The organism is Roseateles sp. 22389 (assembly GCF_052044995.1).
In the GTDB taxonomy this organism is placed as follows: domain Bacteria; phylum Pseudomonadota; class Gammaproteobacteria; order Burkholderiales; family Burkholderiaceae_C; genus Roseateles.
The window spans coordinates 1-111,461 of record NZ_JBQEOF010000019.1; the positions used below are offsets into that span (position 1 = coordinate 1).

At 71.1% G+C, this 111,461-nt stretch carries 101 protein-coding genes, 1 pseudogene and 1 riboswitch (1 of these 103 running past the window's edge); of the genes and pseudogenes, 61 read left to right on the top strand and 41 right to left on the bottom strand.

What is annotated here, in order from left to right; translation table 11 throughout:
• Positions 1–33: 33 nt before the first annotated feature.
• The gene (locus ACTJKJ_RS21465) at positions 34–1,014 is read right to left on the bottom strand and encodes an IS110 family transposase (protein WP_440819474.1); all 981 of its coding nucleotides are present in this window, start codon (positions 1,012–1,014) and stop codon (positions 34–36) included.
• Positions 1,015–1,389: 375 nt separating this feature from the next.
• Here ACTJKJ_RS21465 and sctU point away from each other — a divergent pair, with 375 nt between their 5' ends.
• The 8 genes from sctU to ACTJKJ_RS21505 all read left to right on the top strand — a co-directional run bounded on the left by sctU (position 1,390) and on the right by ACTJKJ_RS21505 (position 8,918).
• Positions 1,390–2,556 (top strand): type III secretion system export apparatus subunit SctU, encoded by a 1,167-nt coding sequence (gene sctU, locus ACTJKJ_RS21470; protein ID WP_440821913.1) that lies wholly within the window; start codon positions 1,390–1,392, stop codon positions 2,554–2,556.
• Positions 2,557–2,580: 24 nt separating this feature from the next.
• Positions 2,581–4,635, top strand: a complete 2,055-nt coding sequence (sctV, locus tag ACTJKJ_RS21475; RefSeq protein WP_440821915.1) for a type III secretion system export apparatus subunit SctV — start codon at positions 2,581–2,583, stop codon at positions 4,633–4,635.
• 21 nt (positions 4,636–4,656) lie between these two features.
• Complete coding sequence (locus ACTJKJ_RS21480; protein ID WP_440821917.1) at positions 4,657–5,331, top strand: type III secretion HpaP family protein; 675 nt, start codon at positions 4,657–4,659, stop codon at positions 5,329–5,331.
• Complete coding sequence (locus ACTJKJ_RS21485; protein WP_440821919.1) at positions 5,328–6,446, top strand: FliM/FliN family flagellar motor switch protein; 1,119 nt, start codon at positions 5,328–5,330, stop codon at positions 6,444–6,446. Before ACTJKJ_RS21480 ends, ACTJKJ_RS21485 begins: the two co-directional genes overlap by 4 nt.
• Positions 6,447–6,496: 50 nt before the next feature.
• Positions 6,497–7,105 (top strand): type III secretion system export apparatus subunit SctR, encoded by a 609-nt coding sequence (gene sctR / locus ACTJKJ_RS21490; RefSeq protein WP_404932682.1) that lies wholly within the window; start codon positions 6,497–6,499, stop codon positions 7,103–7,105.
• 101 nt (positions 7,106–7,206) lie between these two features.
• Entirely contained in the window at positions 7,207–7,467 is a 261-nt protein-coding gene (sctS, locus tag ACTJKJ_RS21495) for a type III secretion system export apparatus subunit SctS (RefSeq protein WP_091733548.1), read from the top strand.
• On the top strand, positions 7,464–8,459 hold the full coding sequence (locus tag ACTJKJ_RS21500) for a hypothetical protein (RefSeq protein WP_440821921.1): 996 nt from the start codon (positions 7,464–7,466) through the stop codon (positions 8,457–8,459). The genes sctS and ACTJKJ_RS21500 overlap by 4 nt, the downstream gene beginning before the upstream one ends.
• Positions 8,460–8,462: 3 nt before the next feature.
• Positions 8,463–8,918, top strand: coding sequence for a CesT family type III secretion system chaperone (locus ACTJKJ_RS21505; protein WP_297381569.1), 456 nt, complete (start codon positions 8,463–8,465; stop codon positions 8,916–8,918).
• A gap of 7 nt (positions 8,919–8,925) precedes the next feature.
• On the opposite strand, the gene ACTJKJ_RS21510 is transcribed toward ACTJKJ_RS21505, so the two are convergent.
• A complete protein-coding gene (locus tag ACTJKJ_RS21510) occupies positions 8,926–9,729 on the bottom strand; it encodes a winged helix-turn-helix transcriptional regulator (protein ID WP_091733542.1) in 804 nt (267 codons plus the stop codon).
• A 474-nt stretch (positions 9,730–10,203) separates the two neighbouring features.
• Here ACTJKJ_RS21510 and ACTJKJ_RS21515 point away from each other — a divergent pair, with 474 nt between their 5' ends.
• The 5 genes from ACTJKJ_RS21515 to ACTJKJ_RS21535 all read left to right on the top strand — a co-directional run bounded on the left by ACTJKJ_RS21515 (position 10,204) and on the right by ACTJKJ_RS21535 (position 14,764).
• Complete coding sequence (locus ACTJKJ_RS21515; protein WP_297381572.1) at positions 10,204–10,716, top strand: hypothetical protein; 513 nt, start codon at positions 10,204–10,206, stop codon at positions 10,714–10,716.
• A 1-nt stretch (position 10,717) separates the two neighbouring features.
• Complete coding sequence (gene sctT / locus ACTJKJ_RS21520) at positions 10,718–11,545, top strand: type III secretion system export apparatus subunit SctT (protein WP_440821924.1); 828 nt, start codon at positions 10,718–10,720, stop codon at positions 11,543–11,545.
• A 122-nt stretch (positions 11,546–11,667) separates the two neighbouring features.
• A complete protein-coding gene (locus tag ACTJKJ_RS21525) occupies positions 11,668–12,477 on the top strand; it encodes a hypothetical protein (RefSeq protein ID WP_183480173.1) in 810 nt (269 codons plus the stop codon).
• A gap of 76 nt (positions 12,478–12,553) precedes the next feature.
• Positions 12,554–13,012 (top strand): hypothetical protein, encoded by a 459-nt coding sequence (locus ACTJKJ_RS21530; protein ID WP_297381579.1) that lies wholly within the window; start codon positions 12,554–12,556, stop codon positions 13,010–13,012.
• A 264-nt stretch (positions 13,013–13,276) separates the two neighbouring features.
• Complete coding sequence (locus ACTJKJ_RS21535; protein WP_183491942.1) at positions 13,277–14,764, top strand: helix-turn-helix transcriptional regulator; 1,488 nt, start codon at positions 13,277–13,279, stop codon at positions 14,762–14,764.
• Positions 14,765–14,797: 33 nt separating this feature from the next.
• Here ACTJKJ_RS21535 and ACTJKJ_RS21540 read toward each other — a convergent pair whose 3' ends face one another.
• Genes ACTJKJ_RS21540 through ACTJKJ_RS21550 form a run of 3 tightly spaced genes read right to left on the bottom strand, consistent with a single transcriptional unit; the run spans position 14,798 to position 18,656 of the window.
• Complete coding sequence (locus ACTJKJ_RS21540) at positions 14,798–17,509, bottom strand: ankyrin repeat domain-containing protein (protein WP_440821927.1); 2,712 nt, start codon at positions 17,507–17,509, stop codon at positions 14,798–14,800.
• A gap of 6 nt (positions 17,510–17,515) precedes the next feature.
• On the bottom strand, positions 17,516–18,229 hold the full coding sequence (locus ACTJKJ_RS21545; protein WP_297381585.1) for a lytic transglycosylase domain-containing protein: 714 nt from the start codon (positions 18,227–18,229) through the stop codon (positions 17,516–17,518).
• Positions 18,230–18,242: 13 nt separating this feature from the next.
• Positions 18,243–18,656 (bottom strand): hypothetical protein, encoded by a 414-nt coding sequence (locus ACTJKJ_RS21550; protein ID WP_440821929.1) that lies wholly within the window; start codon positions 18,654–18,656, stop codon positions 18,243–18,245.
• Between the two features lie 264 nt (positions 18,657–18,920).
• On the opposite strand from ACTJKJ_RS21550, the gene ACTJKJ_RS21555 reads away from it, so the two are divergent.
• From ACTJKJ_RS21555 to ACTJKJ_RS21630, 16 genes are all read left to right on the top strand, one after another.
• Positions 18,921–19,151: a hypothetical protein gene (locus ACTJKJ_RS21555; RefSeq protein WP_343605015.1), complete on the top strand. Its 231-nt coding sequence runs from the start codon at positions 18,921–18,923 to the stop codon at positions 19,149–19,151.
• On the top strand, positions 19,151–21,046 hold the full coding sequence (gene sctC / locus ACTJKJ_RS21560; RefSeq protein ID WP_440821931.1) for a type III secretion system outer membrane ring subunit SctC: 1,896 nt from the start codon (positions 19,151–19,153) through the stop codon (positions 21,044–21,046). The genes ACTJKJ_RS21555 and sctC overlap by 1 nt, the downstream gene beginning before the upstream one ends.
• A 40-nt stretch (positions 21,047–21,086) precedes the next feature.
• The gene (gene hrpD5, locus ACTJKJ_RS21565; RefSeq protein WP_440821933.1) at positions 21,087–22,160 is read left to right on the top strand and encodes an HrpD5 family protein; all 1,074 of its coding nucleotides are present in this window, start codon (positions 21,087–21,089) and stop codon (positions 22,158–22,160) included.
• A 53-nt stretch (positions 22,161–22,213) separates the two neighbouring features.
• On the top strand, positions 22,214–22,474 hold the full coding sequence (locus tag ACTJKJ_RS21570) for a hypothetical protein (protein ID WP_091733522.1): 261 nt from the start codon (positions 22,214–22,216) through the stop codon (positions 22,472–22,474).
• A gap of 16 nt (positions 22,475–22,490) precedes the next feature.
• Positions 22,491–22,913 (top strand): hypothetical protein, encoded by a 423-nt coding sequence (locus tag ACTJKJ_RS21575; RefSeq protein WP_091733520.1) that lies wholly within the window; start codon positions 22,491–22,493, stop codon positions 22,911–22,913.
• 96 nt (positions 22,914–23,009) lie between these two features.
• A complete protein-coding gene (locus tag ACTJKJ_RS21580; RefSeq protein WP_091733518.1) occupies positions 23,010–23,279 on the top strand; it encodes a hypothetical protein in 270 nt (89 codons plus the stop codon).
• Between the two features lie 78 nt (positions 23,280–23,357).
• The gene (locus ACTJKJ_RS21585; protein WP_440821936.1) at positions 23,358–24,809 is read left to right on the top strand and encodes an HrpF/NolX family T3SS translocon protein; all 1,452 of its coding nucleotides are present in this window, start codon (positions 23,358–23,360) and stop codon (positions 24,807–24,809) included.
• A gap of 39 nt (positions 24,810–24,848) precedes the next feature.
• A complete protein-coding gene (locus tag ACTJKJ_RS21590; protein ID WP_440821938.1) occupies positions 24,849–25,607 on the top strand; it encodes a hypothetical protein in 759 nt (252 codons plus the stop codon).
• Between the two features lie 120 nt (positions 25,608–25,727).
• On the top strand, positions 25,728–26,198 hold the full coding sequence (locus ACTJKJ_RS21595; protein WP_440821940.1) for an HrpB1 family type III secretion system apparatus protein: 471 nt from the start codon (positions 25,728–25,730) through the stop codon (positions 26,196–26,198).
• 38 nt (positions 26,199–26,236) lie between these two features.
• On the top strand, positions 26,237–26,632 hold the full coding sequence (locus ACTJKJ_RS21600; protein ID WP_183480192.1) for a hypothetical protein: 396 nt from the start codon (positions 26,237–26,239) through the stop codon (positions 26,630–26,632).
• Between the two features lie 56 nt (positions 26,633–26,688).
• Complete coding sequence (gene sctJ, locus ACTJKJ_RS21605) at positions 26,689–27,570, top strand: type III secretion system inner membrane ring lipoprotein SctJ (protein WP_440821942.1); 882 nt, start codon at positions 26,689–26,691, stop codon at positions 27,568–27,570.
• A gap of 104 nt (positions 27,571–27,674) precedes the next feature.
• Positions 27,675–28,313 (top strand): type III secretion protein HrpB4, encoded by a 639-nt coding sequence (locus tag ACTJKJ_RS21610; protein WP_440821944.1) that lies wholly within the window; start codon positions 27,675–27,677, stop codon positions 28,311–28,313.
• On the top strand, positions 28,310–29,224 hold the full coding sequence (sctL, locus tag ACTJKJ_RS21615; protein ID WP_440821946.1) for a type III secretion system stator protein SctL: 915 nt from the start codon (positions 28,310–28,312) through the stop codon (positions 29,222–29,224). Before ACTJKJ_RS21610 ends, sctL begins: the two co-directional genes overlap by 4 nt.
• A 12-nt stretch (positions 29,225–29,236) precedes the next feature.
• Entirely contained in the window at positions 29,237–30,559 is a 1,323-nt protein-coding gene (sctN, locus tag ACTJKJ_RS21620; RefSeq protein WP_091733502.1) for a type III secretion system ATPase SctN, read from the top strand.
• 83 nt (positions 30,560–30,642) lie between these two features.
• Positions 30,643–31,302 carry a hypothetical protein gene (locus ACTJKJ_RS21625; RefSeq protein WP_440821948.1) on the top strand — a complete coding sequence of 220 codons (660 nt, stop codon included), beginning with the start codon at positions 30,643–30,645 and terminating at the stop codon, positions 31,300–31,302.
• Between the two features lie 56 nt (positions 31,303–31,358).
• Positions 31,359–32,357: a Bug family tripartite tricarboxylate transporter substrate binding protein gene (locus ACTJKJ_RS21630; protein WP_440821950.1), complete on the top strand. Its 999-nt coding sequence runs from the start codon at positions 31,359–31,361 to the stop codon at positions 32,355–32,357.
• 45 nt (positions 32,358–32,402) lie between these two features.
• Here ACTJKJ_RS21630 and ACTJKJ_RS21635 read toward each other — a convergent pair whose 3' ends face one another.
• The 6 genes from ACTJKJ_RS21635 to ACTJKJ_RS21660 all read right to left on the bottom strand — a co-directional run bounded on the left by ACTJKJ_RS21635 (position 32,403) and on the right by ACTJKJ_RS21660 (position 42,028).
• A complete protein-coding gene (locus ACTJKJ_RS21635; protein WP_440821952.1) occupies positions 32,403–34,886 on the bottom strand; it encodes a hypothetical protein in 2,484 nt (827 codons plus the stop codon).
• 7 nt (positions 34,887–34,893) lie between these two features.
• Entirely contained in the window at positions 34,894–36,675 is a 1,782-nt protein-coding gene (locus tag ACTJKJ_RS21640) for a hypothetical protein (protein ID WP_440821954.1), read from the bottom strand.
• A gap of 14 nt (positions 36,676–36,689) precedes the next feature.
• On the bottom strand, positions 36,690–37,727 hold the full coding sequence (locus ACTJKJ_RS21645) for a hypothetical protein (RefSeq protein ID WP_440821956.1): 1,038 nt from the start codon (positions 37,725–37,727) through the stop codon (positions 36,690–36,692).
• Between the two features lie 166 nt (positions 37,728–37,893).
• Positions 37,894–38,481, bottom strand: a complete 588-nt coding sequence (locus ACTJKJ_RS21650) for an RNA polymerase sigma factor (protein ID WP_440821958.1) — start codon at positions 38,479–38,481, stop codon at positions 37,894–37,896.
• Complete coding sequence (locus tag ACTJKJ_RS21655; RefSeq protein WP_440821960.1) at positions 38,478–39,737, bottom strand: esterase-like activity of phytase family protein; 1,260 nt, start codon at positions 39,735–39,737, stop codon at positions 38,478–38,480. Before ACTJKJ_RS21655 ends, ACTJKJ_RS21650 begins: the two co-directional genes overlap by 4 nt.
• Positions 39,734–42,028, bottom strand: coding sequence for a TonB-dependent receptor (locus ACTJKJ_RS21660; protein ID WP_440821962.1), 2,295 nt, complete (start codon positions 42,026–42,028; stop codon positions 39,734–39,736). Before ACTJKJ_RS21660 ends, ACTJKJ_RS21655 begins: the two co-directional genes overlap by 4 nt.
• 238 nt (positions 42,029–42,266) lie before the next feature.
• On the opposite strand from ACTJKJ_RS21660, the gene ACTJKJ_RS21665 reads away from it, so the two are divergent.
• From ACTJKJ_RS21665 to yhbY, 9 genes are all read left to right on the top strand, one after another.
• A complete protein-coding gene (locus ACTJKJ_RS21665; protein WP_091733484.1) occupies positions 42,267–43,019 on the top strand; it encodes a GntR family transcriptional regulator in 753 nt (250 codons plus the stop codon).
• A 32-nt stretch (positions 43,020–43,051) separates the two neighbouring features.
• Positions 43,052–44,152: a BMP family lipoprotein gene (locus ACTJKJ_RS21670; RefSeq protein ID WP_440821964.1), complete on the top strand. Its 1,101-nt coding sequence runs from the start codon at positions 43,052–43,054 to the stop codon at positions 44,150–44,152.
• Between the two features lie 80 nt (positions 44,153–44,232).
• Positions 44,233–45,987: an ABC transporter ATP-binding protein gene (locus tag ACTJKJ_RS21675; RefSeq protein WP_440821966.1), complete on the top strand. Its 1,755-nt coding sequence runs from the start codon at positions 44,233–44,235 to the stop codon at positions 45,985–45,987.
• Positions 45,984–47,285: an ABC transporter permease gene (locus ACTJKJ_RS21680; protein WP_440821968.1), complete on the top strand. Its 1,302-nt coding sequence runs from the start codon at positions 45,984–45,986 to the stop codon at positions 47,283–47,285. The genes ACTJKJ_RS21675 and ACTJKJ_RS21680 overlap by 4 nt, the downstream gene beginning before the upstream one ends.
• The gene (locus ACTJKJ_RS21685; protein ID WP_440821970.1) at positions 47,282–48,265 is read left to right on the top strand and encodes an ABC transporter permease; all 984 of its coding nucleotides are present in this window, start codon (positions 47,282–47,284) and stop codon (positions 48,263–48,265) included. The genes ACTJKJ_RS21680 and ACTJKJ_RS21685 overlap by 4 nt, the downstream gene beginning before the upstream one ends.
• 14 nt (positions 48,266–48,279) lie before the next feature.
• Positions 48,280–49,365 (top strand): ADP-ribosylglycohydrolase family protein, encoded by a 1,086-nt coding sequence (locus tag ACTJKJ_RS21690; protein ID WP_440821972.1) that lies wholly within the window; start codon positions 48,280–48,282, stop codon positions 49,363–49,365.
• Entirely contained in the window at positions 49,358–50,275 is a 918-nt protein-coding gene (locus tag ACTJKJ_RS21695) for a carbohydrate kinase family protein (RefSeq protein ID WP_440821974.1), read from the top strand. The genes ACTJKJ_RS21690 and ACTJKJ_RS21695 overlap by 8 nt, the downstream gene beginning before the upstream one ends.
• Positions 50,276–50,766: 491 nt before the next feature.
• The gene (locus ACTJKJ_RS21700) at positions 50,767–55,569 is read left to right on the top strand and encodes a hypothetical protein (RefSeq protein WP_440821976.1); all 4,803 of its coding nucleotides are present in this window, start codon (positions 50,767–50,769) and stop codon (positions 55,567–55,569) included.
• Between the two features lie 89 nt (positions 55,570–55,658).
• Positions 55,659–56,135 carry a ribosome assembly RNA-binding protein YhbY gene (gene yhbY / locus ACTJKJ_RS21705; protein WP_440821978.1) on the top strand — a complete coding sequence of 159 codons (477 nt, stop codon included), beginning with the start codon at positions 55,659–55,661 and terminating at the stop codon, positions 56,133–56,135.
• 86 nt (positions 56,136–56,221) lie between these two features.
• Here the strand turns inward: yhbY and ACTJKJ_RS21710 are convergent, their stop codons facing one another.
• The 5 genes from ACTJKJ_RS21710 to ACTJKJ_RS21730 form a co-directional block, all read right to left on the bottom strand.
• Entirely contained in the window at positions 56,222–56,659 is a 438-nt protein-coding gene (locus ACTJKJ_RS21710; RefSeq protein ID WP_440821980.1) for a DUF4149 domain-containing protein, read from the bottom strand.
• Positions 56,660–56,670: 11 nt separating this feature from the next.
• Positions 56,671–57,150 (bottom strand): transcription elongation factor GreA, encoded by a 480-nt coding sequence (greA, locus tag ACTJKJ_RS21715; protein WP_091733466.1) that lies wholly within the window; start codon positions 57,148–57,150, stop codon positions 56,671–56,673.
• 83 nt (positions 57,151–57,233) lie between these two features.
• Positions 57,234–60,500, bottom strand: a complete 3,267-nt coding sequence (gene carB / locus ACTJKJ_RS21720; RefSeq protein ID WP_440821982.1) for a carbamoyl-phosphate synthase large subunit — start codon at positions 60,498–60,500, stop codon at positions 57,234–57,236.
• An 18-nt stretch (positions 60,501–60,518) separates the two neighbouring features.
• Positions 60,519–61,679 (bottom strand): glutamine-hydrolyzing carbamoyl-phosphate synthase small subunit, encoded by a 1,161-nt coding sequence (gene carA / locus ACTJKJ_RS21725; RefSeq protein ID WP_440821984.1) that lies wholly within the window; start codon positions 61,677–61,679, stop codon positions 60,519–60,521.
• Positions 61,680–62,111: 432 nt separating this feature from the next.
• Positions 62,112–62,513 carry a GlcG/HbpS family heme-binding protein gene (locus tag ACTJKJ_RS21730; protein ID WP_091733461.1) on the bottom strand — a complete coding sequence of 134 codons (402 nt, stop codon included), beginning with the start codon at positions 62,511–62,513 and terminating at the stop codon, positions 62,112–62,114.
• A 105-nt stretch (positions 62,514–62,618) separates the two neighbouring features.
• Here ACTJKJ_RS21730 and ACTJKJ_RS21735 point away from each other — a divergent pair, with 105 nt between their 5' ends.
• Positions 62,619–63,314, top strand: coding sequence for a Bax inhibitor-1/YccA family protein (locus tag ACTJKJ_RS21735; protein WP_440821987.1), 696 nt, complete (start codon positions 62,619–62,621; stop codon positions 63,312–63,314).
• 81 nt (positions 63,315–63,395) lie between these two features.
• On the opposite strand, the gene ACTJKJ_RS21740 is transcribed toward ACTJKJ_RS21735, so the two are convergent.
• Together ACTJKJ_RS21740 and ACTJKJ_RS21745 are read right to left on the bottom strand one after the other, a co-directional pair.
• Positions 63,396–63,815: a hypothetical protein gene (locus tag ACTJKJ_RS21740; protein WP_440821989.1), complete on the bottom strand. Its 420-nt coding sequence runs from the start codon at positions 63,813–63,815 to the stop codon at positions 63,396–63,398.
• Positions 63,812–63,934, bottom strand: a complete 123-nt coding sequence (locus ACTJKJ_RS21745) for a hypothetical protein (protein WP_255488672.1) — start codon at positions 63,932–63,934, stop codon at positions 63,812–63,814. The genes ACTJKJ_RS21740 and ACTJKJ_RS21745 overlap by 4 nt, the downstream gene beginning before the upstream one ends.
• Positions 63,935–64,262: 328 nt before the next feature.
• On the opposite strand from ACTJKJ_RS21745, the gene ACTJKJ_RS21750 reads away from it, so the two are divergent.
• Together ACTJKJ_RS21750 and ACTJKJ_RS21755 are read left to right on the top strand one after the other, a co-directional pair.
• Complete coding sequence (locus ACTJKJ_RS21750) at positions 64,263–64,532, top strand: hypothetical protein (protein WP_310735081.1); 270 nt, start codon at positions 64,263–64,265, stop codon at positions 64,530–64,532.
• Between the two features lie 89 nt (positions 64,533–64,621).
• Positions 64,622–64,837 (top strand): CsbD family protein, encoded by a 216-nt coding sequence (locus ACTJKJ_RS21755; RefSeq protein ID WP_091733455.1) that lies wholly within the window; start codon positions 64,622–64,624, stop codon positions 64,835–64,837.
• 168 nt (positions 64,838–65,005) lie between these two features.
• Here ACTJKJ_RS21755 and ACTJKJ_RS21760 read toward each other — a convergent pair whose 3' ends face one another.
• Entirely contained in the window at positions 65,006–66,304 is a 1,299-nt protein-coding gene (locus ACTJKJ_RS21760) for an MFS transporter (protein ID WP_091733453.1), read from the bottom strand.
• 145 nt (positions 66,305–66,449) lie between these two features.
• On the opposite strand from ACTJKJ_RS21760, the gene ACTJKJ_RS21765 reads away from it, so the two are divergent.
• A complete protein-coding gene (locus ACTJKJ_RS21765; RefSeq protein WP_440821992.1) occupies positions 66,450–66,929 on the top strand; it encodes a carboxymuconolactone decarboxylase family protein in 480 nt (159 codons plus the stop codon).
• Positions 66,930–67,125: 196 nt separating this feature from the next.
• On the opposite strand, the gene ACTJKJ_RS21770 is transcribed toward ACTJKJ_RS21765, so the two are convergent.
• The 11 genes and pseudogenes from ACTJKJ_RS21770 to mltG form a co-directional block, all read right to left on the bottom strand.
• Positions 67,126–67,674, bottom strand: a complete 549-nt coding sequence (locus ACTJKJ_RS21770) for a hypothetical protein (RefSeq protein WP_147239700.1) — start codon at positions 67,672–67,674, stop codon at positions 67,126–67,128.
• A gap of 65 nt (positions 67,675–67,739) precedes the next feature.
• Complete coding sequence (locus ACTJKJ_RS21775; RefSeq protein ID WP_091733447.1) at positions 67,740–67,901, bottom strand: DUF1328 domain-containing protein; 162 nt, start codon at positions 67,899–67,901, stop codon at positions 67,740–67,742.
• 245 nt (positions 67,902–68,146) lie between these two features.
• Positions 68,147–68,851: a hypothetical protein gene (locus tag ACTJKJ_RS21780; RefSeq protein WP_440821995.1), complete on the bottom strand. Its 705-nt coding sequence runs from the start codon at positions 68,849–68,851 to the stop codon at positions 68,147–68,149.
• Positions 68,852–68,878: 27 nt separating this feature from the next.
• Positions 68,879–69,544 carry an OmpA family protein gene (locus ACTJKJ_RS21785; protein ID WP_440821997.1) on the bottom strand — a complete coding sequence of 222 codons (666 nt, stop codon included), beginning with the start codon at positions 69,542–69,544 and terminating at the stop codon, positions 68,879–68,881.
• A 173-nt stretch (positions 69,545–69,717) separates the two neighbouring features.
• Positions 69,718–69,984, bottom strand: a complete 267-nt coding sequence (locus ACTJKJ_RS21790; RefSeq protein WP_091733441.1) for a hypothetical protein — start codon at positions 69,982–69,984, stop codon at positions 69,718–69,720.
• A gap of 198 nt (positions 69,985–70,182) precedes the next feature.
• Positions 70,183–70,980, bottom strand: a complete 798-nt coding sequence (locus ACTJKJ_RS21795) for an ankyrin repeat domain-containing protein (protein WP_440821999.1) — start codon at positions 70,978–70,980, stop codon at positions 70,183–70,185.
• Position 70,981: 1 nt separating this feature from the next.
• Positions 70,982–71,767 carry a TatD family hydrolase gene (locus tag ACTJKJ_RS21800; RefSeq protein ID WP_343604935.1) on the bottom strand — a complete coding sequence of 262 codons (786 nt, stop codon included), beginning with the start codon at positions 71,765–71,767 and terminating at the stop codon, positions 70,982–70,984.
• A 133-nt stretch (positions 71,768–71,900) separates the two neighbouring features.
• A complete protein-coding gene (locus ACTJKJ_RS21805) occupies positions 71,901–72,290 on the bottom strand; it encodes a PilZ domain-containing protein (RefSeq protein ID WP_091733888.1) in 390 nt (129 codons plus the stop codon).
• Positions 72,291–72,355: 65 nt separating this feature from the next.
• Entirely contained in the window at positions 72,356–73,420 is a 1,065-nt protein-coding gene (locus ACTJKJ_RS21810) for a DNA polymerase III subunit delta' (protein WP_440822001.1), read from the bottom strand.
• Positions 73,414–74,025: a dTMP kinase gene (gene tmk / locus ACTJKJ_RS21815; protein WP_091733433.1), complete on the bottom strand. Its 612-nt coding sequence runs from the start codon at positions 74,023–74,025 to the stop codon at positions 73,414–73,416. The genes ACTJKJ_RS21810 and tmk overlap by 7 nt, the downstream gene beginning before the upstream one ends.
• Positions 74,026–74,064: 39 nt before the next feature.
• Positions 74,065–75,064 (bottom strand): annotated as a pseudogene (mltG, locus tag ACTJKJ_RS21820) (endolytic transglycosylase MltG).
• A gap of 110 nt (positions 75,065–75,174) precedes the next feature.
• Here mltG and ygfZ point away from each other — a divergent pair.
• From ygfZ to ACTJKJ_RS21875, 11 genes are all read left to right on the top strand, one after another.
• Positions 75,175–76,152, top strand: coding sequence for a CAF17-like 4Fe-4S cluster assembly/insertion protein YgfZ (ygfZ, locus tag ACTJKJ_RS21825; RefSeq protein ID WP_440822003.1), 978 nt, complete (start codon positions 75,175–75,177; stop codon positions 76,150–76,152).
• On the top strand, positions 76,149–76,493 hold the full coding sequence (locus ACTJKJ_RS21830; protein ID WP_440822005.1) for a DUF4936 family protein: 345 nt from the start codon (positions 76,149–76,151) through the stop codon (positions 76,491–76,493). Before ygfZ ends, ACTJKJ_RS21830 begins: the two co-directional genes overlap by 4 nt.
• Positions 76,493–78,226: a YbaL family putative K(+) efflux transporter gene (gene ybaL, locus ACTJKJ_RS21835; RefSeq protein ID WP_343604925.1), complete on the top strand. Its 1,734-nt coding sequence runs from the start codon at positions 76,493–76,495 to the stop codon at positions 78,224–78,226. The genes ACTJKJ_RS21830 and ybaL overlap by 1 nt, the downstream gene beginning before the upstream one ends.
• Before the next feature lie 128 nt (positions 78,227–78,354).
• A complete protein-coding gene (locus ACTJKJ_RS21840; RefSeq protein WP_440822007.1) occupies positions 78,355–79,608 on the top strand; it encodes a hypothetical protein in 1,254 nt (417 codons plus the stop codon).
• 43 nt (positions 79,609–79,651) lie between these two features.
• Entirely contained in the window at positions 79,652–80,182 is a 531-nt protein-coding gene (locus ACTJKJ_RS21845) for a GbsR/MarR family transcriptional regulator (RefSeq protein WP_091733423.1), read from the top strand.
• 66 nt (positions 80,183–80,248) lie between these two features.
• A complete protein-coding gene (locus ACTJKJ_RS21850) occupies positions 80,249–80,851 on the top strand; it encodes a thiol-disulfide oxidoreductase DCC family protein (RefSeq protein WP_440822010.1) in 603 nt (200 codons plus the stop codon).
• Entirely contained in the window at positions 80,848–81,729 is an 882-nt protein-coding gene (locus tag ACTJKJ_RS21855; RefSeq protein ID WP_440822011.1) for an NAD-dependent epimerase/dehydratase family protein, read from the top strand. Before ACTJKJ_RS21850 ends, ACTJKJ_RS21855 begins: the two co-directional genes overlap by 4 nt.
• Positions 81,711–82,100 (top strand): DoxX-like family protein, encoded by a 390-nt coding sequence (locus ACTJKJ_RS21860; RefSeq protein ID WP_297381682.1) that lies wholly within the window; start codon positions 81,711–81,713, stop codon positions 82,098–82,100. Before ACTJKJ_RS21855 ends, ACTJKJ_RS21860 begins: the two co-directional genes overlap by 19 nt.
• A 62-nt stretch (positions 82,101–82,162) precedes the next feature.
• Positions 82,163–82,639 (top strand): DUF2269 family protein, encoded by a 477-nt coding sequence (locus ACTJKJ_RS21865; protein ID WP_440822014.1) that lies wholly within the window; start codon positions 82,163–82,165, stop codon positions 82,637–82,639.
• A gap of 102 nt (positions 82,640–82,741) precedes the next feature.
• Complete coding sequence (locus ACTJKJ_RS21870) at positions 82,742–83,257, top strand: GAF domain-containing protein (RefSeq protein ID WP_440822016.1); 516 nt, start codon at positions 82,742–82,744, stop codon at positions 83,255–83,257.
• Positions 83,258–83,262: 5 nt separating this feature from the next.
• Positions 83,263–85,221 (top strand): bifunctional 2',3'-cyclic-nucleotide 2'-phosphodiesterase/3'-nucleotidase, encoded by a 1,959-nt coding sequence (locus ACTJKJ_RS21875; RefSeq protein WP_440822018.1) that lies wholly within the window; start codon positions 83,263–83,265, stop codon positions 85,219–85,221.
• Between the two features lie 53 nt (positions 85,222–85,274).
• On the opposite strand, the gene ACTJKJ_RS21880 is transcribed toward ACTJKJ_RS21875, so the two are convergent.
• From ACTJKJ_RS21880 to sbcB, 3 genes are all read right to left on the bottom strand, one after another.
• The gene (locus ACTJKJ_RS21880) at positions 85,275–85,580 is read right to left on the bottom strand and encodes a flagellar basal body protein (protein ID WP_091733411.1); all 306 of its coding nucleotides are present in this window, start codon (positions 85,578–85,580) and stop codon (positions 85,275–85,277) included.
• Positions 85,581–85,797: 217 nt separating this feature from the next.
• On the bottom strand, positions 85,798–86,727 hold the full coding sequence (locus ACTJKJ_RS21885; protein WP_091733409.1) for a GGDEF domain-containing protein: 930 nt from the start codon (positions 86,725–86,727) through the stop codon (positions 85,798–85,800).
• A gap of 116 nt (positions 86,728–86,843) precedes the next feature.
• Positions 86,844–88,301 (bottom strand): exodeoxyribonuclease I, encoded by a 1,458-nt coding sequence (sbcB, locus tag ACTJKJ_RS21890; protein WP_440822020.1) that lies wholly within the window; start codon positions 88,299–88,301, stop codon positions 86,844–86,846.
• Between the two features lie 122 nt (positions 88,302–88,423).
• On the opposite strand from sbcB, the gene ACTJKJ_RS21895 reads away from it, so the two are divergent.
• The 3 genes from ACTJKJ_RS21895 to ACTJKJ_RS21905 all read left to right on the top strand — a co-directional run bounded on the left by ACTJKJ_RS21895 (position 88,424) and on the right by ACTJKJ_RS21905 (position 92,721).
• Positions 88,424–89,296, top strand: coding sequence for a CPBP family intramembrane glutamic endopeptidase (locus tag ACTJKJ_RS21895; RefSeq protein ID WP_183480270.1), 873 nt, complete (start codon positions 88,424–88,426; stop codon positions 89,294–89,296).
• A gap of 127 nt (positions 89,297–89,423) precedes the next feature.
• Positions 89,424–91,889 (top strand): penicillin-binding protein 1A, encoded by a 2,466-nt coding sequence (locus ACTJKJ_RS21900; protein ID WP_440822023.1) that lies wholly within the window; start codon positions 89,424–89,426, stop codon positions 91,887–91,889.
• 25 nt (positions 91,890–91,914) lie between these two features.
• On the top strand, positions 91,915–92,721 hold the full coding sequence (locus ACTJKJ_RS21905) for a transporter (protein WP_440822025.1): 807 nt from the start codon (positions 91,915–91,917) through the stop codon (positions 92,719–92,721).
• A 36-nt stretch (positions 92,722–92,757) separates the two neighbouring features.
• Here ACTJKJ_RS21905 and ACTJKJ_RS21910 read toward each other — a convergent pair whose 3' ends face one another.
• Positions 92,758–93,909 carry an ABC transporter substrate-binding protein gene (locus tag ACTJKJ_RS21910; protein WP_440822028.1) on the bottom strand — a complete coding sequence of 384 codons (1,152 nt, stop codon included), beginning with the start codon at positions 93,907–93,909 and terminating at the stop codon, positions 92,758–92,760.
• A 91-nt stretch (positions 93,910–94,000) separates the two neighbouring features.
• Here ACTJKJ_RS21910 and ACTJKJ_RS21915 point away from each other — a divergent pair, with 91 nt between their 5' ends.
• Together ACTJKJ_RS21915 and ACTJKJ_RS21920 are read left to right on the top strand one after the other, a co-directional pair.
• Positions 94,001–94,981, top strand: a complete 981-nt coding sequence (locus ACTJKJ_RS21915) for a LysR family transcriptional regulator (protein WP_440822030.1) — start codon at positions 94,001–94,003, stop codon at positions 94,979–94,981.
• Positions 94,982–95,064: 83 nt separating this feature from the next.
• Positions 95,065–96,090 (top strand): ribonuclease T2 family protein, encoded by a 1,026-nt coding sequence (locus ACTJKJ_RS21920; protein WP_440822032.1) that lies wholly within the window; start codon positions 95,065–95,067, stop codon positions 96,088–96,090.
• Between the two features lie 119 nt (positions 96,091–96,209).
• On the opposite strand, the gene ACTJKJ_RS21925 is transcribed toward ACTJKJ_RS21920, so the two are convergent.
• The 4 genes from ACTJKJ_RS21925 to ACTJKJ_RS21940 form a co-directional block, all read right to left on the bottom strand.
• Positions 96,210–96,638 carry a hypothetical protein gene (locus tag ACTJKJ_RS21925; protein ID WP_440822034.1) on the bottom strand — a complete coding sequence of 143 codons (429 nt, stop codon included), beginning with the start codon at positions 96,636–96,638 and terminating at the stop codon, positions 96,210–96,212.
• 951 nt (positions 96,639–97,589) lie between these two features.
• The gene (locus tag ACTJKJ_RS21930) at positions 97,590–100,769 is read right to left on the bottom strand and encodes a response regulator (protein WP_440822036.1); all 3,180 of its coding nucleotides are present in this window, start codon (positions 100,767–100,769) and stop codon (positions 97,590–97,592) included.
• A gap of 14 nt (positions 100,770–100,783) precedes the next feature.
• The gene (locus ACTJKJ_RS21935) at positions 100,784–101,797 is read right to left on the bottom strand and encodes a substrate-binding domain-containing protein (protein WP_440822038.1); all 1,014 of its coding nucleotides are present in this window, start codon (positions 101,795–101,797) and stop codon (positions 100,784–100,786) included.
• Between the two features lie 113 nt (positions 101,798–101,910).
• On the bottom strand, positions 101,911–103,032 hold the full coding sequence (locus ACTJKJ_RS21940) for a beta-ketoacyl-ACP synthase III (protein ID WP_440822040.1): 1,122 nt from the start codon (positions 103,030–103,032) through the stop codon (positions 101,911–101,913).
• A gap of 246 nt (positions 103,033–103,278) precedes the next feature.
• Between ACTJKJ_RS21940 and ACTJKJ_RS21945 the strand changes: the two genes are divergently transcribed.
• Complete coding sequence (locus tag ACTJKJ_RS21945; RefSeq protein ID WP_297381714.1) at positions 103,279–104,256, top strand: GMP reductase; 978 nt, start codon at positions 103,279–103,281, stop codon at positions 104,254–104,256.
• A 269-nt stretch (positions 104,257–104,525) separates the two neighbouring features.
• Here ACTJKJ_RS21945 and metE read toward each other — a convergent pair whose 3' ends face one another.
• Complete coding sequence (gene metE, locus ACTJKJ_RS21950) at positions 104,526–106,862, bottom strand: 5-methyltetrahydropteroyltriglutamate--homocysteine S-methyltransferase (RefSeq protein WP_440822042.1); 2,337 nt, start codon at positions 106,860–106,862, stop codon at positions 104,526–104,528.
• Positions 106,863–106,958: 96 nt separating this feature from the next.
• On the opposite strand from metE, the gene ACTJKJ_RS21955 reads away from it, so the two are divergent.
• Together ACTJKJ_RS21955 and ACTJKJ_RS21960 are read left to right on the top strand one after the other, a co-directional pair.
• A complete protein-coding gene (locus ACTJKJ_RS21955) occupies positions 106,959–107,882 on the top strand; it encodes a LysR family transcriptional regulator (RefSeq protein ID WP_297381718.1) in 924 nt (307 codons plus the stop codon).
• Between the two features lie 134 nt (positions 107,883–108,016).
• A riboswitch (cobalamin riboswitch) is annotated at positions 108,017–108,291 on the top strand.
• A 70-nt stretch (positions 108,292–108,361) separates the two neighbouring features.
• Positions 108,362–110,254 carry a TonB-dependent receptor domain-containing protein gene (locus tag ACTJKJ_RS21960; protein WP_440822044.1) on the top strand — a complete coding sequence of 631 codons (1,893 nt, stop codon included), beginning with the start codon at positions 108,362–108,364 and terminating at the stop codon, positions 110,252–110,254.
• 72 nt (positions 110,255–110,326) lie between these two features.
• Here the strand turns inward: ACTJKJ_RS21960 and ACTJKJ_RS21965 are convergent, their stop codons facing one another.
• Positions 110,327–111,190, bottom strand: a complete 864-nt coding sequence (locus tag ACTJKJ_RS21965; RefSeq protein ID WP_440822046.1) for an isocitrate lyase/PEP mutase family protein — start codon at positions 111,188–111,190, stop codon at positions 110,327–110,329.
• Positions 111,187–111,461: the 3' portion of a 2-methylaconitate cis-trans isomerase PrpF gene (gene prpF / locus ACTJKJ_RS21970; protein ID WP_440822048.1), read on the bottom strand. The gene runs 970 nt beyond the window's last position; only the last 275 of its 1,245 coding nucleotides appear in the window; the start codon falls outside the window, past its right edge; its stop codon occupies positions 111,187–111,189. The genes ACTJKJ_RS21965 and prpF overlap by 4 nt, the downstream gene beginning before the upstream one ends.

Here is a 111,461-nt window from a genome sequence, read left to right on the forward strand (position 1 = left end):
GGGAGAGCAACTGTGTTCCAAGTCAAGCGCTAATCAGGCTAGCGCGGGCTGTGGATAAGAGGGCTGCCAAGCGGTGCCGGACTTGATGACGGCGTTGATGATGGTGAGCAGCTTGTGCATGCAGGCGGTCAGCGCCACCTTCTTAGGCTTGCCCGCTTGCACCAGTCGTTCGTAGAAGCTCCTGAGGACAGGGTCATAACGCACAGCGCTGAGCGAAGCCATGTACAGCGCCGAACGGACATTGGCCCGTCCACCCCAGGTGGAGCGCCGACCCTTGAATGTGCCGCTGTCGTTGTTCAACGGCGCCACACCCACGAGTTTGGCGATCTCGCGTCGCTTGAGTTGGCCGAGTTCGGGCAGCGCAGCCATCAGCATCGCTTGTGTGCCTGGCCCCACTCCCTTGAGCCCTTTGAGCAACTCCAGCTTGTCCTTGAAGTGCTCCTTCAGGAAGCCGCCCGCATCGTCATCGATCTTTCCGATTTGGTGGTCCAGCATCTTCAGAATGGTGCGAATGCTCTTGCGCTGCGACGCGTGCATGCTCGCCAATCGGTTGTGCTCAGCCACCCGCATGGCCACGAGCTGACTGCGCCGCGTCACCATGGCTAGCAGTGTCTCCTGCGCGTCCGTGGGCAGTTTGTAGAGCAGTCGCTCGCGCCGGTCGCTGGCATGCAGCGTGCGCGCAAACTGCGACAGCATCTTCGCGTCCGTGCGGTCCGTCTTGGCCAGGTAGCCCATCGCTTTGGCGAAGTCATGCGCCTGGCGCGGATTGATCACCATGACGGCCAAACCATGCGCGCACAGCATCGCCGCCGCCGGCTGCTCCAGCCCACCGGTGGCTTCCAGCAGAACGACTCCCACGCGCTCGCGCATCTCAGTGAGCATCGCCAACAGCGACTTCAAACCGGGCTCATCGTTGCTGAAGGTCTGCGTCTTGTCCCTGTCATTCAAGGCCACCTCAAGCGTGGCTTTGGAAACATCGATACCAACAAAAATCAGTTCAGGTGCGCCTGCCATTTCCCATCCTTGCAAATTCGAGGTCCGAGCACGCCAGTGCATGTCGGCCGTCCAGCAACTGTTCGGGCTTGCTCAACAGACGGCCAGTCGTCCACGCCAAATGCTCTCCCACGGGCTAGGTATCCCAGAGGGCAGACGGGCTGTGGACAACTGCCAAAACAAACCTGTGTGTACTCTCAAAACGAAAGATACAAGGGAGGGGTGAGGGCCAGCGGCCTATGCAGTGCCGCAGCCTTCTTCCTGGAGCTCTTCGCCGCAGCGGCTTCGCGCCCGATCGCATCGCTTCGCCTCGCCCCGCGGCGGCGATGGATACGGCCTCTAGATTGACCCCTGTCGCAGCGGCCGCGCTGCTCCTGTCCGCGAGGCCCGCCCACCATGTCCGGCGAAAAGACCGAAGAGCCGACAAAAAAGAAGCTCGACGACGCCCGCAAGAAGGGCCAGAGCCCCAAGAGCCAGGACGTCAACGCGGCGCTGGGCCTGGTGGGCCTGCTCATCGTGCTGATCGTGATGGCCGAGTCGACGCTCGACCAGCTCTCCGGCCTCATCGTCCGCGCGCTGCGCGAAGGCGTCGTCGCCAAGAGCAACGAGGAGCTGCTCGCGCTCACCGTCGACATCGCCCGCTCCGGCTTCCTCGCCACCCTGCCCTTCGTCGCCGTGTCGGTGGCGCTGGGCGTCATCGCGTCCTTCGCGCAGGTCGGCTTCAACCTGTCGTTCGAGCCGCTCAACCTGCAGTTCGACAAGCTCAACCCCGCCGAGGGCGTCAAGAAGCTCTTCTCCGTCCGCTCGATCATCGACTTCCTGAAGATGGTGGCCAAGGCCATCGCGCTCGGCGCGGTGCTCTGGGTGATGATCCGCGGCCTGGTGCCGCTGCTGGTCGGCGCGGCCTACTTCGACGCGGTCGGCGTCGGCGTGCTCGGCTGGAAGGCCCTGATCAAGCTGATCTCTGCCGGCTGCCTCGTCTTCATCATCGTCGGACCGGTCGACTTCGGCCTGCAGCTGTGGCTGTTCAAGCGCGACCAGAAGATGTCCAAGGACGAGATCAAGCGCGAGCACAAGGAGAGCGAAGGCGATCCGCAACTCAAGGGCCAGCGCAAGCAGCTCGCCCACGAGATGGCCACCTCGCCGCCCGAGCAGCGCGTGCCCGGCTCCACCGTCGTCGTCACCAACCCGACCCACTACGCGGTGGCGCTGCGCTACGAGCCCGGCGAGACGCCGCTGCCGGTCATCGTCGCCAAGGGCATGGACGCCGAGGCGCTGCGCATCCGCGCCATCGCCGAGAAGTCCGGCGTCCCCATCGTCGGCAACCCGCCGCTGGCGCGCGCGCTGCACAAGCTGCCCGTCGACGACGCCATCCCCGAGGAACTCTTCGAGGCCGTCGCCGCCGTGCTGCGCTGGGTCGCCTACCTGCACACGCTGACCTCGCCGGCGCCCCTGCCCGCCTCCTCCACATCCGGCGCGCCCGCCACATCCGGCGCATCCACCGCGCCCGCCGCCTCCTCCACCGAGTCGCCGCGGCCCGCCGCGCCACCGCCCACTCCCTGATCCCACCCGGAAGGACCCGCCGCCATGGCCGCCCTGCGCCTCAGCCCCACCATGGGCAACGACCTCACGATGGCTTCGCTCATCGTCGCCATCGTGGCGCTGATGATCCTGCCGCTGCCCACGATGCTGATCGACACGCTGCTGGCGATCAACATCGCCGTCAGCGTGCTGCTGCTGATGACGACGCTGTTCATCCCCAACGCGGTGTCGCTGTCCTCGTTCCCGTCGCTGCTGCTGTTCACGACGCTGTTCCGGCTGTCGCTCAACATCGCCTCGACCAAGGCCATCCTGCTGCACGCCGACGCCGGCCACGTGATCGAGAGCTTCGGCAACCTGGTCGTGGGCGGCAACCTGGTGGTGGGCATCGTCGTCTTCATCATCATCACGGTGGTGCAGTTCATCGTGATCTCCAAGGGCTCGGAGCGCGTGGCCGAGGTCGGCGCGCGCTTCACCCTCGACGCGATGCCCGGCAAGCAGATGAGCATCGACGCCGACCTGCGCGCCGGCATCCTCACCGCCGAGGAAGCCAAGCGCAAACGCGCCATGCTGGCGATGGAAAGCCAGATGCACGGCGGCATGGACGGCGCGATGAAGTTCGTCAAGGGCGACGCCATCGCCGGCCTGATCATCACGATGGTCAACATCCTGGCCGGCATCGTGGTCGGCGTGCTGTACCACGGCATGACCGCGGGCGAGGCCTCGACCCGCTTCGCCGTGCTGTCCATCGGCGACGCGATGGTGTCGCAGGTGCCCTCGCTGTTCATCTGCGTGGCCGCCGGCGTGCTGATCACCCGCGTGGCCGACGAGCAGGAGAAGAAGCCGCGCTCGCTGGGCCAGGAGATCGGCGCGCAGCTCTCGCGCAATCCGCGCGCCATCTACCTGGCCGGCGGCCTGACCATGGCCTTCGCGCTGGTGCCGGGTTTCCCGGCGCTGCAGTTCCTCGGCCTGGCGATGGGCCTGGTGGCCATCGCCCACTGGCTGGGCAAGCGCCAGCGCAAGGAGGAAGCCACCGTGCTGTCCAAGCCGATCAGCGCGCTGCAGCGCGAGGGCGGCAAGGGCGACGCGCCCGCGATCCTGCAGCAGCCGCCCCACTTCGCCAAGCCGCTGGCGATCCGGATGTCGCGTCCGCTGGGCGAGCTGCTCGAGGCCGACCGCCTGGACGAGGCGCTCGAATCCGAGCGCCACAAGCTGCAGGCTCACCTGGGCCTGCCCTTCCCCGGCGCGGCGATGTGGGTGTCGGCCGACCTGCCGGAGCACCGCTTCGACGTGCTGCTCAACGACGTGCCCGCCAGCCAGCACACGGTGCCCGGCCGGCTGCTGCTGCTGAACGACCCGGCCAGCGCGCTCGCCGCCGCGGCGCAGCGCCACGGGCCGATCCTGCATCACGCCGAGTCGCTGTGGCTGCCGCCGGCCGCGGTGCCCGAGGCGCAGCGCGGCGCGTGCATGGATCTGGAGTCGGTGATCGCGGCGCAGGTCTTCGGCGTGCTGCGCCGCCACGCGCATCTGTTCATGGGCGTGCAGGAGGTGCAGTGGGTCATCGACCGCGTCTCGCCCGAGTACCCGGGCCTGGTCGCCGAAGTGCAGAAGGTGCTGCCGCTGCAGCGCATCGCGGAGGTGCTGCGCCGGCTGCTCGAGGAGCAGGTGCCGATCCGCAACGTGCGCTCGATCTTCGAGAGCCTCATCGCCTGGGGCCCGAAGGAGAAGGACATGCTGCTGCTCACCGAGTACGTGCGCGGCGACCTGGGCCGCTACCTGGCCTTCGAGGCGACCGCGGGTCGCGGCCACCTGTCGGCGGTGCTGCTGGATCCCGCCATCGAGCAGGCGATCCGCCAGTGCATCAAGCCCACGCCGGCCGGCAACTACCTGGCGATGCCGCCGGAGAACGCGATGGCCCTGACCGACCGCATCGCCGAGCTGGCCGGCGCGCCGTCGCAGGGCGTGGCGCTGGTCACCTCGATGGACATCCGCCGCTACGTGCGCAAGATGATCGAGGGCCGGCTCGAGTGGCTGCGCGTCTACTCCTTCCAGGAACTGGGCAGCCTCGTCGAGCTGCGGCCGATCGGCCGCGTGAGCGGCTGAGCGCGCGGACCGCCGGGCCCCATGTCGCGCACCGAGCCCCGCCGCCCCTTGCGGCTGCTGCAACCCGCCGAGGTCGCGGGGCGCCCCGCCGCGGCCGCGCAAGCAGCGGCGCAACAGTCGGCGGACCGGTTCAGGCGCACGCTCGGCGCGCCGCGCAGGCAGGAGACGGCCGAAGCCGCCACGCCGGCGTCGTCGAGCGCCTCGACCGCGTCGGACACGAGCGCCGCCTCCACGCCAGGGGCCGGCTCCAAGGCCCCCGCCGACCGTCACGGCGCGCTCGCCCAGCCGGCGGCACCAAGGGCCACCTCGCGCACCGCGGCGATCCTGCATGTGCTGCCGCCGCAGGACGAAGGACAGGCGCCGGAGGCGCTCGATGTCCCCGCCGATGACGACGGACCGGACATGCCGGCCGCCGCCGCGGACGACTGGCCCGAGCGCATGGCCGCGTCCATCGCCACCCTGTGCGCCCGCGCCGATCCGGCCATCGTGAACTGGACCGTCACGATCCCGATGGATCCGGCCGTGCTGCCCGACACGACGCTGCAGCTGAGCCTTTCGCAGCACTGGCTCGCGCTTCGCTTCTCGACGCAGTCGCCGCAGTCGCACCACCTAGTCTGCCGATACCGGCCCCGGCTGCTCGATCAGCTCGAGCGCCTGCCCCAACTGCCCCATGGCATCGACATCGAAGTCCTATGACGCCTGAGCTGCTGACCGCCCCGACGCCGACCACCGCCCCGCCCCCGCGTGGCGCCGTGGCGCGCGCGGAGAGCCTGACCGGCCGCCTGCCGGCGCTGCGGCCGGCGGCGGCGCGCGCGGCGCGACTCGGCTTCGACGGCCGCTTCCCGCGCTGGCTCACCGAGCGGCTGGGCCTGGCCGCGCAGGTGCATGCGGCGCGGCCGCCGACGGAACTGCTGTCGCTGGACCTGCGCAGCGCGGCCGGCCGCGCCGACGTGGCGCTGGATCCGTCGCAATGGCCCGCGCTGGCGATGGCGGCGGAACTGCCCGATGCCGAGCTGGCCCGCGAGGTCGCCGACGCGCTGCTGGCGCCGCTGGCCGCGCGACTGGCGCCGCTGCTCCCCGGCCTGCGGGTCGGCGCGGTGCGCCGTTATCCGTCGGAGGCCGTCGGCGATGGCGGCCTGCCGGCGCTGAACGTCGGTGCCGGGCAACTGTCGCTGGTGCGACTGGATCGCGCGCTGGCGGACCACCTCGATGCGCTGATGCGCGACGGCACGGCCTCGCCGCTGGGACGGCTGGCCGCGCTGCGGGTGCCGATGCGCCTCGCGCTCTTCGAGCGACCGCTGGGCCAGCGCGCGCTGCACGGCCTGACCCCCGGCGACGTGGTGCTGGCCGGCGCCGCGCGTCGCGCCGGACCGCGCTGGCGCGTCACCTTGAAATTCGGACTGGGAATCACGATGCAAGCCACTGCCGACCTCGACCTCGATGCCTCCCGCGCCCACCTCGCGGCCCCGCCCCGCCTCGTCGACGAGGCGGCCGCCGCGCCGCTGGCCATGCCGCCGGCCGAAGGCCTGGAGCATCTGCAGGTGCCGGTGTCCTTCGAGATCGACAGCGCCCGCATCGCGCTGGGCGAACTGGCCAGCCTCGGCGAAGGCGCCGTCATCGAGCTCGACGTGCCGCTGCCCGAGGCGACGGTGCGCCTGGTCTGCCATGGACAGACGCTCGGCCTGGGCCAGCTGGTGGCCATCGGCGACCAGCTCGGCGTGCGCATCGTGCGGATGGGCCTGGGCGTGGCGTCCGGCGGCGCCGGCGTCGTCGCCGCCTCCACCGGCCTGACCCCGGGGCTGTCGTCATGATGCCGTTGCCGAGCACCGATCCGGTCTCGCTGTTCCTGGTGCTGGCGGCGATGGCGGTGCTGCCGTTCGCCGCGATGGTGGTGACCTCGTACACCAAGATCGCCGTCGTGCTGGGCCTGCTGCGCAACGCCATCGGCGTGCAGCAGGTGCCGCCCAACATGGTCCTGAACGGCGTGGCGATGATCGTGTCCTGCTACATCATGGCGCCGGTGCTGATGGAGGCCTCGGAGCAGATGCGCGGCGCCTCGACCTCGGCGACGCAGTCCAACGCGCAGCAGCTGCTGGGCGCCGCCGACGCCGCGCGCGAGCCCTTCCGCCGCTTCCTCGACAAACACGCCGATCCGGCCGAGAAGGCCTTCTTCCTGAAGTCCGCCGCCGCCATCTGGCCGGCCGAGCGCGCCGCGCAGCTCAAGAAGGACGACCTGCTGGTGCTGGCGCCGGCCTTCCTGCTGACCGAGCTCTCGGCCGCCTTCCGCATCGGCTTCCTGCTCTACCTGGCCTTCGTCGTCATCGACCTGGTGATCGCCAACGTGCTGCTGGCGATGGGCCTGTCCCAGGTCACGCCGACCAACGTCGCGATCCCGTTCAAGCTGCTGCTGTTCATCGTGCTGGACGGCTGGCCCAAGCTCATCCACGGGCTGGTGCTGACCTACCGCTGATCTGCCGCTGCCCCGCGCCGATGGCCGCCCCCACGGGCGTCCCTCGCGTGCCTCGCGCCTCCCTGCGTCCCCGCTCCGGGGCGCTCCGACCGGAACCCGCCATGCATTACGAGAACATCATCCGCCTCACGTCCGAAGCCCTCATGATGTGCCTGATGCTGTCGCTGCCCGCGGTGGCGGTGTCGGCCATCGTCGGCCTGCTGATCTCCTTCGTGCAGGCGATCACCTCGCTGCAGGACTCCAGCATCTCGCAGGGCATCAAGCTGCTGGCGGTGACGGTGGTGGTGGCGATCTGCGCGCCCTGGGCCGGCTCGACGCTGCTGCGCTTCTCCGAGAACCTGCTCGCGGCGATGTTCCTATGAGCGCCGGATCGATCCGCCGCCAGTTGGCCGCAGACGCCGCCGCCGCCGCGGCGCGCGTGTCCGAGGCCAAAAGCGCCGCGGTGGCGCACCGCCATAACCTGGATCCGCACGACGCGCTGGCGCAGGCCGGTCATGGGCACCGGGGGCAGTTCCGCGGTTATGTGTTCCGCACGGTCCGCGCGCCCGCGCCGCCGCCGCCCCGCCGTCCGACGCCCCTGCGCCGTCGGCCGCCGTCGCCGCCCGGCACCGGCGCGGCGGGACCGGACCATGAGGAGCACGCCAACGCGCCGCCGTTGCCGTCAATGCCGGGCTTCGCCGCGGCCGAGCAGCCGGAGCGCGCGCCCGGCCTGGACCTGGGACCGCTGACGCGCCATGACGATCCCGGCGAGCGCGAGCAGGACGACCGCCGTGAGGAGGCGCGCCACGATCGTCGCTGGCGCATCGGCGCGCGTTCCGCGCCGTCGTCCGGCGCCAGCGCCGGTGCGTGGCAGTCGGCGTTCGAGGCCCTGGCCGGCGCCAACGCCCGCGCGCTGGCGCCAGCCTCGCCGGACGCGATCGCCGCCGCGTCGCCCGAGTACCGGGCGATGGCGCTCGTCGGCGCCTTGCTCGAGCTGGAAGCGGCCGAGGGCCAGCGCGGTGCCGGGGCGGCCCCCGGTGCGCCGGGGGGCCTGGTCGCGCGCGTCGCCATGCTGCGCCTGGTGGCGGTGCGCGCCTACCTGCAGTCGCGCCCGGAACCGGGACCGCTGGCGACGCTCGCGCGGGTCAAGCAGGCGCTGCTCGACCAGCGTTCCGAACCGGGCCCTCGGGTCGCGGCGCCGACCGATCCCGCCGCTTCCGCCGATCCTGCCGAGGAAGCGCGCCAGAACCGTCACGCCCTGCTGCCCCTGCTGCTGCTGAACGCGGACCGGCCGCGGACGCCGCTGCAGACCCGCCTGAGTTGCGACCGCATCGAGATGGTCTGCGCGACCTCGATGGCCGCGCCGGCCGCGTGACCCATGAGCCAGGAACGCTTCCAGTCGCTGGTCCGCGACCTCTGCCGGCTCATCGAACTGCCGGATGCCGACGCCGTGCTGCGCCGCGGCACCATCGAGGTCGAGGGCTTCGAGGTCAACCTCGCCAACTTCTCGAACGATCCCGGCGCGATGTACCTCAACTTCCATTACGGCATCGTCACCGCCGGCCGCACGCTGCGCGTGTTCCGGCTGCTGCTGGAAGCCAACCTCAGCGTCTACGCCCAGGACCAGGCGCAGCTGGGCCTGCATGCGGACACCGGCGGCATCGTGCTGATCGTGCGCGTGCCGCTGGGCGACAGCATCGACGCGCCCTGGCTGGCCGAGACCCTGACCCACTACGCCGAGCACGGCCGCTACTGGCGCGACAACATCGCCAATGCGACCGAGGAGATGTTCGCCGGCATCTGCGCCGGCGACTACTTCTGGATCCGCGCCTGAGGCCCGCTCAGAACTCGCCGGGCCAGAGATGGCGCAGGTAGCCGGGCGGCTGCTCCTGGGGCAGGCCGCGCGCATGCAGCGGCAGCTGGGCGGTGGCGGCGCTGCCGTAGTCCGGCATGGCCCAGGCCAGCGGCTGCTCATGCAGCAGGTCGAGCCGGTAGCCGATGCTGTAGATCGCCTGGATCCGCACCACCGCCCCGGTCGCGCCGCCGCTCAGCTTGCGCCGCAGCCGGTAGACATGCTGCTCCAGCGTGCGCTTGCAGATGTCGGTGCCGCCGCCCCAGACCCGCGCGGTCAGGCTGGACGCGCTGACCACCCGCCCGGCATTGGAGAACAGCACCCAGGCCAGCGCGAACTCGCGCGCGGTCAGGCTGATCTCCTGGTCGTCGCGCCGCACCGCCGACGCGGCCGCATCGAGCGAGTACGGGCCGACCTCCAGCCCCATGCGCCGCAGCTGCTGCGGCCGGCCGACGCGGGCCCGCAGCCGCGTCAGCAGCGGCTCGACCGAGTCCACGTAGTCGGCGTAGTCGGTCGCGCCGTGCGCCATCGCGTCGACCATGCCGACAGCGTTGTCTCCACCGACGACCAGGATCGGCACGACGCCGCCCAGGCGCAGCTGCAGCATGGCGAGCCAGTCGATCAGACTGGTGTCGGCATCCTCCAGCAGCACCGCCTGCGCCTCCCCGCGCTTGATCGCCTGCAGCAGCGCCGCCGACGACGGCATCGGCCGGAGCTCGACGCCATGCGCCGACAGGTCGCGCACCAAGGCCGCCTGCCGGGCCTTGTTGATGAACAGTCCAACGAGCTTCACTGAATTTCTCCTGTGCCACGACGGTGGAATGTGTCTTCCATCGCATGCCGTCGTGACGGCTGGGAACGGCTCCCCGTTCCGATATGACGGCCGATCCCGAAGCCGTCGCCTTGAGCGAAATAGTTCATTTGTTGATCTATCAGGGTTCCAGTTTGGCTCACGTTCAGTTGCGTCTCGATGGCCCTTGTTGTGACAAGAAGCACATCCTGAGGCGGTTCATACAGGGTTCAGGTCAACGCTCTGTAACGTTCACGTCCGGCTCCTCTCCTCTTCGTTTCCGGTTTATCACCAACTTATCTCCAGCAATGACGCCACTCGCCCCGGATGCCGTGATCGGGGATGCGAATCAGCGCTTCGCGGTCGCGCGGACGGCTTCGCGCCGCGCGCCGGATGATGCCCTCGCGCGGCGCAAGCTCGCCAGCGGCTGTCCCGACGCGGCATGGCCATCCCTTCCCATTCACGGAGGCCCGACCCATGAGCAGCACGCGCGGATGGCGCACCCTTGTCCGGCTGAAGGAGCGCCGGCTGGAACAGCTCGACGCGGCCCTCGATGCCGCCCGGGCCCAGGCGCGCCAGCGGCAGCAGCAGCTGGAGGCGCTGACGGCCGAGGCCGACGGCTGCCGCGCGCGCGAGGACGCGCAGCGCGCCAAGCTCGACGCGCTGGCCGGCACGGCGGCGGGGTTCCGCCCCAGCGACCTGGTGACGCTGCAGCACCTGCTCGAGGAAGCCACACGGACCACGCTGGCCGCGGCCAAGCGGGTGCAGGACGGCGAGCGGCAGGTCGAGGCGGCGCAGCAGGCCGTCGTGTCGGCCCAGCACGCGCGCCGGCGCGGCGAGCAGCAGCTCGACGGCTGCCGGCAGCGGCTGGAGACCACGCTCCGCACGCAGCAGGCCGAGCAGGACGACCAGCAGGACGAGGAGGCCGAGGAGGCCTCGGTCGCTCGCCTGCTCGCCGCGCGACCCGACCGCCAGCCGGAGGCGGCCTGAGATGGCGGCCCCGGATCCGCTGGGCGGCACCGAGGCGCTCATCCACCTCGGCGAATCGCTCAAGAGCCTGCTGACGCTGCTGGCGCTGTGCAGCCTGCGCGGCTACGTCGCGATGCTGGTGCTGCCGGTCACCAACGACCAGGTGCTGCAGGGTGTGGTGCGCAACGGCCTGGCGTTGACCATCGGCATCTTCATCGCCTGCGGCCAGCCGCTGCAGGTGGTGGACAACCTGTCGACCTTCGCCCTGTGCGTGCTGATCGCCAAGGAGGGCCTGATCGGGCTGTTGCTGGGCTACGCGGTCTCCACCGTGTTCTGGGTGGCCGAGGGCATCGGCGTGCTGATCGACAACCAGGCCGGCTACAACAACGTCCAGCAGACCAATCCGCTCAGCGGCGAGCAGAGCACCCCGGTGGGCAACCTGCTGTCGCAGCTGGCGATCTGCGGCTTCTACCTGCTGGGCGGGCTGCTGGCGCTGGTGGGGCTGCTGTTCGAATCCTTCCAGTGGTGGCCGCTGGACCGGGCGATGCCCGAGTGGTCCAACCTGCTCGAGCGCTTCCTGCAGGCGCAGATCACCGGCTACCTGCAGGCCATGATCAAGATCTGCAGCGCGGTCGTGATGGTGCTGCTGCTGATCGACCTGGGCATCGGCCTGATCTCCAAGACGGCCGACAAGCTCGAGCCCAACAACCTGAGCCAGCCGATCAAGGGCGCGGTGGCGCTGCTGATGCTGGTGCTGCTGGTGGCGGTGTTCTTCGACCAGGTCAAGCCGCAGCTGGCGCTGCACACGATGGCGCGCGACCTGGGGGCCTGGTTCCAGTCGGCCCATTGAGGCGCCGCGCGCGGCTGTTGCGTTTCGTATCCCTCCATGCCGCTTCGCCTGCCCGGTGCGCGCCGCCGCCGCGAGGCGGATGCTGTCCCCACCCAAGCTGTCCCTTGGAAGGAGGACCCGTCATGACCTTGGCTTCACCATCGACCGCCCTGCGCGGCGCCGCCGCAACGGCCGCGCACGCGACGCTCACCCCGCATCTGATGCTCGACCCGCCGCTGCCGCGGCGCGGCCGCGACGACGCGGCCCAGGGCGGCCTGTTCGACGTCGACGTCGGCACGGTCTGGAAGACCGCCCGCGCGGCGGAAGGCGGCGACACGCTGCTGACCGTGCGCTGCTTCAGCGTCGAAGGCCTGCAGCTGCGACTGGCTCAACTCGTGAACGGCCATGCCGGCGTGCTGTCGCCGTCGCTGGCGATGTTCCTGCGCGGCGGGCTCGACCAGGCCTATGTGGACGCCCTCGCCTATCGCCGGCTGGTCGATGCCGCGCCGCGCGTGCTCGGCGATCTCGGGGCTCATCCGCTGCACGTGGACACGCTGTCGCGGCGGCTGGTGGTCGACACCTCGCGCTGCTTCGTCGCGAAGACCGCGCGCCTGACGGCCGAAGCGATCGCCGGCCTGGCCGCGCTCTCCGAGTCCCCGCAGTGCCTGACCGTGGTGAAGCGCCTGCGCTGCGCGCTCGGCGCGACGGCCTCGGAGGCCGAGGTGGCGCTGGCCACGCGGGCGCTGCTCGAGGCCGCGCGACGCGTCGCCCGCCATGTGCTCAACGAGCCCGGGCTGGAGCTCGGCGAGACCGCGGAGCCGCTGGCCCGCGAGGTCGGCCCGCGCCTGGTGGCGCGCGCCCTGTTCACCGGCGCCGAGGGCGACACCGGCGCGGTCGCCGCCGCCTTCGCGGCCCGGTGGAAGACCGGCGCGCGGCCCTTGCCCAAGGATTGATTTCCCCGTCCGCGCGCCCGGCCAGGACGCGCACCTCCCCACCCGGCTGCCACGCAGCCATCCCCAGGAGCTCACCATGCCCGAAATTTCCGGCATCAATACCCCGCTGGTCCGGCCGTCGGACTTCCAGCCGACACCGCTGAAGCCGTCGGACCTCCAGGCACCGCCCCAGACCCAGGACGCGCCGATCGGCCTGCAGACGCGCGCCTCCGCGGACACCGGCATGGCGCCGCGCGCGAGCATCGGCGAAAAGTTCGGGCTGGTGCCGCAGAGCCCCGGCGGCCCCGACGGTCCGAACAAGCCGGGCCCGCACAACGAGGGCTCCAACAGCATCCTGGCCAACGGCGGCAAGGAGTCCACGACGCAAGCCAAGGAGGACGCCAAGACCTCGATGGACAACCTCCGGGAGATCAACGAGATCAACATGAAATTCCAGATGGACATGGCGCAGCTGCAGATGGTCAAGGGTTTCGTCGAGGCGCAGGCCAAGGCGATCAAGGACATCGGCACGAAGATCGCGCAGGCGGCCGGCTGACGCCGGCGCCTCTTGTCCTGCGCGGCATCCGCCGCTCCCCCGGGCCCGCCCGTCGACAGACGCGCGGGCCTCGTCGCTTTTGCACGCGCGCCGGGCACCGGCAAGCGCTGTTGCGTCCGTTCACGAATGACACGGCAACACCGTGAAACTGTCGGGAAACGAAAAGAGGATTCGTGAGGATTTCGCCGAGGCCTTGTGATCCATCGCGAAGGGGCTCCCTCCTAGCATGAGCGTCATTCCGTTCACGACCCCGATGGAGATTCCATGCTTCTGCTTGCAATGACCTCGCTGCGCGCCGCGCCCCTGCATGGCGAACTGGCCCGCCTGGCGCTGGAGGGCCAGTTGCCCGCCGCGCTGCGGATGGGCGGCGACCACTTCGAGCGCCTGCAGCGCACGCCCGACGCCGCGCCGCAGCGTGCGGCCCTGGGCCAGCTGCTGGGCCGCGCGATGCTCGCCTGCGGCCGCGAGGAGGACGCCGAGGAGCTGTTCCAGCGCCAGCTGCGACATTACGAAGCGATGTCGCGCCACATGGTGCGCTGGTACGGCGCGATGGACCAGGGCGCGATGCTGCTGCACCTGAACAAGCCCGGCCGCGCGATCGACTGCCTGGGCCCCGTCGGCGACGACGCCCGCGCGCCGGTGGCGGCCCGCGTCGAGGCGATGGCCGGCGTCGCGCAGGCGATGCTGCGCGCCGGCGACTGCGGCAGCGCGATGCGCTCGCTGGACGCGGCGCGCAACCTGGCCGCCTCGCTCGGCGACCCGCGCTTCGCGCAGCTCGTGGACTGCATGGCGCTGGAACTGGCGACCCTGCACCGCGAGCGCGGCGGCGACGCGCTCAACGACCACGCGTTGGGCTCGGTCTACCGCGAAGGCGCGTCCGAGGCGCCGGACAACACGCTGATGCATCAGCAGCTCGGCGCGGCCGCGGACGCGGTCCGCAGCTGGTCGCCGCTGGTGGCGGCGCGCATGGATCACCTGCGGCGCATGCTCGCCGCCGACTGCACCGGCCCGGCCGCCGCGGCCCAGGTCGCCCACCAGCTGGCCTGGCTGCGCGACCGCCGCCTGAGCGAGTTCGAGACCCAGGCCCGCATCGAGGGCGCGCTGATGCTGATGGGCCGCGGCGCGTCGCACGCCGCCTCGGAGCTGCTGGCGCCGCTGACCTTCAACGAGCAGCAGATGCACCGCAGCCGTCACGCGCTGGAGCTGCAGTATTGCCAGGCCAAGCTGCACCAGCAGCAGGGCCGCCACCTCGACGCGCTGCGGCTGTACCGCCTGCACACGCAGCACGCGGTGCAGTCGCTGCGCACCTACGCGGCGGCCGGTCGCGCGCCGGGTTTCCTGCAACAGGCCAAAGCCGGCGCGGATGCCGGCGATCCCGCCAAGCTGCGGCTGCCGCTGCGTTATCGCCGCGCCTACCAGTTCATGATGGATCACCTGACCGATGAGCATCTGTCGGTGCGCCAGGTCGCCGCGCATGTCGGCGTCACCGAGCGCGCGCTGCAACTGGCCTTCCGCACCCACCTGGGCGTCACGCCGGCGGAGATGATCCGCACCCGCCGCGTCGAGCGCATCCACGGCGACCTGCAGGCCGGCGGCGGCGAGGCCGGCGTGCTCGAGGTCGCCTCCCGCTGGGGCGTGAAGAACCGCTCGACGCTGGTCCACAACTACCGCAGCCGCTTCGACGAGACGCCGACGCAGACGCTGCGCGGCACGACCGAAGACGAAGCCACGGCGACGCGCCTGCACGGCTGAGCGGCGCCCGGGGCCTTCACGGTCCCGGGGCGATCACAGGTCGTTCATGAACGCCTTCGTCCGGTCGAGCTCGGGCCGCACGGCGGCCGGGCTCCAGCCCCGGCGCTCGACGAGCTCGCCGACGACGGCCGCCTCGAGCAGGTCCTGCTTCAGCTGGATCACCAACTGCTCGTCGATCGGCCGCTGGCGCTGGTAGCGCGCGATGAGCTTGCGCTCCTTCGCGCTCAATGGCGTGCCATCGGCGCAGGCCTTGGCCACCCCCTCGCCCTTGGCCTTCAGGTCGGCCTCGCTGTCGCCGTAGAGCGCTTCGAACCGGTTGTTCACCCGGCCCGCCAGCGTGCCGATTTCGTCGCGGATGAGCTCAGCGGTCGGCTCCGCGGGCAGCAGCGAGAGGTCGATGCCGTCGACGCAGTAGAGGATGCGCTGCACGCAGCCGGTATCGCAGTAGCCCGCGCTCATGTCGACCATGCTGTCGAGCAGCGAGCGCGTCAGCGCGCCGTGCAACGCCCGCCGCCGTGCCGCGTCGGCCTCGGACTCGTCCGGCGATGCGGGCGCGGCCTGCGACGCGATGTGGTTCCACATCGTCGTCAGCGCCTCGCCGACCGTGGTGTCCAGGCCTTCACCCACCCGCGTGGTGTGCGCGAGGGCCTTGTCCAGGCCGAGCGCCGCCTGGCGCCGCCAGTCGGCATCGACGTCCGGCGCCGCTTGAATGGCGGCGCGCACCGCGGCGATGCATTGCGCTTCGGTCAGCCGCTCGGCGGGAAGCCGCTCGCGGATGGCCTGCATGATCAGGTGGCCACGCGCGGTCAGGCCGATGTTGTGCGCATTGGCCAGCCCGGCCTGCGCGACGCGGTCATCGATCAGGCGGTTCACGCCGCCCTCCGGCAGCTTGCCCGCGGCCCAGGACTCGATCTCGGTGCGGGACACCTCCACGCCTTGGAGGTTGAAGGCGCGCTGGCCAGCGGGCGCCTGAGCCAGCAGCGCGGCCGCCCGCTCGGCCAGCGGCCGATATTGCTGCGTGTCCAGGCACTGCTCCACCGCGAGCGACAACCGGAACACGGCGCCCTTGGCGCAGTCCGCCGGCGGCGCACGGCCCGCCGCCAGGTCGGCGCGTTCGCGCGCGGCCAACCGCGCCCCAAGCGCGGCATTGGCGACATGGGCCAGGCGATGGCGCCGGCCCGAGGCATCCGGCTTGTCGGCCCACTGCGCCAGGGTGCTGTCGACGAAGCGCTCGAGCTCCGGCCGCGACAGTCGCTGGCCATGCGGATGCAGCCGCCCGTGGGCCTGCTCCGGCGAGGCCGTCAGCCAGCCCACCAGCACGTTGGGATCGGCCCCGGCGTCCTTCAGCAGGAGGCGCAGCAGATCGGCGTTGCCTGTGTTGGCCGCATTGCCAGCATTGCCCGCGTCGGCGGTGTCGGCCGTGCCGGCCGCGACCTCCAGCGGCGTCCTGCCATGGGCGTTGGCCTTGTTCAGGTCGAGCCGGCCGTCGCTGCGCTTGAGCAGCTCGGCCAGCGTGGCCGATGCGAGCACCTGCCCGCCGCGCGGATCGTCGCCCGCGGGCCGGGCGCACAGCTGGGTGAGCAAGGTCTCGCCATTGGCGAAGATCTCGTTGGGATCGATGGTGCGCGCGTTCATCAGCACCCGCAGCGTCTTGATGCGGCGGTCCCGCTGATGGCCCGCGGATGCTTCGGCGATGCGCTCCAGCGCCTGCTGCAGCGGGCCGCGGAGCTGCTCGTCGAGCCGTTCGGTCTCGACCCGGTCGCTGCCCAGCAGCGCGGCCAGCGCCGCATGCTGGTCGTTGGCGATGGCCAGGTCCAGCGGCGTATGGCCGTGGCCATCGGGGCGATTGGCCAGCAGCGGATGCGACGCCAGCAGGGTCACCAATGCCGGCTCGAAGCCGCCCTCGGCCGCCATGCGATGCAGGAGATGCGTCCCCTGCGGACCGTCCAGCGCGTCGACATCGACCTGCCAGTTCTCGAGCAAGGCACGCGCCGCCTCCAGCTTGCCGGTCTCGATCGCGAGCCGCAGCGGCGATTGCCCCCGGGCATTGGCCGGATTGACCGCCACCCCGGGCGCATCGAGCAGCAGCTCCAGGCACAAGGCGTCGTCGCGCGCGGTGGCGACATGCAAGGCGGTGTCGCCCTGGGCGTCGCGCAGGTCCGGACGGATCGCCTCGTGCGCCAGCAGCGCGCCGACGATCAGCGCGTTCGAGCGCTCCACCGCCTGGTGCAAGGGCGTCCTGCCCTTGGCATTGGTCGCGTTGACGTCGAGGGTGGCCGCGGACAGCAGCAAGAGGACCACGTCGACATCGCCGCCCGCGGCCGCGAGGCCCAGCGCGGTCTCGCCCTTGGCATTGCGGTGATTCACCAGGGCCGCTTCGCCGCCGGGGAACAGGCCGCTGTAGTCGAGCAGCACCCGGATCGCATCCAGATGACCGCCGCGCACCGCGGCCCCGAGCAGGTTGTCGCCGTGCGCGTCCTGCGCCACGGCGAGCGCCGGCTCAGCGACGAGCACCTGCTCCAGCCGCGCCATGTCGCCCTGGCGCATGGCCGCGCGCGCCTCGCTGGCGGGCGACCGGACCGGCGGCGGCCGACCGAGCCGCAGCAGCCCGTTCAGCAAGCCGCAGCCCGGCATGCCGCCGGGATCCGAAGAGGACGACGCGCTGGCCGGCCCGCCGGTCGACGCGCCGGCCGGCGCCGGTGTCGTCGGCAAGCGCGGCGACGGCGGCAGGCGGTGGATGCCCATCGCCGCTCACTCCCCTTCGTAGAGCTTCAGGATCTTGCGCACGTAGTCCTGCGTCTCGCGATACGGCGGGATGCGGTTGCCATAACGCTTCACCGCGCCCTCGCCCGCGTTGTAGGCGGCCAGCACCAGGTCGACGCGTCCGTCGAACATCTCGTTGAGGTCGCGCAGGTAACGCGCGCCGACGTCGATGTTGGTGGCCGGGTCGAGCAGGTCCTGCCTGGACGCGACGCCGTAGCGCGCGCCCGTCGCCGGCATGATCTGCATCAGACCGAGCGCGCCCTTGGGCGAGCGCGCCTGCGTCTGGTAGGCCGACTCCACATGCACCAGCGCGCCCACCAGGCGCGGATCCAGCCCATGCTTGCGACTGGCCTGCTGCACCATGCGCTGCAGGTGCGGCGCGCCGAGCGCCAGGGGCTGCGGGTTGGTCCGCCAGGTCAGCGGCGCGGGCGACGGCCTCGGTCGCGCGAAGGCGAGCGTCGTGAACTCGGTCTCGATGCGTGGCCCCGGCAGGTCGGCGACCTCGAAGGCCGTGCATCGACGCACCGCCGCGCTGAACCGCGCCGACAGGTCCTCCAGCGCGACCCGCTCGCTGCCGTCCAGCAATTCGCAGCGATAGCGCACGCCGGCGTCCGCGGGGCCGGCGACCATCGCCGCGGCGCACACGGCCGGCCAGAAGACCGGTCGCAAGGCGGGGCGGAAAGCGCGAGGTCCGGCTGTCATCGCCGGGGCTCCATCAGGCCTCGCCGCGCAGCGCGGCCAGTTCCTCGCTCGCCTGCGCCAGCAGCAGCTCGGCCTCGGTCGAGGCCAGCCGGGTGCGGCTCAGCAGCGAGGAGAACTCCGCCATCGCGCCGTCCAGGTCGATCGCGTCGCCGTCGGCAGCGGCGGTGGCGGCACCGGTCGTCGCGTCCTGCGGCTGCGCCATCAGCGCGCCACCGAACAGCAGCGTGTGCACGCGATGCAGCTTCAGCGCGATCTCGCCGGCGCGGCGCAGGCTCTCGTCGTCCTGGTGCGCGGCGCTGACGCGCTTGATCTCCAGCATCAGCGCCTGGAAGCGCTCGACCTGCGTCTGCACGGTCATCTGCACCGTTTGCAGCGAGGCGAAGAAGTCGTTGTATCCGGCGGCGGCCAGCGAGGGGGCAGTCAGCATGGGGGCTCCTGTTGAGGCTTGAAGGAAGGCGCGGGACGCCAGCGCCATGCGCGCGGCCCGGTCCCGTCGCAGTGTCCGCATCGACGGCGGGCTCGGCCGGCGCCGGGCGAAGGCCCGTCCGCGCATGCGAACGCGGGCTGCACCGATCGCAACCGCCCCCCCGCCCGTCGCCGGTTCGCGGTCACGGACGCCGCTTCGTGTCACCGACCTCTCACCGCCGGCCCGCGCCCTAGCCTCCGCATCGTCAACAAGAAGGAGCTGACCATGTCGGTGAATGGTGTCAACGGAGTGGGCGGCCCCAGCCCCTCGACGCCCGGCAGCACGCCGGTGCCGCCCAGCGATGACGGCGGCGGCGACATCACCAAGTCCAAGGCCTTCCAGCAGGTGGTGAGCGGCATCTTCCAAGGCGGCCAGGGCATGATGAAAGACGCGCTGGGCAAGTTCTTCGAGGAAGAAGAGCCCGACGAGGACGACCCCGACGCGGAGCCGCTGTGATGCGGGCGCCCGACTTCCAGCGCCGCGCGCTCGCGGCCTGCGTGGCGATGGCCGTCGCGGGCTCGGGCAGCGCGCCCGCGACGCTGCTGGCGCAGGACGCGCGCGGCGCGGCACCGGCCGCGTCCAACGTGTCCGCGACGCCCGCCGCATCCGCCGCATCCCCGACGGCGCCCGCTCCGGCGGGCACCTCCGTGGTCCCGTCCACGGCGACAGCCTCGGCCAAGCCCCGCACCCGCGCGGCCACCAGCGACCGCCGCCTGGAGCGCCGCTTCGTCTACCGCGCCGAGAGCCGCCGCCTGTCCGACGTGCTGCAGGACTTCGCCGCGAGCCAGGGCGTGCCGGCGGTGGTCGGCGATGGCGTCGACGGCGTGGTCAACGCCAGCTTCGACAGCTCGCCGCCGGTCTTCCTCAGCGCCATCGCCAAGGCCTACGGCCTCATCTGGTACGACGACGGCACCGCGCTGTACTTCTATCCGGCGCGCGCGGTCCAGAGCCGCATGTTCCGGCTCAAGGGCTACAGCCGCCGCGAGGTCACCGAGCTGCTGAACTCGCTGAACCTGGGCGACAAGCGTTATCCGCTGCGTTTCAACGACGCGCAGCGCACGCTGCTGGCCTACGGTCCGCCGCGCCACATCGACCTCATCGCGCAGGCGCTGGACTCGCTGGACCTGGGCGCCGCCGAGGGCAACGAGCGCGTCGTGCGCGTGTTCCCCTTGCGCTTCGCGTCCGCCAACGACCGCCTGCTCGGCGAAAGCAACGTGCCCGGCGTCGCTTCCATCCTGCGCAACCTCTATGCCGCCCAGAGCCTGCAGCCCGACACCGTGAGCGGCCAGCCGGCCAATCCGGTCGACCAGAAGATCAAGGCGATGCAGTCGATGTACGGCGCCGGCAAGCTGGTGCCGGAACTGCCCTCCTCCGGGCAAGGCCACGGGCCGGGCGCTGGCGCCGACAAGCCGGGGCAGAGCGCGCGCACGCTCAAGAGCCCCGTCAACTTCGAGGAGGACCAGCCCCGCTTCGAAGCCGACGAGGGCACCAACGCCGTCATCGTGCAGGGCCGCGCGTACCGCATGCGCGAGTACGAGGCGCTGATCCAGCGCCTGGACCAGCGCCCGGTGCTGGTCGAGCTGCAGGCCATGATCATCGACGTCAGCGAGGACAACGCGCGCTCGCTGGGCATCGACTGGTCGGTGCAGGGCAACCGCGGCCAGCTGTCGGTGACCTCGCCCGGTGGCGGTCCGCCGCAGACCGGCGGCGGGCAAGGGATGCTGGGCAACGGCACCTACACCATCGGCACGCTGGTCGCGGACGCCGGCCGGCAGCTGATGCTGCGCATCAACGCGATGCAGGGCGAGGGCAAGGCCCGCGTGGTCTCCAAGCCCTCGGTCCTCGGCGTCGCCAACCGGCCCGCGGTGATGAAGGAGAAGCGCGTGGCCACGGTGCGCGTGGCCGGCAACCTCGATGCGAAGCTCTACCAGATCGAGGCCGGCACCCTGCTCCAGGTCACGCCGCAAGTGGTGTCCAGCGGCGGCGTCAACCAGATCAAGCTCTCGCTCTACATCGAGGACGGCAACTTCGAGGCCACCTCGGTCGACGCGGTGCCGGTGCTCAAGAAGACGGAGATCCGCACCGAGGCCCATGTGCGCGAAGGCGAGAGCCTGCTCATCGGCGGCCTGATGGTCGAGGCCAGCACCGACCAGCAGTCCGGCGTGCCGCTGCTCAAGGACGTGCCGCTGGTCGGCGGCCTGTTCCGATGGAGCGGCAGCCGCGCCACGCGCACCGAGCGCCTGTTCCTGATCACGCCCAAGCTGGTCGGCGGCAACGCCGCGCCCGCCCTGTCGCAGCCCCCGGCCAGCGACATGGATCCGGGCGCGCCGACCGCGCCGCTGGCGCGTTGAAGCGCCCCGTCCGCACCCCTCGCGCAGGCATTCGCAATCCATGAAACAGCTTCGTGTCCTGACCGGCGTGCATGCGGGGGTCCACCTACCGTTGAGCGCATCGACATACCGCATCGCCGCGGACGAGCAGGCCGACATCCAGCTCGTCGACTGGCACGCGGAACCCCTGGTCCTCGAACTCACGGAGAACGGTCAAGTGCTCGCCCTCGCCTCCCCGCTGAACGGCTCGCTGAATGGCTCGCCGATCGCCACGCCCGGCGCCACGCTGAACGCAGCGTCCGGCGCCGCCGTGGACGATGCCGCCGGCACGGGCGCACCGATGGCCGACTTCGAGCCGCGCCGCTTCGGCGACGTGGTGCTCTGCGTCGGTCCGGCGGACGACGCCGCCTGGCCCTCCGACATCGAGCTGATGGAACGGCTGATGCGTCCGGTGCAGGCGGTGGTCGAGGCCGCCGCGCCGGTGGTCGAGGCCGCGGTCACCGGCGGCCGCCGGGTGCTGGCCTGGGGCCTGGTGGCCGCGCTCACGCTGGGCGGCCTGCTGGCCACGGTGATCTCGCGGCATGCGCAGGCCGCGCGCGCCGCGGTCAAGCCCGAGCCGCTGGTGGGCCAGGTGTACCGCGCCATCGCCAGCGCCGCGATCCCGGAGATCACCGTGCGCGCCGCCGGCGAGCGCGTGATCGTCGAGGGCCTGCTGCCCGACGCCGCCGCCGCGCAGACGCTGCGCCAGCTGCTGGACCGTTTCCCGGTCGAGCGCATCGAGCATCGCTACGCCTCGGCCGCCGACATCGCGCAGAGCATCTCCGACGCGCTGGACACGCCCGGCCTGGTGGTGCGCTACCGCGACCGCGGCGTATTCATCGTGGGCGGCCGCGCCGCGCATCCCGACCGGGTGCGCGACGCCTCCACGCGCGTGGCCGCCGACCTGGCGCCGCTGGTGCGCGGCATCGAAGTGGCCGTCGCCCCCGCGCCGGTCCCCGAGAGCGTGCCGGTGGGGGCGATGCTCGCCACCGACGGCCTGCAGTACGTGCAGACGCGCGATGGCGCCAAGCACCTCTCCCTGATCCCGGAGTCCATCGGCGAGCTGAGCGATCCGCCGACGCCGCCGGCCCGTTGATCCCTTCCGGACTTCCACCCGACCCTCCCCCTTTTCACGGAGCAACTTCGACCATGAACGAGCAACTCGAGCAAACCGTCTTCGGCGACCTGGCCAACCTGGAGAAGTCGCTGGCCGAGGACGCCACCGGCGACCGCGCGCGCGCCATGCTGTCCTACTTCGCCGACGTGGCCAAGAGCAGCGAAGGCCTGCTGCAGACCGCCGCCGCCGCCGAGCGCCAGCTGATCTCCCAGCTGATCGAGGCCTTCAACGCCGCGCAGCGCATCGTGCGCCACATCTGGGAGACGCTGCACAACGCGTCGCTCGCCGTCTGACCCGCGGAGGCCCTCCATGCAACACACCCAAGCCAGCAGCGGCGGCGCGCCGGGCGCGCAGTACCCCGAGGTCTACCGCAACCTGATGGCCATCGGCCTGCTGGGCGCGATCTATCGCGCCAGCGAGGACGCGGCCATCGTGCACGAGGCCGTCGAGATGACCCTCGAGGACCCCACCATGTACGTGATGCACCGCGCCATCGCGGTCGCGATGGGCGGTGACGCGGCCTATGCCAAGGCCTCGCTGGGCCGCCGCATCGAGCAGCAGCCCGACGACGACAACTCCAAGGTGGCGCTGGGCGTCTCGATGATGCTCAGCGGCGACCCCGAGTGGAAGCACTGGCTCAACAACGTGCTGGCCACCAGCACCGACCAGCAGGCCCGCGAAGCCGCCAACGGCGTCCTCGCCTACCTGGCCAGCCTCCGGACCTCCCACTGATTCCCCCGGGAGCGCTGTCCCGGCTCCCTTCTCGAGCAGGCCGCACCTCGCGGCGCACCCCAACGCGGACCTTCCGCATTTCCTCAGGAGCAGACGATGTCAATTCCCAGCACCAGCAGCAGCACCGGCGCGAGCATGGGCAATTCCATGAACATGTTCCAGTCCGGCGCCGCCGGGCTGAGCGCGCAGGGCACCCAGGCCGCCGGCCAGGACGGCTCGGCCATGATGGACCAGATCCAGCAGACGGCTGCGATGCAGATGCAGTTCCAGACGCAGATGGGGATCATCCAGATGATCGTGAAGATGAATGAAGCGCTGGCCAAGCTCTTCAAGGCCATCGGCGAAGCGATCAAGGGTCTCGCGTAAGCACCACCACATCCCTCGCACCCTCTCATCCCTCCGAATCCGTTCTCGATTCATTCCTCATTCCCACGGGAGATCTTCATGAGCGTCAATTCCACGCAGCAGACCCAGGTCAACAGCTACAACATGCGCCTCGGCCTGGGCAGCACCGCTTCCTCCGCTGTGTCCAGCCCGCTGGGCAACGTGCCCCTGTCGCTGGACCCCACCCGGCTGGGCAACGTCCTGAGCTCGATCGGCGACGTGCTGGCCGCCGTCTCGCCGCTGCTGATGGCGGGCATGCAGCGCATGCCGATGCTGCCGACCCTGCCGGCCAACGCCTTCGGCGCCTACCCCTTCGCCCAGCTGCCGATGCCCGGCCTGCAGCGCTTGCCGCAGGCCTACGTGCCGGCCATGGGCAACCCCATGATCGGCAATCCCATGATGGGCAACCCGATGATGGGCAACCCGCTCATGGGCAATCCGCTGATGGGCAACCCGGCCCTGGGCCTGCCCATGACCACGCCCTTCGCACCGGCGATGAACCCGACGCAGGCCAATGCGTTCAGCGCGCTGCAGCAGGTGCTGCAGATGTTCAGCGGCAGCGGTGCCGTGCCCCAGGGCGGCCTGCCCCCGGGCGGCGTCTACAACGGCGCGGGCCTGCCCAACGCCAACCTGCCGAACGCACCGCAGACCAACGCCTACGGTGGCGCGCCCAACGTGCCGACCACGACCGCGCCGACCGGTGAGCTCAAGTTCGACGCCGCCGGCAACGTGCAGATGGACAAGGACCGCGCGACCCGCGAGATCGCCCGCAACTTCGACCAGCTGACCGCCGGCAAGGACAACTTCATCACCAAGGATGACCTGAAGGCGATCGCCAACGGCGAGATGCAGCGCTTCCAGGTCTCGGCGAACTACACGCCGGAGCTGCGCGCCGCCGCCAAGTACCTGCTCGACCATCCGGACGACTTCAAGTCGCTGGAGACCGCCGACTCCAAGGCGCAAGGCTTCAAGGGCCATGCCGACGGCAAGATCGGCAAGGGCGACACCACCGCCGCGATGCAGCAGGTCAGCTTCAGCGTGGGCGAGAAGGAAGCGCTGCAGACGCTGGCCAAGTACGGCAACAGCTTCTTCACCTCGGGCGACAAGATGGTCAGCAAGTCCGACCTGGACGCCATCGTGAAGACCGGCAAGATGCCCGACGGCACCGCCGCGCCGCAGGACATGAAGGACGCCGCCAAGCTGATCCTCAGCCAGCCGGAACTCTTCGACAAGATGGACAACGCCTTCAAGGTGCGCGTCAAGCATCGCGGCGACCAGCGCGGCGACGGCCTGGTCAGCGCCGACGACCTGCGTGAAGTGCTCAAGGGCGCCGACACCCAGCCCGGCCCGAGCGGCCTGAAGGGCGAGATCTTCGGCAACGTGCGCGCCGATTCGCTTGCCGGCCTGCTGCTGCGCGGCCTGAATGACAACGTGCCGCAACCGTCCCAAGCCTTCAAGGACAACGTCGCGACGACCTTCCAGAACGTGCCGACCTCGGTCCGCCTGTACTGATCGGAACGCTCGCACCAACCGCTTGAAAGGACTCACACCATGAGCTTCTCGATCCCCCCGACCTCCTCGGTCCCGTCGTACGCGGCGCCCCAGTCGCCGCTGGGCTCGGCCCTGTCCAGCACGATGGACATCGCCTCCACGCTGATGCAGTTCAGCACCGGCCTGCTGCAGAACCTGCTGCAGGCGCAGCAGAGCCAGTTCGGCGGCGGCCTGCCCGGCCTGCCGGGTTCGGGTCTCCCCGGCCTGGGCATGCCCGGACTGGGCGGCCCGCAAGGCGCCGGCCAGGGCCTGCAGGGCATCCTGCAGAGCGTGGTCCAGCTGCTGCAGGCGCTGACCCCGCTGCTGCAGGCGCTGGGCGGCGGCGGCCTGGGCGGCCTGGGCAACGCCAATCCGCTGGCCAACTCGGTGGCCAACCAACTGGGCGGCGGTCTCGGCGGCGGACTGGGCGGTGGCCTCGGTGGCGGCTTGGGCGGCCTCGGCGGCGGCATCCCCGCCTTCCCGCAACCCTACGGGCAGCAGCCGTTCGCGGCCTCGCCGTACGCCTCGCCCTACACGCAGTCGTACGCGCAGCAGCCGTTCACCGCTTTCCAGCAGCCCTACGCCGGTGGCGTGGCCTCGCCGTACAACGCGTCCTTCGCGCAGCAGCCGTTCACCAGCCTGAACCAGCCGTTCACCCAGGTGGATGCGCTGAACTGGGCTCAGGCCTACGGCGGTCCCAACCTGTCGCAGAGCGAGCTGACCCAGGGCGTCAACCTGTTCAACATCTTCAACGGCCGCACCACCGGCATGTTGTTCTGATGTCCACGCGCGGGGGCCGTTCGCGGCCCCCGCCAGGCACGCCGCGTCCTCGCACGCGACGTGCCTGTCCCGAGCGGACACGCGTCCGTTCAGGACAGGCACTTCCCCAGGAGCACACAGATGGATCCGACCTTTCATCGCAAACCCTTCGTCCGCGCCCTCATCGAGATCGTCAGCCTCGGCATCACGCACAAGCGCACCGAGGACGCCGAAACGGTGCTGGTGGCGGTGCGCCAGCTGCGCCCCCACCTGACCGAGCTCGACACCTTCGAGGCCTGGATCGCGATCAGCCGCGGCCACTGGCACGACGCGATCCGCACGCTCAACAACCTCGACGCCAACACGCGCAACTGGAGCCTGGGCCGCGCGCTGATGGCCTTCTGCCAGTTCGCCGTCGGCGATCCGGCCTGGAGCGTCAGCGCCAACGAGGTCATCGAAGGCGACTCCACGCAGGAAGCGCGCAGCCTGGTGCGGCTGCTGCTGGGCAAGGACGTCAATGTCGGCGAGCCCGAGCCCGACGCCCCGGCCGCCACCAGCTTCGCCGACTACGACCCGCGCTCGCTGCCGCACGCGCCGCTGCTGCGCGCCTGAAGCGGCGCGCGTCCGAAGCCACACCGCAGGAGATCCGCATGACTGTTCCCGCCATCGGCGCCGTGTCCGGCGCCGCCCCGACGCAGGTCCTGGATCGCGCCGCCGCCGCGCCCGATGCGCTCGGCGGTCTGTCCGACCGCTTCCAGCGACTGATGATGGAGCATCCCACCGCGCCGGCGCCGCACGGCACCGAGGTCGGCGAGCGCTCGCCGGTCTCGCATTTCATCGAGGCGCAGGAAGGCGTGCTGCGCCAGACCTTCGACAGCGTGCGCGCGTTCTCGCAGGAGGCGCCGGCGATGAATCCCGGCGAGCTGGCCTCGCGCCACATCGCGCTGAGTTATCAGCTGTCGATGGTGCAGGTGCAGTTCAACGCCGGCGTCTATGTCGCGCAGAGCAGCAAGAGCGGCTTGCAGACGTTGATGAAGAACCAGTGACGCGTCCTGCGGCCGGCGCAGTCCGGCCGCGATGAACGGACCCAGGGAGTTCCGACATGCCTTCCAAGATCAACGACCGCGCCCCGCGGCCCTGGCGACTGCTGCTCGGCGCCGTGCTGGCGCTGTGCCTGGCGGCCTGCGACACCGACCTCTACACCAAGCAGTCCGAGGCCGACGCCAACCACATGGTGTCGGCGCTGCTGGAGAGCGGCATCACCGCCAGCAAGCAGACGCCCGACAGCGGCAAGACCTGGAGCGTCAAGGTCGACGAGGCCGACGTGGTGCGCGCGCTGGCGGTGCTGCGCGCGCAGGGCCTGCCGCAGGACAAGCACGTCAGCCTGGGCGACATGTTCAAGAAGGAAGGCCTGATCTCCTCGCCGACCGAGGAGCGCGTGCGCTTCATCCACGGCGTGTCGCAGGAGCTCTCCGAGACGCTGAGCCAGATCGACGGCGTGGTCACCGCGCGGGTGCACATCGTGCTGCCCAACAACGACCCGATGGCGCAGGAGGCCAAGCCCTCGAGCGCGTCGGTGTTCGTGAAGTACCGGCCGCAGGCCAACCTCACCGCGCTCACGCCGGCGATCAAGAACATGGTCGCGCGCAGCGTCGAGGGGCTGTCCTACGACAACGTCTCGGTGACGCTGGTGGCCGGCGCGATGATCGCGCCGCCGCCACCGCCCGCGCCCGGCGGGATCGGCATCTGGATCGCGGCGGCGCTGGCGCTGCTCGGCCTGGGCGGCGCCGCCGGGGTCGCATGGAAGAAGCCGGAGTGGCTGCCCGAACCGCTGGCGCGCCGGCTGCGGCCGGGCACCGTGGCCTCGGCCACCACCGCAGGCGCCGCCGACGGGCAAGCGAACGCCGCACAGGGCGGCGGCCCCGGCGCGAGCGCGGGCTTGAACGGCGGCAGCCCCACCGCGGCGCAGGCTTCCGCGACCTGAGGTCGGCCATGGACGCCGCCCTGACGACACCGAGCCGCATCGCGCCGGCCCCGCACACGACGGTCGATCGGCCGGCCAGGGCCGCCCCGCCCGGATCGCCCGTCTTGCCCGTATCGCCCGTGGACCCCGGCGAACTGGCCCGACTCGCGCTCGTGTTCCAGCGCCGCCTGGATCGGCTGCCCGACGACATCGACGACGGCTGGGCGGCGCTGAATGCGCTGCGGCCGGCGCTCGACCAGATGCCGGACGGCCCCTCGCGCCGCCGCCTGATGCTGACGCTGTACCGCCGCTGGTGCGGGCCGCTGCCCGACCCGCGCCTGCTCGCGACACCGGGCGGGCGCCTGGCGCTGCACGGGCGGCTGGGCCTGCTGTCGCGCCTGTGCGCGGTGGCGCTGGCGGGCCGGCCCGGCGTGCTGCGCTGCTGCGTCGAGATCCGCGCGCGGCGGGCGCTCGAAGGCGCGCTCGGCCCGGCGATGGCGGCCCTGCGCGAATCCGCGCGCCAGGGCGCGGTGGTGCCGGCGCAGGTGGCGGCCTGGTCGCCGATCCAGTGGGCCTGCGTCGGCTACGCGGACCTGGCGCTCGCCGGCGCATGGCCGCATCGCGGCCTGCGGCGCCTGGTGCGCCTCGCGCTGCCGGCGCGCTGGCCGGTGCCCGACGGCCGCCATCAGGTGCCAGTGCGTCACGCCTGCGCGCTCGAGGGCCTGGCCCGCCTGGACGCGCTCTTCGCGAAGGAACCGACATGATGATCTGGCTGCAGGGCGGCGGCGCGGACCGCCTGGGCGGACTGGGGGCCGAGGACGGCATCCTGCGCGCCGCCGAAGTCGACGGCGCTGCGGAGCTCGACGCGCTGCGCCGCGCGATGGATGAGCAGCGCGACGCGGTGCTGGCGCAGGCGCGCGAAGAGGCCTCGAAGCTGATGAGCGATGCGCGCGAGCAGGCGGACCGTCTGCTGGCAGAGGCCCGCACCGAAGCCGAGCGGCTGCGGGTCGAGGCCTGCGAAGCCGGCCGACGCCAGGCCGCGCTGGAATGGCATGAGCGCCAGACGGTGCAGGTGATCGACAACGCGCAGGTGCTGCGCGGCATGCACGAGAAGCTGGCGACCATCGTCACCGGCGCCGTCGAACGCATCGTCCACACCGAGGAGCGGGCGGCGCTGTACCAGCGCGCGCTGCGCAGCGTGCGCAGCTTCGCGCGCGGCGCGAGCACGCTGGCCCTGCGCGTCAGCGCCGATGACCACGCCCACGCGCGCGCCGCGCTGGACTCGCTCAAGGCGCTGCAGACGCAAGGGGTTCACATCGAGGTCAGCGTCGACCCGGCGCTGCGGGCCGGCAGCTGCGTGTTCGAGTCGGAGGTCGGCATCCTCGACGCCAGCCTGCAGACGCAGCTCGACGGCCTGCGCGCGGCGATGGACCGTGCGGTGCGCAAGGCGCTGGCGAGCAGCCTGCCGCTGGCCGATGCCGGCGACCACGAAGCCACCGACCACGGCTTCGATGACGGGCCGGACGACGGCGTCAGCGATCGCGGCGTCAGCGACGTCGAGGCTCAAGCCCAGGCCCACGCGTCCTTCGGATTTCCGCACACGGACGCGGGTGCGCCGGCCGATGCCGATGACGCCGAGGACATCCTTCACGCGCACGACCTCGCCGAACACTGACCAGGAGCGCCGATGAAGGCATTGCAGGGATTCACCGACCTGATGGAGGCCGAGCTCGCCTCGGCCACGATGGTGGGCCGCACCGGCAAGGTCACCGAGGTGATCGGCACGCTGATGCGCGTGAGCGGCCTGGACGCCCGCCTGGGCGAGCTGTGCGAGGTGCTCGACGACGACGGCGCGGTGCTGCAGACGGCCGAGGTGGTGGGCTTCGCCGGCGGGCGCAGCATCCTCTCGCCCTTCGGCTCGATCCTGGGCGTGCGCGGCGGCACCCGCGTGGTCGGACTGGGCCAGGTCTTGTCGGTGCCGGTCGGCCAGGCGCTGCTGGGCCGCGTGATCGACAGCCTGGGCCGGCCGATCGACGGCAAGGGCCCGGTGCGCACGACCGAATCGCGTCCGGTGTTCGCGCTGCCGCCCACGCCGATGGAGCGCGAGATGATCGAGCGCCCGCTGCCCACCGGGGTCAAGGTGATCGACGGACTGATCACGCTGGGCGAGGGACAACGCATGGGCATCTTCGCGCCGGCCGGCGTCGGCAAGTCCACGCTGATGGGCATGCTGGCGCGCGGCACGCAGTGCGACATCAGCGTCATCGCACTGATCGGCGAGCGCGGCCGCGAGGTGCGCGAGTTCATCGAGCTCATCATGGGCGAGGCCGGCATGGCGCGCTCGGTGGTGGTGTGCGCGACTTCGGACCGCTCGTCGAGCGAGCGCGCGAAGGCGGCGCACGTGGCCACCGCGGTGGCCGAGTACTACCGCGACCAGGGCCTGAAGGTGCTGCTGATGATGGACTCGCTGACCCGCTTCGCGCGGGCGCAGCGCGAGATCGGCCTGGCGGCGGGCGAGCCGCCGGCGCGGCGCGGCTTTCCGCCGTCGGTGTTCGCCGAGATCCCGCGGCTGCTCGAGCGCGCCGGCATGGGCGCGCGCGGCTCGATCACCGCCCTCTACACCGTGCTGTACGAGGACGAGAGCGGCAACGACCCGATCTCCGAGGAAGTGCGCGGCATCCTGGACGGCCACATGATCCTGTCGCGCAAGATCGCCGCGCGGAACCAGTACCCGGCGATCGACGTGCTGGGCAGCCTGTCGCGGGTGATGTCGCAGATCGTGCCCAAGCCGCACCAGGCGGCGGCCGGCCACCTGCGGGCGCTGATGGCCAAGTACGACGAGATCGAGCCGCTGGTGCAGATGGGCGAGTACAAGCCCGGCAACGACGCGCTCGCCGACGAGGCCATGCGCAAGCTGCAGCCGGTGCGCGAGTTCCTGTGCCAGGCCACCGACGACCTCTGGGCCTTCGACCGCACGCTGGGGTCGCTGGGTCAGGTCGTGGCGGGATGAGGATGGCACGCACGCGCGACGCGCTTCGCGCCTTGCCCCGCCGGCCCTGAGGCCGGGCTGTTTCAACGATCCGGAGTGACCCGATGAATGCCTCCCTTCACCGTCATCACCGCCGTCGCGCGCACCGCCTCGGCCCGCGCGGCGCGCTCGCGATCGCGCTGCTCGCGCTGGGCGTCGGCCTGACCGGCTGCGCCTCGCGCCGCCCGCCGGAGCCGCTGGCCGTCGTCGCGCCGGCGCCGGTCCCCTTGCCGCCGCCGGGCCCGGCGCTCGACGTCAAGGACGGCCACGTCTGGTCGCCGGACATCGCGGCGGTGGCGCGGGAACTGCAGCAGCTGGCGCTGGACAACGGTCAGGTGGAGGTGATGCGCACGGCCGGCAACCAGGTGCGCGTGCGCATCGACGCCGCCGATGCGGTCGATCGCCGCGATGCGCTGCAGCCGCGCTTTCGGCACTTTGTGGAGCGCGCCGCCGAGGTGCTCGCGCGCTCGCCGGCGGTGCGGGTGCGCGTCGAGGCAGGCATCCGCGTCAACTCGCCCGCCAATTCCCCGGCGGCCGCGAAGGGTCGCAACCAGGCGCTGGGCTGGGCCCGCGGCACCGAGGCGATACTCGCCAGCCGCGGCATTCCCGCCGACCGGTTGACGTCCGAGGCCCGCGCCGGCGGCGACGCCGAACCGGCGGGAAGCTTCGACGCCGGCCCGCGGCGCTACATCGAGCTGCTGGCCGCCGACCCGATCGCGCAGTAGCGCAGGTGGGGCCGGGTCCGCCGCGCTTGCACCGACCCTTCATCCAGCCTTCATTCATGACCTTCCCCCTGGCCTCCCGCCGCGCCTTCATCCAGGCGTCGATCGCCGCGGCGTCGGCGCCCCTGGCGCTGCTCGCTCCCACCGCTCAAGCGCAAACCGGCGCCTGGCCCAGCAAGCCGGTGCGTATCGTCGTGCCTTATGCGCCGGGCGGACTGAGCGACGCCGTCGCGCGCCTGCTGGCCGAGCGGCTGGCGCTGGGCCAGCCGGTGATCGTCGACAACAAGCCGGGTGGCGGCGGCGTCATCGGCATGGGCGTGGTGGCCAAGGCCGCCGCGGATGGCCACACGCTGGCCTTCTCGGCGATCAGCCCGCTGACGCTCAGCCCGCACACGCACCAGGTGCCCTACGACGCGTTGACCGACTTCGCGCCGGTGGCGCGGGTGATGGTGTCGCCGGTGTACCTGCTGGCCACGCCGGCCTTCACCGGCAAGACCTTCGCCGACGCGATCGCGCAGGCGCGCGCGCAGCCGGACCAGGTCACCTTCGCCACCAGCGGCGTGGGCAGCCTGGGCCACCTGATGCTCGAGCAGATCTCGCGCAAGGCGCAGGTCCGCTTCACCCACGTGCCCTACAAGGGCGGCGGCCAGATCGCCACCGACGCCGCCGGCGGCCAGTTCCAGCTGTTCACCGCCAATCCCGGCGCGGCGCTGAACGCGCTGGTCGAGCGCGGCAAGCTGCGCGTGCTGGCCGTGGCCGCACCGGGCCGCATGCCGGGCCTGCCCGACGTGCCGACCATCGATGAACTGGGCCATCCGGAGGCCAACATGAATTCGGTGTTCGGCGTCTTCGCGCCGGCCCGCACGCCGCCCGAGGTGATCCAGCGCCTGCACGAGGCCATCAACCGCGTGCTGGCGGAGCGCGACGTGCAGGAGCGGCTTCGCCAGCTCGACTACCTCGTGAGTCCGGCGACGATCGCGGCATTCGCGGACCAGCTGCGGCGCGAGCACGCCGCCAACGGGCGGCTGCTGAAGGAGAGCGGCATCCGGCTGGAGTGACCGGCGCGTGCAGGCCGGCGCGGAGGGCCCCTCGGGGCCCTCGCTTCATTTCAGCTCCGCCACCTGCAGCGTGCGGCGCGGCACATGCGGATGCAGGTGCGACACCACCACCCTGCCCTGCACGAAATCCAGCGAGTAGCTGCTGTGCTGCAGCGGCGTCGCGCGCTCGGTGCGGTCCAGCGCGTTGCTGAAGCCGCGTCCCACCTGGCGGCCGTGGTCGAACACCAGGTCGGTGACGCCGCCCGGCACGCGGGCCACGGCGCTGTCGAACTCGCGGCGGTTGCGTGCCGCGAGCACGGGCCGCAGGTCGGTATGGCCGGACACATGGGCGTGCAGGTCGGCGACCACCTGGGACAGCGTCGACAGCGAGTCGTAGCTGCCCACATGGCCGGTCTCGGGCGCGCGCTCCCGCATCGCCTCGTCGCTGATGCCGACGTGCCGCTCGACGGCGCGCTCCCAGGCCGGATCGCTGATCGCGGCGCGACGCGCCGGCGCTTGATGCAAGGTCTCGCGCAGCTCGCCGATCCGCGCCTCGGTCACCGCCAGCCGCTCGCGCAGCCCGGCCTGGGCGGCACGGACTTCGTCGTGCTCGCGGCTGGCATTCGCGGCCTCCCGCGCCAGCGCCGCGGCGGCCGCCTCGTGCGCTTGCGCGGAGCGGCGCAGCTCGGCCTGCGCTTCGCCGACGTCGCGCGCGGTCTGGTCGACGCGGCTGCGCGCCTCGTCCGCCTGGGCGCTGTGGCGGTCCACATCGCCGCGCAGTCGCATCCTGCGAGCGTCGACATCCGGCGACGAGGACCCGGCCGCCGCCGGGAGCTGCGGAATGGCCGCATCCGGCGCGGCATCGCGCGAGGCAGGCTGCGCTGATTGCCCTGATGGCGTTGATGGCGCCGGCTGCGCGGCGTCCCGCTGCCGGCGCGCGTCGCGAAGGCCGCTGAGCGCCGACTGCGCGGCGCCGAGCTCGCGCGTCAGTTGCTCACCGCGCTCGACGAGCGCGCTCCGCTCCTTCAACGCGCCGTCCAACGCGGACTGGGACCGCTGCACGTCGCCAGACGCCTCGCGGTACTCCTCGGCGATGGTCGTCATCATCGAGGTCGCCTGCTGGATCGCGCCAACGACGATGCGGCCACGATGCGCCGGCAGTTCCTGCAGCGGCATCAGGTCGCGGGCCCGCGCGCGGCTTTCAGCCAGCGCCGTCTGCGTCACCCGGCTGCCGTCGCTCAACTTCACGCGGCGCGCCGTCGTGCCATCGGGCAGGCCCGTGCTGGCCGCCGCCATGGCGCAGTACCTCATCTCCTCCGTGAACTGCGCCAGCACATGCCGGCCCACCGCATTTCCCAGGCCCTCGCCCCCCGCGCGCACGGCCGCCATCACGGCGCTCGTGTCACCGCCGAGCAGGTTCCTCAGCAGGCTCCCGTTGACGCGATCGGGCCACAAGGTGCTGAACAGGGCCGAGAACGCCGAGAAGCTGTGCGCCGGATTCTCCAGCAGCGGCTCGTCCAGGCGCCGCGCACCCGCGTCGACGTTGGTGAACATGGCCAGGTAGCGGGCATGCCTCGTGTCCTCGCCCTGTGGCAACTCATCGATGGCGGGAAGCCTGTAGTGCGCCAGGAACGGGTTGAGGTGGATGGCGGCGGCCTTGTCGATCCGCTGCTCAATGAAACGCGGATCCAGCAGGGTCTCCGCGAAGTCGGTGTCGCTCTTCAAGGCCGCGCGCGCCTCCGCCACGCGGCGACCGGCCGCCTCCATCTGCGTCTTGAGGCTGTCGCGTTCCCCCTCCAGCCGCTGGATGCGCGCGTGGGCCTCGACCTCCGCGGGGCTTCGGGGATCCGGTTTCGCGGCCGCCGGCGTCGCCTTCGTCGCCTTCGTCGCTTTCATCGCCTTGGCGCCGCCGCGCCGGCCCGTTCGCGTGCGCGCAGGACGAGCCGGTTGAGCCGGCCGCGACTCCGCCGCCAGCGTCAGGTTCTCGAGCTGCCGCCGGGCGGACGCCAGCTTGCGCTCGGCATCCGCCAGCTCGCCGGTCTCCTTCTCATGCCGGGCCTGCAGCGAGGCCAGTTGGCCTCGCGCGTGCTCGGCGCGCGACTGAAGGCGGCCGACTTCGTCGCTGCGCTCGCTGGCGATGGGAGCACGCGCGTCGTGACGCCGCTGCTGCAGCTCGGCCAGGCTCGCCTGCAGCGCCGCCCGCTCCGTCTCCAACTCGGAGAGCTTGCCCGCGAGCGACCTCAGCTGGACCGACGGCGACGACGGTGCCAACGGCGCCAATGGCGCACCCGCCGAGGGGCCTGCCATGGCCGCGGCCTCGGTCGGCCTCGACACCGGCAAGGCGGCGCGCCGCTGCACGGCCGAGGGCGCGCTGTCGGCCTCGCCAGCGCCGTACGCGCTGGCCGGCCGTGCCGGTGCCCGATCGAGCCCGGGAAAGTCCCCCGCGGGACGGACCTCGTCGGCGAAGGCCTGCGCGAGGGGCCGGCCAGCGGGCGGTACGGCGGCGCGCGATGGCGCGCCTCCCGACGGGAAACGGATCGGACCGGTCATGGCTCCTTCAATCGAGTTCGTCGACGTTGACGCGGGGCCTGCGCTGCGGCACCGGAATGTCGGCCACCGACGAGGCCGAACTCGACGGCAGACGCGGCGATTCCGGACGCAGCGCCAGCTCCAGGTCGACGGTCGGCGCGGGCACCGGCGTGGCCCGCACCGCTTCCTGCGCCTGCCACAGGCCCGTGATCGGCGAATCGAGCATCGCGCCCAGCGCCGCGGCCCCGACGTTGCCGATGAACTGCTGCACGGGCGGCGGCAGCTTGCTGTGCGCCATCCCCTGCCCCGCCGCGGTCAGCGCCGAGAAGAGCGTGTTGGTGAGCGAGGCCCGCGCCTGCGCCTGGTCCAGCACCCGGCTGCGGTCCGTGCCGGTGAGCACCGGCGCCCACTCCTGCGTCGCGCCGGGCGTCTGGTTGGCGAAGAGCTGCAGGCGCTGGAACCAGTCGATCGTCTCGCCCAGCGTGTTGGTCAGCGTGCTGATCGCCGCCGTCCCGGCCGCGACACGCCAGGCGTCGCCCACGTTCATGGCGCTGGATTGATCCAGCAGCACCGCGGCCGCCACGCTGCGATCAGGCACCCACGCGCCCTTCAGCGCGTCGCCGAGGAAGTTGTTCACCACGTTCACGCCCGCGTAGGTGGCCACGGCGGAGGCCTGCGCGGCACCGGACATGCCGGCGGCCAGTTCCGGTTGCGGGCCGCCGCCCACAGGCGCTGGCGGCTTGTTCACCTTGACCATGCTGAAGCTGGCCTGCAGGCCGTCCCGCATCGCGGCGTAGACGCCGACCTTCAGCTCGTTGGTCAGCGGCTGCAGCGCGGCCGCCCGGTCGCCCTGCTGGAACCCGTGATGCATCAGCATCAGGTTGGTGACGGACGAGGACACCTGCATCACCGTGAACAGCCGCGAGACCTTCAGCGTGTGCTCCCGCATCGCCTCCTGCTCGCGGGGCGTCTTGGCCTGCCACTGCTCGGGGGTGAGCGAGTGGTAGGCGCGCGCCGCCTCGTCGGGGTTGCGCCGCTCGCGCAGCTCCCGCACCACCTGCAGGACCACGTTGGTCATGCCGACCGTGGCCTGCAGGCCCATCACGGCCGGGGCCGGCGTGTGCCTCAGCGCGTGGCTCACCGCGCTGGCGAGCATCTCCCGCGCGAAAGTGGGCAGGCCGACCGCGACCGTCTGGTGGATGGCGTGTCCCGCCACCACGCCGGCCAGGCGCGCCTCGGGCATCGGCGGAACGACGGACCCCAGCGTGCGCACCGCCTCGCGGCCCGCCACGCCGGCCAGCCGGGTGACTTCGCCGGCGATCGCATTCGCGACGGAGCGCCAGTTGCGCTCCGGTGCGACAGGGCGGGACAGGTTGAAGGTCGGCTCGGCCCGCAGTTGCCGGCCGATGTCCGACGCGGTGGCCGAGAGCGGGCCGCTCAGGCCGCGCTCCCGCGCCAAGGTGTCGAGGCGCCGCGACGACCACTCGCGCGAGTCCGACATGCTGTGCGAGTCGTCCAGCAACGAGCGACCCGGACTCGTGCCGACGAGCTCCGGCAGAGGCCGGCGCTCGCGCAGCTCCTCGCCGCTGGAGGACGCCAGCGGCGCGGACGTTCGCGACGACGGCGCGTTGTGCGGCCGCTCAAGCGTCGGGGCAACGACGCCGGCCGCCGAGCCCGTCGAGCCAGCGGTACCTGCTGTACCTGAAGGACCCGCGGTCGCTGTGGCGCCGGGCACGGACGTGCCGGCCTCGGCGGGCAGACGGAACGATTCGATGCGGTTGGATGTCGAAGGGGGGATGGATGCAGGCATGTCGGCTCCCTCCTTCAATGCGCGGCTGCGGTGGCGCGGGACGTCGATGTAGCGCGGGCCAGACGCGCGAAGTCGCGCAACCAGGCGGCGAAGCCGTCGGCGAAATCGGCGGCGCTGCGGCCATCGACCGGGCAGCGCGACATCAGGCGGGCGCGGCCGCGCTCGCGGGCCACGGCGACGCCGGCGAAGACCATCAGCGTCGTGTTGGCCTGCAGCGCGAGCCGCCGTCGCTCGAGCGTGTCGAGCGCTTCGGCGCCGAGGTCGGACACCAGCACCAGCGTGTCGGTCCCGTCCTCGCAGGCCAGGCCGATCGACACGCCGTCCAGCGTGAACGATCCGCTGCGCGCGCCGGCCAGCGCGTCCGCGGCGGGCAGGCCCGCTTGCAGCAAGGCCCCATGCACGCGCACGAGCACGCGCTCGGGGGCTTCCAGGAGCGGCGCGTCGACATCGGCCGCAGCGGCCGCATCGACACTGCGGCGCCGTGCCGCATCCGCTGGCCCCGCGGCGGCTTCAGCCGTTCCGGACATGCCGGCCGCCGCGGCTGCCGTGGTTGCCGTGGCTGCCGCTCCGGCCTGCGCCGTCACGCCCTCGAGCAGCGCCTGCCGCAGCTGCAGCAGCCCGGCCAGTTCAACGGCGAGCAGATCGGGATGCGCGTGCCCGGCGGCGCTGCGCAGGATCAGCACCGCCTCGCCGTCGTCGTTCAATCCGAAGGCCGCGAGGGTGGCGACCAGCACCTGCCCGTTGGCGAGCAACAGCGCATCGCACCAGGCCGCTTCGTCGACCGCCGCCGGACGCGCGGCGCGCGTGACGGCCAGCCAGGGCCCCGTTGGTTCGTCATGCAGCGGATGCAGCGACAGCGGCTGCCCGGCGAGCTCGATCAGGCCGGTGGCGCCGAAATGCCGCGCGACCTCGGGGCTGGCGCCCAGCCGCAGCGCGGCCTCGCGGCGCCAGTCGGCGATGACGTCGGCGGGCGTGCCGCCTGAAACGGTGTCGGCATGAGCGGGGATCGTCCCGTTCGCCGGAGGTGTCGTTGACGCAAGGATGGTCGTCATGGAAGCTCCCTGGCCGTGTTGTTGGGTGATGGGTTCGGCCGGCGATGACGATAGGCACACCGCAATGACGACAGCGAGACGGACGCGAAGCGGGGGGCGCCGAAGCGAACGCGCCGACGCGATCGACCGCGGGGTCAGATGGGTCCGATGGTCCGACGGGTCGGACTCAGTGGCCGCGCGTCCCGATCGCTGCCTCCGCCAGCGCCGGCAGCACGTCCTTGAGCTTCTCCCGCGCGCGCACCAGGCGCGCCTTCACCGTGCCCGAGGGGCAGGCCATGATCCGCGCGATCTCCTCGCAGGATTCGCCCTGGCAGTAGGCCAGCTCCACCGTCGTGCGCTGCTCCAGCGACAAGGCGGCGAGCCCGTGACGCACCCAGTCGCGCAGCTCGCGGTCGGGGCCGTCGTCGAAGAACGGCTCCGCCTCGGCGAGTTCCGCCTCCGGCACCGCCGAGGCATTGATCTCCTGACCGACCTCGCGATCCCGCAGCGACTTGAGCATGCAGCGATACGCGATGCCATGGGCCCAGGTCGTCACCCGCGAGTCGCCGCGGAAGTTGGCGGCGCTTTTCCAGACCACCCACAGCGCGTCGTTGACCGCCTCGTCCACCACATGCGGGCGCGAGCAGCAGCGCTGGATGAAGCGCGTCAGGCGCGGCTGGAAATAGCGGTACAGCTGCTCGAACGCCGCGCGGTCCCCGGCGCCGGCCGCCTGCAGCCAGGCCCCGAGCAGGCCTTCCATGTCCTCGTCCCTCATGGCGCCACCTCGAAGGCCAGGACCTGCGTCACCTGCTGCGGCGAGAAGTTGTCGTCGGCCACCATCACCAGCGTGCGCCGGCCGTCGGACCGCACCGGTCCCCAGGCCATGCCTTCGAGGTTGTCGATCGGTCCCCGCGCGCCGGCGGCCTGCAGGTCGAGGATCAGCCGCTTGCGCATCGGCACGAACTCCGCGCCGCGCAGCGAGGCCACGGCCGAGACGTCGGTGGCGCCATCGACGCGGGCCTCGTACAGCCGCACGCGGAACTTGAAGACCCGCTCGGCGACTTCCCGGCCCGAGCGCTCCAGCACCAGCAGCGTGCCGGCCGGCGTGACCAGCACATCGCTGACGCCGTTGTCGGACCGGCGCTGGCCGCCGGTCGGCGCCTCCGGGACCGGCTCGACCGGATAGGCGTACTGCCCCAGCACCCGGCCCTGCCGGTCCAGGTGGGTGAAGCGGGTCAATGCGCCCGCCTGGCGCGTCGGCGGCTCGCCGTCCTCGATCAACGGCGCCTCCATGCTGGCCCACACGGAGCCATCCTCGGCCAGCGCCAGGCCTTCCAGGCTGAGGTTGTCCCTGGCCCCGCGCGGCTCGTCGGGATGCACGCGCAGGCGCTCGGGCAGCGGCAGCTCGCCGGCGAAGCGGCCGCCCCGCTCCGACCAGCGGATGAAGGGCTGCAGGCCGCGCGGGCGGTCGCCCTCGCTGGACCAGAGCAGGCGCCCGGTCCGCGGGTCCAGGCGCAGGGCCTCGGGATCGGGGCTGTCGGGCGGCGGCTCGCCGGGCCGCGTCGGTGCGCGGACATTCGGATATGGCTGGCCGTCGCGCTGCAACAGTGGGGTGAGGCCGGTCACGCGCAACTCCTCCAGGCCCTGCGCGTTCCAGCGGATCCTGGCGGTGTAGAAGCGCGCGGGTGCGTGCTCCGACCGGTCGTCGCTGAGCAGGTACCAGGTGTCCTCGACGGGGTCGTAGTCGAGGCCGGAGATGCCGCCGAGATGGCGCAGCAGCGGATCGGTCGCCACGCGCGGAATGACGGTCTCGCCGATGAGCCGCAGGCGCATGGGCGGCTGCGCCCAGGCTGTCGTCCCCGGCGCACCTGCCGCGCCAACCGCCGCGCCGTCCGCCGCAACGCGTGCCGACGCGCGCGCATCGACCGGCGAGGTCACCGGCGCGCAGCCGCCCAGCAGGAGCGCGACCCCGGTCACGGCCCCGACGAGGATCGCCGCGCCGCCGGGGCGGGTCACCGGGGAGCGCTTCACAGCTCCATCCTCACCCACAGCACCACCGTGCGCGGCGCGCCGATGAAGTAGCGCCCGATGCTGGAGGGGCTCGTCATCAGCTCGGGCGCGACGCCGGAGAGGTAGTGCTTGTTGGTGATGTTCTCCAGGTTCAGGCCGAGGGTCAGGTGATCCCACTGGTACGACCCACTCGCGCCGAGCAGCGTGTACGCCGGCATGCGCTCGTCGACGCCGCTGTTGGCCACGCGCGGGTTGGCGTAGTAGCCGGCCTGGCTGGACACGTGGCGCAGATTGGCGCCGAGCCGCCAGGCATCGCCCGGCCGCCAGGTGGCTTCCAGGAAGAGGTTGCGCGGCGCGATGCCGACCAGGTCCGCGCCGTCGCGGATGAAGCCCTTGGCCGGATAACCCTGCGCGTCGACGTCGCCCAGCGCGTAGCGCGCCTTCTGGTAGGTGAAGGCGCCATACAGGCGCCAGGCCGCGCCCACGCGCGCGTTGCCGCTCAGCTCGATGCCATCGATGCGGCGGCCCTGGTCCACGTTCTCCGACTGCAGCGTGCCGGCGATGTCCGCGGCCACCGTCTCCTTCGAGCGGATCGAGAAGCCCTGCACGCTCAGCGCGTAGCCGTCGCCCTTGTGGCGCAGGCCCAGGTCGAAGGCCTTGGCGGTGTCCATGTCCTGCGGCCGCAGCGCCACCGCCATCGTGGTGGCCGCGCCGCCCTCGAGCGTCGCGTCGGTCATCGTGGCCGCGTTCTTGGCGTAGCCCGCGAACAGCTCGGTGTTCGCGCCCAGCGGCACCAGCGCGCCCAGCTTGGGCAGCACGCCGGAGTTCACCCGCGCCTGGTTGACGAAGTCCAGCTTGCCGGTGCGCGAGTCCTGGATCGGCGCGCGGTAGTCGACCCGGTTGTCGAGGTAGGTGACGCCGTAGTCCAGCTTGAGCCGGCCATCCAGCAGGCTGCTGCGATTGGCCAGGTAGACCATGGTGGAGCGGTTCTTCCAGTGCTTGTCCTCGCTGATCGCGACCGGCGTGTCGGCAAGGGCCGGCCCGGCGGCCTCGTCGAGGACCGGATACCAGCGCCGCACCTGGCCGCGGTCGTAGCTCTCGTACCAGGCGCCGGCACGCCAGTCGAGCAGGTCGCCATGCCGCGCGCCCACTTCCACCAAGGCGCCGTTGCGCGAGAGGTCGTAGTCATTGCCGCGGAAGTACAGGCTGCGGGCCGAGCCATCGAGCCCCGGATAGCCGCCGTTGCCCAGGCCCGTCTCCTTGCCGGTCCCGTCCTGCCCGTGGTGATAGGCCTTGGCCGAGACCTTCAGGCCGCCCAGCGTGGTGTTCAGGCTGAGGTAGCTCAACCGGTCCTCGCGCGGGTTGCCCTTGAGGCCGCGGTAGTTGCGGTCGACGCCGGGCACGCCGGTCCACTGGTCCGTGTAGCCGTCCTGCTTCGGATCGGTCTGGAACTGCCTGAGCGTGACGATGTTGCTGGCGCTCGTCTCCTTGCGCTCGTTGAAGCTCGAATACAGCTTCAGCGTGGTGTCCTGGCCCAGGCGCCACGCCAGCTTCAGGTCGGCATGGTCGCGGGTGTCGTGGCCGGAGGGATCGTCGACGTAGGAGACCTGCCACTGCTGCCGAGACACGCTCAGGTAGGCGGTGAGCCCGGGCGCCAGTTCGCCGCTGTCCACGCGGGCATAGAGCCGGCCGAGCTCGGCGCTACCCGTGGCGGCTTCCACGCGCAGGCCGAAGGCACGGCCGGGATCCTGCGTCAGGTAGTCGATGTGGCCGGCCAGCGCCTGGTGGGACGGCGCGCCGACGATGCCGGCCGACTGCGACACATCGATCGCCGCCAGGTTGCTGCTGTCGAAGAAGCGCGTCGGCACCGAGCCGCCGCCCAGCGTCGTGCGGCCGTTGGGAATGCCGTCGATCGAGAAGCCGATGCTGTCCTTGCCGAAGCCGCGCATGCTGATCGTGCTCTCGAAGCCGTCGCCGCCGAAGGCGTTGGACGATCCGACCTGGATGCCGGACACGCGCTCCAGCAGCTTGTCGGCCGAGACGCCGGTCGGGTAGTGCTCCAGGTCGGCCGCGGTGATCTTCACGTTGGCGCGCGACTGGCGCAGGCCGATGGATTCGCCAGTCACCGTCACCTGGCCCAGCGACTGCGAGCGGGCGGGCACCGCTGCGGGCGAAGGCGCGGTGTCGCCGGCGGCTTCGCTGGCGGGCCGGGCCGGCGCGGGGGCCTCCTGGGCCAGGACCGGAGCGTGGGCGGCGACAAGCAGGGCCGCCAGGGGCAGCGGCGCGAAGGGGAGGCGGGCGAGAGAGCGCATGGTGGAGGAGCTTTCAGCGGAAGGACCGGAACGGGGTGGAGGGGTACTGCGCGGATCGGGCCGGATGATCATTCACTGGTACGTACCACGTCAATCTCGTCACAGCATGTTTTCCGCATAACTTCGGGTTTTCCTTCGGAAGCAACAGCTGTCACAGCCTCGTAAAACCGCCATGCGATGCGCCCTGGTACCAACCCCTGTTGACCATCTGGTACGTACCATGAGAGCATTGACGGACATGAGCAAACGACCCGCCGAGGCCTCCGCGCCCCCTCCCCGCTACCGCCAGGTCGCCGACGCGCTGCGCGCCGCCATCGACGACGGCCGCCTCGCCGACAACGAGGCCCTGCCCTCCGAGCGCGAGCTCACCGAGCAGCACCAGGTCAGCCGCGACACCATCCGCAAGGCGGTGCGGCTGCTGGAGGACCACGGGCTGGTCTACAGCGACCACGGCCGCGGCACCTTCGTCGCGCCGGCGCTGGTGCGCCGCATGTCGCGCTACATCGACGGGTTCTCCGAGGACACGCGCCAGCGCGGCGGCCTGCCCAGCCAGCGCATCCTCAACCTCGAGTTCAGCCCGGCCACCATGGCCATCGCCCAACTGCTGCAGCTCGAGTCCGGCCACCCGCTCACCCGCGTGCGGCGCGTGCGCCTGACCAACGGCGTGCCGGTCGGCCTGCACGACGCCTACTTCCCGCTGCCGCCGGGCGTGAAGCTCGAGCTGCAGGAGGTGGAACGCGCCCGCTCGCTGTACCAGCTGCTGATGGAACGCGCCGGCTTCGCGCCGGTGGAAGCAGTGGAGAACCTGTTCGCCGCCAGCGCCGACGCGGAGGAAGCGCGACTGCTCGGCGTGCCGGAAGGCGCGCCGCTGCTGGTCTGCGAGCGCATCACGCTTTCCGAGCGGCGCGAGCCGATCGAGTACTGCCTCATGAAATACGTGTCCAGCTACCGGTACAGCGCGCGGATCACGCAGTCCAGCCGGCTCGCCTGAGCGCCGGCCGCCCCCTCCCGGCACCGCCGTCGATGCGCCCCGCCCTCCGCTTCCTCCTGCGTCAGCTCCTGTGGCTGCTGGCGGCCGTGGCCGTGCTCTACGGCCTGAAGGCCGCGGGCGAGCGGCTGCTGCCGCGCGCCCAGGCCGGCCATGCGGTGCGCGCCGTGCTCTTCATCAACGGCACGCTGGGCGACAAGTCCTTCTTCGACGGCGCGGCCAAGGGCATGCGCGAGGCGGCGCGGCAGTTGCCGGTCACCGTCAAGATCGTGGAGGGCGGCACCGACCCGACGCGCTGGCTGCCGGCCCTGACCGCGCTGGCCGACAGCGGCGACTACGACCTGATCGTCACCGGCACCTACACGATGGCGCCTTATGTCGAGCAGTTGGCGCGGGCTTATCCGGAACGTCGCTTCGTGCTCTACGACGCCGCCGTGGACGCCGGCCGCTGCGCCTGCCGCAACGTGCGCTCGCTGCTGTTCCGCCAGAACGAGGGCGCCTATCTGGCCGGTTGGCTGGCGGCGCGGCTCGACCGGGCCGGCCTGCCGGGCGTCGCGCCCGGCGGCGGCCTGGGGGTGATGGGCGGCATGCAGTTCCCCGTCGTCGACGACTTCATCGTGGGCTTTCGCGCCGGCGCCAAGGCCGCGGATCCGGACCTGCCGGTGGCGACCCAGTACGCCAACTCCTTCTCCGATCCGGCGCTGGGCAAGGAGATCGCCAAGACGCTGTTCGGCCGCGGCGCCGGCATCGTGTTCCATGTGGCGGGCGCCAGCGGCCAGGGCGTCAACGAGGCCGCGCTGGAGACCGGCCGCTACGCCATCGGCGTGGACGTGGACCAGTACGCCCTCTACCGCCCGCGCCAGCCGGCGCTGGCGGCGCGCATCCTCACCTCGGTGGTCAAGAACGTCGACGTCGCGGTGCTGGAGGCACTGCGCGCGTCCTTGCGGGAGCCCGCGGCACCGGGCGGCGTCGTGTCGCTGGGCCTGGCGGAGCGCGGCGTGAGCCTCGCGCCCCGCGCCGGCCTGCTGGCGCAGTGGCCGCCCGCGCTCTGGCAGGAACTCGAGCAGGTGCGCGCGGAGATCGTCGCCGGCCAGCGCCGCGTGCCGAGCGCGTTCTCGGCGAGGACGCCCGGATGAGCGCCGCGATGAACACGCCGTTGAACATCGCAGCGAGTGCCGCAACGAGCCCCACAACGAGCGCCGCGATGAACACCGCGATGAGCGCCTCTTCTGGCACCCCGCCCGGCAGCGCGCCGATCGGCGCCGCCCCGCCCGGACGGCTGTCGCTGCACGGCGTCTCCAAGCGCTACCCGACCGGCACGCTGGCGGTGGACCAGGTCAGCCTGTCCATCGCGCCGGGCGAGGTGCATGCGATCGTCGGCGAGAACGGCGCCGGCAAGTCCACCGTCATGAAGATGCTCTACGGGCTGGAGCAGCCCAGCGCCGGGGAGATCCGCCTGGACGGCGAGCCGGTGCGCTGGCGCACGCCGCGCGAGGCGATCGCCGCCGGCATGGGCCTGGTGCCGCAGCATGTGACGCTGGTGCCCTCCTTCACCGTCGCCGAGAACGTCGTGCTCGGCCAGGAGCCGCGCCGCGGTCCGCTGCTCGACACCCGCGTCGCGATCGAGCGGGTCGCCGAGACGGCGCGCCGCTTCGGCCTGCCGCTGGATCCGCGCACGCAGGTGTCGCGGCTCTCGCTGGGCGAGCAGCAGGCGGTGGGGCTGCTCAAGGCGTTGCACCAGGGTGCCCGCATCCTGATGCTGGACGAGCCGACGGCGGTGCTGGCGCCCCAGCAGGCCGCGGCCTTGATGGCCGCGCTGCGGCGCTACGCCGACGACGGCCTGGCGGTGATCCTGATCACGCACCGGATCGCGGAGATCCGCGAGGTCTCGGACCGCTTCACCGTGCTGCGCGGCGGCCGCGTGGCCGGCAGCGCCGCGACGCGGGACGTCGGCGAGGCGGAGATCGCCGCGATGGTGGTGGGACGCGCCGTCGCGCCGCGGCGGTCGCGGCCGTCGCCGGCGCAGGAGCGCCGCACGCCGGTGCTCAGCATGTGCGCGGTCGCGGCCACGGACGCCGGCGGCCGCCAGACCTTGGAAGACCTGACGCTGGAGATCGCCGGCGGCGAGATCCTCGGCATCGCCGGCGTGGAAGGCAACGGGCAGGGACTGCTCGCCGACGTGCTGGCCGGCCTGGTGCGCGCGGAGCGCGGGCAGGTCTCGGTCGACGGCGTCCCGCTGCGCGGCCAGGGCGACGCCGGCATCCGCGCGGCGCGGGCGGCGGGCGTCGCGGCGCTGCCGGAAGACCGGCTGCACGACGGCGTCGCGCCGGACATGAGCATCACCGAGAACGCGATCGCCAACCGGCATGCCGGGCCACCCGTGGTCCGGCGCGGCATGCCCGGCTGGTTCGGCGCGATGGATCTGGGAGGGGCGGCGCGCGAAACCGCCCGCCTGCTGCGCGACTTCGGCGTCGTGGCCGCGTCGCCCGAGGTCCCGATCCGCTCGCTGTCGGGCGGCAACATGCAGAAGGTCGTGCTGGCCCGCGAGATCGCCCTGGCCCCGCGCCTGCTCGTCGCGAGCCAGCCGACGCGCGGCGTCGACATCGGCGCCTGCGAGTCGCTGCACGAGCGCCTGGGCGCGCTGCGGGACAGCGGCGCGGCCGTGCTGCTGATCTCGGCCGACCTGGACGAACTGCTGGCGCTGTCCGATCGCATCGCGGTGATGTCGCACGGCCGCCTGGTCGGGCATTTCGCGGCCGCCGAGGTCGACGCACGGCGGCTCGGCCTCTACATGACCGGCGTGTGCCACGACGCGGCCGCCCGCGCCGACCTGGACGCGCCCTTCACGCCCGCCGAGCCCTTCGTACCCTCTGCGCCCTCCGCATCCGTCACGCCTTCCGCACGCTCGGCGCCCTCCGCGCCCGCCGCCCCCTTCACGCCCTTCGCCCCCGACGAGGAACGCCAGCCGTGACGTCCGCCGCCCCTCCCGCGCCCCGGGCCTCGCGCCGCGCCGGCCTCAGCTCCCTGCTCCGGCGCGCCGGTGCCGGCATCGGCACGCTGCCGCTGTCGCTGGCCGCGGCGCTGCTGGTCGGCTTCGCACTGACCGCGCTGGTCAGCGACGAACCGCTGCGCGCCTGGCTGGCGCTGCTCACCGGCCCGCTGCCGGAGTTCCACTTCGGCGCGCACGGCTGGGAGCTGCGGCGCGTGGTGCTCTTCGGCGCCGCGATCGAGGACGCCATCACGCTGGCGCTGCTGGGCCTGGCGATCGCGCTGCCCTTCCGCGCCCGGCAGTTCACGCTCGGCGCGGACGGGCAGATGTTCCTCGGCGCGCTGGCCGCCGTGGCCACCAGCCTGGCGCTGGCCGCCTGGCCCGCGGTGGTCGTGCTGCCGGCCTCGCTGCTGGCGGCGATGCTCGTGGGCGGCGCCTGGGGGCTGCTGCCCGGATGGATGCGGGTGCGCCATGGCGCCAGCGAAATCGTCACCTCGCTGATGCTCAACTTGGTCGCGGTGCAGCTGTTCCGGCTGATCCTCAGCGAGTGGATGAGCGATCCCGGCGCGGGTTTCATCGCCACGCCGCTGCTGCCGCCGGCCGCATCGCTGGGCGCGCTGATCCCCGGCACGCATGTGAGCGCGATGCTGATCGCGGTGCCGCTGCTGGCCTGGGCCGCGCAGGCGATGCTGGACCGGACCAGTGCCGGTTATGCGCTGCGCGCCGTCGGCCAGGCGCCGGACTTCGCGCGGCGCATGGGGCTGCCGGTGGCGCGCACGGTGATGCTCTCGACCGCGCTGGGCGGGCTGTTCGCGGGACTGGCGGGGCTGCATGTCAGCCATGCGCTGCTCGGGCGGCTGCCGGTGGACCTGCCCGCCGGCCTCGGTTACGAGGGCCTGGTGGTGGCGCTGCTGGCGCGCAACCAGCCGCGCGCGATCCCGATGGCGGCGCTGCTCTACGCCTACCTGCGGGCCGGCGGGCAGGCGATGGAGCGCGGCACCGACGTCCCGCGCGAGATGGTGCTGGTGATCCAGGCGCTGATCATCCTGTTCGTCGTCTCCGAGCGCCTGTGGCCGCGGCTGGCCGAGGGCCTCGCGCGCTGGCGCGCGCGGCGTGGCGAGCGCCGGCCGGAGCGCCTCGCCGCCGAAGAGGCCGATGGTGGCGCCGGTGCAGCTCGTGCTCCTGGCGCCGCTGGTGTCGCTGGCGTCGTTGGTGCCAACAGCGCCGTCGGAAACGACGACGTCGGCCGCGCCCTGCCCGCCCCGGGAGCCGCCACATGACCGACACCTGGACCCTCGTCGCCGCCGGGCTGGTCGTCGCGCTGCTGCGCGCCACCACGCCCATCCTCTTCGCGGCGCTCGGCGCGCTGGTGTCGGACCTGGCCGGCTGCGTCAACGTGGCGCTGGAGGGCCTGATGCTGGTCGCCGCGTTTTTCGGCGTCATGGGTGCGGTGCAGGCCGCCGAGCTCTGGCCGGCGCTGCCGGTGTGGGCCCATGCGCTGATCGGCGGCGGCGCCGCGCTGCTGGCGGCGCTCGCGCTCGCGCTGTTGCTGGCGGTCTTCCATCTCGAGTTCGGCGCCGACCTGATCGTCGCCGGCATCGCCATGAACCTGCTGGCCGCCGGGCTGACCGTGTTCCTGATGGCCAGCTGGGTCGGCGACAAGGGCTCCACCGCCACGCTCGTCAGCCCCGCGCTGCCCGCGCTGCGGGTGCCCGGCCTGGCGGGCTGGCCGGCGCTGGACCTGCTGGTCAACGGCGAAGGCGGCCGCGGCCATCCCCTGCCGCTGCTGCTGGCGCCGCTGGCGGTGGCGGCGGTGTGGCTGCTGCTGCAGCGCACCCCCTGGGGCCGCTGGCTGCGGGCCACCGGCGAGAACCCGGCCGCCGCGCTCGCCGCCGGCATTCCGGTCAAGCGCATGCAGTACCTGGCGCTGCTGGCCAGCGGCGCGCTGGCCGGGCTGGGCGGCGTCTACCTCAGCATGGGCTACGTGACCCTGTTCCAGGCGGACATGAGCGCCGGTCGCGGCTTCCTGGCGCTGGCGGCCGTCTTCCTCGGCGCCCGCGCGCTGGCGGGGACCACCGCGGCGGCGCTGCTGTTCGGCGCCAGCGCGGTGCTGGCCACCCAGCTCGGCGCGCTGGCCTGGCGGCCCCAGCTGCCGCAGATGCTGCCGCCCATCGTCACCCTGCTCGCCATGGCCGTGGCCGGCGCGCGCCGCGCGCGGCGGCCCAGGCCCGCCACGCCCGAAATTTCCCAGAGACCTTGAAGGACCTTCCCAGGATGAACCAAGAGCAACTGCGCGAGCGCATCCAGGCGTCGCTGACGCTGGCCGGCATGGGCGACGCGCTCGGCGCGCCGACCGAGCAATGGAGCATCGACGAGATCGCGGCCCACTTCGGCGGACTGGTCACGCGTTTCGAGACCCCCACGCCCGACACCTTCGCCGGCGTGAATGGCGGCCTGCGGGCCGAGGTCACCGACGACGCGAGCCAGATGTACTACCTGGCCCGCGCGCTGGTGGCCGCCGAGGGCCGGCTGGACCAGGCCGGCTGGGTCGAATGCCTGCTGGACTGGGTGCGCACCAGCCCGAAGGCCGGCTTCATGGGCCCCAGCACCGCGGGCATCGTCAAGGCGCTGCAGGAGGGCACGGACCTGGCCAGCGTCGGCGTGATCGGACAGTCGCGCCGCAAGCTCACCGGCATGGGCACGACCAACGGCGCGGCGATGCGGGTCGCGCCGGCCGGCCTGATCCACCCCGGCGACCTGGCCGCCGCCTGCGAGCAGGCCTTCGTCACCTGCATGCCCTCGCACGACACCGGCGTCGCGATCTCGGCGGCGTGCTCGATCGCCGCCGCCGTCTCGCGCGCGCTGGTCACGCCGCCGTCGCCCGACGCGCTGGGCGAGGTGCTGGCCGCCGCGGTGGAAGGCGCGACCCGCGGCGAGGCGATTGCGCGCGAACGCGCCCGCGACGTCGCCGGCCCCCGTTACCTGGCGCGGCTGGAGGCGGCGCTGGCGATCGCCGCCCAGGCGCCGGACGACCGCAGCTTCATGTCGCGGATGGAAGGGCTGGTGGGCAACTCGGTGCTGGCGGCGGAGTCCGTGCCCGCGGCCGTGGGCATCGTGGCCTACACCGGCGGCGATCCGATGCGGACCATCGCCCTCGGCGCCTCGATCGGCAACGACACCGATTCCATCGCGACCATGGCCGGCGCGATCGCCGGCGCCTGGCGCGGACTGGCCGGCGTGCCGGCGGCGATGCGCGCCGAGTTCGAGACCGCCAACCGCGCCGACTTCGACCTGGACGCGATCGCGGCCGGGCTGGGCGGGCTGGCCTGGCGCCACTGGCAGGAGCGCGGCCATGGCTGAGCGCCGTCGCTGGGACCTGCTGGCCTTTGGCGATCCCTGCATGGACCTGAGCCTGGACGTCGACCAGTGGCCCGAGGCGGGCGGCAAGGTGATGGCGCGCGCGGCGGGCCATTCGGCGGGCGGCACCACGGCCAACGCGGCCTGTGCGCTGTCGCGGCTGGGCGGCCGCGCGGCCGTGTTCGGCCGCATCGGCGCCGACCTGTTCGGCGAGCAGCTGCGGCGCTCGCTGCGCGACGACGGCGTGGATGTGGAACACCTGCAGGTCGTGGCCGGCGTGGCGTCGGGCCTGGCCCTCTCCCTGCTGCCGCCGGGCGGCGACCGCGGCCTGGTGGTCGCGCCGATGGCCGCCGCGCCGCCGCCCTTCCCCGTGCAGCGCCTGCACGACGCGCTGCTGCAGTCGCGCGTGCTCTACGCCATGCCGCGCGACCTGGCGGAGCTGACGCGCATCAGCCAATTGGCGCGGCGCACCGGCACGCGGGTGGCGCTCGACCTCGAACCCTCGGTGGTCGGCGACGCGCGGGCGCTGGCGCAGCAGTTGCCGCTGGCCGACCTGGTGTTCTTCAACGAGGCCGGCTTCCGGGCCGGCACCGGCGAGGCGCCCTCGGCCGACGGGCTCCGCCGCCTGCTCGACCAGGGGCCGTCCTGCGTCGTCGTCACGCTGGGCGCTCAGGGCGCGATGGCGGCCGACCGCGACGGCGTGGTGCGGCAGGCCGCGTTCGACGTGCCGGTGCGCGATACCACCGGCGCCGGCGACGCCTTCAATGCCGCCTTCGTGCTCGCCCGGCTCGAGGGCCAGTCGCTGGCGGCCAGCCTGCGCTTCGCGTGCGCGGTCAGCAGCTTCGTGATCGCGGAGGTCGGCGCCCGCGCCGGCCTGCCCTCGCGGGCGGCGGTCGACGCGCGGCTCGGGTGACTCACAAGACCCTCACCCCAACCCTCTCCCGCAAGCGGGAGAGGGGGCAAGACCCTCACCCCTGCCCTCTCCCGCAAGCGGGAGAGGGAGTCCTCTGCCCTCCCGCAAGCGTGAGAGGGAGTTCGAAGCGCCGCGCGGCGCAGTCACCCCCTCGCCCCCTTCGGGGGAGAGGGAGGGGTGAGGGGGCTCGTGCCACCGCGCTGGTCTCCCACCAGCGTGAGAGGTAGTTCCTCCGCCCTCCCGCCAGCGGGAAAGGGAGTTCAAAGCGCCACGCGGCGCAGTCGCCCCTCGCCCCCTTCGGGGGAGAGGGAGGGGTGAGGGGGCTCGCGCCACCGCGCAGCTCTCCCGCAAGCGCGCCGACGCTGCCCATCCGAGCGCCACTTCGCCTCCCCGCTCCGCGCTGCGCATCCGTCGCCGACCCGACGCGGCCTTGACCTAGCCTGCATTCCAGCGCGCGAGTCCTCGCGCATCGCATCCTGGAGCGCCCCGCCATGGTCACGCTGACGCCCGTCGGTCCGACAACCTCTTCGTCCTCCGCCGTCGAACTCACGCCCCCGCCGGGCTCCACCACGGGCGCCCCGCCCCGCCCCGACACCGCCGGTTCGATGCCCACCGGCTCGGGCGGCCAGGCGCTGGAGCCGAACCCGCGGGCGTCGTCGCAGTCCATGCAACCGCCGCCCCGCGCCGACGTGACCACGCTGGCGCAGTTGCTGACGCAAAACCCGCCCCCCACGACACCAGCGCCCGCGACGTCATCCACCGCCGCCGTGGCCCAGGCCCGGCCCGTCCAGCGCACCGACCCCGTCACCGCGCTCGAGGGCGTGCTCGCCACGACCCCGGCCGATCCGGCGCGGCTGGCCCAGCTCAAGACCGACTACGGCGCCACCCGCGAGGACATGACCCGCTTCCTCGGCCGCTTCGAGGCGGCGCTGGTGCCTTCCGCGTCGGCGGGCGCGCAGCTGGCCGACCTCAACGACCACAGCCACGTGCTGAAGCTCACCGCCCACGGCCCGCACGGCATGACGGTGGCCGAGCGCCTGCCGGTCATCAGCCAGACGCTGCCCGGCGAGGCCGAACCGCGCTTCTTCGTCAAGGGCTATGGCGACCGGCTGATCAAGCTGGCCGACCTGGAGGCGCTCGAAGGCTCGGGCATGCTCGCCCACCGGCCGCCGCACGGCGGCGCCGAGCCCGACCTGGAGGCCGGCCCGCCCCGCGCGGACCGCCCCTCGCTGCCCCGCGGCGACATGGAGACCTCGCTGCGCTCCTCGATCAAGCAGCTGTCGATGGACTCCGAGCTGCACGCGCGGCGCTCGCTGGCCGAGTCCGACGACCCGATCATGCAGATGCCGCCCAACCCGAGCGCGATGCCCAAGGAAGCGCAGTGGTGGTCCAGTCCCGAGACCGCGACGCTGCCCGGCTTCGGCCCGACGCTCGCGAATGGCCTGACCGCGCTCACCCCGCATTTCTACAAGTCGGAGCGCCTGTTCCTCATCACCGCGATGGAAGGCTACGAGGAGTTCCAGGGCCGCCCCACCCCGCCGTCCGACCGGCCGCCCGCCCTGCGCGCGCAGACCGCCGGGGACCTGGAACATCCGCCCTCCGCGGTGAACGTGGGCGGGCCGGTGCTGGCCAAGATCCGGGGCGTCAAGCAATGGGAGGTGGTCGGCCCGGCCGAGCTGACCGGCGTGAAGTCCGCCAAGGGCGCGCGCGCCTTCGAGGCGCTGATGGACACGCTGCGCGAGCAGCTCGGCCAGGCCCGCGCGGAGGGGGCGAGCGCCAAGCCCGTCGTCATCCGCTTCACCACCGACGACCAGGCGGTGCACGAGCTGACGGCCAGCACCCAGGGCGCCCGGTTGCGCTTGGTCAACCCGACGCCGAGCGCCGGCCACGGCGACAGCGCCGGGATGATGCAGGCCGGCCATGGCGCCGCGGCCGACATCGACCTGTACTCCTACGAGGGTCAGTACAACGGCCTGCGCGCCAGCAAGTCCGGCACGCCCGAGCCGGCGCTGGTGCTCTCCACCGGCGAGGCGCTGCCCGCCGGACCGCTGATCAAGGGCGCCGGGCCCCTACCCCTCTCGGTCATCACGCGCACCGCGCGCGCCGCGATCCGGCTGGGGACCTCGCAGCCCGCCGTCGGCCTCGGCAACCAGCGCCTGTTGGATTACACGATCAACACCGCCGTCAAGGTGGCCGCCAAGACCGGCGTGGTCTACGGATTCAACATGCTGGGCCGCGTGGCGGCCGCCGGCATCGGCGTCGCCGGGCTGAGCAGCCAGGGCGGCGGCAACATCGGCTTCGACGGCCTGGCCAAGGCGGTGGGCTGCATGGTGGCGGCGCAGGAGGCCACCACCTTCGCGATGGCGCAGTTCGGCAAGATGATGCCGGCGCACTTCCAGTGGCCCGAGGGCCGGATGGGCCGGTTCGCGATCCGCGCCATGCTGCCCAGCGCCGAGGAGATGCTGCGCCTGTCCCTCAACATGAAGCTGCAGCAGGCCTTCGGGCTGCACCGCGGCAACGCGGTCGACGTGATGGCGCTGGCCTCCGCCTCGGTCGCCAAGGGCGGCGTCGAATGGATGAAGTCGCGCGCCGGCGATCCCGCGAACCACGCCGCCGCCCACCTGTCGCTGACCCTGCTCTACAACACGATCTACAACGTCGCGCGCGGGGTCTCCAACGCGTTCACGCTGCCGGGTGGCGACGGCCATCCGTCGGCGCGCACCGTCGGCGCCACCCTGACCGCGCGCGCCATCGGCCGGCTCGACACGATGTACGAGCCCATGCTGACCACGATGCTCAACAGCGCCGGCTTCGTGGGCGACAACGCCAGCGCCTACGACCACCAGATGAGCCGCGAGACCCGCGGGATGGGCGACCCGATCTCCATCATCGACCGCGCCATCACCGACGTCTCCAACGCCGCCACCGGACTGACCGGGCGCAAGCTCGAGGAGAACCAGACGGCGATGATGATGCTGCTGAACGTGCGCGAGGGCATGGAGGGCGTGCGGCAGTACCTGAGCCGCTTCCCGCTGGAGCACGAGGCCGGCCGCTTCAGCGAGATCGGCGCCGAGCTGGCGGCGGTCCACGACTCGATCCAGCATGCCTCGCAGCCGCTGCATCCCGAGCGCGAGAAGGAGATGGACCTGCGCCTGCAGGAGAAGCTGGACGCGCTCATCGAGGCGGCGGATGGCGGGCCGGCGGCCGACGAGGCGCAGGACCGCCCCGAGGCGCTGCGCTACGACGTCGCGCTGCTGGATGCCAAGGACCGCGAGACCTTCGAGCGGCAGAGCCGCGCCGCGCGCGAGCAGTGGTCCTCGCGCGGCAGCCAGCCACAGACCAGCCAGTTCCACGAGATCGTCAACGACTACAGCAACCGCGGCCGGCCGGTCGACGCGCGCCCGGGGCTGCTGCTCGATTCAGCGGAGGTGCCGCGCAACGTGACCACCTGGACGCGGCGCGGCCAGGCGGCGGCGTGGCCCACCACCCAGCTGATGGCCGACGCGCCCGGCATCCACACGCCGCGCACCGACACCGGACTGCCGCCGGTGTCCGAGCTGCTGCAGAAGCGGGCCACGAACTCGGCCTTCCTCTACACCGTCGAGTCCGGCATGTTCCACCTGCCGCTGCGCTTCGACTACGTCGGCCAGCTGCAGTACCAGCCGATCCGCCCCAAGAGCGCGATCAGCGTGCCGCACATGGTGCTCACCGCCTCGGCCCACAAGCCGGACGGCGGCGAGGGCCTGGTCGATCCCAGCGCCATCCTGGACGTCAACCTGGCGGCGCGCTACGCGCCGAAGTTCCCCGCCAACCTGGACCGCGCCGCGGTGACCGAGGCGTCCTACATCGCGCCCGGCGGCCAGACCCGCTTCGGTCAGCCGGTGGAGGCCGGGCAGTCGCCCAACAAGACCGTCACCGAGGGCGAGGTGGTCGCGCTCACCGAGATGTACTCGGCCACCACCTCCAGCCGCATGGCGGCCTACTTCGGCGCCGGCATCAATGCCGGGGCGACGCGCGACCGCAGCCTGCGCATCCACGCCAAGCTGCTCAGCGGTGTGAATTTCGCGAAGGTGAGCGACCTGGCCCAGGGCGAGGTGGTGGCCGTGCCCGGCGTGCTGATGCGGGTGCGCAAGATCGACGCCGACGCCGGCAAGGGTCCAGGCGTGGACGCCCCGGGGAAGAACGTGCAGGACCTGGGCCAGGTGGTCTATTTCGAGCAGGTCAACACCTACGAGCTGGAGCAGCGCTTCCTGGCGAAGAAGGCGCAGCCGTCGGTGGACCTGCGCGAAGGCGAGGAGGCGATGGAGCCGCGCTCGGGCCATCTGCTCAAGGCCACGCGTCAGCCGGCGCCGGACGCCTGGGTCTTCGACCTCGGCGAGGACCGCTTCCGGCGCCTGGACGCCGTGAAGGACGCGGGCCGGCAGGTGCTCGAATGGTCCAACAACAAGAGCTACTTCCTCGGCCGCGGCCTGGAGGACATGGACCGCGCCGGCGACCAGGGCCCGCCCGAACGCGCGCGCTGGCTCCATCCCTACAGCGGCGACCAGTCGATGCGGGCCATCAAGGAGGCGACGCATGCGCTGATCCTGGGCAAGGACCCGCTGGTGTCGGAGGGGCTGCTGGATCTGGCGACGGAGAACGTCCATCACGCCCACTTCCGCGAGGCCGGCGGTTATGCCGCCACCGACGCGGCCCGCGAGGCCGCCGCGCAGCGCCAGGCCATCCGGGAGCAGGCGGGCGCCGTGGCTGACGCCATCGGCGAGAAGGCGCTGTCCAGCCCGCTGTCGACGCAGGACGCCGCGTCCTTCAGCTGGCTCATGACCAGCCTGCTGCGCAAGCGGATCGAGCTGGTGGTGCTCGACACGGCCGGCCAGGCCGAGCACACCCCCTTCGACATGACCTACGACAAGATCGACCTGAAGCGGGAAGCCGCGCTCAGCGACCTGTCGGACAAGCGCCACGAGCCGGCGCATGTGATCGTGGTGTCGCCCGATGGCGTCTTCACGCCGCAGGTGCGCGGCGGGCGCCGGGAGATGGTCCGGATGGACGAGGCCGGCGACGGCCCGACGCTGGGCGGCCTGGTGCACGCGCTGGTCCGGCAGGCCTATCCGGAGGCCGGCCACTACGCCGAGGACACCGCCGGGGGACTGCGGCCCGACAAGGCGGCGCAGCGCAGCGCCCAGGACATCCTCGACACCATGAAGGACGCCGCGCGCGCCGACTACCGGCCCTTGCAGGAAGCCCTGGTGAAGCAGTTCGGCGTGCCGCCAGCGGCGGTCGAGTCAACGCGCTGAGCCCGGCGCAGGCGTGTCGCAAGCCCGCCTTTTCGCCGGAAACCCGATGCGCAGCGCCATGGAGCGGTCCGCTCACGGATAATGCGCGGATGCCTGCTATTCAACTGACCCCCGCCCAGCGCAAGGAAAAGCGCGCCGACGCCCACCATCTCGACCCGGTCGTGATGATTGGCGCCGATGGCCTGACGGCCGCCGTCACCAAGGAGGTCGACGCCGCGCTCAAGGCCCATGGCCTGATCAAGGTCCGCGTGATGTCCGACGACCGCCAGGGCCGCGAGGAGATCCTGGCCACGCTGGCCGAGCAGCTCGACGCCGCCCCGATCCAGCACATCGGCAAGCTGCTGGTGCTGTGGCGCCCGATGCCGGAGAAGGAAAGGGCCGTCAAGGAGGACGCCCGCTCCGCGCCCAAGGTCGTGAAGATCGTGAAGTTCTCGAAGAGCGGCAACAACCGTCCGCAGATCAAGAAGGTCACCGTGCTGGGCAACCAGCGCGTCACCCAGGGCGGCGAGGTCAAGCGCGCGAAGAAGCCGCGTCAGACCAGCCTCAAGAAGTCCAGCCAGGGCTGAAGCCGACGCCGCCTCGCGCGGGCGGCCAGGTCCGGCACCAACGAAAAGACGGCCCGCGGGCCGTCTTTCCTTTTCTTCGCTTCCGATCAGCGGGGCTGGGGTCCGCTCACGCGCCACGCCAGCGCAAGCACGGCGATCGTTCGCAACCCGAAGAACACCAGCGACACCGCATGCAGCTGCAGGAAGGTCCAGCTGCCCTGCCCCTGGCGCGCGGCGTCCATCATCGGCTGCAGCGCGTAATAACCGGCGGCGGTGAAACCGATCGCCAGCAGCGGCAGCCAGAAGCCCGGATTCATCGCCGATCCGCCGACCACGCCGTCCCGATGCAGGCGCCGTTCCATCAGGATCAGCAGCACGCCCACGGCGAGCGCGAAGCGGGCATCCATCTCGAACAGCCGCGCGACGTACTTGCCGGCCATCGCGCGGTCCAGCGTCGCGAACGCGTTCGGCGCGGCCAGCAGCGCCACCGCCAGCAGCTCGCCGGCCCACAGGGCGGCCAGCAGCGCACGGATCCGGAGCAGCATCGGCGAAGGCCTCAGATGTAGCGGACCTCGACGATCTCGTAGCGCTTGATGCCGCCCGGGGCCACCACCTCGGCCACGTCGCCGGCTTCCTTGCCGATCAGCGCGCGGGCGATCGGGGAGCTGATCGAGATCAGGCCCTGCTTCAGGTCGGCCTCGTCGTCGCCGACGATCTGGTAGGTCACCTCGTTGCCGGACTCTTCTTCCTCGAGGTCCACGGTGGTCCCGAACACGACCTTGCCGCCCGCGTCGACCGACGCCGGGTCGATCACCTGGGCCGACGACAGCTTGCCCTCGATCTCCAGGATGCGGCCCTCGATGAAGCCCTGCTTGTCCTTGGCGGCCTCGTACTCGGCGTTCTCCGACAGGTCGCCCTGCGCGCGCGCCTCGGCGATGGCGTTGATCACGGCATGCCGCTCGACCGTCTTGAGCCGATGCAGTTCTTCCTTGAGCTTCTCAGCGCCGCGCTTGGTCAATGGAATCGTCGTGGCCATGTCTCTAGAACCTTGAAAAACAAAACAAACCGCCGCTGCCGCTCAGGGTCGCTGAGCAGCGGCGGCGGAATGGATGGCGCAGTTTAATGCAGTTCGGCGTGCAGTTCCTGCAGCGATTGCACCAGCAGGCCATCCTTGTGCTTCATGCCTTCGACCGCGGCTTCGCAGCCGGCCATCGTCGTGTAGTAGGTCACCCGGTTGGCCAGCGCCGCCTGGCGGATGTGACGGCTGTCGGCAATCGCCGTGCGCGTCTCGTCGACGGTGGTGAACACGAGCTGGATGTCCCCGCCCTTGATCATGTCGACGATGTGCGGGCGGCCGTCCTTGACCTTGTTGACGACGCGCACCGGCACGCCGGCGGCCTCGATCGCCGCGGCCGTGCCCTTGGTCGCCACCACGCCGAAGCCCAGCGCCGCCAGGTCACGCGCCAGCGCAACGGCACGGTCCTTGTCGTTGTTCTTCACGGTGATCAGCACGTTGCCCTGGCGGGGCAGGCGCGAGCCCGCGCCCAGTTGGCTCTTCAGCATGGCCTCGCCGAAGGTCCGGCCGGCGCCCATGACTTCGCCGGTCGAACGCATTTCCGGGCTGAGGATGGGATCCACGCCGGGGAACTTGTTGAACGGGAAGACGGCTTCCTTGACGCTGAAGTAAGGGGGCTGGATCTCGACCGGCGGCTTGCCGCCGGCGGCCTTCTGGTCCTTGAGCTTGACGCCGGCCATGCAGCGCGCGGCGATCTTGGCCAGCGGCTGGCTGGTCGCCTTGGAGACGAAGGGCACCGTGCGCGAGGCGCGCGGGTTCACCTCGAGCACGTACACCGTGTTCTCGGCCAGGCCCTTGGTCACATCGCCCTGGATCGCGAACTGCACGTTCATCAGGCCCACGACCTTCAGCGCCTTGGCCATCGCCGCGGTCTGGCGGCGCAGCTCGTCCTGCAGTTCCTTGGACAGCGTGTACGGGGGCAGCGAGCAGGCCGAGTCGCCGGAGTGGATGCCGGCCGCCTCGATGTGCTCCATGATGCCGCCCATCATCGTGTCCTCGCCGTCGCAGATGCAGTCGACGTCGACCTCGACCGCGTCCTCCAGGAAGCGATCCAGCAGCACGGGCGACTTCTCGCTGACGCGCACGGCCTCGCGCATGTAGCGCTCCAGGTCCTTGTCGCCGTGGACGATCTCCATCGCGCGGCCGCCCAGCACGTAGCTCGGACGCACGACCAGCGGGTAGCCGATCTCGTTGGCCAGCGCGACGGCCTGGTCTTCATTGCGCGCCGTGCGGTTGGGCGGCTGCTTCAGGCCCAGCTCATGCAGCAGCTTCTGGAAGCGCTCGCGGTCCTCGGCGATGTCGATCGAATCGGGCGTCGTGCCGATGATGGGCACGCCGTTGGCCTCCAGGTCCAGCGCCAGCTTCAGCGGTGTCTGGCCGCCGTACTGCACGATCACGCCGACCGGCTTCTCCTTCGCCACGATCTCCAGCACGTCCTCGAGCGTCACCGGCTCGAAGTACAGGCGGTCCGAGGTGTCGTAGTCGGTGGAGACCGTCTCCGGATTGCAGTTGACCATGATGGTCTCGTAGCCGTCCTCGCGCATCGCGAGCGCCGCGTGGACGCAGCAGTAGTCGAACTCGATGCCCTGGCCGATGCGGTTCGGACCGCCGCCCAGCACCATGATCTTCTTCTTGTCGGTGGGGTTGGCCTCGCACTCCTCGTCGTAGGTCGAGTACATGTAGGCGGTCTGCGTCGCGAATTCGGCGGCGCAGGTGTCGACGCGCTTGTAGACCGGACGCACGTTCAGCGCGTGACGGGTCTTGCGGACCTCGTGCTGATTGGTGCCGAGCAGCTTGGCCAGGCGCTTGTCCGAGAAGCCCTTCTTCTTCAGCAGGCGCAGCTCGTCGGCCGACAGGCCGGCCAGCTCGCGGCCCTTGAGGCTCTGCTCGATCTTGATCAGCTGCTCGATCTGGGCCAGGAACCACGGGTCGATCTTCGTTTCCTCGAAGACCTCGTCCAGCGTCATGCCGATGCGGAAGGCATCGCCCAGGAACAGGATGCGCGACGGGCCGGGCTCGCCGATCTCCTGCACGATCTCCTCGCGATCGGCGCTGATCTCGCTGAGGCCGTCGATGCCGGTTTCCAGGCCGCGCAGCGCCTTCTGGAACGATTCCTGGAAGTTGCGGCCCATGGCCATCACCTCGCCGACCGACTTCATCTGCGTCGTCAGGCGCGAGTCGGCCATCGGGAACTTCTCGAAGGCGAAGCGCGGGATCTTGGTGACGACGTAGTCGATGCTGGGCTCGAACGAGGCCGGCGTGATGCCGCCGGTGATGTCGTTCTTGAGCTCGTCCAGCGTGTAGCCCACGGCCAGCTTCGCGGCGATCTTGGCGATCGGGAAACCGGTGGCCTTGGAGGCCAGCGCCGACGAGCGCGACACGCGCGGGTTCATTTCGATGACGACCATGCGGCCGTCGACCGGGTTGATCGAGAACTGCACGTTGGAGCCGCCGGTGTCCACGCCGATCTCGCGCAGGATCGCGATCGAGGCGTTGCGCAGCAGCTGGTATTCCTTGTCGGTCAGCGTCTGGGCCGGGGCCACGGTGATCGAGTCACCGGTGTGGATGCCCATCGGGTCCAGGTTCTCGATCGAGCACACGATGATGCAGTTGTCCGCCTTGTCGCGGACCACTTCCATCTCGTATTCCTTCCAGCCGATCAGCGATTCCTCGATCAGCAGCTCATTGGTCGGAGACAGGTCGAGGCCACGCTTGCAGATCTCCTCGAACTCCTCCGGGTTGTAGGCGATGCCGCCGCCGGTGCCGCCGAGCGTGAAGCTGGGGCGGATGACCATCGGGAAGCCGCTGCCGCCGATCTCGGCGTGAATGCGCTTCTGCACCGACCAGGCCTCTTCCAGCGAGTGCGCGATGCCCGACTTCGCGGAATCGAGACCGATCTTGGTCATCGCGTCCTTGAACTTCAGCCGGTCCTCGGCCTTCTCGATCGCCTTCTCGTTGGCGCCGATCATCTCGACCTGGTACTTCTCCAGCACGCCGTGCTTGTGCAGGTCGAGCGCGCAGTTCAGCGCGGTCTGGCCGCCCATGGTCGGGAGGATCGCGTCGGGGCGCTCCTTGGCGATGATCTTCTCGACCACCTGCCAGGTGATGGGCTCGATGTAGGTGACGTCCGCCGTGTCGGGGTCCGTCATGATGGTCGCCGGGTTGCTGTTCACCAGGATGACCTTGTAGCCCTCCTCGCGCAGCGCCTTGCAGGCCTGGGCGCCCGAGTAGTCGAATTCGCAGGCCTGGCCGATGATGATCGGGCCGGCGCCGATGATGAGGATGCTCTTGATATCAGTACGCTTGGACATGTGTCGGCTCCCCCTTCATCAGGCCTTGGACATCAGACCGATGAAGCGGTCGAACAGATACGAAATGTCGTGCGGGCCGGGGCTCGCTTCCGGGTGGCCCTGGAAGCAGAACGCCGGCTTGTCGGTGCGGGCCAGGCCCTGCAGCGTGCCGTCGAACAGGCTGACGTGCGTCGCGCGCAGGTTGGCGGGCAGCGTGCCGGGATCGACCGCGAAGCCGTGGTTCTGGCTGGTGATGCTGACGCGGCCGTTGTCCAGGTCCTTCACCGGATGATTCGCGCCGTGGTGGCCGAACTTCATCTTGAAGGTCTTGGCGCCCGAGGCCAGCGCCATGATCTGGTGGCCCAGGCAGATGCCGAAGGTCGGGATGCCGGCCTCGATCAGCTGCGCGGTGGCCTTGATCGCGTAGTCGCAGGGCTCCGGATCGCCGGGGCCGTTGGACAGGAACACGCCATCGGGCTCGAGGTCGAAGACCTCCGAGGCCGGCGTCTGCGCCGGCACGACGGTGATGCGGCAACCACGCGAGGCCAGCATGCGCAGGATGTTGCTCTTGACGCCGAAGTCGTAGGCGACGACGTGGAACTTGGGCGCGGTCTGCTCGCCGTAGCCCTTGCCGAGCGTCCACTCGGTCTCGGTCCAGGTCTCGCGTTCGGTGCGGCTGACGACCTTGGCCAGGTCCAGGCCCGCCATGCTGGGCGCGCCCTTGGCGGCGGCGATGGCCTCGTCGATGTGGGCCTGGGTGATCTGCTCGCCGGCGCTCAGCGCCAGAATGCAACCGTTCTGGGCGCCCTTCTCGCGCAGCACGCGCGTCAGGCGGCGCGTGTCCAGGTCGGCGATGGCGACGGTACCCTCATCCTTCAGATACTGTCGCAGCGTGCGGCCCTTGCGGAAGTTCGAATCGAGGACCGGCGCCTCCTTGATGATCAGGCCAGCGGCAAAGATCTTCGACGCCTCGACGTCCTCATCGTTCACGCCATAGTTGCCGATGTGCGGATACGTCAGGGTGACGATCTGCCGGCAATAGCTGGGGTCGGTGAGAATTTCTTGGTAGCCGGTGAGCGAGGTGTTGAACACCACTTCACCAATGGTCCGGCCGGCGGCGCCGAGCGCGGAACCCTTGAAGACCGTGCCGTCTGCCAGGGCAAGAATCGCGGGGGGAGCGGAAAGCAGATCGGGCAGCACGGGAAACTCCGTTGTTGTGCGCGCGCCCGGCTCTGCTTCAGGGCCCTGGACCGCCGCCGGCACGCGCCGTGGACGGCTGGCGCGCGGGTGCGACCGGGTCTCCTGTGAGGGAGTCGATCCGTGTGGGATCCGATGCGATCGGGGGTGAAGTGTGCGGGACGCGGTAGGTTGCGGGTAAACCTGCTGAGTATAACTCGTCGGGGTATCTACGGAGAAGATTTGCGCAAACCGCTGGTGTTGGCGCGCCCTGGACTGCCACCCTCGAGCGCTTGGCCGCCAAGGCATGAGGCCCCTGCGTCGAGCGCAGAAACCTCACGCCTTGCCGTCCCCGATCCACCGAGGACCCCGCGACGCAGGACTGCGGGGATGAAGTGGACTGGAGTCGATCGATGGCGCGGTCGGAAGTACGAATTCCGGTTCGCGCCGGGGGCTTCAGCCGAGGGCGGCGATGCCTGCCTTCGCGACTTGCGCATCCTCGTTGGACTTCACGCCGCTGACGCCGACGGCGCCCACGCAGAAGCCCTCGACCATCACCGGCACGCCGCCCTCGAGCAGGCCTTCCAGCGGCACGCTGAGGAAGGCGTTGCGGCCGTTGTTGACGATGTCCTCGTAGACCTTCGATTCACGACGGCCCAGCGCCGCCGTCTTGGCCTTGGCCGGCGCGATCACCGCCGAGGTCGCGGCGGCATTGTCCAGGCGCTGCAGCCACAGCAGGTGACCACCGTCATCGACGATCGCGATCGTCACCGGCCAGTTGTTCTTGAGGGCTTCGGCCTCGGCCGCGGCGGCGATGCGCTTGACATCGTCCAGGGTCAGGAAGGGCTTCTGTTTCATCTGCGGCCTCGTGGCGGTGATTGAAGGAAAGACGATCACTTTAACGAAGCCTTAAGGGCCGTGCCTACAATCGACGCCAACTCTCACTTCATGGGGCGCACGCACATGAACGACCGCATCATCGACCTGAACCCGGGCGGCTACGGCTCCTCGCTGTCCGCCGACCGCCAGCGCGTCCTGCGCAACACCTACGCGCTGCTCGCGCTCTCCCTGATCCCCACCGTCCTGGGCGCCTGGATCGGCGTGGCCACCGGCTTCCTGGCCGCGATGGGCACCGGCGCCAGCATGATCCTGTTCTTCGTCGGCGCCTTCGGCCTGATGTTCCTGGTGGAGAAGACCAAGCATTCCGCCGTCGGCGTCGCCGCGCTGCTGGGCTTCACCTTCTTCATGGGCCTGATGCTGTCGCGCCTGCTCGCGACCATCCTCGGCTTCAAGAACGGCGGCACGCTGATCATGACCGCCTTCGGCGGCACCGCCGCGATCTTCTTCGCGATGGCGTCGCTGGCCACCGTGGTCAAGCGCGACCTGTCCGGCCTGCAGAAGTTCCTGTTCGTCGGCGCCGTGATCGCGATGATCGCCGGCATCGCCAACGTGTTCCTGCAATCGACGGGCGTGCACCTGGCGCTGCTGGTGGCGGTGCTGGGCATCTTCTCGGCCTTCATGCTGGTGGACGTCAAGCGCGTCGTCGACGGCGGCGAGACCAACTACATCAGCGCCACGCTGAACATCTACCTGGACCTGTACAACGTGTTCACCGCGTTGCTGCAGCTGCTGGGCATCTTCGGCGGCGACCGCGACTGACCGGTCACCCTCCCCCAACGAAAAACGCCTCGGGTCCACCGAGGCGTTTTTTCTTGTCCGGGACGCGGGACCGGTGCGGCATCAGTGCGGCGTCCGGCCCTGGGCCTTGTCCAGCTCCGGATGGGCGCTGGGGGCGGCGTCACCGCCGTCGCCAGCGCTTTGGCCAGCGCCCTCTCCGGACGCGTCGGGACGATGCACCACCACCGGCTTGATGGCGCCGCTGCCGATGAAGCGCGCGTATTCGCTGCGCGGCACGACGGCGCTCAGTCGGGCGTCACCGTCGTCCCAGCCGATGGTCACGTCGATCTCGTTGATCTCCACGGCCACCGGCCCCGGACGGATCGTCACGAGCGGACCGTCGCCGGTGCGGTAGGTGACCTCCCCACAGACGAAGGCCTGCTGGCTCAGCGGATGCTCGTTGAGCGATTGGCGCTCGGAGGACGCGTCGCCCATGGAGGCGTCGGCGGGATGTTCGGGGGGCAGCGGGGGTCGGGCGCTCATGGCAGGTCCTCCTGGGAATCGTCCCGCCCCAGTTCATCGAGCCACTGCCACATGCGCAGCGCCAACGCGGTGGCGGTGCAGGTGGACAGCGTCATCAGCATCAGCATGTTGTCGTCCATGATGGGCCTCGAACCGGAGCGGGATCAGGTTGCGATGGACGCATCCTCGCCGCGGCGGCGGCCGGGACGAAGCAGCGGGCACCGCGAGGCGCTGTAGGTGCTGTCCCACAGCGGGCGCGACGCGCCGGAGCGCGTCCCCACAGGCCAGGGAGCAAGGCGCTCGCCAGCCCCTTTTGCAAAGCTGGGTGAAGTCCGGGGCGGCCACCGCGCGGGCCGTCAACGTCGCGGAAACGCCTTCCGTTGAGCCCACACGCTGTAGGACGACATCCGACATGGCCCACCGTCCGGCACCGACATCGCGCACCGAGTTGCGCTTATGGGAAGGACCATGGCCAACGCCGATAGTGAAAGCAAAGGAACTCACCAGGAGAACGACATGAGCCTCCTCCAGATTGCCGCCGACGCCGCCCCGCAATTCGAAGTGCGCTTCGAATCGATCTTCGACGCCGGACGCGCGATGTCCTTCCCATGCGATCCCCAAGGGCATGTCGACCTCGACAGCCTCCCGGCCCGCGCCCGCAACAACTACTTGTTCGCTCGCGCCATGGTCGGCAAGGATTACCTTCCGCCCGCGGTGCGCGGTCGCACCAACCACTGATCCGGTCCTGCGGATCCGACGCCGCGGCGGCACGGGTCCGGCAATTGCCAAGTCCCATCGTCACCTACTCGCTTCTGAAAGGAGTTCGTATGAATTGGGATCGCATCGAAGGCAACTGGACCCAGCTCAAGGGCAAGGTCCGGGAGCAATGGGGCAAGCTGACCGACGACGACATCGACGTGATCGCCGGCAAGCGCGATCAGCTGTCCGGCAAGATCCAGGAGCGCTACGGCATCGCCAAGGACGAGGCCGACAAGCAGCTCGACGACTGGCAGACCCGCGCCGATGACCGCTGGCTGAGCTGATTCCGCTCCGGGTCCTTGACTGCGCCGGCACGGTCCGGCGGAACGCCCGGGGCACCCGCCCCGGGCGTTTGATGATTGACTGCTTCCTCCCTGTTGCCGCGCTGCACCTCCAGGTCGGCGCGGCTTTTTTGCGCCAGCGCGCTCTGCAGCGAGCGCGGCGGAGCGCGCTCAGCGTGTGACGGCCGGGGTGGCTTCCTCGAACCGGTCGACGGTGCGCAGGGGCTTGAACAGGGCCGCCCAGCCAGCGACAACCCCCAGCGTGCAGACCGCGCCCGTCACCGCTGCGGGGACCGCGCCCAGCGCCGCGGCGGCGCTGCCGGCGCGGAACTCTCCCAGCTCGTTCGACGAGCCAATGAACAGCATGTTCACCGCGTTCACGCGGCCGCGCATCTCGTCGGGCGTCGAGAACTGCACCAGCGCGCCGCGGATGTAGACGCTGACCATGTCCGCCGCGCCGGCGATCGCCAGCGCGCCGAAGGACAGCCAGAAGGTCGTCGACAGCGAGAACACCAGGTTCGCCAGCCCGAACACGGCCACCGCCGCGAACATCGCCTTGCCGACATGGCGGTTGAACGGCCGCAGGCTGAGGTAGAAGCCCGCCGTGACCTCGCCAACAGCCATCGCGCTGCGCAGCGCGCCCAGGCCTTCCGGCCCGGCGTGGAGCACCTCGTGCGCATAGATCGGCAGCAGCGCCACCACGCCGCCCAGCAGCACCGCGAACAGGTCCAGCGAGATCGTCCCGAGGATGATCGGTCGCGACCGGATGAAGTGGATGCCGGCGCCGAAGCGCTGCCAGATCGTGCCGCCGGCCGGCGACGGCGGCGCGGCGAAGCGCACCGGCACCGCGCCGACCAGCAGCGCGGTGCCCAGGGCGAAGCAGACCAGGCAGACCAGGTAGGTCAGCCCTGCCCCGCCGAAGCCGTACAGCAGGCCGCCGAGGAACGGGCCGCCGATGCTCGCGACGCGCAACAGCATGCTGTTGGCGGCGATGGCCTGGGCCAGCTGCTCGCGCGGCACGATCTGCGGCAACAGGCTCTGCAAAGCCGGGCCGGAGAAGGCCCGCGCGCAGCCGAACACCACCAGGACGGCGTAGATGCCGGTCACGCCGGCATGGCCGTGCCCGGCCAGCCACCACAGCGCCAGGCTGCAGGACGCGCTGACGCCCCAGCTGAGGGCCAGGATCGGCTTGCGGCTGAAGCGATCGATCAGGTCGCCGGCCGGCAGCAGCAGGAGCAGCATCGGGATGAACTGCGCCAGGCCGACATAGGCCAGCGCCAGCGGCTGGCGCGTGAGGTCGTACACCTGCCAGGCCACGACCACCGCCTGGATCTGGCCGGCGAACACGGCGGCCAGGCGGCACACCAGGAAGGCGGTGAATCCCGGATGCCGGAACACGCTGACGCGCGGGGCTGGCGAAGCGTCGGACGGGGAGGCGGGATCGGGGGTGGAAGCAGGTGGAGCAGTCACGGCGGCGGTGTGTTCGGGGCCTTCTTGGTCGGGCGCCGGCCAGTTTAGCCAGCCGGTCCACCCGCCTGGGCGCAGGGCGATGTCACACGTGCGCGGGCTGTTTCGTCTTGTCGTTACCAACCCTCTTTTCACCCCGGAGCCCACGATGAGCCAACGCTTCAACTACATGCAACAGTCCGCCCCCGCCTTCAAGAAGCTGGTGGAGCTGTCCATGGGCCTCAAGGAAAGCGGCCTGGAAACCGGCCTGCAATACCTGGTCGAGATGCGCGCCTCGCAGCTCAACGGCTGCGCCTTCTGCCTCGACATGCATGTCAAGCAGGCGGTGATGGGCGGCGAACGCGCCCTGCGCCTGCACCACGTCGCCATCTGGCACGAATCGCCGCTGTTCTCCGCCCGCGAACGCGCCGCGCTGCGCTGGACCGAGGTCCTCACCCGCATTCCGGACGGCGGCGTGTCCGATGCCGTCTACGCCGAAGTGCGCGAGCAGTTCAGCGAGAAGGAACTGTCGGACCTGACCTGGCTCGTGGCCTCGATCAACGCTTGGAACCGCTTGAATGTCGCGGTCGGCAGCGTGCCCGGCACGCAGGACAAGGCCTTCGGACTGGACAAGGCCGGCCTGGTCTGATCCGCGCCAGCAAAGATCCACGTCGGCAAAAGAAAACGGCGCCCTTCGGGGCGCCGTTGCAACAGGTGTCGACAGGGGGATCCGGGCGATGTTCGAGTTGTTGGCCCGGATCCGCCGGTTCAACGACAGCGCGGTCCGGACCTGGCCGGCTCGCGCCCCCACCGGGGTTGTCTGGTTGAGCGGGATCAGCGCTGGATCAGCGCTGGCTGTAGCGGGCCTTGGCCGAGTTCACACACACGTCCTTGGCGTCGCCGGACAGGGTGTTGCACTTCTCGGAAGCCAGCTTGTAGTCGGCCTTGACGCGGGTTTGCTCGGCGTCATCGACGGCCTCCGCCACCTTCTTGTTCATCTTGAGTTCGGCCTTCGCCTTCTCGTAGGCGGTCTTGGCCTCGCGCTGGCAGACATCCTTGGCCTCGCCCGAGCGATCGTCGCAGCGCTCCTTGGCCACCTCATAGCGCGCCTCGTAGCGGGTCTCGATCAGCTTGGCCTCGTCCTTGGCGTTGCCGCTGTAGTTGTATTCCAGCTGGGCCAGCGCCACGTCCTCGCGACCCTTGGCCTCCTTGACGCAGATGTCCTTGGCATTGCCGGACAGCTTGTCGCAGGCATCCTTGTCGACCTTGTAGGTCTTCTTGATGTCGTCCTTCGCGCCGTCGTAGACCGACTTGGAGAAGTTGGCGGCTTGCGCCATGCCGGCGCACAGGCTCAGGGCGGCGGCGATCAGGGCGGCGGTAGCGGGCTTGTTCATGGCGATCCTTTCTTTGTTGTGGAGGGCAGCAGTTCAGTCAGCAGTTCGAGCGATGACGGGGATCGTCACTTTCGCAACAGGCTCATCACGAAGGTCGCGACGGCCATGATCACGAACACGAAGAACAGGATCTTCGCGATGCCGGCGGCACCGGCGGCGATGCCGCCAAAACCGAACAACGCGGCGATCAGGGCAATGACGAAGAAGACAACGGCGTAGTGCAGCATCTTGGTTCTCCTGCGCGGCACCGTGCCGCGATGGAATGACTGTAGGGACTGGCCCGGCCGCCGCGGGCAGTCCCGCACCGCAACCCCGCGTCGGAGCGTCAACCGCCGCGCTGTAGGAGAGGACCTACCGCGCCGGACTACGCGGAACCGCGCCCCGGCGCGCGCCCCAAGACGGCAGCGCCAATGCAAAAGCCGGCTGACGCCGGCTTGCAAGGAGAAGGAAATGCGGTGGTGCGATGGGGCCGTTACCAGATCTTCTGGAAGGTCACGCCCACGCGGCCGCCACGCGGCCGGAAGGTCAGCGAGGACTGCCCGCTGAGCTCCATGCGGAAACCCTTGCGCAGGTCCGCATAGGGCTTGCGGGTGTTGAAGACCATGCCCACCCGCAGCTGGCGCTGATCCCGGTTGTTGATGCCGGGGACGGTGAGTTCATCGATCTGGGCGCGCTGCGCGTCGACGAGCGGCGTCTGCACGTAGGCATGCGACCGCGGCCCGGTCGGCAGCGCCAGGCCGACCAGCACGCCGGCGTCGCCGGCCGCGCCCGGCCTGGCGTTCTGGTACGGCGTCGAATACAGGCCGCCGCCGATCGCGGCGCCGCGCTGCTCGACACCCACGCCCAGCCGCAGTCCGCTGCCGGACCAGGGACGGGCCCACAGCATCGTCTGCGTGGCCTGCGGCGCGCGGCCGTACCAGGCGGCGGCGCCGGCGGGCTGGTTGGCGGTTGCCAGCGGCTCGGCGGCATGCTGCGTCACGGTATAGCGGCTGCTCGCCGCGGCACTCCGGCCGGTCGCCGCCTGTCGCGACCGCTCGGACAGGCTTCGGCCGGTCAGCTCGACATGGTCATCCAGTGAGGTCGGCGACAGCTCGCTGGCGGGTCCGGCCTGAGCGAAGCTCAGGGCGGCCGGGGCCAGCACGGCCATCAGCAGCAGGCGGGGGCAGCAGGCATTCATGACTCAACTCCCGTACTTGATGACAACTTAGGACGCGGGTTGCGACAGGAAAATCTCGATCCGACGATTGGCGGCCCTTCCGGCCTCGGTGGCATTGCTGGCCACGGGCTGGCGTCCGCCGCGCCCCTCCACCAGCAAGCGGCCGCGCCGCACGCCGTGGTGAACCAGGTATTCGCGCACGGTTTCCGCCCGATCCAGCGACAGCGGCCCGTTCACCGCATCGCCGGCCGAGCTGTCGGTGTGCCCGACGATGGTGATGCGGACCTGCTCGTCCAGGTCGCGGCTGGCTTCATCCAGCGCGGGGCGCATCGCCGGCTTGAGCTCGGAACGACCCAGGTCGAAGGCCGCATCGGTGGGCAGGGTCAGCTTGAGCTGGTTGTCCGCGGTGCGGACCACGCCGATGCCGGTGCCTCCGCTGGCTTGCACGACGGCCAGACGGCGCTCCTCCATGCGGGGGGACCACAGATTCCCGCCGATGACGGAGCCGGCGGGAAGCGCCGGCGTGACGGTGGTCGACGGTGAGGTCGAGGGGGCACCCGAATGGCCCCCCATCGAGGCACAGCCGCCCAGCGCCATCAGGGCCAGCGCCAGGACCGGCAGGCTGGCCGCCGCGAGCCACCGCCAGCGCGGGCCGGCGAGGACGCCTGGCGCGGCTTCGGCGACGTGACGGGAGCGGACTCGGGGGCGGCGCATGACAGTCTCCAGGCGGGCTGTGGGCTCGGTCACACGATAGAGGGACCTCGGTTGAGCGTCATGCTAGGGAGATCGCGGGGGTCCGGGTGTAGTCGGCTGGCGGAAGCGCGGGTCAGACAGCACCGACACGCGCCGCGCCAAGGCGTCCGGGACCCTTGCCCCGGCAGCGATTCTCAGGCGCTCAGTTCGGTGCCGATGGACGGCTGGTCGTCCAGCGGGAGCAGATCGGCTTCGGACAACTCGGCCGCATCGACTTCCTCGTCGTAGGCGGCCTGGTCGCCGGCGTCGCGGTGCGCGATCAGCGGCTTGTCCAGCGGGCGGTAGATGCGGCTGCGCAGGCGCGCCAGGCGTTCGGAACCGGCCACTTCCAGGGCGACGCGCTCGGGATCCAGCAACATCGCGAACGGGTTGGCGGCGAAGTCTTGGGTCGTGGTCAGCATCTCGGTCTCCGGCGCCGACACCGTGTCGGCATGGGATGAACTGTAGAGACCGACCCGGGCCGCCAACAGTGGGCGGGCCGCCAAACCGCGTGTCAGACGGATTCCTAGGGGAATGCCAGCAGCTGCCTCACCGCGCCGTGCGGCGTGTGACCGATGCCTCGGAAAGGCGCGGGAAAGCGTCGCGCCGGGGGACGCCGCCTACGGCGCCGACGTGACGGCGGCCTTCGGACGCGCCCGGGCGAGCTTGTCCAGCTTGTCGGCCATCTCGTCCTGCCCGGCGCGGCGGGCGAAGTCGGCCGCGCTCAGCTGATGGTCGTTGCGCAGCGTGACGTCCGCGCCGGCGGCGATCAGGATCTCGGCGCCGCTCAGCCCGCCGTAGCCGGCCGCCATCATCAGCGGCGTCGTTCCATTGGGCGACCGCGCGTCGATGTCCGCGCCCTGCCCGACCAGCCAGCGCACCAGGTGCTCGTTCGGGCCGGCGGCCGCGTAATGCAGCGCGGACCATCCCGGCTCGTTGACCAGCGCGCCGCGCCTGACCAGCTCGCGCGCGATGTCCAGGCTGCCCTTGATCGCGGCCAGCATCAGCGGCGTCTCGCCGGCCTGGTTGATGGCGTTGACGTCGGTGCCGGGGCTCTTGAGCAGCGCCTCGACCGCCTTGCCGGACTCCTCCCGGATCGCCACGTGCAGCGCCGTGTTGCGCTGCGCGTCGCGGACGTTGGGATCGGTGCCCGCCAGCAGCAGCTTCATGACGGTGGCGGCGTGGTCGTTCCGCGCGGCGACATGGAGTTCGGGCGGCGCGACGGCCTCCGACGCCGCCACCACGGGCGCCCGGGCGTCGAAGCGCCCCTGCGCCCACGCTGGCGCGAGCAGCCCCGCGGCCAGCGTCAAGCCGCCCACCGCCGCGAATGCCTTGAATGCCTTGAATGCCTTGAACGCTGCCAGCGTCGCCGGCACCAACCACCGGCCGCGACGCGGCCCGCTCGATCGCCCCGCCATCTCAGGCCGCCTCCGGCAGCCGGAACAGCCGCCGCGTGTTGGCCGTGCATTGCGCCGCCAGGTCCTCGACCGGCACGCCCCGGACCTCCGCCACCAGCTTGGCCACATGCGGCACGTAGGCCGGCTGGTTGAGCTTGCCGCGGAACGGCACCGGGGCCAGGTAGGGGCTGTCGGTTTCGATCAGCAGGCGGTCGGCGGGCACGATCTTCGCGACCTCGCGCAGATCGGCCGCGTTCTTGAAGGTCACGATCCCCGAGAACGAAATGTGGAAACCCAGGTCCAGCGCCGCCCTGGCGACGTCCATGGTCTCGGTGAAGCAATGCACGACGCCGCCGGGCTGGCCGGCGTCCTCCTCGCGCATCAGCCGCAGCGTGTCCTCGGCGGCGGAGCGGGTGTGGATCACCAGCGGCTTGCCGGTCCGCTTGGCGGCGCGGATGTGGTTGCGGAAGCGCTCGCGCTGCCATTCCATCTGCTCGACGGTGCGGCCGTTGAGGCGGTAGTAGTCCAGGCCCGTCTCGCCGATGGCGACGACCTTGGCCTGCGCCGCGCCGGCGACGAGCTCGTCGACGCTGGGCTCATGGACCTCGTCGCTGTCCGGATGGACGCCGACCGTCGCGAACAGCGGTGCGTGCGCCGTGGCCAGGGCGTGCACCTCGGGGAACTCCTCCATCGTCGTGCAGATGCAGATGGCCTGGGTCACCCGGGCCGCGTCCATCGCGGCCAGCAGGTCGGGGAGCTGGGACTGGAGCTCGGGGAAGCTCAGGTGGCAGTGGGAATCGATGTACATCGCGGGAACTCTGGGCCGGATCGCGACGCGGCGCAGCGCCCGGCGGAAATGCCCTTGGCAGGCAGAGGCGCGGAGCGCGCCGCGCGAGGTCAGCCGGACGCCGTCCGCTGGGCGCGGCCGGCGATCGCGGCGTTCAGATGGTCTGCGTCGGCTTGGCCGAGGAGATCGCCGTGCCCAGCAGTTCCTCGATCTTCAGCTTGATCAGCCGGGTCTTCTCGTCACCGGGGAACCGCACGCCGACGCCCTGGGTGCGGCCGCCCGACGCGTTGGCCGGCGTCAGCCAGGCGACCTTGCCGGCGACCGGATAACGGTTGGGATCCTCGGGCAGGGTCATCAGGAGGTAGATGTCCTCGCCCAGCTTGTATTCGCGCGTGGTCGGCACGAACACGCCGCCTTCCGAAAAGATCGGGATGTAGGCGGCGTAGAGGGCACCCTTCTCCTTGAACACCAGCTGGATCACGCTGGGTCGGGCACCGCCGGCGGGGGCCGGGACGGGAGCGGACGCGGGCGGAGTGGTGCTCATCGGTTTCAGGCTGAGTTCGCTCATGGGCGCCGAGTCTACTCGCCGCGCCCGCGGGTCAGATTCGGTTACCGCGCCGGCCGCATCGCCTGTTGCCCCTGGGCCACCAGCGATTCCATCAGCAGGCCGGCATTGAGCGGATGGTCCGCATGCCGCGCCGCCTGCTGCAGCGTGCGGGCCCACTGGTCGAGCGCCGCGCGCACCGCCGGCAGCTTGGGCAGCGCGTCGCGCGGGAAGTAGGCCGGCCCGGCGCCGTGGGCGATGCGCATCAGGTCATGCACCAGGCGCTGCATCGCGGCGATCGCGCGCGGCACCGGCCAGTCGGTCAGCGCGCTGGCCTCGCCCCGCGCGATGCGGCGCGGCAACTCCAGCCACGTCTTGGCGCCGACGCCCTCCTCGCTCCACAGCAGCGCCTCCTGCGGCCGGCCGCCGGTGGCGTCCAGCAGCACGCCGGGCTGGTCCACGCCCTGCGCCGTCAGCCAGGCCAGCGCCGCCTCGCGCGCGGGCAGCGCCATCTGCAGCGGCTGGCAGCGGCTGCGGATGGTCGGCAGCAGCTGCTGCTGCGCCGCGCTCGCGAGCACGAAGCGCAGCAGTCCGGCCGGCTCCTCCAGCGTCTTGAGCAGCGCATTGGCCGCGATGGTGTTCAGCGCCTCCGCCGGGTAGACGACCACGACCTTGGCCCGCCCCCGCGCCGCGCTGACCTGCGCGAACGCGAGCATCTGGCGGACCGCCTCGATCTTGATCTCCTTGCTGGGCTTGGTCTTGGCGGCCTTGGCCGAGCCGCCGCCCTCGCCTTCCGCCTCCATCGCGCCGAAACCCAGCGGCTCGCGCAGCGCGTCGGGCAGCAGCACCTGGAAGTCCGGATGCGAGCGCGAGCGCAGCAGGTGGCAGCTCGCGCAGCGGCCGCAGCCGGGCTGGTCCGGCGCCGGGCGTGCCTCGCAGAGCCAGGCCTGCGCCAGCAGCAGCGCCAGGTCGAACTGGCCGACGCCGGCCGGTCCCTGCAGCAGCAGCGCGTGGCTGCGTCCCTGCGTCAACGCCTGGTGCAGCGGCGCGGCGAGCCAGGGCAGCGGCAGCTGGCCGCCATCGGCCAGCGCGGCGGCGCCGTCGGCGGTCACGGAGGATTCGCTCACCATCCGCGGCGCTCCAGCTCGGCGCGGATCTGGGCCGCGACGCCCTCGATCGTGTCGCCGGCATCGATGCGGACGATGCGGCCCGGCGCCGCTTCGGCGCGGCGCTGGTAGCCCTCGCGCACGCGGGTGAAGAAGTCGAGGTCCAGCTGCTCGAGCCGGTCGGCGTCGCGGGCCTGGGCGCGGCGCCCGGCCGCGATCGCGGGGTCGACGTCGAACCAGAAGGTCAGGTCCGGCTCCCGGCCCTGCTGCACCCACTGCGCCAGCGTGCCCAGCACCTGCAGGTCCATGCCGCGGCCGCCGCCCTGGTAGGCGAAGCTGGCGTCGGTGAAGCGATCGCAGAGCACCGTCCGGCCCGCGGCCAGGGCCGGCGCGATGACGCGCTGCACGTGGTCGCGGCGCGCGGCGAACACCAGCAGCGCCTCGGTCAGCCCATCCATGTCCTGGTGCAGGAACAGGTCGCGCAGCGACTCCGCCAGCGGCGTGCCGCCCGGCTCGCGGGTCTGGACCAGGTCCGCGCCGCGCTCGCGCAGGCGCTGGGCGACGGACTCGACATGGGTGGACTTGCCCGCCCCGTCGATGCCCTCGAAGGTGATGAATCGGCCGCTCACGCGTGGATGCTCTCTCGGAAAAAAGCGCAGCGCGGACGCTCAGCGGCCGCGCTGGTACTTGTTGACCGCGCGATTATGCGCGGCCAGGTCCTCGCTGAACTGGCTGGTGCCGTCGCCGCGCGACACGAAGTACAGCGCCTTGGACGGGGTCGGATGCAGCGCCGCCTGCAGCGCCGCCAGGCCCGGCATCGCGATCGGCGTCGGCGGCAGCCCGCCGCGGGTGTAGGTGTTGAACGGGGTGTCCGTCTGCAGGTGGATGCGGCGCAGGTTGCCGTCGAAGTCGGTGCCCAGCCCGTAGATGACCGTCGGATCGGTCTGCAGCGGCATGCCGGCCTTGAGCCGGTTGATGAACACCGCCGCCACCAGCCCGCGGTCCGCGGCGGCGCCGGTTTCCTTCTCGACGATGGAGGCCAGGATCAGCGCCTCGTCCGCGCTCTTGAGCGGCAGGCCGTCGGAGCGGCCGGACCAGGCGCTCTCCAGCCGCTTCTGCATCAGCGCATGGGCGCGCTTGAGCACCGTCAGGTCGCTGACGCCGCGGCTGTACGCGTACGTGTCAGGGAAGAAGCGGCCCTCCGGCGCCTGGCCGGGCGCGCCCAGCGCCGCCATGATCTGGGCGTCGGTCATGCCGGCGGTCGTCTGCTTGNTTGAGCGCCGGCGCGGCCGCGATCGCGGCGCGCAACTGGCGGAAGTTCCAGCCCTCGATCAGGCGGAGCTGCTCCAGCACCTGGTCGCCGCGGACCATCTTGTCCAGCAGCTCGCGCGGCGTGATGCCGGCATGGACCTCGTAGCTGCCGGCGCGGATCTTGCGCGCCTGCCCCGAGTAGCGGAACCACGCGTACAGGAAACGCGGATCGGTCTGCACACCGGCCCCGACCCAGGCCTGCGCGACCTGCTGCGGCGGCGTGCCGGGTTCGATCGAGAGCTCCAGGCTGTCCTTCTCCAGCGCCAGCGGCGCCTGCAGCCACCACCAGACGGCGCCGCCGGCGCCCGCGGCCAGCACCGCCAGCGCGACCAGCACGGACAGCAGCCAGCGTCCGATCCGGCCCGATTGCTTCTTCGATTTCCTCGCGGCGCGGCGAGGGTTGTGCTTCGCGCGTGACAAGACCCGGGGCCCTTCGTGAAATGCGGGGGCTGATGATAATCGGCCCCATGATCGAAGACCTCCACCACGCCCCGCCGCCCGTGCCGTCCTCGGCCCTGGGTGCCGTCCGTCTCGCCGACTGGGGCGTCATCCGCGCCCAGGGCGAGGAAGCCGCCAAGTTCCTGCACACGCAGCTGACGCAAGACCTGGCCCTGCAGACGCCGGTCCAGGCCCGCCTGGCCGGTTACTGCTCGGCCAAGGGCCGGCTGCTGGCCACGATGCTGGCGGTCAAGCCGGACGAGCAATCGGTGCTCCTGGCGCTGCCGGCCGAGGTGCTGCCGGCGACGGTCAAGCGGCTGTCCATGTTCGTGCTGCGGGCCAAGTGCAAGCTCAGCGACGACAGCGCCGCCTGGTCGGTCTGGGGGCTGTCCGGCGCCCAGGCGCGCGACTGGCTGGGTGCCGCCGCGCCGGCCGAGGTCTGGACGGTGGGCCGCCTGGCACTGGCCGACGGCCGCGAGGCGCTCGCCACCCGACTGCCCGACGATGGCCTCACGCCGCGCTTCCTGCTGCTGCAGCCCGCCGATGCCGCCGCGCCGGCGCTGCCGTCGATCGATCCGGAGGAATGGCAGGGGCTGGACGTCACCGCCGGCCTGGCCTGGATCCGCCAGGCGACGGTGGAACAGTTCGTGCCCCAGATGCTCAACCTCGAGCTGCTAGGCGGTGTGAACTTCCAGAAGGGCTGCTACCCGGGCCAGGAGGTCGTCGCGCGCAGCCAGTACCGCGGCACGATCAAGCGCCGCACCCACCTGTTCGCGATGGACGGCAGCGACGCCGACGCCACGCCGGGCCAGGAGATCTTCCACAGCGCCGATCCGGAGCAGCCCGCCGGCATGGTCGCCGGCTTCGGCCGCCTGGAAGGCCGTCCGCTGCTGCTGGCCGAGGTGAAGCTGGCCGCGCTCGAGTCCGGCACGCTGCACCTGGGCAGCGCGCAAGGCGCCGTGCTCACGCCCCGTCCCCTGCCCTACGCCATCGGAGAACCGGAATGACCTCGTCGCCGCCAACGCGGGCCTCGGCCCCTGGGACCGCTTCGCCCGATCGCCCGGCCGGCGCGCCGGTCGAGCTCTACGTCTACTACCGCGTCCACACGGACGACCTGGCGGCCGCCCTGGCCGCCTTCGAGCAGGCGCGCGCCGGCCAGCCGGTGCGGCTGCTCCAGCGCCATGACAACGATCCGGTCTTCCAGACCTGGATGGAGATCTACGGCCCCGCCCTGCCCGACGCGGCGGACGCGGAGCGCCACATCGCCGCCGCCCTGGGCGCCTTCGCGCAGGGTCCCCGCCACCGCGAGGCCTTCGCCGCCGTCGCCGGTCCGGGAGCGGCGCGCTGATGGAACACAACGTCTCCCTCATCTCCACGCTGGCGGCGGGCTTCGGCCTGGCGCTGATCCTCGGATTCATCGCCGAGCGGCTGCGGCTGCCGGCGCTGGTGGGCTACCTGCTCGCCGGCATCGCGATCGGGCCGGCCACGCCGGGCTTCGTCGCCGACGTGGGCATCGCCGCGCAGCTGTCGGAGATCGGCGTGATGCTGCTGATGTTCGGTGTCGGGCTGCACTTCTCCCTCAAGGACCTGATGGCGGTCAAGCGCATCGCGCTGCCGGGCGCGGTCGTGCAGATGGGCGCGGCCACGCTGCTGGGCCTGGGCCTGGCGATGTGGTGGGGCTGGAGCCCTGGCGCGGCGCTGGTGTTCGGGCTGTCGCTGTCCTGCGCCAGCACCGTGGTGCTGCTCAAGGCGCTGGAGGCGCGCGGCACGCTGGAGTCGGTCAACGGCCGCATCGCGGTGGGCTGGCTGGTGGTGGAGGACCTGGCGACGGTGCTGATCCTGGTGCTGCTGCCGCCGCTGGCGCCGGTGCTGGGCGGCGCGACCCAGCCCGGCAGCGCCGACGTGCCGCTGTGGCGCACGATCGCCGAGACGCTGGCGCAGATGGCGGCCTTCGTCGTGCTGATGCTGGTGGTGGGCCGGCGCGTGCTGCCCTGGCTGCTGTGGCAGGTGGCGCGCACCGGCTCGCGGGAGCTGTTCACGCTGATGGTCATCGCGGTGGCGATCGGCATCGCCTACGGCGCCGGCGTGCTCTTCCACGTGTCCTTCGCGCTGGGCGCGTTCTTCGCCGGCATGGTGATGCGCGAGTCCGAGTACAGCCACCGCGCCGCGCAGGAGTCGCTGCCGCTGCGGGATTCGTTCTCGGTGCTGTTCTTCGTCTCGGTGGGCATGCTGTTCGACCCGATGACGCTGGTGGACCAGCCGCTGCACCTGCTGGGCGTGGTGGCGATCGTGATGCTGGGCAAGGCGATCGCGGCGACGGCCATCGTGCTGCTGTTCCGCTACCCGCTGAACACGGCGATGACGGTGTCGGCGAGCCTGGCGCAGATCGGCGAGTTCAGCTTCATCCTCGCGGGCCTGGGCCTGCAGCTGGGCCTGCTGCCCAAGGCTGGCATGAACCTGGTGCTGGCGGCGGCGCTGGTGTCGATCGCGCTGAACCCGGTGATGTTCGCGATGATCCAGCCGCTGCAGCGCTGGGTGCTGAGCCGCTCGGCCTTCGCGCGCAAGCTCGAGGCCCGGGACGATCCCTATGCCGAGCTGCCCCAGACCACCGAACGCCAGTACCTGGAAGGCCAGGTCGTGCTGGTGGGCTTCGGACGCGTGGGTCGGCGCATCGCCGACGCGCTGGCCGAGCGCGACATCCCCTTCGTCGTCGCCGACCAGAGCCGCGAAACCGTCGAGGCGCTGCGCAAGCGCGGCCTGGCGGCGGTCAGCGGCGACGCCAGCGATCCCATGGTGCTGGTCCAGGCCCACATCGCCAACGCGGCGATGCTGGTGGTGGCGATCCCCGACTCGATGAGAGCCCGGCAGATGGCCGACACGGCCCGGCAGCTGAACCCGGGCATCGAGATCGTGCTGCGCACCCATGGCGAGGAGGAGTCCGCGCTGCTGCGCAAGGAGCAACTGGGCACCGTGTTCTACGGCGAGGAGGAACTGGCCAAGGGCATGAGCCGGCATGTGCTGCGGCGCTTCAATGCCGAGCTGCCCGAGAACCTCGCGCCGCTGGCCACGCCCGCGCATTGAGCGCCCGGGCCGGGCGTGGCAAGCGGCCCATCGGGGACGCTTGCCGCAACACAACGCACCACAGCGCCCAGCGCGCCCTTCCCGGCCAGCAATCCCGGCTTTACATCGCCCGCTTAGCGTCGCCGCCCATGATCGACCCGACCCTCGACCGTCCCGCCCCGTCGCCCGCACCTGGCCTGCGCCCGCGCCTGCGCGCTGGCGCCTTCGCCCGGACCGCTGGCGCCCTGCTCGCCGCTGCGCTGCTGCTCAGCGGCTGCGGCGGCGGACCGCCGAAGGCGCGACTCGAGGAGCAGCAGCAACAGCGCGAGTTCGCCGCGCGTGGTTATGCGCCGTCCGGCGAGGCGGTCACGGTGCAGTCGCTCGCCTGGCGGCTGCGGGGCGACGACGTGCGCCTGAGCCTGGCGCTGCCGGCCGGTGCCGCCGACGGCGCTTCACCGCGCCCGGTCGTGCTGTACCTGCCGGGCCTGGGTGAGTCCGAAAACGCCGGCCTGGTCTGGCGCCGCGCCTGGGCCGCCGCCGGCTACGCGGTGCTGTCGCTGCAGCCGCTGGACGACGACGCCATGGCGTGGTCGTCCGACCTGGCCCGCTCGGCCGAGTTCACCGAGCTGGGCCGCCGGCATTACGCCGACGCGCAGATGCGGCGGCGCCTGGCGCGGCTCGACGAGCTGCTCGCCGAGGCCCAGCGGCTCGGCCGCCAGGGCGAGACGCCGTGGCGCGCGCTGGACTGGTCGCGCACCGCGGTCGCGGGCTATGAACTCGGCGCCCAGTTGGCGCTGGCGCTGGCCGGCGAGCGCCAGACGGATGGCGCGATGCTCACGCTCAAGACCGTCCGGCCGGTCGCCGCGATCGTGATCAGCCCGCAGCTGTTCGCGACGCCCGATCCGGCGCGCTACCGGGAGGTCGCCATGCCGGTGCTCGGCCTGACCGGCCCGGACGATGGCGACGTGCTGCAGCTGGTGCGCGACCTGGCCTGGCGCCAAGCCCCCTTCGCCGCGATGCCGCCGGGACGCGGCTGGCTGCTGAGCGCCAACGAGGTCCGCCATGCCGCGTTCGGCGGTAACGAGCCGCGGCCGGAAGACGCCGAGCGCGAGCGCAAGCGGATCCAGGCGGCGGAGGACCAGGCGCAGTCGCAACCGCAGGGCCGCCGGGGTGGAGGCCGCGGACAGCGCGGACAGGACGCGCCGGTGCGGATGGCGCCGGTGCCGCCGATCCCGGACTACCGCCAACGCCACGCGCAGCAGCTGGGCCTGATCGCCGCGCAGCAGGTGAGCGTCGCCTTCCTCGACCGCGAGGTGAAGCGCTCCGAAACCGCACGCGCCTGGCTGGCCGGCCCGGCGCAGGCCTGGATGGGACGGGTCGGCAGCCTGAGCTCGTCGCGTTGATTTCTGTGTTGACAGAAATTTCTGTCTCGCTACAGTCGCGACCATGGAACTCAGCAACACCGCCCGCCGATTCGTCCTGCACTGGGGCGAGATGGGCAGCGCCTGGGGCGTGAACCGCACCGTCGCCCAGATCCACGCCCTGCTCTACTTCCACGGCCGCCCGCTCAATGCGGAGGAACTGGCCGAGACGCTGTCGGTGGCGCGCTCCAACGTCAGCACCAGCCTCAAGGAACTGCAGAGCTGGAACCTGATCCGCGTCACCCATGTGCTGGGCGACCGGCGCGACTACTTCGAGACGACCGCCGACGTGTGGGAACTGCTGCGCACCATCGTGCGGGAGCGCAAGCATCGGGAGTTCGATCCGACCGTGCGGATGCTGTCGGAGCTGGTCGCCGAGGACGGCTTCCAGGACGAGTCGCCCGACGCCCAGGACCGCGTGCGCGAGTGCCTGCGCCTGATGCAGACGCTGGGCGCCTGGTCGGAGGAAATGATGCGGCTGTCGCCGTCGACGCTGGAGAAGGTGCTCAAGCTCGGCGCCAGCGTGCAGCGCTTCGTGCGCGGGGACGGATCCTGATCCGCCCCTTTTTTTGGCAATGAATTTCTGTCTTTACTGAAATATCGAGCAACGAAGGAGGATGTGATGCGCTTCACCCCCGAATCCGACCGGCATGCGATCCAGCGCGACCCAGACGCCTACCCGCTGACGCTCTACTTCGACGGCGCCTGCCCGATCTGCAACGGCGAGATGCGCAACCTGATGCTGCGCAACACGGCCGGGCTGCTCCGCTTCGTGGACATCTCCGAGCCGGGCTTCACGGCCTTCCCGGCCGGCACCGACATGCCGGCGCTGATGGGCACCCTCCACGGCGTGCGGGGCGACGGGCGCCTGTCGACGGGCTCGGAAGTGCTGCGCCTGGCCTACCGCGGCGTCCAGCTCGACGGGTTGGTCCGCTTCACCGAACTGCCGGGCCTGCGCTGGCTGTTCGACCACGCCTACCCGCTGGTCGCGCGCCATCGCTACCTGGTGCCGAAGCCGCTCGCGCGGCTGGTGCTCGAGACCGCGCTGCGCCGTGCCGCTGAGCGCCGCGCCGGCGCCTCGGCCTGCCATGCCGGTGCGTGCTCGATCGCGTCCGAACAGGCGGCTTCGACGCGGCCGGACGGCCCGGCGAACGAGGCCTCGGCCGCGCCGGCAACGTCGGCCACGGAGGCTACGTCGGACCGCCCCGCCGGAGTCGCGTCATGAGCGCCGCTCCGATCCGCTCCGTCCTGGTCTGCGGCGCCAGCGGCTTCGTCGGCCGGCGCGTCGTGCGCGCGCTGCGCGAGGCCGGCCTATCGGTCACCGCCGGGGACTCCCGCACGCAGGACTTCCAGCGCGACCTCAGCCCCGAAGTCTGGCTGCCTCGCGTCACCGGCTTCGATGCCGTCGTGAATGCGGTCGGCCTGCTGCGCGACACACCGCGCCGCCGGCTCGAGGCCGTCCACCACGAGGCGCCGGCCGCGCTCTTCGAGGCCTGCGCCCGGGCCGGCGTCGCGCGGGTCATCCAGATTTCCGCCAATGGCGTGGCGCACAGCCCGACCCGCTACGCCACCACCAAGCGCGCCGCCGACGAGGCCCTGCTGCGCCTGCGCGCGCAGGGCCGCCTCGACGCCACCGTGCTGCGCCCGAGCATCGTCTTCGGTCGCGGCGGCGCCAGCGCGGCGCTGTTCATGAACCTGGCCCGGCTGCCGCTGCTGGTACTGCCCCGGGCGGCGGTCCAGGCGCGCGTCCAGCCGGTCGCGGTGCAGGACGTCGCGCAGGCGGTGCTGCGGCTGGTGCAGGACGGCGGGCCCGAGCTCGTCACCGCCGTCGGTCCGCGCGCGCTCAGCCTGTCGGCCTTCATCGGCGAGTTGCGCCGCCAGCACGGCCATGCGCCCGCGCGGGTGCTGCCCTTGCCGGACGCACCCAGCCGCTGGAGCGCCCGGCTGGGCGACCTGGTCAGCGCCCAGCCCTGGAGCAGCGAAGCCCTGGCACTGCTGGAGCAGGACAACATCGGCGACGCCGCCGCCTTCGAGCGCGTGCTCGGGCGCCCGGCCGTTCCGATCGAACGATTCGTGGAGGCCGCATGGGCATCGGGCGAGTGAACTTCCGCCACCGGCGCACCCGGGTCGTGGCGCGCGCGGGACTGATCGCGCTGTGGCTCGCCACCGGCGTGGTCAGCCTGATCGGGCTCGACGGCCAGAGCCGCGCGCTGATGGTGTCCGCCGGCACGCCCGAGGCCTGGATCGCGCCGGTGATCGTGGCGGGCGCGCTGGCCGACCTGCTGATCGGCCTGGCGATGTGGCGCTGGCACCGCCGCTGGGTCTACCGGCTGGCCGGGGCGGTGATGCTGCTGATGACCGCCGTGGCGACGGTGATCCTGCCCACGCTGTGGCTGGATCCGCTGGGCAGCCTGACCAAGAACCTGCCGATCGCGATCCTGCTGCTGATCCTCGACGAGGACGCGCCGGCCTGAGGCCTGTCGCAGTCCGGCGGCAGGCTTGGAAATCCAACAACAAGACCTCGGGGGAAAACACCATGAACACCTATCTCGTCATCAAGTGGCTGCACATCGTCTCGAGCGTGCTGCTGGCCGGCACCGGCTTCGGCTCGGCCTTCTACCTGTTCTTCGCCAACCGCAGCGGCTCCATCGCCGCGCAGGCGGTGGTGGCGCGGCTGGTCAAGCGCGCGGACTACTGGTTCACCACGCCGGCGGTGATCGTGCAGCCGCTCACCGGCGTGTGGCTGGCGATGCAGGCGGGCTGGACGCTGGACACGCCCTGGCTGGCGCTGTCGATCGGGCTGTACCTGCTGGCGGGCGCCTGCTGGCTGCCGGTGGTGTGGCTGCAGATCCAGCTCTCGAAGATGGCGGACGCCGCGCTGGCCAGCGGCCAGCCGCTGCCGGCGCTCTACTGGCGCTACGCCCACTGGTGGGAGGGCCTGGGCTACCCGGCCTTCCTCGCGGTGCTGGTGGTCTTCTACCTGATGGTGAACAAGCCCGCCCTCTGGGGGTGAGCGCCAGGTGACCCCGGGGTGCCCATGGGGTCGCCCTGGGTGAAGCCGGGGATCGCCCCGACGCGGGAGCGGGATCGGCGACTCCCGCCACAATCCCGCCCCATGAGCTTCGAACCCACCCCGCTGCTGGACATGACCAGCCCCGAGGCCAAGCGGGCCTCCTACGACACCCTGGTCGCGCAGACGCAGGCGCTGCTGCATGGCGAGCGCGACGCGATCGCCAACCTCGCCCAGTTCGCCGCGCTGGTGTTCAACGCCGTGCCCACGCTGAACTGGGCCGGCTTCTACCTCGTGAACCCGAAGAACGACCAGGAGCTGGTGCTCGGCCCGTTCCAGGGCAAGGTCGCCTGCGTGCGCATCCCGTTCAGCCGCGGCGTGTGCGGCGCCTGCGCCCGCACGCGCGAGATCCAGCTGGTCGAGGACGTCCACGCCTTCCCCGGCCACATCGCCTGCGACGCGGCCTCGCGTTCGGAGCTGGTGCTGCCGGTGGTCGCGGGCGGCGCGCTGCGCGCGGTCTTCGACCTCGACAGCCCCGAGCCCGCGCGCTTCGACGCGATCGACGCCGAGGGCTTCCGGCGCGCGCTGGACCTGCTGGTCGCCGGCACCGACTGGGCCTGAGCCGCATGCGCACGCGCACGATGCGCGCCCTCGCGGCGCTGGGCCTGGTCGCCGCCTCGGCCCTGTCGGTCGTGTCGATGCCGCTGTCCGCGGCGGAGCTCAAGCTCCGCGTGCTGGAGACCAGCGACATCCACATGAACCTGCTGAGCTACGACTACTACCAGGACCGGCCGGTCCAGGAGTTCGGCCTGGCTCGCACCATCACGCTGATCCATCGCGCCCGCGCCGAGGCGCCCAACAGCCTGCTGTTCGACAACGGCGACCTGCTGCAGGGCAATCCGCTGGGCGATGTCGTGGCCCGGGTCCGGCCGCTCGCGGCGGATCAGGTCCACCCGGCCTACAAGATCCTGAACCTGCTGGACGTGGACGCCGCCAACCTCGGCAACCACGAGTTCAACTACGGCCTGCCCTTCCTGCGCCAGGCCATCGCCGGCGCGGCCTTCCCCTATCTGAACGCCAACGTGATGGAGGCCGACGGCCACCGCCACGCCTTCACGCCCAGCGTGATGCTCGAGCGCGAGATGCGCGACGAGGCGGGCCAGGCCCATGCGCTCAAGATCGGCGTGGTCGGCGTCACGCCGCCGCAGATCCTGGAATGGGACCGCCAGCACCTGGCCGGCAAGGTGCGGGTGCGCGACATGGTGGAAGCCGCCACCGAGCAGGTCACGGCGCTGCGCCGGCGCGGCGCCGACCTGGTCGTGGTCATCGCCCACACCGGCATCGACCGGACCGAGCTGCCGCGGCTGTCCGAGAACATGGCCGCCCAGCTCGCGCGGGTGAAGGGCGTGGACGTGCTGCTGCTGGGCCATGCGCACACCGAGTTCCCCGGCCCGGGCTTCGCCGGCTACCCCGGCGTGGACCTGGCCAAGGGCCGGCTGTACGGCACGCCGGCGGTGATGCCGGGGCGCTGGGGTGATCACCTGGGCGTCGTCGACCTGACGCTGCGGTCCACCGGCCAGGCTGCCCCCGGCGCGCGCTGGCGGGTCGCGGACAGCCAGTCCAGCCTGCGGCCGATCTTCGACCGCGCCGCGCGCCGGCCCCTGGCGGACGCCGACCCGATGCCGGCCGTCGTCATCGCCCAGGAACACCAGGCGACCCTCGACTACGTCCGCAGCCAGGTCGCGGTCGCCGACCAGCCGATCCACAGCTACTTCTCGCAGGTGCTGGACGGCAGCGCGGTGCGGCTGGTCGCGCAGGCGCAGCTGGCCTATGCGCGCAAGGCCGTCCAGGGCACGGCGCTGGAGCAGCTGCCGATGCTCAGCGCGGCGGCGCCGTTCAAGTCGGGCGGCCGCCAGGGCTGGACGCAGTACACCGACATCCCCGCCGGACCGGTCGCGATCAAGCACGTGGCCGACCTGTATGTCTACCCCAACACCATCAAGGTGGTGAAGCTCACCGGCGCCCAGGTGCGCGACTGGCTGGAGATGTCCGCCGGCCAGTTCCGCCGCATCGATCCGCAGGGGCCGGCGCGGCAGGACCTCGTCGATGCCGCTTATCCCAGCTTCAACTTCGACATGATGCTCGGCCAGGATGGGGCGCTGCGCTACGAGCTGGACCTGACCCAGCCGGCGCGATTCGACAAGGACGGCCAGCGCCAGGGCGACGGCCACCGCGTCGTGAACCTGAGCTGGCGCGGCCAGCCGCTGGACGAGCGCGCCGACTTCCTGGTCGTGACCAACAACTACCGCGCCTACGGCGGCGGCCACTTCCCGGCGCTGGCGGCGGACAAGGTCGTCGTGGACGCGCCGGACGAGACCCGCGAGGCGGTGGCCCATTTCCTGGCCGCCCAGCCCTCGCTGAGCGCGGCGGTGGCGGCGCCGTCCTGGCGCATCCGGCCGGTGCCGGGCGTGGCGATGCAGTTCGTCTCGGGCAACGGGGCGCTCGCCCACCTGAAGGAGACGCCGCAGGTGCGGCAGGTGAAGGACAACGGCGACGGTTCGTCGCTGTTCGAGCTAGCGCCCTGACCTGAAGCCCTGACTGGACGCCCTCACTGGGCGCTCAGGCGCCCGGGCGGGGCTCAGACGTGGATGTCGAGCAGCGCGCCTTCCGCGCGGAGCTGCGTCTGCAGCACGCGCAGGTTGGCGACGTAGGCATAGGTGGCGGACTTCTGCTCGACCAGGTCGGTCGCCAGGTCCTCGCCCGGGGTGGGCAGCTTCTCCACCCGGGTCGTCACGCCGTTGCCGTCGGCGGCGGTCTCGGCCTCGATGCGCTCGCGGTGGTAGCCCGGCGTGGCGACATTGGCGATGTTGTTCGCCGACGCCCGCAGCCGTTCATTGGCGGCGGACATCCCGGACAAGGCGGTCGACAGGCTGACGGTGGACATGGGTTTCTTTCCAGTAACCCGGCCTCAAGCGCGCGGGCATGCCGCCGTCATCGGCAGATTCCGAGCGATCTTTAGAAAAGAAATGGCTTTCCCCGCCATTTCTTTTGATTGCCGATCCGCTATTCGCCCAAATCCGCCGGATCACCGCCCGCCGCGCGGGGTCCGTCCTCGGGCCGCGCGAGCGGCTGGCCCCAGCCGGCTGGCGCGCCCGGCGCCCTCAGGCGCCCGCCAGTTCCTCGAAGCTCCCGCTCGAGATGAACACGCGGACCGAGTCGCCGCCCGAGGCCTTGGCCTCGGTGCAGGCCAGTTGACCGGCGCCCAGCACCGCATCGACCGTGTCCAGCGAGGGCTGCAACTGCACGACGCCCAGGCTGGCCTTGACCCGCGCCCGGTGCAGGCCCCAGCGCAGCCGGAAGCTGGCGATCGACGAGCGGATCTTCTCGGCCACGATCTGCGCGTAGTGCTGGTCGCAATCGGGCAGCAGCACGACGAAGTGATCGTTCTCCATCCGGGCGACGGTGTCCGACGCTCGCACCTTGGTGATCAGCATCTGCCCCAGGCCGTACAGGAAGTGGTCGGCGACCTCGGCGCCCATGCCCTGGATGACCTCGGTGAAGCGGTCGATGTCGACGAACAGCACCGACACCGGCTCATGGCGACGGCTGCCGACATGCTCGGCCAGGCGGCGCTCCATCTCGCGGCGGTTGGCGAGCTCGGTGACCTCGTCGTGCTTGGCGGACCAGGTCGGCTGCAAGCGCTGCTGGCGGGCGGCGGTGACGTCCTCGACGATCCACATCGCCTCGCCGGCCGGCTGTTCCCAGTGCACCGGCGTGGCCTGCAGGCGGCCCCAGAAGCGTGACCCGTCACGGCGCACGAACTCGACTTCCTCGTCCAGCGGCCGCCCGGCGCCGAAGGCGGTGCCCATGCGGGTCTGCAGCGCCTGGTGGGCGGCGTCGGACACGACCGAGCCGCGCTGGTCGGTGCCGCTCAGGTCGGTGTCGTCCCCATGTCCGAACAGGTGGTTGAAATGCTCGCTGACCACCTCGAATCGGCCGGCGGCCACGAAGGCCACGGCCAGCGGCGCCCGCACCAGCAAGGCCCGCATGCGGGCGGCGATCGGGTCGGCGGCGTCGTGTTGGGATTGCATGTCGTCTCCTGGCGTATGGCGCAGGTGTACCTGTTTTGATCAGGCCTGGGAACCCCGGACAGGCCCCCGTTCCGGCGCCGGACGGTCGCTTCGGGGCGGCGTCGCCCAGGGCGGCATCAGGGTGGCGGCGGTGCGATCTGCTCCGCCCAGTCGTACAGGGCCGACAGGATCTCCCCGGCGCGCTCGTCCTCCGACTCCTCCGCCGCCTGGGCCAGCGTGTCGATGCGCTCGAAGAAGGCCTCCAGCGTCTGCGCCCCGCCCTCGCCCGCGTGCAGCCGCGCCGCGCGGTGGTGCTCCCAGCGCGCCGCCTCGTCGCCGTTCAGGCTGTCCGGGAAGTTGCGGGCGCGGTAACGGAACAGGATTTCCTCCAGTCGCCCGTCCTCGAACGCGACCTTGCCCTGCGCGACGCGATCGGCCAGCGCCTCGGGCGACAGCCCGCGCAGCCGCTCGAGCGCGCGCCGGTCGTCGTTGGAGACGAAGCCGCCGTACAGGTCCTCGTCCACGTCGACGCCGCCCTCGCCGGCCGGGCGCTGGAACACCTGGGGCCAGCGCTCCGCCAGTTCGCGGCCGCGGGCAGCCAGCAGCTCCGCATGCGCCAGGCCGCGGGCGATGTCCAGGCCCCAGCGGGCGGCCATCTCCGGCGACAGGATCTTCAGCGACGAGATCACGATCGGCGACTTGTTGACATGGATGGTCTTGATTGGCAGCCGCGTCACGCCCTCGGGCAGGGCCTCCTGCTTGGTGTAGAGGCGCAGCCGGATCGCCTCGGCGTCGAGGCCGAGCAGCTCCGCGGGATCGCTGCCCAGGTCCCAGACGATCAGCTCGTTCTTGTTGGTCGGATGCGGCGCCAGCGGCCACACCAGCGCGATGCAGCCGCGCTCCGGGCCGTACATGCCCGACACGTGCAGGAAGGGCCGGTTGGTGCCGATCTCGGCCCAGACGGCGTCCTTGCGGCGCAGCTTCAGGCAGAAGTCCCACAGCCGCGGCTGCGCCTGCCGGATCAGCCGCGCCAGCGCGATGGTGGCACGCACGTCGGACAGCGCGTCGTGCGCGGCCTCGTGGGCCAGGCCGTTGGCGGCAGTCAGGTGCTCCAGCTTGAAGGACGGCCGGCCGTCCTCGTGCCGCGGCCACTGGAGGCCCTCGGGCCGCAGCGCGTAGGCGCAGCGCACGACGTCCAGCAGGTCCCAGCGGCCGCAGTCGTTCTGCCACTCGCGGCCGTAGGGATCGATCAGGTTGCGCCAGAACAGGAAGCGGGTGACCTCGTCGTCGAAGCGGATGGTGTTGTAGCCCAGGCCCACCGTGCCGGGGCGCGACAGCTCGGCATGGATGTCGGCGGCGAAGCGGTGCTCGGGCAGGCCGTGCTCGGCGCAGGTCTGCGGCAGGATGCCGGTCAGCAGGCAGGACTCGGGATCGGGTAGCGCGTCGGTGGGCGGCTGGCAATAGACCATCAGCGGCTCGCCGATCTCGTTCAGCTCGGCATCGGTGCGGATGCCGGCGAACTGCGCCGGGCGATCGCGGCGCGGCACGCGCCCGAAGGTCTCGTAGTCGTGCCAGTAGAAAGTCATCTCATGCATGGGGCGGCACGATACCTCAGACCTCATGGATACTTCGGCGCCCTGGCGTGGGCCTTCCGAGGGGGGAACTTCGGGGGGAACCGCCCCCGCGCCCTCCCCCCAAGATCGGACGAAGACCCGAGATGCCGCTCAGCCACCTGCTCCTGTGCCTGTCGATCCTCGCCACCCTGCTGCCGGTGAGGGCCCCGTGGCCCTGGCTGTCGCTGCTGATCATGGCGGTCACCGCCGGACAGATCCACGGCCAGTTGACGATCGCCGCGCTCGTGCCGGTGGCCGCGATGGCGGCCCTGGCCTGGATGGCGATCGCCGCGCGCCACCGGCCCCGGCGCGAGGCGGTGCTGATGGCGCTGATGCTGGTCATCGGCCTGGCGCTGGCGCTGCATCTGCTGCCGGGCTTCCTGAACCCGACCTACCTGGTGGCGGCCTCGGACACGCGCCCGCCGACGCTGCGCTACCTCAACTTCGACAAGGGCGTGGCCGGGATGCTGATGCTGGCGGTGCTGGCCGCGCAGCAGCGGCGCCGCGCCGAGGGCGTCGGGCTCGCGCCCGCAGTCGCACCCGGCCTGCCGGCCGTCGCGCTCTGGGCGACGGTCGCGGCGACGCTGGCGCTGCCCTGGCTGCTGGCGGTGGCCGGCGGCCTGGGCCGGCCGACGCTGCGCTGGCCGGACAACGCCGGGCTGTTCCTGGCGTCCAACCTGTTCCTGACCTGCGTCGCCGAGGAAGCCGCCTTCCGCGGCGTCATCCAGGGACTGCTGGCGCGGCGCCTGGGCACCGACCTGCGGACCGTCAACGGCTGGCTGCCGGTGCTGCTGGCGGCGGTGCTCTTCGGCCTGGCGCACGCGGCCGGCGGGCCGCTCTACGTCGGCCTGGCGATGCTGGCCGGGCTCGGCTACGGCCTGGCCTATGCGCTGAGCGCCCGCATCGAGCTCGCCATCGCGCTGCATTTCGCGCTCAACGCGCTGGTGTTCCTGACGCTGGACCTGCGGATCGGTTGATGCCGCCCGCCGCGCGGCCGTACGCGGTTCGTGTGTCTCCCGTGTACGGATTGTTGCCGTCCGCACGCGGCCCCGGACAGGCCAGCATGTCTGACGATAATCCGCCGACCTGAACTCGGCGCCCCGCATGCAGCAGCTCGCTCAATTCGCTCGCACCGTCGCCACGGCCGTGGCCGGCTTCTTCCAGGCGCTGTGGCGCCGCACCGCGCCGATGCGCGCCTCGCTGCGCACGCTCCCGGCGTGGAAGCGCATCGCGGTCTGGTCGGGCGCGGGCGTGCTGGCCGTGGTGCTGCTGCTGGCGGGCGCGGCGGCGGTGGTCTGGCCGGGCCTGCCCGACCTGGACCGGCTGACCGACTACAACCCCAAGCAGCCACTGCGCGTCTACACCGAGGACGGCCAGCTGCTGGCCGAGTTCGGCGCCGAGCGCCGCAGCTACCTGCCGCTGGACCGCATCCCCAAGACCATGCAGCAGGCGCTGCTGGCGGTCGAGGACGCCAGCTTCTACGAGCACCAGGGCGTCTCGTTCACCGGCATCTTCCGGGCGGCGCTGGCCAACCTGTTCTCGTCGCGCAGCCAGGGCGCCTCGACCATCACCCAGCAGCTGGCGCGCGACCTCTACCTGACCAAGAAGAAGCTCTACACCCGCAAGTTCGTCGAGATCCTGCTGGCCTTCAAGATCGAGAGCCAGCTGTCCAAGGACAAGATCCTGGAGGTCTACATGAACCAGATCTACCTGGGTCAGCGGGCCTACGGCTTCGAGGCGGCCGCGCATGCGTACTACGGCAAGCCGCTGAAGGAGCTGTCGATCGGCGAGACCGCGATGCTGGCGGGCCTGCCGCAGAACCCCTATTACGCGAACCCGATCATGAACCTGCCGCGCGCGCAGCGCCGCCAGGCGGTGGTGCTGCAGCGGATGGTGGACGTGGGGATGATCACGCCGGCGCAGGCGCAGCAGGCGCGCGACGAGCCGGTCCGGCTGCGCAGCGCGCAGGAGCAGCGGCTGCCCTACGGCCAGTACGCCGCGGAGATGGTGCGGCAGGTGGTCCACGCCCAGTACGGCGACGAGGCCTACAGCCGCGGCCTGCGGGTGACGACGACGCTGCGCATGGACGACCAGGTCGCCGCGTACAAGGCGCTGCGCCGCACGCTGATGGACTACGAGCGCCGCAAGGCCTGGCGCGGCCCGGAGGGCGAGGTCGACCTGCCCGAGGGCATGGACGCGCAGGACCAGGACACCGCGATCGCGCAGGCGCTCAACGAGCATCCCGACAACGACGACCTGCGCGCCGCCGTGGTGACGCAGGTCGCGGCCAACCGGCTCCAGGCGACGCTGGCCGATGGCGAGGACATCGAGATCAAGGGCGATGGCCTGCGCTCGGTGCAGTCGGCGCTGTCGGCCAAGGCCAAGCCGGAGCTGCGCATCCATCGCGGCGCCATCGTCCGGGTGCTGCGCGGCAACCCGACCAAGGAGTTCCCCAAGGGCGCCTGGGCGGTGACGCAGTCGCCGGAGGCCGAGGGCGCGCTGGTCTCGGTCGAGCCCGACAGCGGCAAGATCCTGGCGCTGGTGGGCGGCTTCGACTTCAACCGCAACCAGTTCAACCACGCGACGCAGGCCTGGCGCCAGCCGGGCTCCAGCTTCAAGCCCTTCATCTACTCGGCGGCGATGGAGAACGGCGCCAGCCCGGCGACGCTGGTGGACGACGCGCCGATCTCGGTGGGCGACTGGAGCCCGCGCAACTCGGACGGCAACTTCGATGGTCCGATGACGTTGCGCCAGGCCCTGGCCAAGTCCAAGAACATGGTCACGATCCGGGTGCTGGAGCAGCTGACGCCGGCGCGCGGCCGCGCCTGGGCCGGCAAGTTCGGCCTGGATGTCGACAAGCAGCCGGAGAACCTGACGCTGGCGCTGGGCTCGGGCTCGGTGACGCCGCTGCAGATGGCCAGCGCGTATTCGGTCTTCGCCAACGGCGGCTACCTGCTCAAGCCGCTGCTGGTGACGAAGATCGTCGACGCGCAGAACCAGGTGCTGTTCGAGGCCGAGCCGGAGAAGCTCACCGACGAGCGCCGCGCGATCAGCGAGCGCAATGCCTTCATCACCGGTTCGCTGCTGCGCGAGGTGGCGATCCGCGGCACGGCCTACCGCGCGAGCCAGTCGCTCAAGCGCTACGACCTGTACGGCAAGACCGGCACGACCAACGACGCGGTGGACGCCTGGTTCGCCGGCTTCCAGCGCCGCGTGGCGACGGTGGTCTGGATCGGCTACGACCAGCCGCGCAGCCTGGGCGCCAGCGAGACCGGCGGCGGCGTCGCGCTGCCGGCGTGGATCGACTACATGGCCGTGGCGCTGCGGGACATCAAGCCTTCTGAGATCGAGCCGCCCAAGGACGGCGGGCTGGTGCAGGAGGAAGGGCCGTATGGACCGGACTGGGTGTACAGCGAATTCGCCGGCGACGCCGGGCTGAAGACCATCGGACCGATGCCGCCGCCGCTGCCGGCGTCCGACGCGGCGTCTGGCGCCGTCCCGGGAGCGCCCGGGGCCTCCGGCGTGCCCCCTTCCTGGTGGATGGGCGGCGAGCGCAGCGGCGGTCAGTGATTCGAACCGACAGGGAGCCTGCGACATGACCTCCAGCCTGCTGCGCGGCGGCACCGCCGCCCTGCTGATCGCCGCCGCATCGATGTCCGCCTGGGCGGCCGACGATGCCGACGCCATCGAGCCCGACCAGCCCGGCATCGTCGAATCGAGCAGTACCGTCGGCCAGGGCCGCGCGCTGCTGGAGACCGGCATCGGCTACCAGCGCGACAAGAGCGACGGCGTTCGCAGCCGCTTGTGGTCGACGCCGACGCTGCTGCGCTTCGGCTTCACCGAGGACTGGGAGTTCCGCGTCGAGACCGACGGCTACCAGCGACTGCGCGCGACCGACGCCGACGGCACGACGCGCGCGAGCGGCTGGGCCGACACGGCGCTCGGCGTGAAGTGGCACCTGCAGGACAGCGACGGCGAACGCGGCAAGCCCGGGCTGGCGTGGCTGCTGCACATGGACATGGACAGCGGCTCGGCGGCGTTCCGGGGCCAGGGCTTGCGGCCGTCGCTGCGGCTGACGGCGGAATGGGACCTGCCACGCGACTGGTCGGCCGGCGTGATCGGCGGGCTGTACCGTGACCGGCGCGAGGACGGCGGTCATTTCGTCGGCGGCATCCTGGGCGCCTCGCTGGGCTGGCCGATCGCCGAGCGCTGGAAGGGCTACGTCGAGATCGCCGGCGACCAGCTCGCATCGACGCGCAACGGCGGCCGCAGCGTCTCGGCCGGCACCGGCGTCACCTGGCTGGTCGACCGCCGCGTGCAGCTCGATGCCTCGCTCAACCGGGGGCTGACGAAGCAGACGCCCGACTGGGTGCTGGGGCTGGGGGTGTCGATCGGGTTCTGAGGCTGCTTCCTCGCCGGCAGCTCCGCGCCGTCGACCTCAACGGGCGGCGGGCTTCCACCCGGGCCCGAACCAGCCGGGACTGGGCTCGCCCTTCACCTCGCCGAAATAGGTGGTGAAGGTCTGGCGCCAGCGTTCCACTTCGGCGCGGTCCTCCATGAAGGCGACGAAGTCGGCGATATGCGCGTTGGGATAGGTCCAGATCGGCGGCAGCCCGCCGGCCGGCGTGATGTCCGTCCGCACCGACCAGCCGTTGTAGGCCGCCTGTTGGCGCTCGGCCGAGAGCTGCCAGTTCATGTAGAGCTTGGCCGCGGCCGGGTGTGGCGCCGCCTTCAGGATCGCCGCCCGCTGTCCCCATGCCAGGAAAGGCTCCCCTGGCGGAGCGACCCACTTGACCCGCGCATCGGGCGGCGCCGTGAGTGATCCCGAGCCGGCGATGCCGATCGATGCCCGATGCCCCTGCACCGCCTCGCCGGGACTTTGCGTGCCGCGGCCGAACTGGACGTCCTGCGCCGCCAGCCTGTGGATCCAGTCCCAGCCATACGCGTCGGCGTAGAGCTTGTAGAGGAACAGCGCGGCGTCGTCGTCATTGGGATAGGAAGACGCGATCCTGCCCCGCCATGTCGGATCGGCCAGGTCCCTCGGCGAGGCGGGCGCCGCGCCGCCGGTCGCGGCCGGGTCGTACAGGTAGCTGAAGGCGATCACGCCAATGGCGGTCCATGCGCCGTCCGGATCCTTGAAATCTCCATGCACCTTGGCATGGCCGGCGGGCTTGTAGGACAGCAAGCGCCCCTGCTGCTTCCAGCGCGGGAAGTCCTGCAGCGTCTGCAGCTGCACCACGTCGGGCACCGGCCGGCCGTTGGCGAACTGGTTGTCAACGCGCACGTCGTGGTACTTGCTGTAGTCCACCACCATCGTCAGATGGATGCCGGGAAACCGGGCCTGGAAGGCCTTGACGGTGCCCGCCTGCTGGGCAGGGACGTCGCCGCCCGCATAGACCACGAGTTCGCCGCCTTCGGCAAGCGCTTCGTCATAGAGCGTGTCGAGCGGCTTGCTTTCCTCGGCCAGCGGGGCCGGCGCCGCGGTGGCGGCCCGGGCGTGCTCCGGCATGAGCAGGGCGGACGCAAGCGCGGCGCACGATGCAGCGATCGTGGCGATCGCGGCACGGCGCCGCGGGAGACTCTGAAGCATGTCGGTTCTTTCTCTCATCGCAAGATTTCCGTCGAGCGCCCGCCGGACTTGACGGGCGCTTCACGCCACATCGCTAGGATGCGGCCCCGCCATGTTGATGGCGGAGCCGGGCCCCATCAAGACAGCGCCGGTGATCACAGAACGCACCTGGAGTAGGCAATCGATGGATCGGCTGACAAGCATGGAAGTCTTCGTCCGCATCGGCGAGCTGGGCAGCCTGACGAAGGCCGCCGACGCGTGCGGGCTGTCGGCCAGCATGGTGGGCAAGCATGTGCGGGCGCTCGAGGAGCGCTTGGGCGTGCGGCTGCTGTTGCGCACGACGCGCAAGATCACGATGACCAGCGCCGGACGGAGCTACCACGAGCGCTGCCGCCGCATCCTCGCCGAGGTGGATGAAGCCGATCGGCAGGCGGCCGACGAACATGTCCAGCCGCAAGGCGCGCTGCGCATCACCGCGCCGGTGATGTTCGGCGGTCTGCACCTGGCCGACGCCGTCGCGGCATTCCAGGCGCAGCATCCGCGGCTCGCGTTCGAGGTGACCTTGGGCAACCTGTACGCAGACTTGACGGACGGCGATTTCGATCTGGCGATCCGTGTCGGCGGGGAGGTCGATGTCGATCTGGTGGTGCGGCGGATCGCGGTCTGCAGCCAGGTCACCTGCGCCGCCCCTTCTTACCTGCGCGCGCACGGCATGCCGCTCGTCCCGGGCGACTTGCGGCGGCATGTCTGCCTGATCAACCTGCACGAGCGCCGGCCGGAAGCATGGACGTTCAACGGGCCGGACGGTCCGGAGGAGGTGCCGGTGAGCGGCCCCATCCGCAGCAACAACGCACTGCTGCTGCGAAGCGCCGCCGTCGCCGGTGCCGGCATCGTGCGCATGCCCAGCTTCATGCTGGGCGAGGAGTTGAAGGCGGAGCGCCTGGTGCCGATCCTGCGCGACCGCGCCGAACGCGACATCGGCATCCACGCCGTCGCGCTGCCTTCGAGTGCCCTGTCCAGGAAGGTCGGGCTGTTCACCGACTTCCTGGCTCGCCATTTCGGACCCACGCCGCCGTGGGAGATCGGGTTCTGAGGCTTCCCCTGAGCCAGGCGGAATCCCGGGGAGCGGCGAGATGACGTACAAAGCCGGCTGTCGTTTCAGCCCGCTGGATGCCCATGCGCCTCGCTCTCCGCTCCGTTCTTCACTCGACGCTCCTCTCGCTCGCCTGCTGCGCCCTGCCCTCGGCCTGGGCGGCGCCCGCCAGCGGCACCTTCACCGCCTCGCGCGCCTGCGAGGCCTTCCAGTCCTTCCGCAAGAGCACCAATCCCGACGGCGCGAAGCTGTCGCCGGGCACCGGCTACACGATCCTGGAGACGCATGACGCGGGCTGGACCCGCGTGCAGGTGCCGGGCGCGCGGCCGTCCGAACGCTGGGTGCAGAACGACTGCGGCAACGCGAGCGGCGGCTCGGAAGTCTCCGCCCCGGCGAAGTCCGGCCGCGCGCCGGCCGAGGGCAACGGGCCGTCGATGTCGGGCCGCGGCGGCATGTGCTCCACGGCCAACGAATACGACAGCTTCGTGCTGGCGATGTCGTGGCAGCCCGGCTTCTGCGAATGGACGGCGGGCGGCAAGCGCGGCAAGCCGGAATGCGAGGCGATGGAGAGCGGCAAGCTCAAGGTCAGCAACCTGACGCTGCACGGGCTGTGGCCCAACCGCCAGCAATGCGGCATCAGCTACGGCAACTGCAGCACGGCGCCGATGACGCTGTCGAAGGAGACGGTCGCCTACATCGGGCCGTGGATGCCGAATTTCCTGTACGAGAAGGACTTCGGCGAGCACGAGTGGCGCAAGCACGGCACCTGCCAGGCGATGAATCCGGACGCGTACTTCCGCCGCGCGGTGGACCTGGTGAAGCAGTTCAACGATTCGGGCGTCGGGCAGTACATCCGGCAGAACATCGGCGGGTCGATTTCCAAGCGCGCGTTCTACGACAAGCTGAAGGCCGAGACCGGCAGCGACGCGTACCGGGACAGCGTCAAGCTGATGTGCTCGGGGCAATACCTGACGGAGATCCAGGTGAAGCTGCCGCGTGATTACCAGGCGGGCGGGTCACTGAAGCAGCTCCTCGGTGACCAGCCCGGCGGCAGTGGCGGCGGCACCTGCCGCGCGGATGAAATTCGGATCGAGGCGAGCGGGCGCTGAGGAATTCGGATTTCCGTTCATCCATTCGGCGGGTACACAAACCCGCCGGGCCCATGCCCACAATGGGAGAGAGCGGCAACGGGAAAGATATGCGGCCGAATCGCAGGGCAAACGGCGGTTTACGGCGAAAGGGAGCCAGCGACTCGCACTACTCGGCGCTCTCGGAGTACGACGAGCACGAAGGCGTTTTCCGGACCGCCATAGACGAATCCTCGCTCGCCGGGAAGAATTCCATGGGAACTGGTCTGCGGCTCCCATACCTCGTCCGGCTCGCCAAGAGCGCTCCTGACGTCATCCTCATATTCACCAAGAGCAACCGGGCTCACGACGAAGGCCGGGCCTTCAACCGAAACCGCCTTACAGTTTTCAGGGGGACCGTTGGAAGCAACATCCAAGGCCGCTGGCCTTTTCAAACCACCAGTGGAACGCAGCCCGTATTGCAGTCGGAGGTAAACCCCGGCACGCCGAATACACACCTCCTTGATCCCGTCTTCGACCTCCACCCCTCTCGTGCCGTAGGCATTTTCAACCTCGGACAGGGGCCACATGCTGCCAATGCATTTGTTGACGCCAATACAGACTCGATGAGGGGCAACCTTTTCCGGTTCTTTCGCGCAGGCAACCGTGAGCCCTCCCATTCCCAAGGCGCTGAAAAGTAGAAGATGTATCATTTTCACTGTCTTGACTCTGCAAGGTGTTGACGCCTCGGCCAGTCCGAAGGGGTCGCGAGGACAGCACCGCAGCGTCCAAGATAAGCGCGACGGTAACCACCAGTGAGATGATCGTGGAAAGGCTACGAACATGCCCCATCATCGCCCGGCTGGGGAACGCGGTGAGTTTTCTCAACACGCCGCTCAAACTCTTTCCTGGAAGCACAAAGCTGCTGTGCGTCAAGCTTTCTCGCGGAAGCCAATTGCGCACAACTGTTATCTCCCCCAAATCTCGCTAGCCGCTTATTCATAAGAACTGAGAAGTTCTTCGCGCGCTTCGACGCTGCGCATGACCATTCAGATCCGACTTCTCCATCAAGCTTAAATAGCGCCAAGTCTGCCAAATATCTGTCGGCTACTTTTGCTTTCGACTGTGCAAGCACCTTGAGACTAGTCGACCATCTAAGCGATGCATCGGACCCGGGCGGCGGGTGTTGAAGCTCAACGAAGGCTTCGACTGCTTGGAAATACGCCTCTCTCTCCGTTGCGTCAATGCCCATTGCATGCGACGGATGGACGAAAACTCCAATCACGGCCATCATGCATGCGACAAGCGGGGGATATCGCATTTTCATGAAACCAATCGCCTCGCAGTTGGAAACGGCACGACGGCAATATGCACGACTGTCCTCCCTTCAAGTTGTCATCAGCCCCTTCTGAATTCTGCAAGAGACATCCCGGCCAAAAATCATCAGTTCTGATGACGCCCCAAATCAGCTCGACCGCCTGAAGCGCGGCGACGTCGTGCTCGTGCTCGACAAGGCCGCCGGAAGGCGCGCGTCCGAGGCCTCAGACGCCAGCGCGCGGCCGCCCGCCGGTCGACGGCACCGCCTCATCCCCCAGCGCCTGCAGCCCGGCCAGCACGGGCGTCAGCACGCGATCGACCGCCTGAGCCAGTGGCCCGAGCGCGGCCTCGTCCGCATCGCGCAGACACGCCTGCTCCAGCGCCTGCGCCGCGGCGTGGACCTCCTTCATGCCCAGCGCCGCCGCGGCGCTCTTGAGGTCATGCGCCATCCGCATCGCCGCCGCGTCGTGCGCGGCGCGCAGGGCGAGGAAGCGCGGCAGGAAATCGGTCTCTCGGTCCCTGAACAGGCGCAGCAGGCGCCGATACAGCGCGCGGTCGCCCATCATGCCGGCGAGCCCCACCTTCAGGTCGACGCCCGGCAGCGCCGGCAGGTCCGGCGGACCGCTCCCCGCGGCAGCGTCCTTCCCACCGGCACGCACCGCCCCGGCATCCCGACGGATCCAGCGAGCCAGCGTCGCGAACAGCTCCTCCATGTCGATCGGCTTGGCGACGTGATCGTTCATGCCGGCCGCCAGGGCCTTCTCCCGGTCTCCCACCATCGCGTTGGCGGTCATCGCGATCACCGGCAGGTCGCGCCATTGCGGCTGCCGCCGCAGCGCCTGCGTCGCGGCATAGCCGTCCATCACCGGCATCTGGCAGTCCATCAGCACGCCGTCGAAGGGATGGCTGGCCAGCATCGCCAGCGCCTCCTGGCCATTGGCCGCCACCCGCGTCTCGATGCCGGCCCGCCCCAGCACGTCCAGCGCGAGCTCCTGGTTGAAGGCGTTGTCCTCGACCAGCAGGAGTCGCGCGCCCCGGAGCGCCGCCCGGTCCCCCTGCAGCGATTCCTCGCGCCGGGCGCGACGCGTCGTCGGCGCCACCGCCAGTCCGAGCGCGGTCGCGCAGGCGTCGAACAGGGTCGACGGCGTCACCGGCTTGGTCAGCAGCGCCCCCACCGTCACGCCTTGATCGTCCAGTTGCTGCTGCACCTCGTGCCGGCTGAAGGCCGTCAGCATCAGCACCGGCGGCGTCGGATGGCGTGGACGCTCGCGCTCGGCCAGCAGCCGCGCGCACATGACGCCGTCCATGCCGGGCATCCGCCAGTCCAGCAGCAGCAGGTCGTAGGGCTCGTCGCGCGCGTCCGCGAGCGCCACCTGGCGCAGCGCCTCCATCCCCTCCGCGGCGGTGTCGACCTTCAGCCCGAGCGCGCGCGTCATCGCCGCCACCACCTCGCGCGCGCAGGCGTTGTCGTCGACGATCAGCGCGCGCGTGCCCTTCAGCCCGGTCCGGTCGGGCGCGGCACGGCCCGCCGCCGCGGCGCTCCGGTCGGCGGCCGCGTCGAGTTCCAGCCGCACGCTGAAACGGAACCGGCTGCCCCGCCCCGGCTGGCTCTCGACCTCGAGCTCGCCGCCCATCAGCCTCACCAGGTGGCGGCTGATCGCCAGGCCCAGGCCGGTGCCGCCATAACGCCGGCTGGTCGACGCGTCCGCCTGGGTGAAGGGCTCGAACAGGCGGCCCTGCTGCTCCGCGCTCATGCCGATGCCGGTGTCGCTCACCTCGAAGCGCAAGCGCACCGAAGCTTCGTCGCGCGCCAGCACCGCCACGCCGATGACGACCTCGCCGCGCTCGGTGAACTTGACGGCGTTGTTGCCCAGGTTCAGCAGCACCTGCCCCAGTCGCGACGGGTCACCGACCAGCGCCTCGGGCAACTCCGGCGGCTCGACGAACAGCAACTCCAGCCCCTTCTCCTCCGCCTTCAGCCCGATCAGGTTGGCCAGGTTGTCCATCACGTCCGACAGGTTGAACGGGATCGCCTCCATGTCCAGCTTGCCGGCCTCGATCTTCGAGAAGTCCAGGATGTCGTTGATGATCCCCAGCAGCGATTCGGCCGAGGCATGCACCTTCTGGATGTAGTTGTGCTGCTGCGGGTTGAGCCCGCTTTGCAGCGCGAGGTAGGACATGCCCAGGATCGCGTTCATCGGCGTGCGGATCTCGTGGCTCATGTTGGCCAGGAACTCGCTCTTGGCGCTGCTCGCCGCCTCGGCCACGCGACGCGCGTGCCGGTCGGCCTCGGCCTGGCGGCGCTCGCTGAGGTCGACGATGAAGGCCACGCCCTGCCGGGTCGAATCGCTCAGCAGCGCGCCGCCGATCAGCACCGGCACCCGGTGCCCGTCCCGGTGGAGGTAGTGCTTCTCGTAGGACGCGCAGCGACCGGTGGCGCGCAGCTGCTCGATCGCCCGCCGGTCGGCCTCGGCCTCCTCCGGCGGCGTGAGCGCCGTCCAGTCGATGCGCCCCGCCTCCAGGTCCTCGCGGGTGTAGCCGATGATCTCCAGGAAGGCGTCGTTGGTCTCGGTCACCGCGCCCGACACCTCCCAGAAGAAGATGCCGATCATGCTGGACTCGATCACGCGGCGCAGGCGCGTCTCGCTCGCGCTCAGGGCCTGTTGCGCCTCGTGCTGCGAGGCGGTGCGTTCCTCGATGCGCCCGGCCATCGCGTTGATGCCGCGCTGCAGCTCGCCGATCTCGTCGTCGACGCCCGCCTGCGCCACCCGCGCCGTCAGGTCGCCGTGCTCGATGCGCTCGACGCAGTCCAGCGCCACGCGCACGCGCCGCATCAGCCAGCGGCCGAACAGGTGGACCATCAGTCCCCCCAGGCACAGGGCGACGAAGGTGATGCCACCGATCGCCCGCATGAACCGGACCATCGGCGCGTACATCTCCTGCTGCGACACGGCCACGCCGATCACCCATCCGACGGGCTCCAGCCCATGGAACACCGCCATGCGGCGGTCGCCCAGATAGTCGTACTCCAGCGAGCCGGTCCCCTGCCGCACCATCTCCGCGACGAAGGCGTGCCGGGCGCGTTGGCCGATCGGCCCCTGCGGGTGGTAGACGACGCGCAGGTCGTTGCGCTCGACGATGAAGAGCGTGGCCGAGGCGAAGCCCTCCTTCTGGCGCAGCTGACGCAGCTGCTCCTCGGCCTCCCGGGCGGCCGCGCGCACGCCGGAGCGGTACAGCTGCTGCCGGATCGCCTGGGTCGCGCCCTGCAGTTCCAGCTGCATCAGGCGCTCGCGCGACTGCCGCAGGTCGGACTGCAGGAACACCACCGCCGCGCCCAGCACCAGGGCCGTCATCGCCAGCACGATGAGCAGCGACAGCAGGTTGAGTCGCGTCGAGACCTTCACGGCCGGTCCTCGCCTCAGAACCTGAACTGGTCCACGTTGTCTTTCGTGAACACCATGACGGGCAGCGCCACCTGCAGGCTGATCGCGTCCTTGCGCGGCGTGAAGCGGCCGAGCCGGCCGGCGTCGAAGGCCTGCCCCGCCTTCAGGCCGCCGGTGAGCAGCTGGCGCGCGCAGTAGACGGTGAGGTAGCCGTGGTCCGGCGCGTTCCAGAGCAGCACGGTGCGGACCGTGCCGTCCTTGAGGAAAGCGCGCATCAGGTTGGGCGTCGAGTTGCCGATGACGGCCACCTGGCCGACGCGACCCGCATCCCGGACCGCGCGCGCGACGCCGGGCAGGTTGGGCGCGCCCAGGGCGACGATGGCCTTCAGGCCGGGCATCGACTTCAGGTAGTCCTGCGCGATCCGGTAGGCCTCCTCGGTGCTCTCGCCCGCGGGCCGGATGTCGACGATGCGCAGCTCCGGATGCTGGCGGTAGATCGTCCGCTTCATCGCGTCGATCCAGCTGGTCTGGTTCGGCGCGGTGAAGCTGGTGGTGACGAGGGCGATGTCGCCCTTGGGGCCGATCTCGCGCACCACGGACTCGACCAGCCGCGCGCCGAATTCCTCGAAGTCCACCAGGTTGACGAAGAACTCGCGCTGCTGGCTGTCGCCGTCCCAGCTCATCACGCGGATGCCGGCGCGCTGCGCCTTGGCCAGCACCGGCGCGATCGCGACCGGGTCGTTCGACGCGACCGCGATCAGGTCCGGTTTCGTGGGGATGAGCCGCTCGATCATCTCGATCTGCTTCTCGACCTGGTCCTGCGTCGGCCCGGTCCAGGTCACCGACACATCGGGCAGCTCGCGGGCGGCGGCGTCGATGCCGGTCTTCACCGCGTCGTAGTACGCGATGCCTACCAGCTTGGGCATGATCACGATCCGGTGACGGGGCGGCGGCTCAGGCTGCGCGAACGCCGGCGCCGGAACCGACAGCAGCGCGGCGCCACAGGCCAATCCACACAGCACACGCAGCACGCGGAGCAACGGGACCATGGTGCGCTCCTTGGTGAACGGCGCGACCGCCCGACAGGGGCGGCGCTCCCGCCGCAATGCTGCGCCGTTCCGCCGGGGGAGCGGGCCACCTGTTCAGGGGGCCCGGTGGGATCTCAGCGCTTCCTGACGATCACGCTGCCCACCGAATACCCCGCACCGAACGAGCAGATCACGCCCAGGTCGCCCTGCTTCAGGTTGGCGCGATGCTCGTGGAAGGCGATCACCGAGCCCGCCGAGGCGGTGTTGGCATAGGTGTCCAGGATCAGCGGCGCGATCTCCGCGCCGGCCTCGCCGCCGACCAGCTTTTTGATCACCAGCTGGTTCATGCCCAGGTTGGCCTGGTGCAGCCAGTAGCGGCTGACGTCGGTGGGCTGGATGTGCAGCGCGGCGAGATGGTTCTCGATGTGCGCGGCGGCGATGGGCACCACCTCCTTGAACACCTTGCGGCCTTCCTGCCGGAAGGTCTTGTCGCGCGCGTCGGGATCGCTGTCCTCGGCCTTGTTCATGAAGCCGAAGTTGTTGCGGATGTTGTTGGAGAACTGCGTCGCCAGCTTGGTGCCGAGGATCTCCCACTGCTCCGGGGCGACCGCCAGGTCGGCGCGCTCGACAAGGATGGCCGTGCAGACGTCGCCGAAGATGAAGTGGCAGTCGCGGTCCTTCCATTCGAGGTGGGCCGAGGTGATCTCCGGATTCACGATCAGCACGCACTTGGACGCGCCCGAACGCACAGCGTTGTAGGCCTGCTCCAGCGCGAAGGTGGCCGACGAGCAGGCCACGTTCATGTCGAAGCCATAGCCGCCCGCGCCCAGCGCCTGCTGGATCTCCACCGCCATCGCCGGATAGGCGCGTTGCATGTTGGCGGCCGAGCAGAACACCGCGTCGACGTCTTCCGGCTGGCGCCCCGCCGCGGCCAGCGCCTTGCGGGCGGCGTCGACGGCGATCTCGGCCATCAGCGACAGCTGGTCGTCGGCGCGTTCCTGGAAGCGCGGGTACATGCGCGTCGGGTCCAGCACGCCTTCCTTCTCGATCACGTAGCGCTGCTTGATGCCAGAGGCCTTCTCGATGAACTCGACGCTCGAATGCACCAGCGGCTCGCGCGTGCCGGCAGCGATGGCCTGGGCGTGCTCGGCGTTCTGCAGGTCGACGTAGCGGTTGAAGGCCTCCACCAGCTCGGTGTTGGTGATGACGTGCGGCGGTTGGTACAGGCCGGTGCCGCTGATGACGACGGAATGCATGGGGCTGGTCTTTTGAGGTCGCCCGGTGAGGGGCCAAGGGGGCGAAGTTTAGCGAACTGCGCTCAAAAGCCCCCGATCCGTGCATGCTGCACCGCAAGGTGGCGAGACCGTCGCCGGGGCATGCGTAGAATGAGCCACCGGGCCCAAATTTTGGGACCCGGTTTTTTTTGGCCGGGTCCCAAGTCAAGCGCTCGCAGCCCAGGGCATGCACTGCATCAACGCAGCCCGACTTTGCGACTTTGGACCATGGAAATCTTTGACTACGACAACATCCTGCTGCTGCCGCGCAAGTGCCGCGTGACCAGCCGCAGCGAGTGCGACACCTCGATCGACTTCGGCCCCCGCCGCTTCAAGCTGCCGGTGGTGCCGGCCAACATGAAGACGGTCGTCGACGAGTCCATCACCGAATGGCTGGCCGCCAACGGCTACTTCTACGTGATGCATCGCTTCGACCTGGACGCGGTCGCCTTCGCCCGCACGATGCGGGACAAGGGCCTGCTGGTCTCCCTCAGCGCCGGCGTCAAGGAAGCCGACTACGCGCTCATCGACCGCCTCGCGGCCGAGGGCCTGGGCGCCGACTACATCACCATCGACATCGCCCACGGCCACGCCGACGCGGTGCAGCGGATGATCGCCCACATCAAGCAGAAGCTGCCGCAGACCTTCGTGATCGCGGGGAACGTGGGCACGCCGGAGGGCGTCATCGACCTGGAGAACTGGGGCGCGGACGCGACCAAGGTCGGCATCGGCCCGGGCAAGGTCTGCATCACGCGGCTCAAGACCGGCTTCGGCACGGGGGGCTGGCAGTTGTCGGCGCTCAAGTGGTGCGCGCGCGTGGCGACCAAACCGATCATTGCCGACGGCGGCATCCGCCATCACGGCGACATCGCCAAGAGCGTGCGCTTCGGCGCGGCGATGGTGATGATCGGCTCGCTGTTCGCGGGCCACGAGGAGTCGCCGGGCAATACCGTCGAGGTCGACGGCCGGCGCTACAAGGAGTACTACGGCTCCGCGTCCGACTTCAACAAGGGTGAATACAAACACGTCGAGGGCAAGCGCATCCTCGAGCCGGTGAAGGGCAAGCTGGCCGACACCTTCCGGGAAATGGAAGAAGACCTGCAGAGCTCGATTTCCTACGCTGGCGGTCGCAGCTTGGCGGATCTGCGCAAGGTGAATTACGTGGTGCTAGGCGGTGAGAACGCCGGAGAACATTTGTTCATGTAACACATCGCTGCCCGCTGGTTGACGAGGAACCTTAACGAGAAACCCGGCTCAGGCCGGGTTTTTCTTCAGCCGAAATCAATGACGACAGTGGAAATATTGGTGATGCCATCGTCCGGACGCGCCCCCGTGTCGAACTTCAAGGAAAGCCTCCGGAGCGCAGTTCTTCAACACGTCCGGCGTGCCCTGAAATGAGCGCCCGTCGCCCTTCCAGCCCCTCATCGAGGTGGGCCACCCCCACTGCGCGAAGTGGTCGTCCCCCGCGTCGTCGCTCAGCGGGCGAGCCCTTCGCCGCGCAGCGCCTTCGCCGCCTCCACCATGTGCCGCAGCGCCGCCTCGGTCTCCGGCCATCCCCGCGTCTTCAGGCCGCAGTCCGGATTGACCCACAGCTGATCCGCGGGAATCACCTCCGCCGCCTTGCGCAGCAGCCGCAGCATCTCGTCGCTGCCGGGCACCCGGGGCGAATGGATGTCGTAGACGCCGGGGCCGATCTCGTTGGGATAGCGGAAACCGCCTCCCTCCCCGCCGAAGCCGCGCAGCAGCTCCATGTCGGAACGGCTGGTCTCGATGGTGATGACGTCGGCATCCATCGCGGCGATGTCCGGGAGGATGTCGTTGAACTCCGAGTAGCACATGTGCGTGTGGATCTGCGTCGCGTCCCCGACCGGTGATGCGGCGACGCGGAAGGCGCGCGTCGCCCACGCGAGGTAGCCGGCCCGCTCCGCCTGGCGCAGCGGCAGTCCCTCGCGGATCGCCGGCTCGTCGATCTGGATGACGGCGATGCCGGCGGCCTCCAGGTCGGCGACCTCGTCCCGGATGGCCAGCGCGATCTGCAGCGCCGTGTCGGCGCGCGGCTGGTCGTCGCGCACGAAGGACCATTGCAGGATCGTGATCGGCCCGGTGAGCATGCCCTTCATCGGCCGGTCGGTGAGGCCCTGCGCGAAGCGCGTCCACTCGACCGTCATCGGCGCTGGCCGCGCGACGTCGCCGAACAGCACCGGCGGCTTCACGCAGCGCGAGCCGTAGGACTGCACCCAGCCGTTGGCGGTGAACGCGAAACCGTCCAGCTGCTCACCGAAGTACTCGACCATGTCGTTGCGCTCGGCTTCTCCGTGCACCAGCACGTCCAGCCCGAGCGCCTCCTGGCGCCGCACCGCGTCCTCGATCTCGCCGCGCATCGCGGCGCGGTAGGCCTGGGCATCGAGCTCGCCGCGCTTGAAGGCCGCCCGCGCCGCGCGGATAGCCGGCGTCTGCGGGAAGGAACCGATCGTGGTCGTCGGGAAGGTGGGCAGGCGCAGCCGCTCACGCTGCGCGGCCTGGCGCCGCGGGAACGGGGAGGCGCGCCGGTCCGCATCCGCCGGCAGCGCCGCGACGCGCCGGGCGATGTCGAGCCGACGCACACGCGGGCTCGCCGCGCGCGCGGCGCGTGCCTGGCGCGCCTCGATCAGCGCATCGGCAACCGCCGCCTCGTCGCCCCACAGCGCGCGCTTGAGCACGCGCAGCTCCTCCAGTTTCTCGACCGCGCCGGCCAGCCACGGCCGCACGTCGGCGTCGACCACCGGGTCGTCGCGCAGGCTCATCGGCACATGCAGCAGCGAGCACGACGCCGCCAGCCACAGCCGCCCGCCGCGCAACTCGCGCAGCTCGCGCACGGTCTCGAGCGCCGCGTCCAGGTCGGCGCGCCACACGTTGCGGCCGTCGACGATGCCCACCGACAACTCCCGGTCCAGCGGCAGCGTCCGCGCGACGTCCCGCAGCTCACCGGCGGCGCGCACCGCGTCCACATGCAGCCCGGCCACCGGCAGCCCGCAGGCGAGCGCCAGGTTCTCCGCCAGCGGCGAGAAGTAGCTCGCCAGCAGCACCTGCTGGTCGACCTGGCCGAGCCGCTCGTAGGCGCGGCGCAGCGCGTCCTGCCAGGCCGGCGCCAGGTCCAGGCCGAGGATGGGCTCGTCCAGCTGCACCCAGGTCACGCCGCGCGCCGCGAGCTTCACCAGCAGTTGCTCGTACACCGGCAGCAGGCGGTCCAGCAGCGCGAGGCGGTCGAAGCCCGCCTCCTTGCTCTTGCCCAGGAACAGGAAGCTCACCGGCCCCAGCAGCGCCGCCTTGGGACTCGCGGGGAGCGCGATCGCCTGGTCGACCTCGGCCAGCAGCCGGTCGGCGTGCAGCGTGAAGGCGGTGGCGGCGTCGAACTCGGGGACGAGGTAGTGGTAGTTCGTGTCGAACCACTTGGTCATCTCCAGCGCCGCCGCGCCCTCGCCCGCCGAGGCGCCGCAACCGCAAGCCTCGCCGTGGTCATGCGCCGCCACGCCCCGCGCCATGGCGAAGTAGCGCCGCAGCGGCGACTCCTCGCCGGTGAAGCCGAAGCGCGCCGGCTCGCAGCCGAACAGCTGGATCAAGTCGGCGACCTGGTCGTAGAGCGCGAAGTCGCCCACGGTGACGTGGTCCAGGCCGGCGCCGGCTTGCAGGCGCCAGTGCCGGGCCCGCAACTCGGCGGCGACGTCCTGAAGCGCCGCCTCGTCGATTTCGCCGCGCCAGTGGCGCTCCAGGGCGAACTTCAGCTCGCGGTTGGCGCCAATGCGGGGGAAGCCCAGCACATGAGTCCGAATCATGTTGTTCTCTTCGAAATTGAATGGGATTCGGAATGTTCGCCGCTGGCGAACTATGATTCAAACGAAAGTTTTTTGCCTTCGTCATTAGGATCGCTCATGCAGACACCTCTGGAGTTGCGCCACCTGCGCACGCTGCTGGCCCTGCGCGAGGCCGGCAACCTGTCCCGCGCCGCCCAGCTGCTGAACCTCACGCAGTCGGCGCTGTCGCACCAGCTCAAGGGGCTGGAGGACCATTACGGCACCGAGCTCTTCGAGCGCAAGTCCTCGCCGCTGAGCTTCGGCGTGGCGGGGCAGCGGCTGCTCAAGCTCGCCGAGCTGGTGCTGCCGCAGATCGACGAGGCCGACCGCGACGTGCGCAAGCTGGTCGAGGGATCGGCCGGACAGCTGCGGATCGCGGTCGAGTGCCACACCTGCTTCGACTGGCTGATGCCGGCGATGGACGCCTTCCGCGAGCGCTGGCCGGAGGTCGAGCTCGACATCGTGTCGGGCTTCCAGGCCGATCCGGTCGGGCTGCTGCACCAGGACCGCGCCGAGTTGGCGATCGTCTCGGACGTGGACGCGGAGGAATCGGGCGTCGCGGTGCATCCGCTGTTCAGCTTCGAGATCGTGGCGCTGCTGCCCAAGGGGCACCCGCTGCTGGCCAAGCCCTGGCTGGAGGCCGAGGACTTCGCCGCGCAGGCCTACATCCATTACCCGGTGCCCGACGAGATGCTGGACCTGGTGCGCAGCGTGCTCAAACCCGCGGGCGTGACGCCGCCACGCCGCACCAGCGAGCTGACGGTGGCGATGCTGCAGCTGGTCGCGAGCGGGCGCGGCTTCGCGGCGCTGCCGCTGTGGGCGGTCGAGGGCTACCTGGCGCGGGGCTACGTGGCGCGCCAGCGCATCGGGCCGTCGGGCCTGACCGGCCGGCTCTACGCGGTGAGCACCGGGCGGCTGGCGGCCAAGCCCTTCCTGGCCGATTTCGTGCGGATCATGCGCGAGACCTCGCTGGTGAACCTGGGCGGCGTCAGCCTGTTGTGAGCGCGCGCCGAGCCGCCGGTCGTCGTCCGCGACGCCCTGTGCAGAGGCAAGCCGTTGGCGGTGAGGCCGGCGACGTGCCGAGCGCCCCGCCGCGTCGTGAGGCCCGGATGCGGCATCGGCGCCACGGGGCCGCCGCTATGATGCCGCCCGTTGGTGCTCGCGCCCGGCCCTCCGCCGGCGCAGTTCAACGGGAATCAGGAAGGGTCGCCCGCCCGCGGCCACGGCCCCAACCTGAGCTGCCCCCGCAACGGTAAGCGGAAGGCGCGCCCGGCCGACGCCGTCGACCCCCGATGGCATCGGCCCCAGCGGCGCGCGACTCGTGGCTGGATCCACTGGACGGTCGTCCGGGAAGGCACCACGGGTTCGTTCTTCCGACAGCCCGGATACCGGCCAACAGGCGGACCCGTCGCCCCGCGACGCGTCCATTCCGCATGCGGCCGCGGGGAAGCGGCCGTCTGCCGCCGCTTTGTGATTCCGACATGCAAGCCTCCCGTCCCCGCGCCGCGCTGCGCGCCGTTGCCCGTGCCGCGCTGATCGCCGCCCCGGTCCTGTCCACCGTCCCCTCCGTCGCCCTCGCGCAGTCCTCGCTCGACCCGGTCATCGTCATCGGCACCCGCGAGGCCCAGCCGCTGAGCCGCAGCGTCGCGGACGTCGTGCTCATCGACGCCGACACCCTGCGCGACAGCGGCGCCGGCAGCGTCGCCGACGTGCTGCGCCGCTACGCCGGCCTGCAGCTGGCGGCCAACGGCGGTCCCGGCCAGACGGCGGGCTACTTCCTGCGCGGCGCCAACACCAGCGCCACGGTCGTGATGATCGACGGCGTGCGGGTCGGCTCGGCGACGCTGGGCCAGGTGTCCTTCGAGGCCATGAGCCTGGCCAACATCGAGCGCATCGAGGTCCTGCGCGGTCCGGCCTCCGGCCTGTACGGCGCCGATGCGGTCGGCGGCGTGATCCAGATCGTCACCCGCCAGGGCCAGGGCCCGCTGGAGCTGCGCACCGGCGTGGCCGTGGGCGAGTACGGCTCGCGCCAAGGCGACGTGTCGGTCAGCGGCGCGCAGGCCGGTTTCGACTACGCGGCCAGCCTCAGCCGCGACACCAGCGACGGCACGACCGCGATCCGCGGCGACCGCGACAACAGTTCCTACAACCCGGACAAGGACGGCTTCACCCGCACGGTGGCGTCGGCCCGGCTGGGCTTCACGCCGGCGGAGGGCCACCGCATCGGCGTCAGCGCGACGCAGAGCCGCCTGAACGCGCAATACGACAGCGCCACCTTCGACGACCAGTTCGTCGCGCATCCGGAAGGCGACTTCCGCAACCGGCTCAAGACGCGCCAGGCGGCGCTCGACTACCGCGGCACGCTCTCGCCGATCTGGACGACGACGCTGCAGTTCGCGCGCGGCACCGACGACTCGGTCAGCGGCCTGGCCGACGCGACGCGCTTCAAGACCACCCGCGACCAGGCGACCTGGCAGAACGCGCTGCGCCTGGCGCCGGACCAGCAACTGGTGCTGGCCTACGAGCGCCTCGAGGAAAAGGCGGACGGCGTCACCAGCGACACGCTCAAGCGCACCAACAACGCCTACATCGCGGGCTACAGCGGCCTGTTCGGCCCGGCCGCCCTGGAGGCCAACCTGCGCCGCGACGAGAACTCGGTCTACGGCGACAACACCACCGGCAGCCTGGGCGGCAGCATCGCGCTGAGTCCGACGCTGAAGCTGCAGGCGCTGGCGGGCAAGACCTTCCGCGCGCCGACCTTCAACGACACCGACTTCCCCTTCTACGGCCACCGCGACATCCGTCCCGAGCAGGGCCGCAGCGCGGAGATCGGCCTGAACTGGCGCTCCGGCGCGAGCAGCGCGTCGGCGACGGTCTATCGCAACAAGGTCAAGGACCTGATCATCTACAACCCCGATCCGACCCTGTGCCCGCCGGCACCGGACTTCGCCTTCGGCTGCGCGGCCAACGTCGGCCGGGCCAAGCTCACCGGCGCGACGCTGACCGGCGCGCACCGCATCGGCAACTGGAACCTGGCCGCGAACGTGGACTTCCTCGATGCGAAGGACACCGACACCGGCGCGCGGCTGATCCGTCGCGCGGCGCACCAGGAAAGTGTCTCCGTCGATTACGACACCGGCGCCTGGAGCGCGGGGGCGACGCTGACCGACATCGGCAAGCGACCGGACATCGGCGCCACGCTGGGCGGCTACGCGCTGCTGGACCTGCGCGCCAGCTGGCGCTTCCTGCCGCAATGGCGCCTGGAGGCCAAGGTCCTCAACGCGGCGGACCGCGATGTCGAGCCGGTCTACGCCTACCAGGGCCTCGGCCGCCAGGCCTGGGTCGGCGTGCGCTATGACATGAAGGGCTTCTGAGCCGGGCCCTCCATGCGGCATGGGCGCCAGCGATGAGCTGGCTGTCCATGCGCGCTTTGGCAGCCAGCCCCCTCAGCTGTACCTCTTCTCCAATTCATCCCACCCGGGCTTGCCCACCAGCCGCTGGCGCTCCGCGAAGGGCGCGACCAGCGCCGGGTCTTCGTCGATCCGGCGCTGCGCCTTCAGCACGCCGAGCGCCTTCTGCATGCCCGCCACCGCGCCCTGCAGCGCCGCGTTGGCGTAGAGCACGACGCCGTAGCCGAGCGACTGCAGCGCCTGCGCATCGGTGATCGGCGTCCTGCCGCCGATCACCATGTTCATCAGCTGCGGCACCGGCAGGCGCCCCGGCAGCGCGCGGATCTCCTCCGGCGTGGTCACCGCCTCCACGAACAGCAGGTCCGCGCCGGCCTCGGCGAAGCGCAGCGCACGTTCCACCGCGGCCTCGAAGCCCAAGGTCGCGCAGGCGTCTGTGCGGGCCATGATCATCAGGTCCGGGTCGCGTCGCGCGTCGACCGCCGCCTTGATCTTGCCCACCGCCTCCTCGGTCGGGATCACCTCCTTGCCGCTGAAGTGACCGCAGCGCTTGGGCGCGACCTGGTCCTCGAGCTGGATGCAGTCGGCACCGGCCCGCTCCAGCGTGCGCACGGCATGCCGCACGTTGAGCGCGTTGCCGAAGCCGGTGTCGGCATCGACGATCAGCGGCAGCGCCACCGCGTCGCGGATGCGGGCCGTGTGGTCGGCGATCTCGGCCAGGCCCATGAAGCCCTGGTCCGGCAACCCGAACCACATGTTGGTCACGCCGGCACCGGTGATGTAGAGGGCCTCGAAGCCGAGGTCCTCGATCACCTTCGCCGACAAGGCATTGAAGGCGCCGGGCACCAGCACGCCGCGGCGCGCCTCCACCAGCGCGCGCAGCGTCTTGCGGGTCGATGTCATGGGAGTTCTTTCGTGTCGATCAGAGACTCGGCAGGCACGCGCACGGCGCCCTCCATCAGGATGCGGGCGCTGCGGCTCATCACCGCGCGCGTGACGCGCCATTGGCCGCCGTCGAGCACCGCCTCCGCGCCCACGCGCAGCGTGCCAGACGGATGACCGAAGCGCACCGCCGCGCGCGGCGCGCCGCCAGCGGCTTCGCAGACCAGCGTGCCGGGAATGGCCGCCGCGGCGCCGATCGCCACGGCCGCGGTGCCCATCATCGCGTGGTGCA

Excerpts from the sequence above, each read along its gene's own strand:
- ACTJKJ_RS21465 (WP_440819474.1), bottom strand. The coding sequence starts at position 1,014 with ATGGCAGGCGCACCTGAACTGATTTTTGTTGGTATCGATGTTTCCAAA.
- sctU (WP_440821913.1), top strand. The coding sequence starts at position 1,390 with ATGTCCGGCGAAAAGACCGAAGAGCCGACAAAAAAGAAGCTCGACGAC.
- sctV (WP_440821915.1), top strand. The coding sequence starts at position 2,581 with ATGGCCGCCCTGCGCCTCAGCCCCACCATGGGCAACGACCTCACGATG.
- ACTJKJ_RS21480 (WP_440821917.1), top strand. The coding sequence starts at position 4,657 with ATGTCGCGCACCGAGCCCCGCCGCCCCTTGCGGCTGCTGCAACCCGCC.
- ACTJKJ_RS21485 (WP_440821919.1), top strand. The coding sequence starts at position 5,328 with ATGACGCCTGAGCTGCTGACCGCCCCGACGCCGACCACCGCCCCGCCC.
- sctR (WP_404932682.1), top strand. The coding sequence starts at position 6,497 with ATGGCGGTGCTGCCGTTCGCCGCGATGGTGGTGACCTCGTACACCAAG.
- sctS (WP_091733548.1), top strand. The coding sequence starts at position 7,207 with ATGCATTACGAGAACATCATCCGCCTCACGTCCGAAGCCCTCATGATG.
- ACTJKJ_RS21500 (WP_440821921.1), top strand. The coding sequence starts at position 7,464 with ATGAGCGCCGGATCGATCCGCCGCCAGTTGGCCGCAGACGCCGCCGCC.
- ACTJKJ_RS21505 (WP_297381569.1), top strand. The coding sequence starts at position 8,463 with ATGAGCCAGGAACGCTTCCAGTCGCTGGTCCGCGACCTCTGCCGGCTC.
- ACTJKJ_RS21515 (WP_297381572.1), top strand. The coding sequence starts at position 10,204 with ATGAGCAGCACGCGCGGATGGCGCACCCTTGTCCGGCTGAAGGAGCGC.
- sctT (WP_440821924.1), top strand. The coding sequence starts at position 10,718 with ATGGCGGCCCCGGATCCGCTGGGCGGCACCGAGGCGCTCATCCACCTC.
- ACTJKJ_RS21525 (WP_183480173.1), top strand. The coding sequence starts at position 11,668 with ATGACCTTGGCTTCACCATCGACCGCCCTGCGCGGCGCCGCCGCAACG.
- ACTJKJ_RS21530 (WP_297381579.1), top strand. The coding sequence starts at position 12,554 with ATGCCCGAAATTTCCGGCATCAATACCCCGCTGGTCCGGCCGTCGGAC.
- ACTJKJ_RS21535 (WP_183491942.1), top strand. The coding sequence starts at position 13,277 with ATGCTTCTGCTTGCAATGACCTCGCTGCGCGCCGCGCCCCTGCATGGC.
- ACTJKJ_RS21540 (WP_440821927.1), bottom strand. The coding sequence starts at position 17,509 with ATGGGCATCCACCGCCTGCCGCCGTCGCCGCGCTTGCCGACGACACCG.
- ACTJKJ_RS21545 (WP_297381585.1), bottom strand. The coding sequence starts at position 18,229 with ATGACAGCCGGACCTCGCGCTTTCCGCCCCGCCTTGCGACCGGTCTTC.
- ACTJKJ_RS21550 (WP_440821929.1), bottom strand. The coding sequence starts at position 18,656 with ATGCTGACTGCCCCCTCGCTGGCCGCCGCCGGATACAACGACTTCTTC.
- ACTJKJ_RS21555 (WP_343605015.1), top strand. The coding sequence starts at position 18,921 with ATGTCGGTGAATGGTGTCAACGGAGTGGGCGGCCCCAGCCCCTCGACG.
- sctC (WP_440821931.1), top strand. The coding sequence starts at position 19,151 with ATGCGGGCGCCCGACTTCCAGCGCCGCGCGCTCGCGGCCTGCGTGGCG.
- hrpD5 (WP_440821933.1), top strand. The coding sequence starts at position 21,087 with ATGAAACAGCTTCGTGTCCTGACCGGCGTGCATGCGGGGGTCCACCTA.
- ACTJKJ_RS21570 (WP_091733522.1), top strand. The coding sequence starts at position 22,214 with ATGAACGAGCAACTCGAGCAAACCGTCTTCGGCGACCTGGCCAACCTG.
- ACTJKJ_RS21575 (WP_091733520.1), top strand. The coding sequence starts at position 22,491 with ATGCAACACACCCAAGCCAGCAGCGGCGGCGCGCCGGGCGCGCAGTAC.
- ACTJKJ_RS21580 (WP_091733518.1), top strand. The coding sequence starts at position 23,010 with ATGTCAATTCCCAGCACCAGCAGCAGCACCGGCGCGAGCATGGGCAAT.
- ACTJKJ_RS21585 (WP_440821936.1), top strand. The coding sequence starts at position 23,358 with ATGAGCGTCAATTCCACGCAGCAGACCCAGGTCAACAGCTACAACATG.
- ACTJKJ_RS21590 (WP_440821938.1), top strand. The coding sequence starts at position 24,849 with ATGAGCTTCTCGATCCCCCCGACCTCCTCGGTCCCGTCGTACGCGGCG.
- ACTJKJ_RS21595 (WP_440821940.1), top strand. The coding sequence starts at position 25,728 with ATGGATCCGACCTTTCATCGCAAACCCTTCGTCCGCGCCCTCATCGAG.
- ACTJKJ_RS21600 (WP_183480192.1), top strand. The coding sequence starts at position 26,237 with ATGACTGTTCCCGCCATCGGCGCCGTGTCCGGCGCCGCCCCGACGCAG.
- sctJ (WP_440821942.1), top strand. The coding sequence starts at position 26,689 with ATGCCTTCCAAGATCAACGACCGCGCCCCGCGGCCCTGGCGACTGCTG.
- sctL (WP_440821946.1), top strand. The coding sequence starts at position 28,310 with ATGATGATCTGGCTGCAGGGCGGCGGCGCGGACCGCCTGGGCGGACTG.
- sctN (WP_091733502.1), top strand. The coding sequence starts at position 29,237 with ATGAAGGCATTGCAGGGATTCACCGACCTGATGGAGGCCGAGCTCGCC.
- ACTJKJ_RS21625 (WP_440821948.1), top strand. The coding sequence starts at position 30,643 with ATGAATGCCTCCCTTCACCGTCATCACCGCCGTCGCGCGCACCGCCTC.
- ACTJKJ_RS21630 (WP_440821950.1), top strand. The coding sequence starts at position 31,359 with ATGACCTTCCCCCTGGCCTCCCGCCGCGCCTTCATCCAGGCGTCGATC.
- ACTJKJ_RS21635 (WP_440821952.1), bottom strand. The coding sequence starts at position 34,886 with ATGACCGGTCCGATCCGTTTCCCGTCGGGAGGCGCGCCATCGCGCGCC.
- ACTJKJ_RS21640 (WP_440821954.1), bottom strand. The coding sequence starts at position 36,675 with ATGCCTGCATCCATCCCCCCTTCGACATCCAACCGCATCGAATCGTTC.
- ACTJKJ_RS21645 (WP_440821956.1), bottom strand. The coding sequence starts at position 37,727 with ATGACGACCATCCTTGCGTCAACGACACCTCCGGCGAACGGGACGATC.
- ACTJKJ_RS21650 (WP_440821958.1), bottom strand. The coding sequence starts at position 38,481 with ATGAGGGACGAGGACATGGAAGGCCTGCTCGGGGCCTGGCTGCAGGCG.
- ACTJKJ_RS21660 (WP_440821962.1), bottom strand. The coding sequence starts at position 42,028 with ATGCGCTCTCTCGCCCGCCTCCCCTTCGCGCCGCTGCCCCTGGCGGCC.
- ACTJKJ_RS21665 (WP_091733484.1), top strand. The coding sequence starts at position 42,267 with ATGAGCAAACGACCCGCCGAGGCCTCCGCGCCCCCTCCCCGCTACCGC.
- ACTJKJ_RS21670 (WP_440821964.1), top strand. The coding sequence starts at position 43,052 with ATGCGCCCCGCCCTCCGCTTCCTCCTGCGTCAGCTCCTGTGGCTGCTG.
- ACTJKJ_RS21675 (WP_440821966.1), top strand. The coding sequence starts at position 44,233 with ATGAGCGCCTCTTCTGGCACCCCGCCCGGCAGCGCGCCGATCGGCGCC.
- ACTJKJ_RS21685 (WP_440821970.1), top strand. The coding sequence starts at position 47,282 with ATGACCGACACCTGGACCCTCGTCGCCGCCGGGCTGGTCGTCGCGCTG.
- ACTJKJ_RS21690 (WP_440821972.1), top strand. The coding sequence starts at position 48,280 with ATGAACCAAGAGCAACTGCGCGAGCGCATCCAGGCGTCGCTGACGCTG.
- ACTJKJ_RS21695 (WP_440821974.1), top strand. The coding sequence starts at position 49,358 with ATGGCTGAGCGCCGTCGCTGGGACCTGCTGGCCTTTGGCGATCCCTGC.
- ACTJKJ_RS21700 (WP_440821976.1), top strand. The coding sequence starts at position 50,767 with ATGGTCACGCTGACGCCCGTCGGTCCGACAACCTCTTCGTCCTCCGCC.
- yhbY (WP_440821978.1), top strand. The coding sequence starts at position 55,659 with ATGCCTGCTATTCAACTGACCCCCGCCCAGCGCAAGGAAAAGCGCGCC.
- ACTJKJ_RS21710 (WP_440821980.1), bottom strand. The coding sequence starts at position 56,659 with ATGCTGCTCCGGATCCGTGCGCTGCTGGCCGCCCTGTGGGCCGGCGAG.
- greA (WP_091733466.1), bottom strand. The coding sequence starts at position 57,150 with ATGGCCACGACGATTCCATTGACCAAGCGCGGCGCTGAGAAGCTCAAG.
- carB (WP_440821982.1), bottom strand. The coding sequence starts at position 60,500 with ATGTCCAAGCGTACTGATATCAAGAGCATCCTCATCATCGGCGCCGGC.
- ACTJKJ_RS21730 (WP_091733461.1), bottom strand. The coding sequence starts at position 62,513 with ATGAAACAGAAGCCCTTCCTGACCCTGGACGATGTCAAGCGCATCGCC.
- ACTJKJ_RS21735 (WP_440821987.1), top strand. The coding sequence starts at position 62,619 with ATGAACGACCGCATCATCGACCTGAACCCGGGCGGCTACGGCTCCTCG.
- ACTJKJ_RS21740 (WP_440821989.1), bottom strand. The coding sequence starts at position 63,815 with ATGAGCGCCCGACCCCCGCTGCCCCCCGAACATCCCGCCGACGCCTCC.
- ACTJKJ_RS21745 (WP_255488672.1), bottom strand. The coding sequence starts at position 63,934 with ATGGACGACAACATGCTGATGCTGATGACGCTGTCCACCTGCACCGCC.
- ACTJKJ_RS21750 (WP_310735081.1), top strand. The coding sequence starts at position 64,263 with ATGGCCAACGCCGATAGTGAAAGCAAAGGAACTCACCAGGAGAACGAC.
- ACTJKJ_RS21755 (WP_091733455.1), top strand. The coding sequence starts at position 64,622 with ATGAATTGGGATCGCATCGAAGGCAACTGGACCCAGCTCAAGGGCAAG.
- ACTJKJ_RS21765 (WP_440821992.1), top strand. The coding sequence starts at position 66,450 with ATGAGCCAACGCTTCAACTACATGCAACAGTCCGCCCCCGCCTTCAAG.
- ACTJKJ_RS21770 (WP_147239700.1), bottom strand. The coding sequence starts at position 67,674 with ATGAACAAGCCCGCTACCGCCGCCCTGATCGCCGCCGCCCTGAGCCTG.
- ACTJKJ_RS21775 (WP_091733447.1), bottom strand. The coding sequence starts at position 67,901 with ATGCTGCACTACGCCGTTGTCTTCTTCGTCATTGCCCTGATCGCCGCG.
- ACTJKJ_RS21780 (WP_440821995.1), bottom strand. The coding sequence starts at position 68,851 with ATGAATGCCTGCTGCCCCCGCCTGCTGCTGATGGCCGTGCTGGCCCCG.
- ACTJKJ_RS21785 (WP_440821997.1), bottom strand. The coding sequence starts at position 69,544 with ATGCGCCGCCCCCGAGTCCGCTCCCGTCACGTCGCCGAAGCCGCGCCA.
- ACTJKJ_RS21790 (WP_091733441.1), bottom strand. The coding sequence starts at position 69,984 with ATGCTGACCACGACCCAAGACTTCGCCGCCAACCCGTTCGCGATGTTG.
- ACTJKJ_RS21795 (WP_440821999.1), bottom strand. The coding sequence starts at position 70,980 with ATGGCGGGGCGATCGAGCGGGCCGCGTCGCGGCCGGTGGTTGGTGCCG.
- ACTJKJ_RS21800 (WP_343604935.1), bottom strand. The coding sequence starts at position 71,767 with ATGTACATCGATTCCCACTGCCACCTGAGCTTCCCCGAGCTCCAGTCC.
- ACTJKJ_RS21805 (WP_091733888.1), bottom strand. The coding sequence starts at position 72,290 with ATGAGCACCACTCCGCCCGCGTCCGCTCCCGTCCCGGCCCCCGCCGGC.
- ACTJKJ_RS21810 (WP_440822001.1), bottom strand. The coding sequence starts at position 73,420 with ATGGTGAGCGAATCCTCCGTGACCGCCGACGGCGCCGCCGCGCTGGCC.
- ygfZ (WP_440822003.1), top strand. The coding sequence starts at position 75,175 with ATGATCGAAGACCTCCACCACGCCCCGCCGCCCGTGCCGTCCTCGGCC.
- ACTJKJ_RS21830 (WP_440822005.1), top strand. The coding sequence starts at position 76,149 with ATGACCTCGTCGCCGCCAACGCGGGCCTCGGCCCCTGGGACCGCTTCG.
- ybaL (WP_343604925.1), top strand. The coding sequence starts at position 76,493 with ATGGAACACAACGTCTCCCTCATCTCCACGCTGGCGGCGGGCTTCGGC.
- ACTJKJ_RS21840 (WP_440822007.1), top strand. The coding sequence starts at position 78,355 with ATGATCGACCCGACCCTCGACCGTCCCGCCCCGTCGCCCGCACCTGGC.
- ACTJKJ_RS21845 (WP_091733423.1), top strand. The coding sequence starts at position 79,652 with ATGGAACTCAGCAACACCGCCCGCCGATTCGTCCTGCACTGGGGCGAG.
- ACTJKJ_RS21850 (WP_440822010.1), top strand. The coding sequence starts at position 80,249 with ATGCGCTTCACCCCCGAATCCGACCGGCATGCGATCCAGCGCGACCCA.
- ACTJKJ_RS21855 (WP_440822011.1), top strand. The coding sequence starts at position 80,848 with ATGAGCGCCGCTCCGATCCGCTCCGTCCTGGTCTGCGGCGCCAGCGGC.
- ACTJKJ_RS21860 (WP_297381682.1), top strand. The coding sequence starts at position 81,711 with ATGGGCATCGGGCGAGTGAACTTCCGCCACCGGCGCACCCGGGTCGTG.
- ACTJKJ_RS21865 (WP_440822014.1), top strand. The coding sequence starts at position 82,163 with ATGAACACCTATCTCGTCATCAAGTGGCTGCACATCGTCTCGAGCGTG.
- ACTJKJ_RS21870 (WP_440822016.1), top strand. The coding sequence starts at position 82,742 with ATGAGCTTCGAACCCACCCCGCTGCTGGACATGACCAGCCCCGAGGCC.
- ACTJKJ_RS21875 (WP_440822018.1), top strand. The coding sequence starts at position 83,263 with ATGCGCACGCGCACGATGCGCGCCCTCGCGGCGCTGGGCCTGGTCGCC.
- ACTJKJ_RS21880 (WP_091733411.1), bottom strand. The coding sequence starts at position 85,580 with ATGTCCACCGTCAGCCTGTCGACCGCCTTGTCCGGGATGTCCGCCGCC.
- ACTJKJ_RS21885 (WP_091733409.1), bottom strand. The coding sequence starts at position 86,727 with ATGCAATCCCAACACGACGCCGCCGACCCGATCGCCGCCCGCATGCGG.
- sbcB (WP_440822020.1), bottom strand. The coding sequence starts at position 88,301 with ATGCATGAGATGACTTTCTACTGGCACGACTACGAGACCTTCGGGCGC.
- ACTJKJ_RS21895 (WP_183480270.1), top strand. The coding sequence starts at position 88,424 with ATGCCGCTCAGCCACCTGCTCCTGTGCCTGTCGATCCTCGCCACCCTG.
- ACTJKJ_RS21900 (WP_440822023.1), top strand. The coding sequence starts at position 89,424 with ATGCAGCAGCTCGCTCAATTCGCTCGCACCGTCGCCACGGCCGTGGCC.
- ACTJKJ_RS21905 (WP_440822025.1), top strand. The coding sequence starts at position 91,915 with ATGACCTCCAGCCTGCTGCGCGGCGGCACCGCCGCCCTGCTGATCGCC.
- ACTJKJ_RS21910 (WP_440822028.1), bottom strand. The coding sequence starts at position 93,909 with ATGCTTCAGAGTCTCCCGCGGCGCCGTGCCGCGATCGCCACGATCGCT.
- ACTJKJ_RS21915 (WP_440822030.1), top strand. The coding sequence starts at position 94,001 with ATGTTGATGGCGGAGCCGGGCCCCATCAAGACAGCGCCGGTGATCACA.
- ACTJKJ_RS21920 (WP_440822032.1), top strand. The coding sequence starts at position 95,065 with ATGCGCCTCGCTCTCCGCTCCGTTCTTCACTCGACGCTCCTCTCGCTC.
- ACTJKJ_RS21925 (WP_440822034.1), bottom strand. The coding sequence starts at position 96,638 with ATGTGGCCCCTGTCCGAGGTTGAAAATGCCTACGGCACGAGAGGGGTG.
- ACTJKJ_RS21935 (WP_440822038.1), bottom strand. The coding sequence starts at position 101,797 with ATGGTCCCGTTGCTCCGCGTGCTGCGTGTGCTGTGTGGATTGGCCTGT.
- ACTJKJ_RS21940 (WP_440822040.1), bottom strand. The coding sequence starts at position 103,032 with ATGCATTCCGTCGTCATCAGCGGCACCGGCCTGTACCAACCGCCGCAC.
- ACTJKJ_RS21945 (WP_297381714.1), top strand. The coding sequence starts at position 103,279 with ATGGAAATCTTTGACTACGACAACATCCTGCTGCTGCCGCGCAAGTGC.
- metE (WP_440822042.1), bottom strand. The coding sequence starts at position 106,862 with ATGATTCGGACTCATGTGCTGGGCTTCCCCCGCATTGGCGCCAACCGC.
- ACTJKJ_RS21955 (WP_297381718.1), top strand. The coding sequence starts at position 106,959 with ATGCAGACACCTCTGGAGTTGCGCCACCTGCGCACGCTGCTGGCCCTG.
- ACTJKJ_RS21960 (WP_440822044.1), top strand. The coding sequence starts at position 108,362 with ATGCAAGCCTCCCGTCCCCGCGCCGCGCTGCGCGCCGTTGCCCGTGCC.
- ACTJKJ_RS21965 (WP_440822046.1), bottom strand. The coding sequence starts at position 111,190 with ATGACATCGACCCGCAAGACGCTGCGCGCGCTGGTGGAGGCGCGCCGC.